Source organism: Mesorhizobium sp. M0960 (genome assembly GCF_040319055.1).
Classification (GTDB): domain Bacteria; phylum Pseudomonadota; class Alphaproteobacteria; order Rhizobiales; family Rhizobiaceae; genus Mesorhizobium.
In genome coordinates, this window is the sequence record NZ_JAMYNN010000009.1 from 1 (window position 1) to 113,569 (window position 113,569).

104 protein-coding genes, 1 tRNA gene and 2 pseudogenes (1 of these 107 cut by a window edge) are annotated in these 113,569 nt (G+C 62.9%); 48 read left to right on the forward strand and 59 right to left on the reverse strand.

All coding sequences use genetic code 11. The features are described from left to right. The coding region (locus NKH63_RS17455) for an ROK family protein (RefSeq protein ID WP_352918251.1) at positions 1–302 on the reverse strand (302 nt) is incomplete at its 3' end. Positions 303–347: 45 nt separating this feature from the next. Further along, on the reverse strand, positions 348–701 hold the full coding sequence (locus tag NKH63_RS17460; RefSeq protein ID WP_023720297.1) for a winged helix-turn-helix transcriptional regulator: 354 nt from the start codon (positions 699–701) through the stop codon (positions 348–350). Positions 702–821: 120 nt separating this feature from the next. Between NKH63_RS17460 and NKH63_RS17465 the strand changes: the two genes are divergently transcribed. Both NKH63_RS17465 and NKH63_RS17470 read left to right on the forward strand, forming a co-directional pair. Beyond that, the gene (locus tag NKH63_RS17465) at positions 822–2,258 is read left to right on the forward strand and encodes an MFS transporter (RefSeq protein WP_352494764.1); all 1,437 of its coding nucleotides are present in this window, start codon (positions 822–824) and stop codon (positions 2,256–2,258) included. A gap of 353 nt (positions 2,259–2,611) precedes the next feature. Then, positions 2,612–2,944, forward strand: a complete 333-nt coding sequence (locus NKH63_RS17470) for an antibiotic biosynthesis monooxygenase family protein (RefSeq protein ID WP_352482021.1) — start codon at positions 2,612–2,614, stop codon at positions 2,942–2,944. A gap of 214 nt (positions 2,945–3,158) precedes the next feature. Here the strand turns inward: NKH63_RS17470 and NKH63_RS17475 are convergent, their stop codons facing one another. Next, positions 3,159–4,037, reverse strand: coding sequence for an NAD(P)-dependent oxidoreductase (locus tag NKH63_RS17475; RefSeq protein ID WP_023720294.1), 879 nt, complete (start codon positions 4,035–4,037; stop codon positions 3,159–3,161). A 139-nt stretch (positions 4,038–4,176) separates the two neighbouring features. Between NKH63_RS17475 and NKH63_RS17480 the strand changes: the two are divergent. Further along, positions 4,177–4,858: pseudogene (locus NKH63_RS17480) on the forward strand (LysR family transcriptional regulator). Positions 4,859–5,152: 294 nt separating this feature from the next. On the opposite strand, the gene NKH63_RS17485 reads toward NKH63_RS17480, so the two are convergent. Then, positions 5,153–6,172: an ROK family protein gene (locus tag NKH63_RS17485; protein ID WP_352918367.1), complete on the reverse strand. Its 1,020-nt coding sequence runs from the start codon at positions 6,170–6,172 to the stop codon at positions 5,153–5,155. Positions 6,173–6,175: 3 nt separating this feature from the next. After that, positions 6,176–6,391 (reverse strand): annotated as a pseudogene (locus tag NKH63_RS17490) (ArsR family transcriptional regulator); the annotation flags it as partial. A 101-nt stretch (positions 6,392–6,492) separates the two neighbouring features. Between NKH63_RS17490 and NKH63_RS17495 the strand changes: the two are divergent. The 9 genes from NKH63_RS17495 (at position 6,493) to NKH63_RS17535 (ending at position 15,344) form a co-directional block, all read left to right on the forward strand. Continuing rightward, positions 6,493–7,758, forward strand: coding sequence for an ABC transporter substrate-binding protein (locus tag NKH63_RS17495; RefSeq protein ID WP_352787823.1), 1,266 nt, complete (start codon positions 6,493–6,495; stop codon positions 7,756–7,758). Positions 7,759–7,815: 57 nt separating this feature from the next. Further along, positions 7,816–8,754: a carbohydrate ABC transporter permease gene (locus NKH63_RS17500; protein WP_352482018.1), complete on the forward strand. Its 939-nt coding sequence runs from the start codon at positions 7,816–7,818 to the stop codon at positions 8,752–8,754. Then, positions 8,747–9,679: a carbohydrate ABC transporter permease gene (locus NKH63_RS17505; RefSeq protein WP_023720289.1), complete on the forward strand. Its 933-nt coding sequence runs from the start codon at positions 8,747–8,749 to the stop codon at positions 9,677–9,679. The genes NKH63_RS17500 and NKH63_RS17505 overlap by 8 nt, the downstream gene beginning before the upstream one ends. 10 nt (positions 9,680–9,689) lie before the next feature. Continuing rightward, on the forward strand, positions 9,690–10,787 hold the full coding sequence (locus tag NKH63_RS17510) for an ABC transporter ATP-binding protein (RefSeq protein ID WP_023720288.1): 1,098 nt from the start codon (positions 9,690–9,692) through the stop codon (positions 10,785–10,787). 4 nt (positions 10,788–10,791) lie between these two features. Continuing rightward, positions 10,792–11,565 (forward strand): SDR family NAD(P)-dependent oxidoreductase, encoded by a 774-nt coding sequence (locus NKH63_RS17515; RefSeq protein WP_023720287.1) that lies wholly within the window; start codon positions 10,792–10,794, stop codon positions 11,563–11,565. A 37-nt stretch (positions 11,566–11,602) separates the two neighbouring features. Then, on the forward strand, positions 11,603–12,604 hold the full coding sequence (locus tag NKH63_RS17520; protein WP_023720286.1) for a sugar phosphate isomerase/epimerase family protein: 1,002 nt from the start codon (positions 11,603–11,605) through the stop codon (positions 12,602–12,604). Next, entirely contained in the window at positions 12,601–13,413 is an 813-nt protein-coding gene (locus NKH63_RS17525) for an SDR family NAD(P)-dependent oxidoreductase (RefSeq protein ID WP_023720285.1), read from the forward strand. The genes NKH63_RS17520 and NKH63_RS17525 overlap by 4 nt, the downstream gene beginning before the upstream one ends. Positions 13,414–13,636: 223 nt before the next feature. Beyond that, positions 13,637–14,881 carry a flavin-containing monooxygenase gene (locus NKH63_RS17530; RefSeq protein WP_352482017.1) on the forward strand — a complete coding sequence of 415 codons (1,245 nt, stop codon included), beginning with the start codon at positions 13,637–13,639 and terminating at the stop codon, positions 14,879–14,881. A 40-nt stretch (positions 14,882–14,921) separates the two neighbouring features. Then, positions 14,922–15,344 (forward strand): substrate-binding domain-containing protein, encoded by a 423-nt coding sequence (locus tag NKH63_RS17535; RefSeq protein WP_023720284.1) that lies wholly within the window; start codon positions 14,922–14,924, stop codon positions 15,342–15,344. 12 nt (positions 15,345–15,356) lie between these two features. Here the strand turns inward: NKH63_RS17535 and NKH63_RS17540 are convergent, their stop codons facing one another. Continuing rightward, positions 15,357–15,797 (reverse strand): DUF2267 domain-containing protein, encoded by a 441-nt coding sequence (locus tag NKH63_RS17540; protein ID WP_352482016.1) that lies wholly within the window; start codon positions 15,795–15,797, stop codon positions 15,357–15,359. Between the two features lie 461 nt (positions 15,798–16,258). On the opposite strand from NKH63_RS17540, the gene NKH63_RS17545 reads away from it, so the two are divergent. After that, positions 16,259–16,684: a VOC family protein gene (locus tag NKH63_RS17545; RefSeq protein WP_352845630.1), complete on the forward strand. Its 426-nt coding sequence runs from the start codon at positions 16,259–16,261 to the stop codon at positions 16,682–16,684. Between the two features lie 75 nt (positions 16,685–16,759). Here NKH63_RS17545 and NKH63_RS17550 read toward each other — a convergent pair whose 3' ends face one another. The 5 genes from NKH63_RS17550 to NKH63_RS17570 form a co-directional block, all read right to left on the reverse strand. Next, the gene (locus NKH63_RS17550) at positions 16,760–17,956 is read right to left on the reverse strand and encodes a glycoside hydrolase family 172 protein (RefSeq protein WP_352482013.1); all 1,197 of its coding nucleotides are present in this window, start codon (positions 17,954–17,956) and stop codon (positions 16,760–16,762) included. 24 nt (positions 17,957–17,980) lie between these two features. Further along, positions 17,981–18,823, reverse strand: a complete 843-nt coding sequence (locus NKH63_RS17555; protein WP_352482011.1) for a carbohydrate ABC transporter permease — start codon at positions 18,821–18,823, stop codon at positions 17,981–17,983. Next, complete coding sequence (locus NKH63_RS17560; RefSeq protein WP_031194369.1) at positions 18,816–19,742, reverse strand: carbohydrate ABC transporter permease; 927 nt, start codon at positions 19,740–19,742, stop codon at positions 18,816–18,818. The genes NKH63_RS17555 and NKH63_RS17560 overlap by 8 nt, the downstream gene beginning before the upstream one ends. 28 nt (positions 19,743–19,770) lie before the next feature. Then, positions 19,771–21,105, reverse strand: coding sequence for an ABC transporter substrate-binding protein (locus NKH63_RS17565; protein ID WP_352918254.1), 1,335 nt, complete (start codon positions 21,103–21,105; stop codon positions 19,771–19,773). A 71-nt stretch (positions 21,106–21,176) separates the two neighbouring features. Further along, a complete protein-coding gene (locus NKH63_RS17570; protein WP_352918256.1) occupies positions 21,177–22,181 on the reverse strand; it encodes a LacI family DNA-binding transcriptional regulator in 1,005 nt (334 codons plus the stop codon). Between the two features lie 908 nt (positions 22,182–23,089). On the opposite strand from NKH63_RS17570, the gene NKH63_RS17575 reads away from it, so the two are divergent. After that, entirely contained in the window at positions 23,090–23,542 is a 453-nt protein-coding gene (locus tag NKH63_RS17575; RefSeq protein ID WP_051409701.1) for a hypothetical protein, read from the forward strand. Positions 23,543–23,581: 39 nt separating this feature from the next. Here the strand turns inward: NKH63_RS17575 and NKH63_RS17580 are convergent, their stop codons facing one another. The 3 genes from NKH63_RS17580 to NKH63_RS17590 form a co-directional block, all read right to left on the reverse strand. Then, complete coding sequence (locus NKH63_RS17580) at positions 23,582–24,256, reverse strand: LuxR C-terminal-related transcriptional regulator (RefSeq protein WP_023720273.1); 675 nt, start codon at positions 24,254–24,256, stop codon at positions 23,582–23,584. Next, a complete protein-coding gene (locus NKH63_RS17585) occupies positions 24,253–25,695 on the reverse strand; it encodes a sensor histidine kinase (protein WP_352918369.1) in 1,443 nt (480 codons plus the stop codon). Before NKH63_RS17585 ends, NKH63_RS17580 begins: the two co-directional genes overlap by 4 nt. A gap of 147 nt (positions 25,696–25,842) precedes the next feature. After that, entirely contained in the window at positions 25,843–27,360 is a 1,518-nt protein-coding gene (locus NKH63_RS17590; protein ID WP_352918258.1) for a S10 family peptidase, read from the reverse strand. A gap of 272 nt (positions 27,361–27,632) precedes the next feature. On the opposite strand from NKH63_RS17590, the gene NKH63_RS17595 reads away from it, so the two are divergent. Then, positions 27,633–28,136 carry a hypothetical protein gene (locus tag NKH63_RS17595; protein ID WP_352918260.1) on the forward strand — a complete coding sequence of 168 codons (504 nt, stop codon included), beginning with the start codon at positions 27,633–27,635 and terminating at the stop codon, positions 28,134–28,136. A 94-nt stretch (positions 28,137–28,230) separates the two neighbouring features. On the opposite strand, the gene NKH63_RS17600 is transcribed toward NKH63_RS17595, so the two are convergent. Both NKH63_RS17600 and oiaX read right to left on the reverse strand, forming a co-directional pair. Next, entirely contained in the window at positions 28,231–29,565 is a 1,335-nt protein-coding gene (locus NKH63_RS17600; protein WP_352918262.1) for a four-carbon acid sugar kinase family protein, read from the reverse strand. 4 nt (positions 29,566–29,569) lie between these two features. Continuing rightward, on the reverse strand, positions 29,570–30,844 hold the full coding sequence (gene oiaX, locus NKH63_RS17605; protein ID WP_352918264.1) for a 3-oxo-isoapionate-4-phosphate decarboxylase OiaX: 1,275 nt from the start codon (positions 30,842–30,844) through the stop codon (positions 29,570–29,572). 183 nt (positions 30,845–31,027) lie between these two features. Between oiaX and NKH63_RS17610 the strand changes: the two genes are divergently transcribed. Both NKH63_RS17610 and NKH63_RS17615 read left to right on the forward strand, forming a co-directional pair. Then, positions 31,028–31,741, forward strand: a complete 714-nt coding sequence (locus NKH63_RS17610; RefSeq protein WP_352590684.1) for a transcriptional regulator NanR — start codon at positions 31,028–31,030, stop codon at positions 31,739–31,741. Positions 31,742–32,053: 312 nt separating this feature from the next. Then, a complete protein-coding gene (locus NKH63_RS17615) occupies positions 32,054–33,022 on the forward strand; it encodes a GlxA family transcriptional regulator (protein ID WP_352918266.1) in 969 nt (322 codons plus the stop codon). Between the two features lie 78 nt (positions 33,023–33,100). On the opposite strand, the gene apnL is transcribed toward NKH63_RS17615, so the two are convergent. The 7 genes from apnL to NKH63_RS17650 all read right to left on the reverse strand — a co-directional run bounded on the left by apnL (position 33,101) and on the right by NKH63_RS17650 (position 41,445). Beyond that, positions 33,101–35,008 carry a D-apionate lactonase gene (gene apnL, locus NKH63_RS17620; RefSeq protein WP_352918268.1) on the reverse strand — a complete coding sequence of 636 codons (1,908 nt, stop codon included), beginning with the start codon at positions 35,006–35,008 and terminating at the stop codon, positions 33,101–33,103. Continuing rightward, positions 35,005–36,039: a Gfo/Idh/MocA family protein gene (locus NKH63_RS17625; RefSeq protein WP_352815622.1), complete on the reverse strand. Its 1,035-nt coding sequence runs from the start codon at positions 36,037–36,039 to the stop codon at positions 35,005–35,007. The genes apnL and NKH63_RS17625 overlap by 4 nt, the downstream gene beginning before the upstream one ends. A gap of 1 nt (position 36,040) precedes the next feature. Continuing rightward, on the reverse strand, positions 36,041–37,105 hold the full coding sequence (locus tag NKH63_RS17630) for an ABC transporter permease (protein WP_023720264.1): 1,065 nt from the start codon (positions 37,103–37,105) through the stop codon (positions 36,041–36,043). Continuing rightward, positions 37,102–38,646 (reverse strand): sugar ABC transporter ATP-binding protein, encoded by a 1,545-nt coding sequence (locus NKH63_RS17635; protein WP_023720263.1) that lies wholly within the window; start codon positions 38,644–38,646, stop codon positions 37,102–37,104. Before NKH63_RS17635 ends, NKH63_RS17630 begins: the two co-directional genes overlap by 4 nt. Next, positions 38,643–39,296 (reverse strand): DUF2291 family protein, encoded by a 654-nt coding sequence (locus tag NKH63_RS17640; RefSeq protein WP_352918270.1) that lies wholly within the window; start codon positions 39,294–39,296, stop codon positions 38,643–38,645. Before NKH63_RS17640 ends, NKH63_RS17635 begins: the two co-directional genes overlap by 4 nt. 113 nt (positions 39,297–39,409) lie before the next feature. Further along, complete coding sequence (locus NKH63_RS17645) at positions 39,410–40,351, reverse strand: D-ribose ABC transporter substrate-binding protein (RefSeq protein WP_023675475.1); 942 nt, start codon at positions 40,349–40,351, stop codon at positions 39,410–39,412. 266 nt (positions 40,352–40,617) lie between these two features. After that, positions 40,618–41,445, reverse strand: a complete 828-nt coding sequence (locus NKH63_RS17650) for a phosphogluconate dehydrogenase C-terminal domain-containing protein (RefSeq protein ID WP_352918272.1) — start codon at positions 41,443–41,445, stop codon at positions 40,618–40,620. Between the two features lie 364 nt (positions 41,446–41,809). Here NKH63_RS17650 and NKH63_RS17655 point away from each other — a divergent pair, with 364 nt between their 5' ends. The 3 genes from NKH63_RS17655 to NKH63_RS17665 all read left to right on the forward strand — a co-directional run bounded on the left by NKH63_RS17655 (position 41,810) and on the right by NKH63_RS17665 (position 44,313). After that, positions 41,810–42,484 carry a DUF2161 domain-containing phosphodiesterase gene (locus tag NKH63_RS17655; RefSeq protein WP_352918274.1) on the forward strand — a complete coding sequence of 225 codons (675 nt, stop codon included), beginning with the start codon at positions 41,810–41,812 and terminating at the stop codon, positions 42,482–42,484. Between the two features lie 145 nt (positions 42,485–42,629). Then, a complete protein-coding gene (locus tag NKH63_RS17660; RefSeq protein WP_352918276.1) occupies positions 42,630–43,055 on the forward strand; it encodes a hypothetical protein in 426 nt (141 codons plus the stop codon). A gap of 67 nt (positions 43,056–43,122) precedes the next feature. Beyond that, positions 43,123–44,313, forward strand: a complete 1,191-nt coding sequence (locus tag NKH63_RS17665) for an NADH-quinone oxidoreductase subunit D (RefSeq protein ID WP_023720257.1) — start codon at positions 43,123–43,125, stop codon at positions 44,311–44,313. Positions 44,314–44,665: 352 nt separating this feature from the next. Here the strand turns inward: NKH63_RS17665 and NKH63_RS17670 are convergent, their stop codons facing one another. Continuing rightward, positions 44,666–45,097, reverse strand: a complete 432-nt coding sequence (locus tag NKH63_RS17670) for a hypothetical protein (RefSeq protein ID WP_023720256.1) — start codon at positions 45,095–45,097, stop codon at positions 44,666–44,668. A 272-nt stretch (positions 45,098–45,369) separates the two neighbouring features. On the opposite strand from NKH63_RS17670, the gene NKH63_RS17675 reads away from it, so the two are divergent. Beyond that, on the forward strand, positions 45,370–46,545 hold the full coding sequence (locus NKH63_RS17675) for an HlyD family secretion protein (RefSeq protein WP_352481994.1): 1,176 nt from the start codon (positions 45,370–45,372) through the stop codon (positions 46,543–46,545). Then, complete coding sequence (locus NKH63_RS17680; protein ID WP_352909187.1) at positions 46,542–48,155, forward strand: DHA2 family efflux MFS transporter permease subunit; 1,614 nt, start codon at positions 46,542–46,544, stop codon at positions 48,153–48,155. Before NKH63_RS17675 ends, NKH63_RS17680 begins: the two co-directional genes overlap by 4 nt. A gap of 319 nt (positions 48,156–48,474) precedes the next feature. Here NKH63_RS17680 and NKH63_RS17685 read toward each other — a convergent pair whose 3' ends face one another. Next, the gene (locus NKH63_RS17685; protein WP_254817011.1) at positions 48,475–49,227 is read right to left on the reverse strand and encodes a metallophosphoesterase family protein; all 753 of its coding nucleotides are present in this window, start codon (positions 49,225–49,227) and stop codon (positions 48,475–48,477) included. Continuing rightward, positions 49,220–50,032, reverse strand: a complete 813-nt coding sequence (locus tag NKH63_RS17690; RefSeq protein WP_023720252.1) for a nucleotidyltransferase family protein — start codon at positions 50,030–50,032, stop codon at positions 49,220–49,222. Before NKH63_RS17690 ends, NKH63_RS17685 begins: the two co-directional genes overlap by 8 nt. A gap of 725 nt (positions 50,033–50,757) precedes the next feature. On the opposite strand from NKH63_RS17690, the gene NKH63_RS17695 reads away from it, so the two are divergent. Then, positions 50,758–51,621 carry a hypothetical protein gene (locus NKH63_RS17695; protein WP_352590664.1) on the forward strand — a complete coding sequence of 288 codons (864 nt, stop codon included), beginning with the start codon at positions 50,758–50,760 and terminating at the stop codon, positions 51,619–51,621. A 59-nt stretch (positions 51,622–51,680) separates the two neighbouring features. Here NKH63_RS17695 and amaB read toward each other — a convergent pair whose 3' ends face one another. The 16 genes from amaB to NKH63_RS17775 all read right to left on the reverse strand — a co-directional run bounded on the left by amaB (position 51,681) and on the right by NKH63_RS17775 (position 75,496). Beyond that, on the reverse strand, positions 51,681–53,192 hold the full coding sequence (gene amaB / locus NKH63_RS17700; RefSeq protein WP_352918371.1) for an L-piperidine-6-carboxylate dehydrogenase: 1,512 nt from the start codon (positions 53,190–53,192) through the stop codon (positions 51,681–51,683). A 183-nt stretch (positions 53,193–53,375) separates the two neighbouring features. Next, entirely contained in the window at positions 53,376–54,638 is a 1,263-nt protein-coding gene (locus NKH63_RS17705; protein WP_352918278.1) for an RNA polymerase sigma factor, read from the reverse strand. Next, complete coding sequence (locus NKH63_RS17710; RefSeq protein ID WP_023720249.1) at positions 54,635–55,009, reverse strand: YciI family protein; 375 nt, start codon at positions 55,007–55,009, stop codon at positions 54,635–54,637. The genes NKH63_RS17705 and NKH63_RS17710 overlap by 4 nt, the downstream gene beginning before the upstream one ends. Positions 55,010–55,094: 85 nt before the next feature. Continuing rightward, complete coding sequence (locus tag NKH63_RS17715) at positions 55,095–56,213, reverse strand: DNA topoisomerase IB (protein ID WP_023720248.1); 1,119 nt, start codon at positions 56,211–56,213, stop codon at positions 55,095–55,097. Positions 56,214–56,322: 109 nt separating this feature from the next. Further along, positions 56,323–57,207 (reverse strand): transglutaminase family protein, encoded by an 885-nt coding sequence (locus NKH63_RS17720; RefSeq protein WP_023720247.1) that lies wholly within the window; start codon positions 57,205–57,207, stop codon positions 56,323–56,325. Between the two features lie 7 nt (positions 57,208–57,214). Then, positions 57,215–59,626 carry a circularly permuted type 2 ATP-grasp protein gene (locus NKH63_RS17725; RefSeq protein WP_352909186.1) on the reverse strand — a complete coding sequence of 804 codons (2,412 nt, stop codon included), beginning with the start codon at positions 59,624–59,626 and terminating at the stop codon, positions 57,215–57,217. A 6-nt stretch (positions 59,627–59,632) separates the two neighbouring features. Beyond that, on the reverse strand, positions 59,633–63,004 hold the full coding sequence (locus tag NKH63_RS17730; protein WP_352918280.1) for a transglutaminase family protein: 3,372 nt from the start codon (positions 63,002–63,004) through the stop codon (positions 59,633–59,635). A gap of 448 nt (positions 63,005–63,452) precedes the next feature. Then, positions 63,453–64,643 carry an acyl-CoA dehydrogenase gene (locus NKH63_RS17735; RefSeq protein WP_352918281.1) on the reverse strand — a complete coding sequence of 397 codons (1,191 nt, stop codon included), beginning with the start codon at positions 64,641–64,643 and terminating at the stop codon, positions 63,453–63,455. A 242-nt stretch (positions 64,644–64,885) separates the two neighbouring features. Then, a complete protein-coding gene (locus tag NKH63_RS17740; RefSeq protein WP_352918283.1) occupies positions 64,886–67,198 on the reverse strand; it encodes a Tex family protein in 2,313 nt (770 codons plus the stop codon). 120 nt (positions 67,199–67,318) lie between these two features. Continuing rightward, positions 67,319–68,500: a serine hydrolase domain-containing protein gene (locus NKH63_RS17745; RefSeq protein ID WP_352918285.1), complete on the reverse strand. Its 1,182-nt coding sequence runs from the start codon at positions 68,498–68,500 to the stop codon at positions 67,319–67,321. A gap of 24 nt (positions 68,501–68,524) precedes the next feature. Beyond that, positions 68,525–69,721: a serine hydrolase domain-containing protein gene (locus tag NKH63_RS17750; RefSeq protein ID WP_352640216.1), complete on the reverse strand. Its 1,197-nt coding sequence runs from the start codon at positions 69,719–69,721 to the stop codon at positions 68,525–68,527. 62 nt (positions 69,722–69,783) lie between these two features. Further along, a complete protein-coding gene (locus tag NKH63_RS17755) occupies positions 69,784–70,812 on the reverse strand; it encodes an extracellular solute-binding protein (protein WP_352590647.1) in 1,029 nt (342 codons plus the stop codon). Between the two features lie 42 nt (positions 70,813–70,854). Beyond that, a complete protein-coding gene (locus NKH63_RS17760) occupies positions 70,855–71,667 on the reverse strand; it encodes an ABC transporter permease (protein ID WP_352590644.1) in 813 nt (270 codons plus the stop codon). Next, entirely contained in the window at positions 71,660–72,589 is a 930-nt protein-coding gene (locus NKH63_RS17765; protein ID WP_352918287.1) for an ABC transporter permease, read from the reverse strand. The genes NKH63_RS17760 and NKH63_RS17765 overlap by 8 nt, the downstream gene beginning before the upstream one ends. Beyond that, positions 72,589–73,689 carry an ABC transporter ATP-binding protein gene (locus tag NKH63_RS17770; RefSeq protein ID WP_352590638.1) on the reverse strand — a complete coding sequence of 367 codons (1,101 nt, stop codon included), beginning with the start codon at positions 73,687–73,689 and terminating at the stop codon, positions 72,589–72,591. Before NKH63_RS17770 ends, NKH63_RS17765 begins: the two co-directional genes overlap by 1 nt. 139 nt (positions 73,690–73,828) lie before the next feature. Then, positions 73,829–75,496 (reverse strand): amidohydrolase, encoded by a 1,668-nt coding sequence (locus NKH63_RS17775; RefSeq protein ID WP_352918289.1) that lies wholly within the window; start codon positions 75,494–75,496, stop codon positions 73,829–73,831. Between the two features lie 141 nt (positions 75,497–75,637). Here NKH63_RS17775 and NKH63_RS17780 point away from each other — a divergent pair, with 141 nt between their 5' ends. Next, a complete protein-coding gene (locus tag NKH63_RS17780; RefSeq protein WP_352918291.1) occupies positions 75,638–76,669 on the forward strand; it encodes a histone deacetylase family protein in 1,032 nt (343 codons plus the stop codon). A 21-nt stretch (positions 76,670–76,690) separates the two neighbouring features. Here NKH63_RS17780 and NKH63_RS17785 read toward each other — a convergent pair whose 3' ends face one another. Beyond that, on the reverse strand, positions 76,691–77,878 hold the full coding sequence (locus tag NKH63_RS17785) for a TMEM43 family protein (RefSeq protein ID WP_352918292.1): 1,188 nt from the start codon (positions 77,876–77,878) through the stop codon (positions 76,691–76,693). A 525-nt stretch (positions 77,879–78,403) separates the two neighbouring features. Here NKH63_RS17785 and flaF point away from each other — a divergent pair. The 6 genes from flaF (at position 78,404) to NKH63_RS17815 (ending at position 84,541) form a co-directional block, all read left to right on the forward strand. Beyond that, complete coding sequence (gene flaF, locus NKH63_RS17790; RefSeq protein WP_352918294.1) at positions 78,404–78,739, forward strand: flagellar biosynthesis regulator FlaF; 336 nt, start codon at positions 78,404–78,406, stop codon at positions 78,737–78,739. Between the two features lie 172 nt (positions 78,740–78,911). After that, a complete protein-coding gene (locus NKH63_RS17795; RefSeq protein WP_023720230.1) occupies positions 78,912–80,555 on the forward strand; it encodes an MFS transporter in 1,644 nt (547 codons plus the stop codon). A 137-nt stretch (positions 80,556–80,692) separates the two neighbouring features. Beyond that, positions 80,693–81,553: an FAD binding domain-containing protein gene (locus tag NKH63_RS17800; RefSeq protein ID WP_352590625.1), complete on the forward strand. Its 861-nt coding sequence runs from the start codon at positions 80,693–80,695 to the stop codon at positions 81,551–81,553. Beyond that, positions 81,553–82,029, forward strand: a complete 477-nt coding sequence (locus NKH63_RS17805) for a (2Fe-2S)-binding protein (protein WP_023720228.1) — start codon at positions 81,553–81,555, stop codon at positions 82,027–82,029. The genes NKH63_RS17800 and NKH63_RS17805 overlap by 1 nt, the downstream gene beginning before the upstream one ends. A 2-nt stretch (positions 82,030–82,031) precedes the next feature. Further along, positions 82,032–84,296 carry a xanthine dehydrogenase family protein molybdopterin-binding subunit gene (locus tag NKH63_RS17810; protein ID WP_352787871.1) on the forward strand — a complete coding sequence of 755 codons (2,265 nt, stop codon included), beginning with the start codon at positions 82,032–82,034 and terminating at the stop codon, positions 84,294–84,296. Further along, positions 84,296–84,541 (forward strand): MoaD/ThiS family protein, encoded by a 246-nt coding sequence (locus tag NKH63_RS17815; protein WP_023675441.1) that lies wholly within the window; start codon positions 84,296–84,298, stop codon positions 84,539–84,541. The genes NKH63_RS17810 and NKH63_RS17815 overlap by 1 nt, the downstream gene beginning before the upstream one ends. A 274-nt stretch (positions 84,542–84,815) precedes the next feature. Here the strand turns inward: NKH63_RS17815 and NKH63_RS17820 are convergent, their stop codons facing one another. Beyond that, positions 84,816–85,709 (reverse strand): LysR family transcriptional regulator, encoded by an 894-nt coding sequence (locus NKH63_RS17820; protein WP_023720226.1) that lies wholly within the window; start codon positions 85,707–85,709, stop codon positions 84,816–84,818. 149 nt (positions 85,710–85,858) lie between these two features. Between NKH63_RS17820 and NKH63_RS17825 the strand changes: the two genes are divergently transcribed. From NKH63_RS17825 to NKH63_RS17860, 8 genes are all read left to right on the forward strand, one after another. Continuing rightward, positions 85,859–87,049 carry an MFS transporter gene (locus NKH63_RS17825; protein ID WP_352640213.1) on the forward strand — a complete coding sequence of 397 codons (1,191 nt, stop codon included), beginning with the start codon at positions 85,859–85,861 and terminating at the stop codon, positions 87,047–87,049. Continuing rightward, positions 87,046–87,516 carry a cyclophilin-like fold protein gene (locus NKH63_RS17830; RefSeq protein WP_352640212.1) on the forward strand — a complete coding sequence of 157 codons (471 nt, stop codon included), beginning with the start codon at positions 87,046–87,048 and terminating at the stop codon, positions 87,514–87,516. The genes NKH63_RS17825 and NKH63_RS17830 overlap by 4 nt, the downstream gene beginning before the upstream one ends. Before the next feature lie 19 nt (positions 87,517–87,535). Continuing rightward, entirely contained in the window at positions 87,536–87,931 is a 396-nt protein-coding gene (locus tag NKH63_RS17835; RefSeq protein ID WP_352481974.1) for a (R)-mandelonitrile lyase, read from the forward strand. Positions 87,932–87,956: 25 nt separating this feature from the next. After that, entirely contained in the window at positions 87,957–88,973 is a 1,017-nt protein-coding gene (locus tag NKH63_RS17840) for a zinc-dependent alcohol dehydrogenase family protein (RefSeq protein WP_352918297.1), read from the forward strand. A 58-nt stretch (positions 88,974–89,031) separates the two neighbouring features. After that, positions 89,032–89,460, forward strand: coding sequence for a lipocalin-like domain-containing protein (locus NKH63_RS17845; RefSeq protein WP_352481972.1), 429 nt, complete (start codon positions 89,032–89,034; stop codon positions 89,458–89,460). Positions 89,461–89,500: 40 nt separating this feature from the next. Next, complete coding sequence (locus tag NKH63_RS17850; RefSeq protein WP_031194356.1) at positions 89,501–90,682, forward strand: arabinose transporter; 1,182 nt, start codon at positions 89,501–89,503, stop codon at positions 90,680–90,682. A gap of 60 nt (positions 90,683–90,742) precedes the next feature. Then, complete coding sequence (locus NKH63_RS17855; RefSeq protein WP_352918373.1) at positions 90,743–91,048, forward strand: GNAT family N-acetyltransferase; 306 nt, start codon at positions 90,743–90,745, stop codon at positions 91,046–91,048. Positions 91,049–91,254: 206 nt separating this feature from the next. Then, a complete protein-coding gene (locus tag NKH63_RS17860; RefSeq protein WP_352918299.1) occupies positions 91,255–91,818 on the forward strand; it encodes a GNAT family N-acetyltransferase in 564 nt (187 codons plus the stop codon). Between the two features lie 89 nt (positions 91,819–91,907). Here the strand turns inward: NKH63_RS17860 and NKH63_RS17865 are convergent, their stop codons facing one another. After that, positions 91,908–92,306 carry a GFA family protein gene (locus NKH63_RS17865; protein ID WP_352590610.1) on the reverse strand — a complete coding sequence of 133 codons (399 nt, stop codon included), beginning with the start codon at positions 92,304–92,306 and terminating at the stop codon, positions 91,908–91,910. Between the two features lie 225 nt (positions 92,307–92,531). After that, positions 92,532–92,984: an Lrp/AsnC family transcriptional regulator gene (locus NKH63_RS17870; RefSeq protein WP_023720217.1), complete on the reverse strand. Its 453-nt coding sequence runs from the start codon at positions 92,982–92,984 to the stop codon at positions 92,532–92,534. Between the two features lie 118 nt (positions 92,985–93,102). On the opposite strand from NKH63_RS17870, the gene NKH63_RS17875 reads away from it, so the two are divergent. Beyond that, positions 93,103–94,113: a nucleoside recognition domain-containing protein gene (locus tag NKH63_RS17875; protein ID WP_352918375.1), complete on the forward strand. Its 1,011-nt coding sequence runs from the start codon at positions 93,103–93,105 to the stop codon at positions 94,111–94,113. A gap of 38 nt (positions 94,114–94,151) precedes the next feature. Here the strand turns inward: NKH63_RS17875 and NKH63_RS17880 are convergent, their stop codons facing one another. Further along, the gene (locus NKH63_RS17880) at positions 94,152–95,264 is read right to left on the reverse strand and encodes a TauD/TfdA family dioxygenase (RefSeq protein WP_352850975.1); all 1,113 of its coding nucleotides are present in this window, start codon (positions 95,262–95,264) and stop codon (positions 94,152–94,154) included. Positions 95,265–95,520: 256 nt separating this feature from the next. Beyond that, positions 95,521–97,302 (reverse strand): chloride channel protein, encoded by a 1,782-nt coding sequence (locus NKH63_RS17885; RefSeq protein WP_352494726.1) that lies wholly within the window; start codon positions 97,300–97,302, stop codon positions 95,521–95,523. A 260-nt stretch (positions 97,303–97,562) separates the two neighbouring features. Between NKH63_RS17885 and NKH63_RS17890 the strand changes: the two genes are divergently transcribed. Further along, positions 97,563–97,847, forward strand: a complete 285-nt coding sequence (locus NKH63_RS17890) for an SCP2 sterol-binding domain-containing protein (protein ID WP_023720213.1) — start codon at positions 97,563–97,565, stop codon at positions 97,845–97,847. 51 nt (positions 97,848–97,898) lie between these two features. On the opposite strand, the gene NKH63_RS17895 is transcribed toward NKH63_RS17890, so the two are convergent. Together NKH63_RS17895 and odc2 are read right to left on the reverse strand one after the other, a co-directional pair. Then, a complete protein-coding gene (locus tag NKH63_RS17895; protein ID WP_352918301.1) occupies positions 97,899–98,501 on the reverse strand; it encodes a GNAT family N-acetyltransferase in 603 nt (200 codons plus the stop codon). Between the two features lie 95 nt (positions 98,502–98,596). After that, positions 98,597–99,730: an ornithine/lysine decarboxylase gene (gene odc2 / locus NKH63_RS17900; RefSeq protein ID WP_023720212.1), complete on the reverse strand. Its 1,134-nt coding sequence runs from the start codon at positions 99,728–99,730 to the stop codon at positions 98,597–98,599. A 563-nt stretch (positions 99,731–100,293) separates the two neighbouring features. Between odc2 and NKH63_RS17905 the strand changes: the two genes are divergently transcribed. From NKH63_RS17905 to NKH63_RS17920, 4 genes are all read left to right on the forward strand, one after another. After that, entirely contained in the window at positions 100,294–101,493 is a 1,200-nt protein-coding gene (locus NKH63_RS17905) for an amidase (RefSeq protein ID WP_352918302.1), read from the forward strand. Position 101,494: 1 nt separating this feature from the next. Beyond that, positions 101,495–102,394: a LysR family transcriptional regulator gene (locus NKH63_RS17910; RefSeq protein WP_023720210.1), complete on the forward strand. Its 900-nt coding sequence runs from the start codon at positions 101,495–101,497 to the stop codon at positions 102,392–102,394. Between the two features lie 86 nt (positions 102,395–102,480). Next, positions 102,481–103,149, forward strand: coding sequence for a DUF1007 family protein (locus NKH63_RS17915; RefSeq protein WP_352918303.1), 669 nt, complete (start codon positions 102,481–102,483; stop codon positions 103,147–103,149). Beyond that, positions 103,146–104,300 carry a nickel/cobalt transporter gene (locus tag NKH63_RS17920; RefSeq protein ID WP_352918377.1) on the forward strand — a complete coding sequence of 385 codons (1,155 nt, stop codon included), beginning with the start codon at positions 103,146–103,148 and terminating at the stop codon, positions 104,298–104,300. The genes NKH63_RS17915 and NKH63_RS17920 overlap by 4 nt, the downstream gene beginning before the upstream one ends. A gap of 25 nt (positions 104,301–104,325) precedes the next feature. On the opposite strand, the gene denD is transcribed toward NKH63_RS17920, so the two are convergent. The 4 genes from denD to NKH63_RS17940 all read right to left on the reverse strand — a co-directional run bounded on the left by denD (position 104,326) and on the right by NKH63_RS17940 (position 107,257). Continuing rightward, the gene (gene denD, locus NKH63_RS17925) at positions 104,326–105,303 is read right to left on the reverse strand and encodes a D-erythronate dehydrogenase (protein WP_352590598.1); all 978 of its coding nucleotides are present in this window, start codon (positions 105,301–105,303) and stop codon (positions 104,326–104,328) included. 1 nt (position 105,304) lies between these two features. After that, positions 105,305–105,511: a hypothetical protein gene (locus tag NKH63_RS17930; protein ID WP_352918305.1), complete on the reverse strand. Its 207-nt coding sequence runs from the start codon at positions 105,509–105,511 to the stop codon at positions 105,305–105,307. Between the two features lie 62 nt (positions 105,512–105,573). Beyond that, the gene (locus NKH63_RS17935) at positions 105,574–106,557 is read right to left on the reverse strand and encodes a cation diffusion facilitator family transporter (RefSeq protein ID WP_352918306.1); all 984 of its coding nucleotides are present in this window, start codon (positions 106,555–106,557) and stop codon (positions 105,574–105,576) included. A 13-nt stretch (positions 106,558–106,570) separates the two neighbouring features. Beyond that, complete coding sequence (locus tag NKH63_RS17940; protein WP_023720204.1) at positions 106,571–107,257, reverse strand: GNAT family N-acetyltransferase; 687 nt, start codon at positions 107,255–107,257, stop codon at positions 106,571–106,573. An 83-nt stretch (positions 107,258–107,340) separates the two neighbouring features. Here NKH63_RS17940 and NKH63_RS17945 point away from each other — a divergent pair, with 83 nt between their 5' ends. After that, a complete protein-coding gene (locus NKH63_RS17945; RefSeq protein ID WP_023720203.1) occupies positions 107,341–108,525 on the forward strand; it encodes a pyridoxal phosphate-dependent aminotransferase in 1,185 nt (394 codons plus the stop codon). A 28-nt stretch (positions 108,526–108,553) separates the two neighbouring features. Beyond that, positions 108,554–108,934 carry a YciI family protein gene (locus tag NKH63_RS17950; protein WP_023720202.1) on the forward strand — a complete coding sequence of 127 codons (381 nt, stop codon included), beginning with the start codon at positions 108,554–108,556 and terminating at the stop codon, positions 108,932–108,934. 124 nt (positions 108,935–109,058) lie between these two features. Here the strand turns inward: NKH63_RS17950 and NKH63_RS17955 are convergent, their stop codons facing one another. Further along, entirely contained in the window at positions 109,059–109,814 is a 756-nt protein-coding gene (locus NKH63_RS17955) for an SDR family oxidoreductase (protein ID WP_352918308.1), read from the reverse strand. Positions 109,815–110,038: 224 nt separating this feature from the next. After that, positions 110,039–110,785, reverse strand: a complete 747-nt coding sequence (locus tag NKH63_RS17960) for a tellurite resistance TerB family protein (protein ID WP_023720200.1) — start codon at positions 110,783–110,785, stop codon at positions 110,039–110,041. Between the two features lie 273 nt (positions 110,786–111,058). On the opposite strand from NKH63_RS17960, the gene NKH63_RS17965 reads away from it, so the two are divergent. Next, positions 111,059–111,418 carry a YybH family protein gene (locus NKH63_RS17965; RefSeq protein ID WP_352590586.1) on the forward strand — a complete coding sequence of 120 codons (360 nt, stop codon included), beginning with the start codon at positions 111,059–111,061 and terminating at the stop codon, positions 111,416–111,418. A gap of 22 nt (positions 111,419–111,440) precedes the next feature. On the opposite strand, the gene trhO is transcribed toward NKH63_RS17965, so the two are convergent. Then, positions 111,441–112,361 (reverse strand): oxygen-dependent tRNA uridine(34) hydroxylase TrhO, encoded by a 921-nt coding sequence (trhO, locus tag NKH63_RS17970; RefSeq protein WP_352918309.1) that lies wholly within the window; start codon positions 112,359–112,361, stop codon positions 111,441–111,443. 169 nt (positions 112,362–112,530) lie between these two features. On the opposite strand from trhO, the gene NKH63_RS17975 reads away from it, so the two are divergent. Next, positions 112,531–113,169 (forward strand): 2-dehydro-3-deoxy-phosphogluconate aldolase, encoded by a 639-nt coding sequence (locus NKH63_RS17975; protein WP_352481952.1) that lies wholly within the window; start codon positions 112,531–112,533, stop codon positions 113,167–113,169. A gap of 42 nt (positions 113,170–113,211) precedes the next feature. Here NKH63_RS17975 and NKH63_RS17980 read toward each other — a convergent pair. Together NKH63_RS17980 and NKH63_RS17985 are read right to left on the reverse strand one after the other, a co-directional pair. Then, positions 113,212–113,285: transfer RNA gene (locus NKH63_RS17980), tRNA-Gln, on the reverse strand. Positions 113,286–113,389: 104 nt separating this feature from the next. After that, on the reverse strand, positions 113,390–113,569 hold the 3' end of the coding sequence (locus tag NKH63_RS17985; protein WP_352494716.1) for a peptidoglycan L,D-endopeptidase MepK. It continues 1,671 nt past the right edge of the window; 180 of the gene's 1,851 nt are visible here — the last part of the coding sequence; its start codon lies beyond the right edge, outside the window — the gene reads right to left on this strand; the stop codon is at positions 113,390–113,392.

The following is a 113,569-nucleotide window of genomic DNA, read 5'->3' on the forward strand; positions in this document are numbered from 1 at the left end:
ATGCGCGAAATCTGCTCGAGCGGCCGGGCAAAGCTGGCATAGAGCTCCAGGCATCCGCGATTGCCGCACCGGCAAAGGTCACCGCCGGGATCGATGCTGATATGCCCGAATTCGCCGGCGCCGCCGGCGATGCCGCTCACCAGCCGGCCATGCTGGACAATGGCCCCGCCGACGCCCAGATCGACCTTGAACAGCACGAAGTCGTCTTGGCCGACGGCCGCACCCCACATCAACTCCGCAATGGCCGAGCAGTTGCTCTCATTTTCGGCGAAGATCGGCTGTTCGAGGGTCGGCCCAAACAAGGTCGGAACGATACTCGCGCACAGCACACCGCCGCACCTAAGGCGCTACGCCTTGACCAGCGACATTGGTCGATCCCGTGTCAGTCGATCCGAATGCTTGAGACCCCAGTGCGCAAGCGGAGCAAGAGCGTCGTCCAGCTCCAGACCTAGGTCAGTCAACGAGTATGCGACGCGAGGCGGAACCTCCCCAAAATCGTGTCGGTCAAGGAGTCCGTCCGCCACCATCTCTCGCAAATGCTGGATGAGCATCTTCTCGCTCATGTCGGGAATAAGGCGACGCAACTCGCCAAACCGCCGCGGCTGCTTCCGGCAAAGCCAGAGGATCGTGCCTTTCCACTTGCCGCTGATCACAAGGAATGCCGGCCCCAGGCCGCAGGCTTCAGGTAAGTTCGTTGCCATCACATCGCTCCGATAGGGTACCTACAAAATAGTAGGTACTTGCCAAACCGGCGGTAAGTCAATCACCTTGCGCCTCCCTCGTGGCGTTATCGCGCCGCAGGCAAGCAAAAGGACTTTCCCATGGATATCCCATCCAAGAATTTTTCCGCCGCACCCGATCCACGACGCTGGATTGCATTGGCGGTACTTTGCGTAGCCTTCTTTATGGTTTGCCTTGACGGACAGATCGTCCTCCTCGCCTTACCCTCGATCGAGGCACAACTCGGTTTCACCCCATCCGCGGTGCAGTGGGTGATGAGCGCCTACATGCTGGCTCTGGGCGGGCTTCTTCTTCTCGGGGGTCGAGTATCGGATCTGTTGGGTCGGCGGCGCCTGTTTATGGCGAGCACAGCTGCTTTCCTTGTCGCCTCGCTGGCGTGCGGGCTTTCCGGCAATCCAGGATTTCTCATCGGTGCCCGGGTTGTTCAAGGAATTGCCGCTGCCGTATTGACCCCCAGCGCCCTATCGATCCTCATGACCACCTTCGAGGGAAATGAACGGAATCGAGCCCTGGGGCTATGGTCCGCGATGGGAGCCGGCGGGGCCACCGCCGCGCTGCTGGTGGGTGGACCGCTTGCCGATTGGCTCGGTTGGCGCTGGGTGTTCTTCATTAATGTCCCCATCTGCGCCATGATCCTGGGGCTCAGCCCGTTCACGCTGCGCGAGAGCCGTGCTATCGGCAGCCGCGGTGGCTTCGATCTCGGCGGCGCCGTGACGATTACCGCGGCGCTCGTGGCATTCGTACTGGCGATCACCGAGGTTCCCAGCGTTGGCTGGGCCCATCCGCAAACCCTGGGCCTGTTGGGTGCAACGCTCGGACTGCTCGGCGCATTCGTGTTGATCGAAAGGCGGGTGAATAACCCGCTTGTTCCCCTTGCCATCTTTCGGTCTCGCTCATTTGTCGGCGGGAACCTGACCATGCTCTTCGCCGGGGCGCTCGTATTCGGCATGGCACTTTTGGTGTCGCTTTATGCCCAGAAGGTCCTGGGTTACTCGCCGCTTGTCGTTGGCCTTGGCACGATGATCTATGCAATCCTGTCGATCGTCTCCTCAACACTGACGGGTAAATGGATCGGCCGGGCCGGGGCGCGTGCGATTGCCGTGATCGCCATGCTCTTGATGGGCGCTGGGTGCGCACTCTTCACCTTCATTGTTCCCGAAGGCACCTACCTCGCGCATCTGCTTCCGGGCTTGATCGCCTTCGGGCCTGGTATCGGAATGGCTGCCGTTGCCGGTTCCGTTGCAGCTCTCTCGAAGGTCAAGGAAGCCGACGCAGGCCTCGCGTCCGGGATAAACAGCGCGATGTTCCAGATTGGCGCTGCTCTGGGGGTAGCTATCACCGCCACCGTCGCTGTCTCGATGACGGGGACGTCGGATACCCCCGCAGCACTGACCGCAGGGTATGCGGCGGGCTTTTGGGCCTGTGTGATCATCGCCGCCACCGGTGCAACGCTTGCGCTGCTCCTTCTTTCGCGGGACAGAACGCCGGCCCCTGCGCCGGTGCACGTCGGGGTATGAGGAATTGGGGAGCCGCCGTCGCGGCTCCCCTACCAGATGCGCAAACGCGAGGCGGCACAGCCTGCGACGGGCCATATGGGTTGCATCATACAAGTCAAGATGTAGGCTGTGCCGATGCTTAGACGCGTCTACGAAACCAGAACTGCTCAGCAGCGCGCGCCCCGGCCCGATCGAGTTCCGCGACGCCTTGGGCCGACAGCGAATCGAGTTGTAGTTGCCCCGCGTCGACGACGATACGCTGGCTGACGTCGCCGACGTGGTTGCCCAGCCTGGCTCAGCGCGGCCAGAGTTGTGCATTAGATATTTGAGGTCCACATGCCGCTGCTTGGCGGCAACGCATCGAGGAGAGCAAGATGGTTATTCGTCAATGGCGCGCTCGCGCCGCGGCGTCCAATCCGCACGGTTATCCCAACCACTTCAGAACCAGTGTCCTTCCGGCATTGCTCCAGACGGCCGGATTTCTCGGAGCGCAGTTGAGCGTGCGCAAAGTTGATGCCGAAATCGAATTTCAGGTGCAGACCCGGTGGCAATCGATGGAGGCCATCGGCAGATTTGCCGGGTCAGATGTCGAAAAGGCGGTCGTCGAACCGGGCGCTGTCGCCGAGCTGCTCTCCTTCGATCCGCGTGTATGCCACTACGACGTCATTGAGGACGCAGGGAAGTCGTCCGGATCAAGCGGAGCCTGACCGAGTGTTCCAGCCATCATCCCGTGCAAAACTCGAATTCCAGCCGACCGCCGGGAGTGTATCCCGCATCGCCGCGCGAGGAGAGGATGACGAACCGCTTGCCGGCGGGCAGCGAACCCCGAAGCTGGGTTCATTTTGGACGCTGGTGCACCGCCTCCCCGGGAGGCCGAGAATGTCGGCAGCGGCGAGGGATATGGCGCCATCCACGACGGCTTCACCCGCCTTTCCCGCTCTTTCGCCGGATCAGCTCGAAAACACCTGAAATATCCTCATCTCCGAATCCGCCTCCCACCCGTTTGCGGAACAGGTCCAGCATGGGGTCGAGCAGATCGGTGGCGACGCCCTGCTCCCGGGTAGCTGTGAGGATGTTGTCCAGTGAGGCGGCCTGCATCCCGAGGTTCGACACCACATTCACGCAATGCCTGCCGCTGTCGATCTTCTCCGCATATCCCGGCAGCTCGCCCATCATCGCGGTCATCCATGGGCCAAGGAGCTTGAGGAAAGCGCCCGCGCCAATGCCTTCGGAATCTACGAGCGCGGTAGCGTGGAAGAAGCCGGCGAAAAGGCCATACATGCCGCTAAGAAGGGCCAAGTCGTGCAGCGATGCCAGCCCGGCATCCCCGCCGAGATAGTTCGCGGCGCCAAGCGCCTCGAGCGTTCGGGCGTGCGCATCGAAGGCCGCTTTGGAGCCGCTGTAGAGGATAAGCGCATGTTCGCCGCCGATCATCGGAGGCGTCGCCATGATGCCGCCGTCGAGATAGGCGGCGCCCAGCTTGGCAATCCGCTCGGCCGTGGCGCGCGCCTGTGCCGGCGTGCCGTTGGTCAGATTGACCAGCGAACGCCCGGAAAGCGCCGATGCCGCATCATCGATCACCGAATCCGACGCGGCATAGTCCAGCACGCACATCACGGTGACGTCGCTTGCGGCGGTCGCGTCGGCGGCGGACTTCACCTCGCGCGCGCCTTTGGCAAGCAGTGATGCGGCCTTGCCGGGCGTGCGGTTCCAGACCGTGACCGTGTGGCCCTGCGAAAGAAATCGGGCGGTCAGCGCCTGCCCCATGGCCCCGAGGCCGAGGATCGAGATATTGGCCATGTACGTGCGTCCTTCTACGTTCCGAATTGCAGCCCCGCCCCACGGCGGCGGCTACAAAGAGATGCAATATTGGACGCAGAAGCAGTAGTGGGTTATCTGTAGATCTATCGTCCACATTTAGGAACGATGAGAGCTCCGGATGCTGAATCTCAACGACCTCCTCGTTTTCGTTCAAGTAGTTGATCATGGCGGCTTCGCTGCGGCGGGGCGTGCCCTGGGCATCCCCAAGTCCACTCTCAGCAAGCGGCTCTCCGAGCTGGAAAAGGCGATTGGCGTGCGTCTGGTCCAGCGGACCTCGCGCAGCTTCACCGTGACCGAGATCGGCCGAGATTTTCATCGTCATGCCGCCGCCATGCTGATCGAAGCGGAGGCGGCCGACCATGTGATCAAGGGTCGCCTTGCGGAACCGAGCGGAACGGTGCGGATCACGGCATCGCTGCCGATCGCCCAGTTCCGTCTAGCGGCGATCCTCCCGCGTCTCGCAGCGAGCTATCCGAAGGTCCGCATCATGCTCGACGTCTCCGACAGGTTCGTGGACATCGTGCAGGAAGGTTTCGACATCGCCATCCGCAACCACTTCGCCCCGTTGCCGGATACCGAACTCGTGCAACGTCGCATCGATTACGACCCCGCCTGGCTCGTCGCCTCGCTCGACTATATTCGGAAGCATCTTACCGGACTGGACAGCGCGTGGCGTGGCGACGACTCTGCTGATGCCGCATCGTCGCGGGCAGCTCCCCTCCGTTAGGGTCGTTGCCGACCATCTGATCGCTGAACTCTCGCAACGGCCACAAGGTGCAGACCCAATCAATGCAGACTGATAGTCCTTGGGCGGGTACGTTGGAATCCTGGGCCGATCGCTGGGGCGTCGTGGGCGCCGAAGTGTGATGTCCGCTTACGTGCGACCAGACCCCAAATGTCGCAAAATGAGGGCCGAGCCGTCATCGCCTCAAAGGATTCGAACTCAATCAGTCGCCGCCCCTGCTAGGCTGGCGTGCTCTGGCCGGCGCGTGCGCCGTAGGCGGCGGCAAATGGCGGTGTTTGGTGCACCCGAAGGGATTCGAACCCATGACCTCTGCCTTCGTACGGCAAGGTTTACCTGGAACGTAGCCATATCATCGCAGTCGGCTGTTGTGGCGCAGCACGAGGCCGACCGCGCCGAGCAATGCATCGTTCTCCGTGTGCTTGCCAACGATTATCCGCGTGCGCAGCGCGGGCGCCACATCGCGGGACTTGATGAGCGTGTGGCGTTCATATGACGCGATCAGTGGCGCCAGGAGAATGTCGCCCGCCAAGGCCATGCGGCCGCCGATGATAATGAGCGGCGGATTGAGCACCGAACCGATCAAGCCGAGCCCACGTCCGGCGAACTCGGCGGTGTCCTCGATCATCCGCAGCGCCCTTACGTCGCCCTGCTCGGCCATCATGATCACGTCGTCCATCGTGACCGGCCGCCGCACGATGCGCGAAATCTGCTCGAGCGGCCGGGCAAAGCTGGCATAGAGCTCCAGGCATCCGCGATTGCCGCACCGGCAAAGGTCACCGCTGGGATCGATGCTGATATGCCCGAATTCGCCGGCGCCGCCGGCGATGCCGCTCACCAGCCGGCCATGCTGGACAATGGCCCCGCCGACGCCCAGATCGACCTTGAAGAGCACGAAGTCGTCTTGGCCGACGGCCGCACCCCACATCAACTCCGCAATGGCCGAGCAGTTGCTCTCATTGTCGGCGAAGATCGGCTGTTCGAGGGTCGGCCCAAACACATCGCGGATGTTGACCCCGGCCCAGGTCGGAACGATACTCGCGCGCAGCACCACTCCTTCGCGGCTGACTGGGCCTGAGACGGAGACCCCAACCCCCAGGAGCCCCGCCATCGGCAGACCGTTCTCTTCATAGCATCGGGCAATTACTGACTTGGCGAGCTGGGCCGCCTGCTGCGGCTGGTAGTCCAGACCCATGGGGATAGTTTGTTCGGCAATGAAAGAATGCGAGACGTCGGCGACGACGCATCGCATTTCGTCGAGGCCCAGATGGATGCCGACGCAGGTGCCCGCAGCGGGATTGAGCGTCAATGCCGTGGCAGGCCTGCCGATACCCCTGGCCGCGTCATGATGGGCCGAGGATTCGATCACCATCCCCGATTTTCTCAAGCCATTGAGCGCGGTTGAAACCGTCGACCGCGCCAAACCGGTAATGCGGGTAATTTGCGACGCAGAAAGGACGCCGCGCTCACGCAGGCATCGGACGATCAGGCTCTCCGGCGACGCGGACGGCCTGTCGATCAGCCAATTTCTAAGCGAAGGTTTGTTCATGATGAGCACAAAGGACGTTGACTGATAGCCCAAATATGTCATCTTGGAAAGAACGGAGATTACTGCATCTCACCGGCCAGGACCTCAAATCGCGGGCCACAAGCGGTCGATACGAACCGTGCATCACCTATGGGAGTGAAACGATGAAATATCTGAGGACGGCCTTTGCGGCCGCTACCGCCTTCACCTTGCTTACCGGAGCAGCACTCGCGGAGCCCAAGACCAACCTCTTGCACCAATGGGCGACCGGATCGGACGCCCAGGCTATCGCCAAGCTCGGCGAGATGTTTACCGCCAAGGGCGGCGCCTGGCAGCAGACCTCGATCGCAGGCCATACAGCCAACACATTGGCCAAACTGCGTGCCGATGTGATCGCCGGCAACGCACCTCCCGCTGTGCAGCTCAAGGGCCCCGAGATCGCCGAATGGAACGAGACGGGCATGACAGCCAATCTCGACGACCTGGCGAAGGCGGAAAATTGGGAGAAGGTCGTCGCTCCCGAATTGCTGCCGGTGATGAAGCCGACGGGGAATTGGGTGGCGGCGCCGATGAACATCCACCGCATCAACTGGCTGTGGGCATCGCCAAAGGTCATGAAGGATGCGGGCGTCACCGAGATGCCGAAGACATGGGCGGAATTCAACGCCGCCTGCGACAAGATCGTGGCCAGCGGCAAGATCTGCATTTCGCACTCGACCGCCGACTGGACCGACTCGACGGTTTTCGAAGTGGTCGTGTACGGTCAGGACCTCGATCTCTACAAGAAAGCTTTCGTCGAGGGCGACGTCGATGCCATGCGCAGCGACGGCATGGTCAAGGCCTTCGAGCAGTTCCGCACCATGACCTCGAAGTACATGGACCCCGGCATGAATGGGCGTGACTGGGATACCATGTCGCACCTGGTCGGCCGCGGCGAGGCCGCCTTCCACATCATGGGCGACTGGACGATCGGCCTGCTGACGGCTGGCGGCTTCAAGGAGGGCACCGATTATGTCTGCGCCCAGGCGCCGACCGATTGGGGCAAGCCCGGCTTCATCCTGAATTCAGACTCGGTTGTGTTCTTCAAGCAGAAGGACCCGGACTACATCGAGGGACAGAAGCTGCTTGCCAGCATCATCCTATCGCCCGAGTTCCAGACCATTTTCAATCAGACCAAAGGCTCCATCCCGGCCCGCCTCGACGTCGATCTTTCGAACGGCTTCAATCCCTGCCAGCAACTCTCGCAAAAGGATCTGCAAGCCTCGATCGCCGCCGGCACGCTCGTCCGTTCCATGGCGCACAACATGACGGTGCCGCAAAAAGTCCGCGGCGCAATCATGGATACAATCACCGAGTTTGTGGCGACGCCGGATATGAGTGCGCAGGACGCGGCCAATGCCATGGCGGATGCGGCCGAAGCGCAGAAGTGAAGCTGCCGATGATGGCCGGGGGCGAAGCGCCCGGCCTGACTTCGCCGGAGCAGCCCGATGTCCACCCATGACCTGATTGTACCGGCCGCAGCCGCCACGACCCGTCCGTGGCGCGAGCGCCTTGGCACGATGGTGCCCATTCTGGTGCTGGCGCCGTCGATAGCGGCGAGCTTCGTCTATGTTTTCGTCTTCACGCTCTGGACGCTCTACATCTCGCTGTCCAATTCGTCGCTGTTGCCGACCTATGGGTTCGTCGGCCTCGACAATTACGCTTCGCTCTGGGCAAACCGGCGCTGGAACATCGCCTATACGAATCTCTTCCTGTTCAGCGGCTTCTATATCGTTGGCTCGATGGCGGTTGGCCTGCTGCTCGCGATCGCGATCGACCAGCGCGTCCGCGGCGAGGCGGTTTGGCGCACTATCTTCCTCTATCCGTTGGCGGTGTCCTTCATCGTCACCGGTACGGTGTGGAGTTGGCTCTATAACCCTGTCGACGGTATCCAGGCCTTCGTTCGCGGGCTTGGCTGGACCGACTTCAGCTTCGCCCTGACGGCCAACCGCAACACGGCGATCTATGCGGTGATCATAACCGGTATCTGGCAGTCGTCCGGCTTCGCGATGGCACTTTTCCTGGCCGGTCTGCGGTCGGTCGATCCGGATCTCGTCAAAGCCGCGCAAATCGACGGCGCGTCGGTTTTCCGGACCTATCGCAGGGTCATCCTGCCCACCATCGCCCCGATATTCCTGGCGGTGGCGGTCATTCAGATACAATTCGCCATCAAGACCTTCGACCTGGTGGCGGCGTTGACGCGGGGTGGGCCAGGCGTGTCCACCACCTTCCCCGCCATCTATGTCTACGACCTGATGTTCCAGCGCGGGCAAATCGGCGAGGGTGCCGCCGCGGCGATGATGATGCTCGCGGCAGTCGCGGTGGTGCTGGTGCCGTACTCGTTGTGGATCGTCTGGCGCCGGCGGGCGGAGGGCCGCAATGGCTGAAATTGCCCCCAATGCCAGCTTTGACCCGGCCCGCCCCAATCCGACCGGCTTTGATCCGGAAGCTGCCGCAGCCACGCGCCGGCATTTCTGGAGCCGCTTCCTTGTTTATGCCGTGCTGGCGCTTTTCGCGATGGTCTATCTCGTGCCGTTGCTGGTGGTGATCTTCAACTCATTGCGCGAGCAGTCGGAGATTGCCCGCAACGGCCTCATCTCCGTACCTCGCAGCTTCCGGTTCGATGCGTGGGCGCAGGCCTGGGGATCCTACTGTGTCAGCGGTACCTGCGAGGGCATGAAGCGCAATTTCTTCAACTCGCTGGCGATGACGATCCCCGCCACAATCATCTCAACCATTCTCGGCGCCATGAACGGCTACATCCTCTCCAAATGGCGCTTCAGGGGTTCCGAACTGATCTTCAATCTGATGCTGCTCGGCGTATTCATGCCCGGCCAGATTTCGCTGATGCCGTGGGCGTTCCTGCTCGGCAAGCTCGGCCTGACCAATTCCACATATGGGCTGGTGTTGATCCACGTCGTCCAGGGCATCTCGTTCACCACCCTGTTCTGCCGCAATTTCTACGTCAGCATACCGGACGACCTTATCAAGGCGGCGCGCATTGACGGCGCCGGCTTCTGGCGAATCTTCCGCAAGATCATCCTGCCCCTGTCGCCGCCCATTCTGATTGTCACCGTCATCTGGCAGTTCACCGGCATCTGGAACGAGTATCTGTTCGGCGTCGTCTTCACGTCGGGCCAGCAGCAGCCGATTACGGCGGCGTTGGTCGCGCTCACGGCCGGCGGCACGACCGCACGTGCTTACGATGTGATGAGCGCAGCCGTGCTGATCGGCGCGTTGCCACCGCTGCTGATCTATCTGTTCGGTGGCAAATACTTCGTGCGCGGCCTCACGCAGGGCGCCATCAAATGAGGCGTCGCCCATGTCCGCGTTGATGATCCGCAACCTTCACAAGAGCTACGGCTCGCTCGAGATTCTTTCCGGCATCAATCTCGAGGCTAAGACCGGAGAATTCGTCGCGCTTGTCGGTCCGTCGGGTTGCGGCAAGTCAACCTTGCTCGCCATGATTGCCGGCCTGGAAACCGTCACGTCGGGAGAGATTTGGATCGGCGACCGGCTGGTGAACTCGGTGCAACCCAAGGACCGCGACATTGCGATGGTGTTCCAGTCATACGCCCTCTATCCCACGATGACGGTGCGCCAGAACATCACCTTCGGCATGGAAAGCCGCGGCGTGCCCAAAGCGGTGCAAGCGGAAGCTGTCCAGCGCGTTGCCGCACTCCTGCAGATCGAACAGCTGCTTAAACGCAAGCCTGGCCAGCTCTCGGGCGGCCAGCGGCAGCGCGTTGCGATGGGGCGTGCCCTCGTCCGCGACCCGAAGCTGTTTTTGTTCGACGAGCCCCTGTCCAATCTCGACGCCAAGCTGCGCGTCGACATGCGTACCGAAATCAAGAAGCTCCACCATCGCGTCGGCAAGACCACGGTGTATGTCACCCACGATCAGGTCGAGGCGATGACGCTTGCATCCCGCATTGCGGTGATGAACCAGGGCTCGGTACAGCAGTTCGACACGCCGAAGCGGATCTACGACCGGCCGACAAACATGTTCGTTGCCGGTTTCATGGGATCGCCGGCGATGAATTTCATCCCGGCGCGGCTTACCGGCTCGACCAGCATCTCGGTACGCGCCGCTGACGGCAGCGACGCCAGCCTTGCCCTTGCTGCGCCGATGCCCGCCGGTGCGCCAAAGGACGTCGTGCTCGGTATCCGGCCGGAACACATCTACCGTTTCACGACCGACCTGAAGTCGCGCAAACCTGCTGTGGCGTCCATGCAGGCGCCGGTCGAGCTGGTCGAGCCGACCGGGGCCGAGACGCTTGCCGTGCTCAGGCTGGGTGACCTGGAGATCACCGGCCGCTTCGAGCCGGACGACGCTCCCGTCATGGGCGAGACGATAACGCTGGGCATCGATATGTCGCGCGCCTGCCTGTTCGATCCAACAACCAAGGCGCTTCTGTAATTTGATGTCCGTACAATTCGCAACCTATCCGAGCTTGGCCGATCGGGTCGTGCTGATCTCCGGCGGCGCCTCCGGCATCGGCGCCGATATGGTCCGCGCCTTCGCCTCGAATGGCGCCCGGGTAGCCTTTCTCGATGTGCAGGACGAACCAGCGGAGGCGTTGCTGCGCGAGCTCGGCGGTGCCGCCGGGCGGGCTCCCTTATATCTCCATTGCGACGTGACCGACGTCGATGCGTTAAAGGCGTCGGTAGAAGGCGTGCGCGCGCGGCTTGGTCCGGTCGCCGTCCTGGTGAATAACGCTGCCAATGATCAGCGCCATCCCATCGACGCAGTGACGGCCGAATATTGGGACCGCAGCTTCGACATCAATCTCCGGCATCACTTCTTCGCCGCTCAAGCTGTGCATCCGCATATGCAGGAACTCGGCTTCGGCTCGATCATAAACTTCTCCTCCATTGCCTGGCGTTTCGGAGCGGACCAGATGGTGGCCTACGCCACCGCCAAAGGGGCTGTGGTGGCGCTGACGCGTGCGTTGGCGCGGTCGTTCGGACCCGACAACATCCGCGTCAATGCAGTCGAACCCGGCGCCGTCATGACCGAGCGGCAGCGCGAGCTGTGGTTCAAGACGCAGGAGGCAGTCGACCAAACGGTGCAGCGGCAATTGATCCGTCGCGTCCTCCTGGGCGAGGAGATTGCACGGACCGTGCTCTTCCTGGCAGCGGATGACAGCCGCATGATCACGAAGCAGTCCATCACCGTCGATGCCGGCCTGCGCTAGTGACCCCTCTCCGCCCTCCATTGGAACCGCCAAGCTGATGCTTCGTCTCGGCCTCAACCCCTACGGACTGACCTACTATCTCGGACTGCAGGGCCGTGGCACGCCGCGGCACAATCCGGACGGCGTGGGACTGGAAGGCTTCATCGCGCTGGCGCAGGAACTGGGCGCACGCACGCTCGAGATCTACGAACCCTGGTTGACCGACTTGCCGGATGCCGAAATCGTCGCGCTGCGCAAGCGTATGAGTGCGCTCGATATTGTCCCCGTGGTGAGCGGCGGGCTGCTGGTGGCAGGTCCGCTGGACAACGCATTTCGGGCTGCGCGCCTGCTCGAGGCGACGACGATCCGTATCGCACTGACGCCTGTCCTGTGCGGCGACCGCAACGCCTGGGGCCGGAAATGGAGTGAGTTCAATACGACGATCCGCGCTGCGTTGACAGATTGGGGACCGCGTGCGGCGGCCGAGGGCCGGGTACTCGGCATCGAGAACCATCAGGACTTCGGCAGCGACGAACTGGTCGCGTTCTGCGAGCTCGGCGGACCGGGCGTCGGCATCACCTACGACACCGGCAACACTTTTCCTGTCGGCGAGGCGCCGCTTGCCTTCACGCAGCGGATCGCACCCTATGTCCGCCACGTTCACCTCAAGGACTATCGCGTGCAGTTCACGGATGAGGGCTACCGTCTGGTCCGCTGCGCGATCGGCGACGGCGCCGTGCCTTTTGGCGAACTGGCAGCCATCCTTGGCGAGCACCACGACACGCTGACGGCGGTGCTCGAACCGGGCGCGCTGGAGGCCCGTCACGTTCGCTGTCTCACGGACGACTGGTGGAACGGATATGCGCCGAAGACCGCACGCGAGTTCGCGGCCTGCCTGAGTGCTGCGCGCGCGAACCGTCTTGCGGACGACGCCGACTACCGCACGCCATGGGAGCGCGACAATGACGGCGCGCTCGTTTCGTATGAGCTCGACATGATCCGCCGCAGCGCCGCCAATATGAAGAAGTTCGGTTTCATTGCAATGGAGAGATCAGCATGACCACCCGAGACCTCAGCGGCCTGACCGCCTTCGTCACCGGCTCGGGACGCGGCCTCGGCCGCGTGATGGCCGACCGCTTGGCCGAACTTGGCGCAAACGTCGCGGTCCACGACCTCGATTGGGCCCGGCCATCTCAATATGGTGAATTCGCGGACCTCGGCGACTCTGCCCGGGGCTTGGAGAAGCATGGGACACGGGTGACCGCGGTCACCGGCAATATAGGCGACAAGCAAGCTGTCGCCGAAATGAAGAGGAAGATCGAGGCGGACCTCGGCGACGTGCACATTCTGGTCAACTGCGCCGGCGGCGACATCGGCGCCAAGGGCGTAAAGCCCAGTCCCAACAACGCACTCGACATCGACTACGACGACATCAAGGTTCTAACCGAGAACAATCTCATCGGCACGATGTTGGTTTGCCAGGCGTTCGTTCCGCCGATGGTCAAGCGGGGCTCGGGCTCGGTGATCAACATCGCCTCGGCGGCAGCGCATATCGGCTGCTCACCCGAGGTGGTCTATTCAACGCTTAAGGCGGCCGTCGTCCATTATACGCGCTGCCTCGCCAAGGAATTGATCGACGATGGCGTACGCGTCAATGCGGTAAGCCCTGGCGCCACCAAGACGGCACGGTTCCAGGCGAGTCGCGTGGTCGATCCGCAGCGCATGGATTCGAGCAAGAAATCGCTGAACCGGTATGCGGAGCCTGAAGAGATCGCCGAAGCGGTGGCCTTCCTCGCCGGTCCGCGCGCGCGCTTCATCAACGGGCAGGTAATCCGTGTCGATGGCGGTTTCACAATCTTTCCAGGTTAAGCCGCAACCATTGCCGGTTTCGGACGAGTATTTGATCGTGCCGTGACCCGATAAAACTGTTATCGTGCCCTCGCGTCGGGGGCGAAACCATGCAGATCGAGGGGATGGGTTCGGGCAGCATCGGCCGCTGTTTGGCGGTTGTCCGTTGGCAGAGGCGTTACGCTGATGGCGCCAGTGCCGCCTCACAGCGCTGCAACGGCGCTAGCCTCCGGATCCGCGGCAAATGACGGATAATGCCAACGTCCTTGATGCAGTAGTAGTCGGGGCCGGCTGGGCCGGTCTGGGCGTCAGCTATTCGCTGGCTCGGCAAGGCTTGCGCCATGCCGTATTGGAGCGCGGCCGCATCGGAGAGACCTGGCGCACCCAGCGGTGGGATTCCTTCCGGATGAATACGCCCAACGTGCAGACCGTCATGCCCGGCGACTGCTATGACGGTTCGGATCCGTTCGGTGCCCTGACGCGCAACCAGTTCGTCGCCCTGCTTGAGGATTTCGCCAGGCGAAACGAATTGCCGGTCGAACCGGACACTGTGGTGACCGAGCTCGCCGGCGGGCACGAGAATGGCGGCTATCGGCTGATCACCTCGCGCGGAACACTTTTGGCACGCAACGTGGTGATCGCCAGCGGCAACTTGAATTGTCCGGTGCGCCCAGTTTGGGCCGCTGCGTTGCCGCCGGGCCTGCGCCAGATCGATGCTTCTGATTATCGCAGCGCCGCTGATCTCCCGGCTGGAGCGGTGCTGGTGGTCGGAAGCGGCCAGTCCGGTGCCCAGATCGCGGAAGAACTGGCGGAAGCAGGCCGAACAGTCTTCCTTGCCACCAGCCGGGTCGGGCGGCTCTCGCGGCACTACAGAGGTCGCGACATCATGCTCTGGCTCGTCGAAAGCGGATTTCTCGACGTGCGTCGAGACGAGATCATTCGACTTGCGGGGCGCATTCCACCTCGTGGTCTGCTTGGGGTAGAACACACGATAAGCCTGCAAGGGCTCGGCGCCCAAGGTGTCGTGCTGCTGGGGCGGTTCGCAGGCGTCGAAGATGACGGCCGTCTGTCATTCGCCGACGATCTCGAAGAGCATGTTCGTTTTGCGGATGAGGCCTCCGCCAACGTCAAACGCTATATCGACGAATACATCAGCCGCTCCGGAATCGATGCCCCCGTTTCGGAACCCGACCCAGCGGAGACTGTCGCAGCGCAGCTGCCGAATCCGGCTGTCCGTTCTCTTGATGCTGCCGAGTCCGGCATCACGACCGTGGTGTGGTGCACCGGATTCAAGGGCGATTTCAGTTGGGTGAGGCTTTCCGGTCTGCTCGACCCGGAAGGACAGCCTGTTCACGAGGATGGCGTGGCCGCCCTGCCAGGCATCTACTTCGCCGGGTTGGATTTCGCCTCCACGCGCAAATCAGGCATAATATTGGCGATTGCCGAGGAGGCCCATCGCCTTGCGGAACACATCGTGCGGCGTTCGTGACGACCTGGACACCGTCGGCAGGTTTCTAAACCCCCAAGCGGTGAACGGAAGCCGTCACGCCGCCTATCACAGCTTCCTGCAAGCACGCGGCCTTCCGCTGCGAGATGACCTTGTGATCGGCGGTGCAGAGGCGCGCAAGGCTGCGTTTGCCAATGTCACGGCGCTGGCCGCCCGCATGGACCGGCCGACCGCGCTTTTCGTCGAATCCGATCTTGCCGCCGTGACCGCCCTGCACGCATTCGAGGAGGCCGGGCTCTCCGTGCCGGGCGACATAGCGGTCATCGGGTGTGGCAATATCGACGAGGGCGAATTCAGTCATACGGCATTGACGACGATCGGTCCTGAAACGGCCCACTACGACCATTTTGCCGATCATCTGATCTCATTGATTTCGGCAACACCGGGCGCAATACCTACCCTTTTCAGCGTTTCGTGGCAGTTGGTCCGTCGCACGTCCGCATGAGCAGGATCGCCGCTATTTGACGCCCACGCTTTCAGGCCAGAGCGCCTGGATTTCCTTTGGCAGCGCATCTCGCACCTTTGCCGACTGGCCAAGGTCGATATGCCGTGCAAGCACGCGAAATACCGAGCGTACTGCATCCTCGGGATCGACAGGACGGGTCGATTTCAATTCCTCGGCGATGTGTTGCAGGAACTCCTCGAGCGAGCGTGTCTTATCGGGCATGTCGGCGGGCCGATAGTGATCATAGTAGGCGCCCCGCACGAGCAGCGGCAGTTCCGCTCCCAATTTGGCCGCCAGTCCGATCTGTAACCTGTCCCGCAGGGTTCGCAGAACGGCGCCCAATGTGTGCCAGGCGACGTGGCGATCCGGACCAAGATCCGCCATGATCTCGTCGAGCCAGATGTTTGTTAGTTGCAGCGTTTTGTCAAAAACGTCCAAGCCGGTTGTGCTCATCGTCGCCTCCTCGAAAGGTTCTGCGGGCGAAACGGCGACCGGAGACAATTGTTTCGTGGTCCTGTGAAAATAGCCTGGCAAAGCGATGGAAGCCGGTTTAGGTCGGAGAGCCTCTTTGCGTCAGGTCTGCTCTTGGCGCTTCGGCTTCGCTGCCGACGAGCTTCGCCAGCTTCGGTGAGCGCCGTCTCGAGGCGCGCAGTTCTTCGAACGTCAACGGCGCGCGCAACCTTCCCATGGTCGTATCCGGCCATCTGCGTTCCGATCATGAAAGCCGTCTCTGCTGATCCGAAATGCGTCTTTGTCCCCCTAACTGGGCTTGCGCTCATCGGTTTCCGAACGCCTCGCCGTCTAAGCCGGCAATGAGACCAGTCCTCACGTTGCCCGAACCGGATATCTCTTGCCGGACATCTCTTGACTGAATGAGCGGCCCGCGCCGACAATGGCATTGGGAAGATGGCGGGATGTCGCCCACGGTGTTCGGCACCACTTGGCGATCAAGCTGCGAAAGGGCTGTGATGGATTGGAAGCTGGAACTGGTCCCGGTCCCCGTATCGGACGTCGATAGAGCAATCGGCTTTTATGTTGGCAAGGTCGGCTTTCATCTCGATCACGACCACACCGTAAGCGACGAGATACGTTTCGTGCAATTGACGCCGCCCGGTTCGGCCTGTTCGATTGCCATGGGCAAGGGCCTCGTCGACAGCCCCCCGGGATCCATAAGAGGCCTGCAACTGGTCGTGCCCGATATTGATGAGGCACACCGGCACCTGGCCGCTCAAGGTATCGTGGTCAGCGATATCAAGGATTTTCCCTGGGGCAGATTTGTCTTCTTTGAGGATCCCGACGGCAATACCTGGTCTGTCCAGCAACTTCCACCTCGCAGCTGAGGCGGCGAGCTACCGCAGGTCATGCCCCGACGCAGATAGCGCGGGACGCACGGTTCAATTCGAACGCATCCCGGCCTAACGCCTCTTCTCGTCGAAGGCGGCATTCCAATTGTGATAAGGCGCGCGATAGGTGGGGATGCGGTCCTCGACATCGGCAAGCGCTTCGAACGGCTTGTGCGGTTCCGCCTGATACCAGAAGGCGACTGACGAGATGTCGTCAGAGCGGCGATTGGCGTGACCGTGCTCGATGGTCACCCGGATGCGTTTGTGAAAGATGACCGGGTCCTCTATGTGCCAGCGATAGAGCGTGACCGGCTCCGTCCAGTTCGGCCCGCCGGCAGCGATTATGCCGTGATAGGGCGCGCTGTAGTCCTGTGTCGGGCACCATGCCGTATTGAAATAATCTTCCGTGCCGGTGCCGTGCAGTGTCGGCGGCCATGCATCGTTGGCGCCGGGGCTGGTCTCGCCACGATCGCCGACCAGTTCGGCCTTCAGCCCGATACGCGGATCGGGCTTGCGCACCGTATCCGGCACGGAAATGCCCGGCTCGCCGTCGACGAAGATCATGTCGTCGCCCTCACCATACCAGTCCCATAGAGGGGAGCGGCGGCGCGAATAGACGGAATAGAGCAGGCCGACATAGTGGCCGTGACCTTCCGCCTCCAGGATGGTGTAGTTACCGTTCCCGTCGGTATTTTCACCGCCAAACAGGAACTGCTCGTTGGCCAGCCCCGCCTCGTCGATGCCATCAGGTCGCTGCTGCCTGTACTGGGCGTGGAAGCGGCCCAGGCCTTCCTCCAGTTTTTCGTGAAGTTCGAGATCGACATAATAATAGAAAAGCAGGTCGTCCTCGGCCTCATTGGTAACGGTGAACCGCATATGGCTGGCAAACGGCATCGGAAAATAGCAGTTGAAGGCCTTGCCGTCCTCGGGGCTTGCCTGGACCGGCAGGCTGGCAAAATTGCGGGTGCGGGCATGGCTCATTCCGAAGAAATCGCCGATCGGCGTTTCGATGCTCGGATGTTCTTCACTATCCCAATACGCGCGAAATACGATCTTGCGCAGGAAGTCCTCGCTTTTGCAGGCGAGCGTCGCCCAGATATGCGTGATGATGCCGGCACCATCATGCTCGGCAATCACCGCCGTTTGGCCAGGTTCAATATGCAGCCGGTCGTCATTGCCGCCGGTGCGGTCGTAGCTTGAGAACCGGCGGGTTTTGGCGTCGCGCAATTTGGCGAGCCCGCGAAGCGGCGACAGGCCGGCATTATCCATGTGTTTCTCCTCTTGCTTCAGCGGTTATTTCAGGCCGCTTGTCTTGATGGATTCCATGATCTGGCGCTGGAAGATCACGAAGAGGACCAGCATCGGCACGGCGACGATGGTCGAGGCGGCCATGACATAATTCCAGGCGGCGGCGTACTGGCTCTTGAAGTTTGCGATGGCAACCTGCACCACCCAGAGATTGAGGTCCGACGTGATCGTCAACGGCCACAGGAAAGCGTTCCAGTTGGCGAGAAAGAACAGGATCGCCAACGCCGACAGGATCGGCCGGCTGAGCGGCAGGATGATGCTCCAATAGATGCGCCAATAGCTGGCGCCATCCATGATCGCCGCTTCTTCCAGCTCCCTCGGCAGCGACAGGTAGTATTGCCTGAGCAGGAAGATGCCGAATGCGTTGAAGATCGCCGGAATGATCAGCCCGGCATAGCTGTCCAGCATGTGCAGCGTCCGCGTCAAAATGAACAGCGGCACGATGATCACCGGCAGCGACACCAGGAACGTCGAGAACATGGCGAGGAACAGGATGTCGCGGCCCGGAAAACGCAGCCGTGCGAGCGAATAGCCGGCCATCGAATGGAAGAACAGCGCAGCGACGGTCACCGTCGCCGACACGAAGAACGAGTTGAAAAGGTAGCGCAGGAACGGCACCTCGGTCAGCACATAGAGGAAATTGCCGAGCGTCGGCCGTTCCGGAATGAGGCTCGGCGTGAAGACGTCGCTCGCCGGCTTGAGCGAGATGACCAGCATCCAGACAAGCGGGAACACCGTCATCAGGCCAAGCGCCGCGGTCGCCAGCATCCAGGCAAGCCTCGCCGCTCGTATCTGCGAACGCGTGGAAGGAGTTCGGCTGTCAGTCATGCTCGAAACGTCCGCCGCGCGTCAGCAGGAAGAAGAACACCGTGACCAGCATCAGCGCCAGCACCAGCAGCGATGCCATTGCCGATGCATAGCCGAAGGCGCCGAACTGGAACGCCTGCTTGTAGATGTAGATGATCAGCACCGAGGTCGAATTGACGGGCCCGCCCTTGGTCATCACATAGATCAGGTCGAAGACCTGGCCGCCGGCGACAGCCGCGACCAGCGAGACCAGGAGGACGAAGAAGCTGGTCGGTTTGAGCAAGGGCAAGGTAATGTACCAGAAGCTTGTCACCGGCCCGGCGCCGTCGATCTTTGCGGCCTCGTAATACTCTGCCGGGATGTCCTGGAGCCCGCCGAGGAAGATCAGCATGTAGAAGCCCATCAGGAACCAGACGCTGACCAGCACCAGCGTGAACAGCGCCAGATTTGGATCGCCGAGCAGCGAAATTCCGCTGAGGCCGACGAGCGGCGCCAGCCGGCTGACGATGCCGACCTTCTCGACCAGCATGAGTTGCCAGACGAGCGCCACGACGACCAGGCTGACCATCTGCGGCGCAAAGAACATCGAGCGCATGACCGCGTTGAAGCGGTTGGTCTTCTGCACCAGAAGCGCCAGCCCCAGCCCGGCGGCGTAGAGCGCCGGCACCAGCATGACGGCATAGGCCACGGTCACTTTCACCGACGACCAGAACAGCGGATCGCTCCACATGCGCCGATAATTGCCGAGCCCGACGAATCTATAGCCGCCGAAGCCGTTGACCTCGAAAAACCCGACGGCGAGCGACAGCAGCATCGGCACGCCGACGAACACCAGCAGTCCGAGCGCATCGGGCAGGACGAACAGCCATGCGGCGTAGCGTTCCCTTTGCTTGGCGGTAAGGCCGCGAGCGGATTTGGCGCCCGCGGCCGGCGATTTCATCTCGTCTGCGTGCATGCTGGAAGGGGACCTAAAGGATCGGCGCGCCGGAATAGGAAGCGAGGAACGCGTCGAGTTGCTGACTGGCTGCCGTCGCGGCCTGCTGGGCATCGACCCCGCCAAGCTGTGCCGACTGGATGGCATCCGAGATGATCTTGTAGGCTTCAGGCGGAACCCGCGGTTCGGCACGCGTTCCCGGGTGGATTTCCTTGGCGAAGGTGCCGAACTTACCCGTGCTGAAGACATCGGCGCCGGCCTTCAGTGCGCTGTTGCGCGGCGGCATGTCGCTTTTGGCGACCGCGCACCAGTTGACGACCCGGTCGATCGATCCCTGATCCATCGAGGCCAGCGCCCAGGCGCAGAACTGGGCGGAAGCATCCGGGTTCTTGCCCCCGGCATTGGCGACGAAGGCCCAGCCACCGCCGACGGTGACATATTTGCCATTGGCAGGTGTCGGCAATTTGAAGATGCCGTAGGGCACGTCCTTGGCGTTGTTGTCCATCGCCGAAATGCCCCAGATGCCGCAGTTCTGCATGGCGCACAGCCCTGCCCCGAGATTGGCGACGATGTCGAAGCCGCCGCCGACCACCTGACGCGGCGCCACACCGGTATTGATAGCATCCTGCCAGAGTTTAAGCGCATTGACCGTGGCCGCCGAATCGAAGGCGCTCTTGCCGTCCTTACCCTGGAATTCGCCGCCGCCCTGCCACAGAAACGGATACCAGGTGAAGTTCTGGTAATAGCCAGGCGTCGTTTCGAACAGCACGCCATAACGGTTGGGCGTCGTCAGCTTCTTGGCAACCGCCAACAACTCGTCCCAGGTCTTCGGCACGTCGTTTTCGTTGAGCTTTGCTTCCTCGAACGCTTTGACCGAATAATAGAAGGCCATCGGCTCGACCTCCATCGGCACGCCGTAGATCTTGCCGTCGACCATGCGGTTGGCGATGACGCTTTCCGGGAAATCGGCTTTGGCGGCATCCTCGATATGCGGCGTCAGGTCGGCCAGTACGCCGCCATTGTAATAACGCAGGAAATCGCCGGGGCTGATGAGGAAGATGTCGGGGCCCTCGCCCGACGCGAAGGCCGTCGCCAGCTTGGAGCCGGAGATGTATTCGCTGTTGACGACATATTCGAGCTCGACCTTCTGGTCGTGGCCGTCGTTCCAGTCGGCCACCAGCTTTTCGAACCACTGGACCTGTGGCTTCACGTCTCCGCCCGGCGCATAGAACTGCCAGAATTTCAGCGGCGCTTCCTGAGCGCGCAAGGCCATCCTATTGATGAACGGGAAGCCTGTAAGGCCGGCGGCGGCGAAAGTGGCGCCGCCCTGGATCAGCCGACGGCGGTTGAGGGTCGTTTTGTCAGTCATCATTTCCTCCCTGGGTGTTGTTCGGTCGAACGTTGGCGAAGGACCTCCGTTCCCTCTGCCGGCATTTGGCGTCATGCGCTGTCGGATGGGCTCAACGCGCATGGGATCACGTCGGTGCGCGGCGCGCCCTCGACTTTGCCGCCCAGGCGCTCGAGCAGCATTTCCGTGGCGCGCTTGGCGAGCATTGTCGGGCTGTTGCCGACACGGGTCAGCTTCGGCCTGACATATTCCAGCTGAGGCAGGTCATCGAAGACCGCGATGGCGATATCCTGAGGGATATTAATCGCATGGTCGTAGAATTCAGTCAGCGCACCGGAGGCCATCAGATAATTGGCGAAGAACATCGCCGACGGCAGGTTTCCGCCGTGCTTGTCCAGGAGCCAAGCGACCGCCTCCCGTCCTGACGGGGCAAGATAGCTTCCCTCGAACCGAAGATCGGCGGCGATTGGCACGCCATTGTCGGCAAGCCCTTTCTCGAAGCCCGCGGCACGCGCCATCGCCTCCTTGAAAAAGGATGGCCCGGTGACATGGGCGACGCGGCGATGGCCCCTCTTCGCCAGATACTCGCCCATCAGATAGCCGCCGCCGAAATCGTCCAGCTGGACGCTGTCGACGGCTTGATTGGGGAGATTGCCGATGAAGACGGCGGGCAGATCGAGGTTGAGCAGCTCGCTGTGCATGCCGTGCAGCGCGAAGTCGGCAACGATGACGCCGTCGACCCGCTTGCGCCCGATCTGGCGCAAATACTCGCGGCCGTGATCCTGTGAATGTCCGCCCGGTACGTCGGTGTTGAAGATCAGCATGTCGAGGCCGACCACTTCGAGCGTCGACTGCGCCGTCTTCACCAGCTCCGGGTAGAACGGGTTGCGGATGTCGGGGATCAGCATCGCGATGATGTTGGTGCGGCCGGTGCGCAGGCTCTGCGCCTGCGGGTTAGGCGTATAACCGAGTTCGTCGATCGCCGCTTGTACGCGCTCACGCAGCGGTTTCGATACCCGGTCCGCATGGTTGATGACATGCGACACTGTCGTGCGCGACACGCCCGCTCGCGTGGCAACTTTGGAAATCGTGCTCATAGTGACAGGTTATGAGCACATGAATGCATTTGCAAATCGATTTTACTGACGCCTCACAGATTGGAGTCGTCCGGCGGATTGCTGCACAAATGACCAAAGAAAAAGGCCGGACTGTTAAGCCCGGCCAAGCGTGAAGGTCTGTAACCTCCAGAGGGGAACGCGCCGGACGCAATGGGAGGAGACGTCCGACGCAACTTTCATATGGGTCTGTATTGGTGACGTTTCAACGACATGGCAGTGGACCAACGTCGCTGTTGCCATAGTGCCAGGAACGCAAAGCATTCGAAGGGAGCGGTGGATCGCAGCTGCCAGTCGGATACAAAGGTTGCCGAATGCAAGGCGGGGTCCATTGCTCCTGGCATAGGGACTTCAGTCTGTAAGACTGTCGACCAAGGACCTGCACGGCCAAACTTTGGTCCGAGGCTGCTATCGCAAAAGCCCGAAATGCGAGAGTTTCAGGAACTGAGTTCCAAAGAACCCCGTTGCGATGCCGACTGGTACAGGAGGCCGCTATGGACCCGAGCATTCATCAGGCACGTTGGCTGCTTTTTCCGTTGTTTGGCCTGTGTTTCGGGATCGCGGCCATTGGATTTATTGTTGGCTGACGGTGGGAAGTCGGCGCTATCACCGAGAGACGCAACCAACGGAAGGCAAAAGACTTGCGCAGTAAATAGTCCCTTCCTGCGCCAGCGAGACCCACCAGTTACCATCGTGGGACTGGTGGGTCTTGACGTCCCGGATACAAACCATTGTTTTAAGCATGACACGAAGTCGAACAGGAGGCAGCACGACAGGTCCGTATGATTAAGGGGATTTACGACATGCGACTGGCAAGTTCATTGATGACGACCCGGAGACGAAGGACCAGATCTTCACGAGGACGTCGTGTCGGTATTTCCGTAATCGTGTTGACCTTCATTCTCGTCGTAGGCCCGTATCGCGTCATGTTCGACGGACCGTCGCCGACGCTCGGCCCGCAGGCCGCCTGTGCCAAAGACGGCGGGAACGGCAACGGCAATGGCGGAAACGGGAACGGGAATTCAGGCAATTCGGGTGGAAACTCCGGCAATTCAAACTCGAACGCTGGAGCCGGCAAGGGCAAAGCAAAGTCGCAGGACGACAATCCCCCTGATCCCGCCCCTGCGGTAAACCCCGACAGCAAGCCAAAACTCTTTGTCAACGCGACCACAGGAGACCGGGTCGAGGTGCGTGGGCCGAGCATTGGCGTGGTGCATTCGAACGGCCTCAGCGAACGCATCGACAGCGGCCAATATGAAATGCGGGATGCCAAGGGCCGCACCATCATTCGGCGCCTGGCGACGCGTTCCGATCGGGACAGATTGCTTGAAATGATCAACTGAGGGCCAGTTCACATAGCTGCGCTGTGCGGCAATTTTGGCTCAAGCATGATCGCGAACAGTCGGATGCCGGCGCTCAGTCGCGTCGCGCAACGTCATTGCGGCTTCGGTCCTGTTGCTGACGTTGAGCTTGGCCAGGATTCGCGTCATGTGGTGCTTTATCGTTTTCTCATGCAGGTTCAGCCGAAGCCCGATCCGCTTGTTGCTCAGTCCCGCGGCAACCAGCGTCAGGATCTCCCTTTCGCGGCTGGTGAGTTCGGCAAGTCCGTCAGCTTTCGCCGGCTCTTTTGATTGAGCCGACAGATCGGCCAACAGGCGCGCCGATAATTGTGGACAGACATATCGTTCGCCCGACGCTACCGTGCGCAGGATCGCAGCCAACGTCCTCGACCCGACCCCCTTCAAAACATAGCCCCTTGCCCCGCTCTGCAACGCGGTCATCACGTGCTGGTTTTCTTCCGAAACGGTCAGCATCACGATTTTCAATGCCGGCTGCCGCTCCAGGGCCGGTCCGATCACACCAAGGCCACCTCCGGGAACCGAGATGTCCATCAGCAGAATGTCGGGCCGCTGGTCTTCGATTATCCGCAGGGCGTCATCTCTGCTGCTTCCTTCACCGACTATCTCGAATCCGCCGATCTGATCGAGCGTGCGCACAACGCCTTCCCTGAACAGAGGGTGGTCGTCGACGATGGCAAGCTTGATGGCTGCGGTCATGTCTGCCCCATTTCAACGATGTTGAGAGCCATTTTCACGATCGTGCCACTTTGTGAGGAAGTCACGGTAAACTGGCCCCCGAGGCTTTCCACCCGCTCGCGCAGCCCAACGAGCCCCAGCCTCTCGGGACGCACGATTTGTGGGTCAAAGCCAGGGCCGGCGTCGGACACTTCGATACAAACGCGCTCGCCGTCGAAATGTTTCTCGACCGACTGACCTTCACCTCCGGCATGGCGAAATCCATTGTTCAGCGCCTCCTGGACGAAGCGGAAGATGCAGATCTTGGCCGCCGGCGACAACGTCGCATGGCCGCCGGTCATCGATAGCGCCACTTTGGCTCCGGTTCGTTCTTCGTGCGCTTGCACGGCAAGCTCGAGAATTTCGGCCAACTCGGCATGCTCGATATGCGGCAGGACAAGGCCCTTGCTGATACTCCTGATCTCGCGCATCGCTTCGTCCAGATGTGCTTTGACGGCTAGCAATTCCTGTGCACGTTCGGCTGACGGCGTAGCGGGATCGGCAATGACGGGGCTGTCGATCCCCAGCGCTGCGAGAGCAACCAGTTGCGCGGGCCCATCGTGCAAGTCCGCACCGATGCGCCTGAGATAGCGTTCGTTGAGTGCGGTGGCGCGCTGCGAGGCACGCTGCACCTTCAGCCTCAACAGTCTGTTTTGAGCAAGCAGGTCGGAGAGTTCAGCAATGCGCTGCTTCAACGAGCGGCTCTGCGAACTGATCGTGCGGCTGCCACGGAACACGATTGCCGACAGCCCGAGAAAGAAGGCCGCTGTGACGGCGGCAACGTCCAGCCAGGTTCGAATGAGTGCCTGATGCAGGTTTCTTTCGAAATCAGTGGCGATCTCGTAGAATTCCGAAACGGCCACCACTTCCCCCGACCATGGCTGCAGCACCGGGTTGTAGATCTCGAGGAGATGCAAGCCGCTGGCTCTTTCGGCCTCGCTGTCCGGATCGTCGAGCTTGTCGAACTCCGAAACCATTTGGCCTGCAAACGCCGCGCGGAGATTGCCGCTGGGTTCAAAGCGCTTGCCGATCAATGTCTTGTCGGTCGAATACAGGATGGTTCCGTCGCGACGCCAGAGCTTGAAGGATTCGAGCCTTGTGCCGAGTGCCCCTTGTCCCAGCGTTTCATCGAGCGCGTGGGCGACGCTCTCGTCGAGGACTTCGCTCTTGCGCATATCCGGAAGCAGCGGCGCGATAACGCTGTCCACGTAAAGAGCCGTAGCGGATGCCGAATTCTGCGTGACCACGGCTTCTATGTGGCTCGTGACTGAAATCCCCACCACCACCATGGCCGACAGGGAGAATAGACCACCCGCGAGCAGGAACTGCGTGGCCAGCGACAACGCGTTCCAGCGGCCGACAAGGCTTGTCACCCAGTGTGGCCTAGTGTTCCGAGTGGCCCGCTCGGCAACACGCCGCATCAGTGGCGCGATTCTGGAGAACCGGCTAATTTGCTGTCGAACGTCACTAAAAGACGCCATCCTTGGTGTGTAACCGATCAATTGCGATGGAACTAGGGCCTGATGAGAGGGCGAACAGCGCATCCGGCGCTTTTTTGCGCAACTGTCTCATTGCGTCGTTCGGTAAAGCTCGGACGCGGCCTGCTTTAGTGCCGCCCGTCCATCCGGCCTCAGATACATCATGTGCCCGCCTTCCAGCACCTCGGCGCGAATGGGCTTTGCGCCGGCAAGCGAAGGAATTTGACCAAGCAGGTAGCGCGAGCCCATGTACGGCGTCACCAGGTCGCTGTAGCCGTTGACGATCAGCACGCCGAGATTGGGGTTCAGCGTGCGCGCCTGCTGAAGGTCGTCCATGACACCCGCATAGCCCTGACGCGTCGGGCTCGTTCCATAGTCCCAATTGCCGCTGACTTCGCGGTTGAGAAGCCGATAGCTGATATCCGTACGGAAGTTCAATTCATCACGCACGTAGCCGACGAAAGCAGAGGTGAGCGCCGGCACGCTTCGGTCGAGCACCGGATCGGGACCCTCGACTCCCAGGCTCTCTGGCGCCACGTCCGCCGTCGCGATGTTGCCGTCGTAGGCGCTGAGAACATTGCCCTTTGCCCGTGCAAACTCCTTGGCAAAGAGCCCTATGGGAATGCGTGCAAAGTGTCGCTGGACAAGGTTGAGCGGCAGACCGGTGATTGCGGCGACACGCTGGCTCGCCAGCCGTCCACCTTGCTCCAGTCCACCGGTTAGCGCGGCCAGATAATCGCCGAGCGCATAGCGTTCGACTTCCGCCAGCCGCTCCTGCAGAGCCGGGCCGGAAACGCCTTCGCTGTGCAGGCGCACTGCCGCCAGCGACGGCAGTTCCAGCGCCCAGTGGAGCGGCTGGAATTCGTCCGGGCGCACCAGCGTGAATTCAAGCGCCGGCGAGATAAGGACGACGCCGCTCGGGCTGATGCCGATGTCTTCCTGCAGCTTCCTGGCGAGCAATGCCGCCCGAAACCCGCCATAGCTTTCGCCGGCAAGAAACACCGGCGATGCGGTGCGGTTGGTCTGTGCCAGATAGAGCCGGATGAACGCGCCTATCGACGCGGCGTCCTGACTGACGCCCCAGAAACTATGTGCCTCCGTGCCGGGCGCTTCACGGCTGTAACCGGTTCCGACAGGGTCCACAAAGACCAAGTCGGTCATGTCGAGCCAAGTGTCGGGGTTATCGAACAGCCTCTGTGGCGGCGGCAGGAAACTTCCATCGGCCGCCGTCGCCAGGACCCGCGGACCGAGCGCGCCGAGGTGCAGATAGGCGGAAGCTGCTCCCGGACCGCCATTAAACACGAAGGTGATCGGACGCCGCGGATCCGGTCCCGTTTCTTTTCCGGGATGCAGTGCATAGGCGACATAGAAAATCTCGGCGGTGATATCGCCTTTGCCGGACGGCAATGACAGCGTGCCGGCCTTGGCCTCGTAATCGAGCGTGCGTCCGGCGATGACGATCGAATGATCGGAAGTCTGCGGCGGCGGCAGGAGCGAGAGAACCCCGCCAGTGGGCGGCGGCCGCTGGGCCGCCTCCGCATGACTGGCCCCAGCGCCGGCGACCAACAGCAGAAGAGCGAGGGCGATTTCTTGCAGCTTGATAAGCATGACGTCTCCGGAGCAATTGGCTGGAAACTAGCACACCGTCGGCCGAACCAAAGTCACAGCACCGTGCGCCAGTACATCTCAAGAAGGGGTCGGGTTGAGAAATCCGATGCCCAGGCGGAAGATAGGGCGCGAGGGACACGGCAGCAGCCTCAACCCCTTGCAGCAGATGCGTGGCGGTGGCGTACCAAACGACTTCGTGAATTTCTGCCGGTTGACTCGATTGGCCCACTTCCTAGGTTGGCATTCGGGGCTCCATGCAATCCGAAGTTGGTATGACATCTTTCCACACACGAAAGCTTGCCCTTCTCGTTCTATCCGTAAGCGCCGCCATCCTGTCCTCCTGCGTCATGCCCGACGACACGTCGAGCACTGCGAAGGAGGACGCCACGGCGGCGGCAGCCCGCAAGGAGATGGTCGGCCTTAGCGAAGCGGATGTTCGAATGTGTGCCGGCTTTCCGACAGCCACCGCCGATGTTGGCAGATCCGGCCAGATCTGGACCTATCAGCGCGTCGTTCAACGCGGCAATCTCAACATTGTGGTTCCGACCGTGGCCATTGGCCCCGTCCCGGCGCTCGGAGGTTCTGTCAACGTCGCCCCCGGCGGCTATTGCAACACGCAAATTCGAATGGTCGACGGCCATGTTGCCGAGGTCGCCTACGCCGGCGACAACAACCTGCCGAACAACCGCGACGGACTCTGTGTCAGCACGGTGGACGCCTGCGTCGCCTATGCCCGTCAGCGCCATCCAGTCAGGACGATGGCCCGTACGAGGTGACCGGGATCAAGCGCGCTGCTGCTGATTGCTTTGCCGGCTAATGGATCTGCCGAACTCCGATTGGAGCACCGACGACTTACCTAAATTCCTGCTCTCAACCGCCGATCCCATCGCGAATGGCGCAGAAATAGCGGTCGGTTCCGACCTGTCCGCCCTTGAGGGCGATTTCCAGCCCGTCGATCGCCTTGATGCGCGAATGCGCGAGACAAAGCGGCGAGCCCGGCGATGCCGGCAGCGGCATTCGCACCGTCAGCGCATCGACGCCTATCTGGCCAAGTGCGTGGCTCGACGTATCGCCGCCGGCGATGACCACGCGCTGCAGCCCCTGCTGGAGTGTCAATTCGCGGAGAAGCTCGCCAAGGCCGCGGCCAAGCTTATGGCGGGCGCCTTCCCGGAGATCGATTTCAGCACCGCGGTCGGCCGCCGGTCCGAGCGCGGTGTAGAGGATAACGCTGCGCCCGGCCGCTAGGCTGGAACGGCCGCTTGCAACGGCGTGCGCAATAGCGTCGTCGGACGCCTCGGAAACCAGTTCGACCGGGTCGAGCTCGATCCCGTCGAAGCCTTCGGCCAGAGCATGCCGGATCTGTCGTTCCGTCGTCAGCGAGCAGCTCCCCGAGACCACGGCGATCCTGTCGGCAGCGCCTGGCGGCGAAAACGCGGGTTTAGCATCCACGATACGGTTCGATGCCCATTCGGCCAGCAAGGCATATTCGATGCCCGAAGAGCCGACGACCAAATAACCGCCCGGCTTGCGAGCGCGCCAAATCTCCTTGCCGGCAAGCGCCTGGGTTTCCAGGCTATCGACATCGAAGAGCACGATGTCTGTGCCATTCTCCACAAGCCGGTCGAATGCTTCCGACCGCGACGCCGATTGCAGCGTCGCCAGGTCGACCAGCCCCGAGCTGAGGTCTGTCTGGCGCGACAGATGGATCAGCAGATCGGATTCGTCCATCGGCGTGATCGGATGGCGGCTCATCACGGGATGGCGATCGATGCGGAAATATTTGTCGCGATAGGCCGCGAACAGATGGCCGAATGCGGTGTAGCGTTTCAGCTGCGGCGCGCCGACCACCAGCGGCACGCTGTCTTGCCGGAAAACCGAGCGGCCGATCTCGATCGCCCGGCCGATGCTGCCGATTGCCGGGCTGGAATCGAAGGTCGAGCAGACCTTGTAGTGGCAGATCTCGGCGTTGAGGGTCTTCAGCCAGGCGAAGGCATCTCGCAGATGCGTGTCCATCCACTGCGGCGTCTCGCTTCTGCTGGTGCCGGCCAGCCCGATGGCGCGGCAATGCGCAAATTGCGAAAGCAGCGCCTCGTCCGGCTGCCGCATGAACAGCACGGTCGGCACGCCGCCGAGCTCGAGCGCCTCCATCACATCGGTCGAGCCGGTCAGGTCGTCGCCATAATAACTCAGAAGCAGGTTTTGCATGGCGTCAGGCCGCCTTGCCGTCGCCGAACTTCTCGATCGACCGCGCCAGCTCGACATGGCTCAAGGCATAATCCGCCAACGGGATGTCTTGGACCGCCGCCTTCCAGGCCTGCTGCACGGCGCGCACGCCGGCGCCCGGCCCGTCCGGGTGGCTGACGATGCCGCCGCCGCAGAGATAGAGAAGATCGACCGTCCGGCCGGTTCGCTGGAAGGTTTCAGGCGCCTGCCCGCCCCACTGGCCGGAGCCGGCGACCGGCAATGCGCAATCGGCCGGCGAAAAGATCGGCGTGGTCACCGCCTTGAAGGATTCGACGAAGGACCAGTCGGGTTCCCAGTATTTCGAGGCGATGCCATTGATCTGGAATTGGTCGACGCCGAGCAGCCGCCAGAACTGCTGCCAGACCTTGAAGTCCATGCCGAGGCCAGGATGACGGGTGAGAATGTCCCAGCCATTGCGGTGGGCATGGAGCACCAGGCTGGAGCGCTTTCGGAGGTAAGCCATGCCGCCAAAACCGATCGAATTGATGTTGACCACAGCACAATTGCCGCCGGCCTTTGCCACCAGGTCGTGGTTTCGCATCATCTCGTCGGGATCGGCATGTGAGATGCCAAAGGCATACATGACCTTCTTGCCGGTCTTCTGCTCGTGGTCGAGGATCAGCGGCATAATTGCCCTCACCCGCTCCGACAGTGGTGAATAGGCCGGGCTCATCAGCTTCTCGTCGTCCTTGATGAAATCGACGCCGGCGGCAATCAGCTCTTGCACCATCGCGGCCGTCTCGTGCGGGCGGAGTCCCAGCGCCGGCTTGACGATGGTCCCGATGATCGGACGATCCGCGACACCGGTCAGCCTGCGGCTGCCCGTGACGCCGAATTGCGGGCCGGGATGCGCGCCCCGGTACTCCTCGGGTAGCTTCATGTCGACCACCCGGATGCCGGATAGGCCCTTGATCGAAAAGGTGCCGCCGATGGCGATGGTCATCAGCGCCGACAGGTCGGTGCCGATGGCGTCCAGCGGAAAGGCAATATCGACGTCGGCGCGCTTGACCGGGCCGTTGCGTGCTTCGGGGCTGGCTCCGGGACCGGTTTCGGGAAGAGACGGCCGATCCGCCTCCGGCAGATGCCGTATCGCCAGGACCCGCGCCGCGACCCTGGCCTTGAGCTCTTCGGTCTCGCCGGCCAGCGCGACGAAGGTTCCGGTCGACTGGTCGCTTGCGATCTTGGCCGCCAGCGCCTCGATATTGTCCGGCGTTTCGATGCGATAGGTGAGAACAATCATATTCGCGCGGCCTGCCGGGGTGGTTCGAAAAAGGTTCCTTGGCCCTCGAAGTCTGGTATAATGAGTACATAAGCATTGCAAGCCCTGTCCGGCTTGGCGGGAAAAGGCGGGCGGGCGACAGGCGTTCCGGAACTCGCGGTGGAAATGCTAGATAGAGGCCGGTCATAGGAGTGATTCGCGACGATGAACCGTTCGGAGCCGATCGTCCGGCGCAAGCTTTCCGACGAAGTATTCTTGAGATTGAAGCGCCTGATCACCAGCGGCGAATTGCAGCCGGGCGACGACATGCCGTCGGAGCGCGAACTGATGGAGCGCTTCGAGGTCGGCAGGCCGGCGATCCGCGAGGCGATGCAGGCGCTGAGCAATATGGGGCTGGTAGCGATCTCGCATGGTGAGCGGGCCAAGGTGCTGCAGCTGACCGCCAAGTCGATCATCAAGCAGGTCGATGGCGCGGCGAAGATCATCCTGTCATCGTCGAAGGATACGCTCGAGCACCTCAAGAACGCGCGCATCTTCTTCGAGCGCGGCATGGTCAAGGAAGCTGCTGAAAAGGCCACCGCCGAGGACGTGCAGCGGCTGCGCGCAACGGTCATCGAGCAGCGCAGCTTTCGCGGCGACTCGGAAGCCTTCATATCCGCCGACATGAAATTCCACACCCAGATCGCGGCAATATCCGGCAACCCGATCTACGTCGCCGTCAGCGAGGCAATGCTTGGCTGGCTAAAGGAATACCACACCGAAATGCTGATCTGGACCGGCAAGGAAAAGTTCACGCTGACCGAGCACGAAGAGATCATCGAGCGCATCGAAGCCAAGGATGCGGATGGCGCCGAGAAGGCGATGATCAAGCACCTCGAACGCTCGCGTGCGCTCTACGTGATGAATTCCGGCAACTGAAAATCAAGCGCAGGTCTCTACCGGCGTCGCGGTCGGGACTGTGTTCTCGGCCTACTGACTGACTACAGGTCAGCCTGAGTCCAGACCGGCGCAGTTTGCTGTAGCCGTTTGAATCCGATGTATGTGCCGCGTTGTTTTCATTCAGCGATTTCCGCATTTGCATCTTTCCAGCCATGGATTTCCGCGGCCGCTGTCGTCAGCAACCCCGTATACGGCCATCCTGGAGGCGCCGGCCTTTTTCTGGAATTGGCAATTTTGACAAAGACTGTGCTAGACGTGCCACTCGGCGGGAATGACGTCGGGAGAACCGCAATGGCTGACAGGAGCCTCCACGTTGTGATCTGGCTGCCGTCGAATTTCTATTCGGCCGTTGTCTCGACGCTGGTCGAAATGTTTCAGCTTGTGAATGACGTCTGCCGTTCACAGGTTCTTTCATGTGAGTTCGTTTCAAGGGGCGCGCCGTCGACATCAAGCACCGGAATTTCCTTCCCGACAAAGGCTCAGCCGTCCCGAAAAATGGATGTCCTGATTCTCATTGCGATGCCGGGTGTCGAGATTCCGGAGCTTCTGCGCTCGCTCGACGAGGAGAGTGAGCATTCAAACCCGCTGATCGCGCTCGCTCAGCAGCAGGAGGCAATCATCGCAGCACATTGCGGCGCATGTTATCTGCTCGCCAATTCAGGATTGCTGGACGGCAAGCGCGCAACGATATCCTGGTGGCTGAAGAACGAGGCAAGCCGCCGGTTTCCGCAAGTGCGATGGGACGCTTCCCGCCTGCTCATTCGCCAGGACCGCCTTTACACATGTGGCGGCGGATTTTCCGGACTCGAACTCGCCAGGGCTTTGCTGATCGATCTGGGCTTCTCGAAGGAAGAGCGGATCATTCGAAAACTTCTGGTTCTTCCTCCGCCGCGCAAATTCCAGAGTCCCTACGAATTTCCTCTCGACGAAATTTCGAACGAGGCCAGCCCATTCGAGAACAAGCTGCGCGAGCTCTCGAAAGACAAGATGTCGGAAATCGATTTGAAATTTCTCGCAACCGAATTGGCGATGTCTTCGCGAACCCTGTCTCGCAGGTTTTTCGACGAGTTCCAGACAACGCCGGGAAAATGGATTCAGGAAAGGCGGCTGGAGTTGGCAAAATCCATGCTTGAGGAAACGAAACTGAGCGTTTCAGAAATTTGCTATCGGGTGGGATATCAGGACGTCGCCTCGTTCAGCCGTCTTTTTTCCAAGACAACTGGAATGGCGCCAGGCGAGTTTCGAAAGCAAATCTGGTGACAAGCCGGCAGCGGAAATGCTGCGGCTAGGGGCAACCGTTGCGGAATTGCGGCGATTCATGAACCCCGGCATATGACTTCAGCCGATCCGGACGATTGCGTAAGGCGTCATCACAAGACGGTCTCGGCCCGACGCGTCGCGCTGAATCTGGCGTGACGTTCGTCCATCCCAGATATTCAGAAAACCCTGATCGGAGCCGAGCCCGGAAACATCGACTAAAACGTCGTCAGGGGTAAGGTTCGTCAGCCAGACGATGATCTTGCCTGTCTGGGTGCGGCTGGCCAGTCCGAGCACCCGCGTCTCATCGGTCGTTGCTGCCGCCATGTGCGCATGGCCGGCCAGTTCGCAAAGTCCTTTCACCGCGTGGAAAATCGGCCGGCGTGTACCTTCTTCGACCGGTTCGTCCGACGAGGCCAGCACGCCGAATGGCCCGGTGAAGCTGCAGAGCGTGAGCATTTCGAGCCCGGCAGGGGCGAGGCGTGCGGCATAGCCGATCGTCCACGCAGCCCCGAACAGTCCGGCATGGCGAGGGTCGCGGTCGGCCATGGCAATGCGCTGACTGTCGGGATTGGCCTTGGTCGCGCCGCCATAAGGGTTCTGGCGCATGGCAATGGTCGACGGCCCGATCCGATAAGGTTTTGTTCCGAAGATCGCCCGTACAGACGCCGCGATGAAAGGCAGCGCCTCCAGCGATTGCATGACGCTGAGATCGTCGGCGGCATGCACGATGGGGCAAGTGCAATGCGTGACGAAATCGAGCGGGTCGGCCGGCACATGCTTGCGGTTGAGTTCGGTGAAATAGCTGAACATGCCGCCGCCGAGGCGGATGTCGGGAAAGGCACGCCGCGCCGCGGCATAGACGTCTTCGAGCGGCAGGCATTGCGGCCACGCGCTGCCCGGTGGCGTCGACTGCCGGTCGACCGAGGGCGAGACGGCAATGGCCGAAAGCTTGAGCCCGGCCTGGCGCACCCTGTCGGCGACGCCTGAAAGCTCGGCGTCGAGATCGCCGTCGCCGGCAATGACACATTCGAGCGTTGTCCGGACCGGATAGGCGGCGGCGAGCCGGGCGTAGGATCGCAAGGCATCGAGCTCGTGGCCGCGCGTCGGGTCATAGTGGAACATCAATTGTTGCGGACCAAGCTCGGACAGCACCGACAGCTTGCCCAGCACCGCCTCGACCTCATCCGGGTAGATGATCACGCCAACGTCCGGCAACACCGGTCCGGCTTGGCCGAGCGTGACACGGATCGGTTCGGCGGTTGCCGCGGCGGGCGGCACTTTCCCGCGACCCGCTACCCGCAAGCTGATGGTCTGGCGGAAGGTCTCGCCGGCAGGCAGCACGTATGGCCATGGCAGCGCAAGCGGGCGGACATAGGTCTTGTAGGAGGCATCCGACCAGTTGCGCTGGTCCTCCATCTCGAAGGCATCGCCTTCCATCCGGCATTCGGCGGTGACGCCCGGCCGGACCTGGTGGGTGATCGCCCGCAGGTCCTTGAACGGCTGCCAGGGATCGATCAGCTCTGGAAGCCGCGTCGCCACCACGCTGCCATCGGTATGCTCGACCGTGACCGGGCTCCCGGCCACGCCGGCAATCGGATGCAGGATGCAGAAGCCACAGCGATTGGTTTCGAAATCGCTGTCGGGACGAGCGCTCACGTCGAAGACCAGTTGGCCATCGGCGGAGCCCTTGATGGTCGCACGGAAGCTAAGTCGGCTGCCGTTGGGTGCCTGGCAACTTGCCGAATAGCTAACGGAAAATGCCTCGGCATCCTGCTCGATGGCAAGGTTGGTGAGCGCCGGCTCGTGAGTGCCCCAGTCGCGATCCCTGACGATGTAGGCGATGGCGCGCAGAACTTCGGTGCCGCCATGCCGAATGGTGCGCAGATTGCCGTTGACGAAGTCCGCCGTCAGCGCACCGGCGCGCAGCCTGACCGGTTCGACTTCAACCGCAGGCGTGCCGTAAAGGAGGAAGGCGTCGGCTGTCATTTCAGCAAGGCGTCGAGTTGCACCGGCTCGCGGCTTGCGGCGCCGGCATAGGCCGCCTCGACCAGCGCTAAGGTCTTGAGGTTGTCCGCACCCGAGGTCGCGGGCTCGGTTCCGTTGGTCAAGCAATCGACCCAATGCCGCTGGATTGCGACGACGCTTTCCTGGATGTTGTGCCACGGCCGCGATGCCCAGGGCAGCAGCGGTGGCGAGACGTCGCTGATGACTGTCCCGCTCCTGCCGGTGATGGTGAGGCGGTAGCCCTGCGCCAGCCGGATCGTGCCGTCGCTGCCGTCGATCTCGATCAGCGTCTCGGGGAAAGGCTCGGTGGCGAGCTTGCTCGCGTAGCTGCAGTCGACCACCGAAGTGGCGCCGCTCGTGTGGTCCATGAGCATCGTCGCAACATCCTCGCCGGCAATGGCAGGGTTGACGCGCGCCGTTCGCGCAGTGACCGTCGAGACGTCGCCCAGCAGAAAGCGGGCGATGTCGAGGATGTGGATGCCGAGGTCTTCGATAATGAAGCGCTTTCCCGTCGCCAAATAGGGCTGGCCGGAAAACACGTCGTAAGCCGATCGAAACGAGATCCGTCCGAAGAAGGGTGTGCCGATGTCGCCGCTGTCGAGCACGGCACGCACCGCCTGGATCGGCGACTGCCAACGAAAATTTTCGTGCACCATCAGCGGCACACCGGCGACGGCGCATGCCTTCACTATCGCCTTGGCGTCGGCAAGCGTCGGCGCGAACGGTTTTTGGCAGATTACCGGCACGCCGTGCTGCGCCGCCATCTCGACGAGGGGACGGTGGCTCGGCGCGGTGGTGGCGATGTCGACGAAATCCAACCTTTCGCCGGCAAACAGTGCTGCCGCGTCGGTATAGCGCCGCGCGACCCCGAACTGGTCGCCGACGATCCTCAACCGGTCCGGATCGCGGTCGCAGATGGCAGCGATCGAGGCACCCTCTATGTCGCGCCAGGCATGCATCTGGTTGACGGCGAAGAAGCCGCAGCCGATCAGCGCTCCCCGCAGTTCCGTCATGTCAGCCGGCCTTTGCCATCTGCATCAGCGTCACCCGGCTCTGCAGCCGGCGCTGTGCCTGGTCGACGACGACGGCGACGATGATGACGAGGCCCTTGATCACCATCTGCCAGAACGAGCTCACCCCCATCATCACCAGCCCGTCCGAAAGAATGCCGATGACGAAGGCGCCGACAATGGTGCCGCCAATGGTGCCGCGTCCGCCCGACATCGAGGTGCCGCCGAGCACTGCCGCGGCAATGGCGTTGAGTTCGAAGCTCTCTCCGGTCGCCGGATGCGAGGCCATCAGTTCGGACGAGATGATCAGCCCGACGATCGCCGCGCAGAAACCGGAGAACATGTAGACGAACATCTTCACCATGTTGACGCGGACGCCCGAAATCCGCGCCGCCCGCTCGTTGCCGCCAACGGCGAAAATGTGGCGGCCGAGCGGGGTGTACTTGGCGAGATAGGCGGCCCCTAATGCAACAACGAGCAAAATCCACAGCGCGACGGGCAGGCCGAGCAACCGGCCGGCGCCGAGAAAGCCGAATCCGGTGGTGCCAAGCTCCGGCTTGCCGACGAGATTGGGGAAGGTGCGCCCGTCGGACGACAGCAGCGCCAGGCCGCGCGCGACATAGAGCACGCCGAGCGTGGCGATGAACGGCGCAACGTTAAGCCTGGTGATCAGCAAGCCGTTGACGGCGCCGATCAATATGCCGACGGCAAGCGTGATCAGCGCGATCTCGAAGACGTTGAAATAGATGGTATAGCCGACCTGCAGGTCGATGCCGTTGAGCACGAGATAGCCGGCCACCATGCCGCACAGGCCGACGATCGAGCCGACCGACAGGTCGATGCCGCCGGTGATGATGACAAAGGTCATGCCCATTGCGAGGAATGCGTTCAGCGCCACGTGCTTCGACATCAGGATAAGATTGGCGGCCGAGAGGAAATTGGGGGCAGCTATCGAGAAGAACAACAGCACGGCGATCAGCGCGATGAACGTCCTCGCCTTCATCAGCGTCAGCAGGACCGAGCCGCTCGAAAGGGAGGTGACCGCCGCCTTGGCTGGAATGTCAGTCATGCGCCTTGCTCTCCGTGCGGGACCGGTCCGTGGCCGAGCGCCGAGGCAGCGACGATTGCGGCCTCTGTCGCCTCGGCGCGGTCGAACATACCAGTCAATTTTCCATTGCTCATCACCGCGATGCGGTCTGACAACGCCATCACCTCATCGAGATCCGAGGTGGCAAACAGGATCCCCAGGCCGTCGCGCGACAGCTTGCGCATGGTGCGGAACACGTCGGCCTTGGCGCCGACGTCGATGCCGCGGCTCGGCTCGTCCATCAGCAGCACCTTCGGTCCGGTGAGCAGCGCCTTGCCGATCACCACCTTCTGCTGGTTGCCGCCCGATAGCGACGAGACTTCCTGCGCCGGATCGGCGACCTTGATCGCCAATTCGCGCACGGTCTGGGCCACCGCCTGTCGTTCGGCGGCACCACGAATGTGGAACAGGCGCACGAAACGCGACAGGCTGGCCAGCGTCAGATTGCTGGCGACGGAGAGGGTCGACACCAGCCCTTCGCGCTGGCGGTCTTCGGGGATCAGCGCCAGGCCGCGGCGGATGCGTCGCGTCGTGTCCCGCTCGTGCACTTTTTTGCCGGCAATGAATATCGTTCCGGTCGAATGGCCGTGACGGCCCATGATGCAGTCGAACAGCTCGCTGCGTCCGGCTCCCATCAGCCCGTAGATGCCGAGGATTTCACCGGCGCGCAGCGACAGCGAGACGTGGTCGACCGCGAGCCCGCCGGTGACACGCGGCAGGCAAATGTCCTCGGCACGGAATATCTCTTCGCCCGGAACATGGCCGTCGGCCTTGGCGAAGTCCTTGGCGTCGGAGCCGATCATCTGCCGCACGATCCACTGGGTATCGACGTCTTTCATCTCCGCCTGGCCGGTGATGCGCCCATCGCGCAGCACGGTGATGGTGTCGCCGATGCGGATCAGTTCCTCGAGCCGATGCGAGATGTAGACGATTGCCACGCCACGCGCCTTGAGGTCGGCAATCACCTTGAACAGGATCTCGACTTCCGCCGCGCTGAGCGCCGAGGTCGGTTCATCCATGATCAGGATGCGCGCATCGAGCGAAACCGCCTTGGCGATCTCGACCAGTTGTTGCTGGCCGATGCGCAGATCCTCGACCAGCATGTCGGGCCGGATGCCGGCTTCCAGGCGTTCAAGGAACTCCGCCGCGCGGCGCTCCTGCTCTTTGCGGTCGATCTTGCGGAAGCGGTTGGTGATCTCGCGGGTGGCGAAAATATTTTCGGCGACAGTCAGATTGCCGAACAGGTTCAGCTCCTGGAACACCATGCCGATGCCGCGATTCACCGCATCCCCGGATGACGAGAAGGAAACCTCCTCGCCGTCCAGCAGAATGCGCCCGAGTGTCGGCTGCTCGACGCCCGCGATGATCTTCATCAGCGTCGATTTGCCGGCTCCGTTTTCGCCGACCAGCACGTTGACCGCGCCCTTGCGCACCTCGAAATTCGCCCGCTTGACTGCGACGGTGCCGGAATAGACCTTCGAGACATCCTCCAGCTTCAGGATGACATCTTGATCGCCGCTCATGGCTTCGGCCCGATCTCTGCCTCCGCCGGCGTCACCAGCGGCAGGTCCTGGCCACTGCCCGGCGTATAGGCGCCAAGTACCTCGACGCTGCGGCCCTCGAGTGTCTCGCGCGGCAGCTTGGAAAGCACGGTCTTGTCGGCATAGGCGTTGAACGCCTTGCCGAACTGGGCGAAGTCGATCTGATTGGTGAAATCGTTGAACTGGATGAAGTCGAGGCTGTCACGCAGGGCGGTCCCACGCATGGCGGGGCCGATCTGCACCCGCGCATCGGCCTTGCCGTCGCCGTCGGCATCGATGTCCATCGTCGCCGCCCGTGACTGTGTGTTGGCTGCAACGACCTTGCCCTCGAGCCGAACGGCGAAGGTCCATGGCGAATTCGCCTGCTTCTTCGGGTTGCCGTATTTCGCGCCGGCAGCGGCGGGGTCGGCCTTGGCCAAGGCATGCACCTCGGGAAACGGCCCGGCCTTCTGCTGCAGATAGGGTATCACCTTCGTCGCCCAGATGTCCTCGACCAACTTGTCGGGATTGAACGCGGAGCCAGTGCCGCCGTTTTCCGCCGACGGCGTCGGCAAGATCTTGCAGGCGGTCAGGCTGACTATTGCTGCGAGGAACAACGCGACAAAGATCGGCCGGGTCAGCGTGTTGAACATGTCGGCTCGTTCGGCATGGCGGTCAGGAGCACCCAGAGAAATGGAAGCAAGGGCGAAATGGAAGCAAGGGACGAACCGGAGGCTCGTCCCTTGCTGCCTGATGTTACGCCGGCTCAGTTGGTGAGCGCGAACGTCTCGAGCTTGGCGGCATTGTCGCCATTGACCAGGACGCAGTCCATCAGCTGCTTTTCTTCGGCGGGAGACTTCTTGTTCTTGATGAAGTCGTTGGCCTGCTCGACCGCCATCTGCGCCTGCGCGAAGGCCGGCTGCAGGACTGTCGCCTTGATGCCGCCGGAGGTGATCGAGTCGCGCACGTCGTTCGACCCGTCGAAGCCGACGACTATGACGTCCTTGCGGCCGGCAGCGGCGAGTGCCGCATAGGCGCCCATCGCCATCGTGTCGTTGCCGGAGATCACGCCCTTGATATCGGGATTGGCCTGGAGGATCGATTCCATCTTTGAATAGGCCTCGGTCTGGCTCCAATTGGCCGACTGCTGCGCCACCATCTTCAGGTCCGGATAGTCGTCGATGACGTCGTGGTAACCCTTGGAGCGGATGCCGGCATTGGTGTCGGATTCCTTGCCGACGAGCTCGACGAAATTACCCTTCTCGCCCATCAGCTTGACGAATTCCTGCGCGCCGAGCTGGGCGCCCTGATAGTTGTTGGAGACGATCTGCGCGACGGCAACGCCGGTGGCATTGATCTCGCGATCGATCAGGAATGAAGGAACACCTGCGTCCTTGGCCTTCTGCACGGCGGCAACGGTGGCGTCGGCGCCGGCATTATCGAGGATGATTGCCTTGGCGCCGCGGCCGATCGCCGTGTCGATAAGTTCGGACTGCTTGTTGGCATCGTCGTCATGGACGAGCACCAGCGCCTCGTAGCCGAGTTCCTTGGCCTTGGCCTCTGCGCCGACAGCTTCCGCCTTGAAGAACGGATTGTCATGCGAGGGCGTGATGATGGCGATCAGATCCGCCGCATAGGCGGGTGCGGCCGTGCCAAGCGCCAGCATGCCGGCGAAAGCCGCAAGCGTCATTCTGCGTGTCAGTTTCATGTATTCCTCCCGTTGAAAACCCGTGCCTTGATCCCAAGGCTATATGCATTCAATTCGTTAGCCAGCGCGGATCGCGGATCGCGTCAGGTTCACAAGCCCTTTGCCGGCTTCACCTCGATCGATCGTCTCCCCGCTATCCTCCACTCGTCCCAGGCCCTGAGCTTGCTGCGAAGCTTGACGGTCCGAGCCATCGAACAGCTAAGCTAACTGGTATGATGAGTCAATGACAATTTCAGGTGATATGTTCCGGAAGACGCGTCGCGCCCTCAGGTGATGCGCTGAATGCTCGCGGCAATCTCCTCCGGCTCGAACACCCGCTTCCAGTCATCGCGCATCAGCACCGGCTTGCCGAACTCTATCGCCTTGTTGCAGGCGTCGGAGAACACGCCTTTGGTCTCGCCGAAGATGACGGCGCCAAGCACGTTCATATGGCCAAGCAGGAAGTCGAGCGCCGCCTGCTTGTCGACCCCGCGCGCCACCACCTCGTCGACGGCCTCCTTCATGACGACGAGCAGCGAAGCGCATACCGTTTCCGAAAGGCCGGGCTCGAGCAGCGCCATCTGATCGACAGTGACGCGATGCGAGCGCATGACCGGGGCCCAGATGATCTTGGCGATCGCCTCACCCTTGGCGAAATCTTCCTCCGGCCCCTGCATCAAGGCGCTGACCATGTGCTGCTTGGCCTTGACGCCGCCGAAATAGTCCTTCTTGGCCGCCATGTCGGTCTCGTCGTTGAAGATCGGCGGATGGCACGGGTGGGTGACGAAATAGGTCAGGTCAGGTCGCTGCGGCAAATGCCCGGCGAAAGGTGCCGCGGCGTCGAGCACGACGACCATCGTGCCTGATGCAAGCTTGCTCTCGATGCTCGCCGCGACCTTGCCGATATGCGTGTCCGGCACCGCCAGGATCACCACATCAGCGCCATCAAGCGCCTCATCGGCGCTGACGGCATCGATGCCGAGGCCCGATTTAAGCCGCTCGCGGCCGGCGTCGCCGACCTCGACATGGCGTACCGTATAGGGAGACCCGCGAAAATTGGTCGACAGGCGGTAACCCATTTTGCCGCCAGCACCAAACAGCGCAATCGTTGTCATTGTCCGTTACTCCTGATTTCCAACGACGGCCCTGCCGATCGTCATCCCATTGACTTGTATGCACATTGCCGCCGGCTGGCGGATTAGAAAAGGCGGGGAGCCGCCGCTCAAATGACGATGCCCTGGACGATGTCCCGGGCGCTCGGATGTCCAGCACAGCGCAGCTATGCGGGGCAATGCTACCTCAGGTACATATTATACCAGCATACCAAATTGGCAAGCGGCCGTGGCACGGCTCTGCGCCACCGGCGAGCCGCAGCAATCGCTTGGGTTTGGCCGTCGTTTACCTCCTGTTCAATGGCAATGAGCGATCATCGCGCTGAACTGCCAATCGGGCGGGATGATTCGCAGCGAACAAAGGCCCATGCTCGAGACTTCACTCTACAGCCCGGTCAAGACCTTCCTCGAAGGCCTGGGATTCATGGTCAAGGGCGAGATCGGCGGCTGCGATCTGCTGGCGCTGAGTGCCGACTCTCCACCGATCGTCGTCATCTGCGAGCTAAAGCTGAAGTTCAATCTCGAGCTGGTCCTTCAGGGCGTCGACCGTATGGCGGTGAGCGACGAGGTCTGGCTCGCAGCATGCATGTCGGGCCGTGGCAAAGGCCGTGAGAGCGATGTGAGGTATCGCAATCTCTGCCGTCGCCTCGGCTTTGGCCTGCTTGGCGTGCGGACGAACGGCGAGGTTCAGGTGCTGCTCAGCCCGACGGCATTGGCTCCGCGTAGGGATTCCCGGCGCCGCTCGAAACTAATCGACGAACATCAGCGTCGGCAGGGCGATCCTGTCGCCGGCGGCGGCTCGCGTGCGCCGATCATGACCGCCTATCGCCAGCAGGCCCTGGCATGCGCCGCAGCACTCGCGGACGGCCCAAAGCGGCCGCGTGACTTGAAGCCCAACCTGCCGAACGCGCCCAAAATCCTGCTGCACAACGTGTATCGCTGGTTCGCGCGCACCGATCGCGGGATCTACGAACTGACCGCTCAGGGCCGTGAAGCATTGCAGCGCTGGCCGCAGCCCGATCGCAGCCACACCGCTGCCTGAGACAGGCAACGCCGGATTTCGCACTCGCTTCCGCGACAATCACGGCTTCGGCAAGACAGCAACCTCGGTGACGGAACCATATTTCGACACGATGGTTGTGTCGTCACCGAATTGATCATCCCTGAGCAAAACGGAAGGAAAGGCCATGCGGCTATCGACGACAATTGCCACACTCTCGGCACTGGCTCTTGCCTCGCCGGTCTATGCGCAATCCGTGGGACCAGAGCTTGTCCCTGTCCCGCCGACGGCCCCGCAAACCCTGCCAGAGCAAGCCACGCCCGAAGGGGCCACTCCCGACCAGGCTACACCTGACCAAGCCTTCTCCGCGCAGAATTTCACCGCAGTGACAATCGTGGCGATGGAGGATCTGCCTCCTGACATCAAGGCACAGGCGGAGGCCGTCGTCACCCAGACCAGCGCCGAGGATTTGCGTATCCTGCAAAGTTCGATCGACGCATCGCCGCAGGCGGCATCGGCACTGGCAGCGAACGGGCTTAATTCCACGCAGGTCGTGGCCGCCAATATCGACGGCGACGGCACGCTGACGCTGATCATCCAGACGACGACGTGAGCGGCTGAAAGCGGACAAGCCGGTTCCGGCATGGAACCGAAGCCCGCCTGGATCGCGGAGGACTGTCATGGCCGAGGCTGCAGTTCGCAACTTCACCATCAATTTCGGGCCACAACATCCCTCCGCTCACGGCGTCCTGCGGCTGGTGCTCGAACTCGACGGCGAGATCGTGGAACGCGCCGATCCCCACATCGGCCTGCTGCATCGCGGCACCGAAAAGCTCATCGAGTACAAGAACTACCTGCAGGCCCTGCCCTATTTCGACCGGCTCGACTACGTCGCGCCGATGAACCAGGAGCACGCATTCTGTCTCGCCGCCGAGAAGCTCCTTGAAATATCGGTTCCGAAGCGTGGGCAACTCATTCGCGTGCTTTTCTGCGAAATAGGCCGGCTTCTGTCGCACCTCCTCAACGTCACCACCCAAGCCATGGACATCGGCGCGCTGACGCCGCCGCTCTGGGGTTTCGCCGAACGCGAGAAGCTGATGGTCTTTTACGAGCGCGCGTCCGGCGCCCGCATGCACGCGAATTATTTCAGGGTCGGCGGCGTGCATCAGGATCTGCCGCCGGAGCTCCTCGACGACATCTGGAATTTCTGCGATCCGTTTCTCAAGGTCTGCGACAATCTCGAAGGGCTGTTGACCGAAAACCGCATTTTCAAGCAGCGCAATGTCGATGTCGGCGTGATCGGCCTTGACGATGCCTGGGCCTGGGCCTTCTCCGGCGTGATGGTGCGCGGATCGGGCGCCTCCTGGGATCTGCGCAAGGCGCAGCCATACGAATGCTATCCGGAGATGGATTTCGATATCCCGGTCGGCAAGCATGGCGACTGCTACGACCGCTATCTCGTACGCATGGAGGAAATGCGCCAGTCGGTCCGGATCATGCGGCAATGTCTGGAAAAGTTGCGCTCGCCCGAAGGCCAGGGGCCGGTCGCGATCCCGAACCGCAAGATCACGCCGCCGCCGCGTGCCACGATGAAGCGCTCGATGGAAGCGACGATCCACCACTTCAAACTTTATACAGAAGGCATTCGCGTGCCGCGCGGTGAAGTCTATGCCGCCGTCGAGGCGCCGAAGGGCGAGTTCGGCGTCTACCTCGTATCGGACGGAGGCAACATTCCCTACCGATGCAAGATCCGCGCACCTTCCTTCGCCCACCTGCAGGCGATGGATTTCCTGTCCCGAGGCCATATGATCGCCGATGTTGCCGCGATCATCGGCTCGCTCGACATCGTATTTGGAGAGATCGACCGCTAAAGTGGGTCGAAGGGTATTTGGAGAGATCGACCGCTAGAGCGGATCGAAGGGTGTTTGGAGAGATCGGCCGCTCACCAGGTCGAAGGATCTTCCACGATCGCGGGATTGTTGTCCCTAGCCAGATCGCACATGCCTGGACGGCGCTCGAACGCCCGTCGGACGAAGGCTCTCAATTGCGGCGGGCCAACTCAAATTCTCGGATCAAAGACGGACGCATGGCCGCGACAAGGCGCAGCCAAGCGTCAAGGAGTTTCACAATCTGCGCGGCCTGACGGGGCACGAGTCCTTCCAAGTTCGGAAGCGCTCCCCGCAGCGCGGAAAGAACGCGTGTTCCGCCGTTCCTCGTATCGCGTCAATGCACGATCAAGCCCTTCATCCAGGCAACAAATCTGTTGCCGCGAACTATCCCGCGCACCCTGGCAGCGGCCCATCGCGCTTGCATCGTGGCGCCAACGTGGCAATGGCAAACGATTTGGTGCAACTGCCGGTCGCTCAGTTCGAAGAAGCGCTTTGCCTCACCATAGGTATCGTCGTTCAAGCCCATGGCACGCAGAACCGGATCCTCGAAAGCGACAGTGAGCGGCGTCCCAGCGCCACGCGATCTGTCGCGCGCTTCCCTGTTCATATATTCGGTGCCTGGAAGCGCCCCAAGGCATCGCGTCGGGTTTTGCTCGAGAAGTTCTGCCCAACGTTCAATCCGCTGGTTTCGGCTCATCGCCGGATACGCCGCGAAGGACTCAACTTCCGCGACGGCATGCAGTTGGTCGAGTGTTTGATGTTTCATGGTCGGCTCCTGTCGACAGGTGAATTCGCCCACGCCTATATGAGCAATTATCGCGCCGTGGAGCGCTGACAAGGCCGGATCACCGCAACATGAGGCGTACGGATCACCTGCCCGGTGAAGCGGCGCTCGGTTCCAACGCGCCGGCGCCGCTCAGTGGGTTCGACGTCGCCCCGTTAACCGAACCCATTCCGGGCAGGAACTTTTGCGGAAGCTCGCGGTTTGGCTTTGCGTCCGCCCCGGCGGCTGCAATATCAGTCTTGAAAGCCATTCCGTTGGACACGAAGCCTCAAAGCGTCGAACAAGACGTCGAGCCTGTAAATGAAACTCGGGAGCAACCGGCCCGGGTTCGAGAATCTCGTGAGCGATCGGCAGAGCCGCGGCAGGAAAAGCCCGACGGGGATGCCTCGCAACGAAAGGCCGGTCTGCTCGGCTTTCCCAAGCGCCATCCCTATGCGACGGCGGCGGTTGCGCTTGCGCTGTTGCTCGTCGCGGCAGGCGTCGTGATCTGGTGGCTGAACGCTCGCCAGTACGAATCGACCGACGACGCCTTCATCGACGCCCGCACGGTGACGATCGGCGCCCAAATCGCCGGCCGCATTACCGAGCTGGCGGTTAGCGACAATCAGCACGTGCAGGCAGGTGATGTCCTCCTGCGCATCGACGACAGCGACTATCAGGCAAATCTGAAGCAGGCCGATGCCGGCGTCGCCGCGGCCGAAGCCGAAATCGTCAATGTCACCGCTCAGATCGAGGCTCAAAACGCAAAGGTGAACGCTGCCCAGAGGCAGGTTGCACAGGCCAAGGCAGCGCTGGATTTCGCCAAGGCTGAGGATCAACGCAATCGCGAACTCCTGGCCAAGGGCACGGCAACGCAGCAGCAGGCGCAGCAAGCGGCATCGACGCTGCGTCAGGATCAGGCCGCGCTGGACAGTGCCGAGGCCAATGTCGCCTCAGCAAAAAGCCAGGTTTCGGTCTTGCAGGCGCAAGCCAGGAGCGCCGAGGCGCAGCTCGAACAGGCCAAAGCCAGCCAGGAGCAAGCCCGCACGACGCTGTCGCGCACGACCATCACAGCACCCGCAGCCGGGCGGGCAACGAGCATTTCGGCCGCTGACGGCACCTACGCCCAACCCGGCCAGGTATTGATGATGTTCGTTCCCGACGAGGTCTGGGTGAGGGCCAATTTCAAGGAGACGCAGCTCGACCTGATGCGGCAGGGACAACCGGTCGACATCGATATCGACGCGTACCCGGACAAGTCGTTCCATGGGCGCGTCGACAGCATCCAGGCCGGCAGCGGCACCGCCTTCAGCCTCTTGCCGGCCGAAAATGCCACCGGCAATTACGTCAAGGTGGTGCAGCGCGTGCCGGTCAAGATCGTCTTCGACAAGCCGCCGGATGTGCTTCTCGGCCCAGGGCTGTCGGTGGTGCCGACGGTCAAGGTGCGATGAACGGCGAAGCAGCCAGAAATCAGGGCGAAAGCCGATCCGCCGCCGGGACGCACAATCCCTGGCTCATCGCCATTGTCGTTTCCATCGCCACTTTCATGCTGGTGCTGGACACCTCGATCGCCAATGTCGCCCTGCGCAACATCGCCGGCAGCCTGGCGGCCGGAATGGACGAAAGCACCTGGGTCATTACCACCTATCTTGTGGCCAACTCGGTGATCATCCCGGTCAGCGGCTGGCTGGCAAGCGTCATCGGCCGCAAGCGCTACTACATGCTTTGCGTGGCGACCTTCACCGTCGCGTCGCTGCTGTGCGGACTGGCGCCCAACCTGGAACTGCTCATCCTGTTCAGGATCCTTCAGGGCCTCGGCGGCGGCGGCATGGCGCCAAGCGAGCAATCGATCCTTGCCGATACCTTTCCGCCGGAAAAGCGCTCGCAAGCCTTCGCGCTTTACGGCATTGCCGTCATCGTCGCACCAACGGTCGGGCCGACGATCGGCGGCTGGCTGACGGACCATTTCTCCTGGCACTGGATCTTCTTCATCAACGTGCCGTTCGGCATCCTGTCGCTGGCACTGGTGCAATGGCTGTTGGTCGAACCGGACGTACTCGAACGCGAACGCAAGGAACGGCTGAAAGGCGGCCTGAAGATCGACGGGGTCGGGTTCGTCCTGGTGGCTACCGCACTGGGGTGCCTCGAGATCTTCCTCGACCGAGGCCAGCGCTACGATTGGTTCGCCTCGAATTTCATTACGACTTTCGCAGTGATTTCCGCGATCGCGTTCCTGCTGCTTATCCCATGGGAAATCAGTCGCAGCGATCCGGTCGTCGACATGCGCCTATTGTTCACGCGCCAGTTCGGCACGGCCTTCCTGGTTATGATGGCGGTCGGTGCTATCCTGTTCAGCACCACCCAGATCGTGCCGCAGCTGCAGCAGACGACATTTGCCTACACCGCGACGCTGTCGGGCCTTTCGATGATGCCGGGCGGCATCGCCATGCTGATCTTGATGCCGGTGTCCGGATTTGTAGGCAGCATCGTGCAGCCCAAATACCTGATCATGGTGGGCATGTCGGTGGTCGCAGTCGCGCTTTGGCACATGACCTCGCTTACCCCGGACGCCAGCTTCCGCTTCTTTGCCTTTGCCCGTGTCTTCCTGATGGTCGGGCTGCCGTTCCTGTTCATTCCCATCTCGACCGCGGCCTATGTCGGCCTGCCCCCGCAACAGACCAACCAGGCATCGGCGCTGATCAACGTTGCACGCAATATCGGCGGCAGCATCGGCGTCTCGCTGTCCAACACCGTCATTGCGCAAAGCTCCCAGATCCATCAATCGAATCTGGTTGGCCACACCGTGCAATCGTCGCCCGCCTATCAGCAGGTGCTTCGGCAGGCGACCGAGCATTTCGTCGCCCAGGGTTCGCCGCTGGTCCAGGCGAAGCAGCAGGCGATCGGCTGGCTCGGCCAGTTGATCGCCCGCCAGGCCACGCTGCTCGCCTACGTCGATGTCTTCCGCTATTGCGCGGTGGCAACCGCCCTGCTCGTTCCGCTTGCCCTGCTGCTGCGGTCAGGCAAGTCGGGCAGCAGACACGAGAATCCGGAGATGGGCTGACCCGCAGGCGCGACGGTGTGGTTCCAAAAACGAGGAAGCCGGGAACCAGCTGACCCATTGCGTTGTTCTGCGCCAAGAGGAGATGATCACGATGGCCACTATTCCCACACCCGAGCCAACACCGACCCCGGTACCACCGCCTCCCATCCCCGATCCCAAGCCCGTGCGTGAGCCGGACCCCGACAGGCTCCCCGACGAGGACCCCATTCCCAATCCGGATGAAAACGATATTCCGCCGAAGCGGATGTCTTTCAGCCGGCAGTTGCCGTGATCGTTCTGCAGCCTGTCTGGCGATTGCTTGCGCCAGCGGCGCCGCCTGTCAGATTTCGAGCATGGCGTAGGGGCGGCCGGTCGGCTTGGCGACATGCATGGCAACGTTATAGACCGACGCTCCGCCCGGCGTACGGCCCTCATAGGCGCCACGATGCGCATGGCCATGCACCACTGCGCTGACCTGGAACCGGTCTATTGTCTCGGCCAGGCGTGACGAACCGAGAAACGGGAAAATCTCCAGCGGCTCGCCTTCGACCGTCTCGACGACAGGCGCGTAGTGCAGAACGACAAGCGTGCGTTTGGCGCGGACCTGCCGCATCGCGTTTTCAAGCCGCATCGCTTCGTTCACGCTTTCCGCCACCATCGACTTGATCGCCGGTTCGCCAAAGGAGCCGAGCATGCGCGATCCAAAACCGCCAACGAAACCCTTGACCCCAACGAACCCGACCTCGTGAATCTCCGTCGCCTCGCCGTCGAGGAGATGAACGCCCGCCTGACGCAAAATGTCGGTGACCTGCTCGACGGCGCCTGACTCATAGTCGTGGTTGCCAAGTACGGCGACGACCGGGATCGTGCAGGCACGCAGTTCCTCGGCAAGGATTTCGGCCTCCCGAGGCTTGCCGAGATTGGTAAGGTCGCCGGTCAGCACGAGAACCTGGGCTTCGCGCGACATCTCGCCGAAAAGATCGCGGTACGACGCCTGGTCCTCCTTGCCGACATGCAGATCGCCGATGGCGGCGACCTTGAGTGTGCCGCCGTTTTCGGCCTTTGCCGAAGCAGATTCGAGCTCGTCAGCCATCGCTATATTCTCCTTCACCGCCGACGTCGGCAAAGCCCCATTGCTTGACGTCGATCTCATAGTCGGTTCGTGAAAGCATGCGCCCGCGGCAGATCCGCATCCGGGAAGGCGGCAATTCGCGCTGCTTGGCCAGCCGGTCGAGCAACTCGTCGAGCAGCCACGCGGGCACACGGTCTCGCTCCGTCGGATAGATCCATCTGAAGTTCAAGAGATGCATCAGCAAGACTTCCCAATGAACTTCCATGTAGGAAAGCAGCCTTTGCCAGTCGATCTGGTCGTGCGCCTTGAGGATGGTGTGCGCGACGTCGGCGCCATCATGCCGGCCGCGGTCCTGGATGAAGCATTTGGACCAGATAAGCTCGGTTGGGCCGATGATCCGCACGTGGCTGCCCAGCAATTCGGCCTGGCGAGCATGCTCCAGCCACTGGTCGTCGACAGGCATTGTGCCGTTCATCGAGGTGAAGATGACGTCGAAAAAATGCGTGCCCCTGAACACCTTGCCGAGCCACCGGTCGTCCTCGACCACGACCGCATAGCCGATCTGCTTGAAATGGGCGAGGATGCGCGGGCAGTCGCCGGCCTTGCAGAAAATGTCGAGATCCTTGGTCGGGCGGATGATCCCGGTATAGGCGCTTACGGCATAGGTGCCGGCGACGAGAAAGGGGATGCCCGTCGCGACAAGCTCGCGGATCGCTTCGATATAAAAGACCTCCGCTTCGGCATTGCGAGGCGTCGGGGCGGCTTTTGGATCGACCGACGGAACGGATGCCGGGATGGCGCTTTCCGGTGGGGGATTGATGATCATAGCACATGACTCCTGGCCCGGCAGACCAGCAGCCGCCTGTATCTAATAGCCAAGCATGCCCGATGGTTCCCGCCGCTGCGTGCCACCGCCGCTCTCGCCTGCTGCATCAGGCGAACACGCCGCGGTGGCGGGCCTTCGAAGCGGTCGTGGCCCTCGGCCGCGGCGGCAGCCATAAAGAGACATGTGAGCGGTTATTTTTGGCGTCAAGATCGCAGCGCGCTTCGGCCTCAAGCGCGTCGAGGCGTAGTGGGCCCGCTATCATTCTCGGGTCCGGAAAGGATTGGTTTCAACATGGTTCCCGAGCTGTCGGAGGCGCTGCGCACCCGGCGTAACAGCCACTTGAGCGCCCGTAGCCAAACCGACTCTGTTTTCCGGAACGCTGCAGGCGGCGTGGCGAAAAGGCCATTCTCCATTTTGTAGTTCCTCACTGTCTCAGTCCAATCAGCGTTCTTCAACGAGCAAAACTTGTGTTGGTTCCGTGTCGCCATCGGCGGGAGCACGGGCTGGACAGGCGAAGCCATCATTGGTGGGTTCAAGCAGGCTAGCCTTCTGCAGCGAGATCAGCGCCTCGCGAGATCAGGGGCCTCGGCGATCAAGTCGCGGAATTAAGCCACTAGCCGGCGGGATTCAGCTCGTATCCTGATGCGCCGGCTCTGGACACGGCCCGCGAAGGCTGAAATTGTTACCGGCATTTCCAGTTGCAAATTTGATTGGGCGCGGCGGGGATGGCGCTGGTTTCTGAAGACATTGCCAGCCATCCGGCACTGCGTCGCCATGTCCAGGCTCAGTCGCGGACGCTTCTCCAAACCTATGAAGCGAACCCGCGGCTGGCCTCCGTATTCGCCGCGCAACAGCGTTGGCTGATGGCCCATATCGGCCTTGGCTTGTATTTCAATCGAGAGCCGGACGATCATCGCAAGGGACTTACGTCTGCACGGTTCATGGACGACATCTGCCGGCATTCGGTGGCCAGCCGCAACACCGCCGACGCCTTCCTGAAGGAGATGCTGCATTACGGTTTCATCCGGCATCTGCCGATCAAATACGGGCGCATCCGCCCCTTTGAGCCGACCGCGGGCACTCTGGAGACGGTTGCCGGCTGGGTCATGGCGCATCTGAAAACGCTGGACAGCCTGGACAATGGATTTCGACTGGCTGCATTCGTCGCACAACCGGACCTGCTCGCCAAACTGCAGCCGCTGGTGGCCGACGGCCTGCTTTCGTCGCATGCCGTGCGGGAGCCGAGACAGACCTTTTCCTTGTTCACCTGGCTCGACAATGGCGGCATCGTCATGGATTGGCTGATGTCTGGCGTCGATCCCGATCATGCTGACCTGGACCGAATTCCGACCGGTGTCGTCTCAATCGGAGATTTCGCGAACTGGCTCAAGCTTTCCCGGACCCACCTGTCACGCAAATTGCGCGATGCCGAGGAACTCGGCAGCATCGGCTGGTTGGGCCAGCGGGGTCACTCGGTCATGTGGGTGTCGAGCGAGTTCTATCAGGAATACATGACCGCCCAGGCGGTCAAGCTCGCCATCATCGATGCAGCCTTCGACAATTGTGTTGTAACTTCCGAAGCCAGCTGAACGGCGAGCCGAACGCCGTCGTGGCGGCTTTGGCGCCGCCGCGACGAAGGTTTGGCATTTCAATCGATGTCGAACGAAACGCCCTGGGCGAGCGGCAGCGCCTTGGAATAGTTCACCGTATTGGTAGCGCGCCGCATATAGGCCTTCCAGGCATCCGAGCCCGACTCGCGGCCGCCGCCGGTTTCCTTCTCGCCGCCGAAGGCGCCGCCGATCTCGGCCCCCGAAGTGCCGATATTGACGTTGGCAATGCCGCAGTCCGAACCGTCGACGCCGAGGAAGCGCTCGGATTCCTGCAGGTCGCGGGTGAAGATGGACGACGACAGCCCGGCGCCGACCGCATTGTGCTCATCGAGCACGGCGTCGAAATCCGAATATTTCATCACATAGAGGATCGGCGCGAAGGTCTCCTCCGTCACCGGCGAAACTTGGCGCGGCATTTCGACCAGCGCCGGACGCACATAGTAGGCCTCAGGCTGGCCGTTCTCGACCCGCATTCCGCCGGTTATCTTACCGCCATGCGAAGCCGCCTCCTCCAACGCCTTCTGCATGTTGTCGTAGGCAGCCTTGTCGATCAACGGGCCGACGAGAGCGCTTGTCTCCAGCGGATTGCCGACCGAGACGCTTTCATAGGCCTTCTTCAGGCGCGGAACGAGCTGGTCATAGACGCTCTCATGCACGAACAGGCGCCGCAGCGTCGTGCAGCGCTGGCCGGCCGTGCCCATCGCTCCAAAGGCGATCGCGCGCAGCGCCATGTCGAGATCGGCCGTCGGGCAGACGATGCCGGCATTGTTGCCGCCGAGCTCCAGCACGGCACGGGCAAAGCGCTTCGCCAGCCGTGGGCCGACATCCCTGCCCATGCGCGTCGAACCGGTGGCGGAGACCAACGGCACCTTCGGATGGTCGACCAGGATCTCGCCGACGGCGCGATCGCCGATCAGCACGGGCGCCAGCCCTTCCGGCGCATCGCCGAAACGCTTTGCCGCGCGCTTGAAGATCGCTTCGCAGGCGAGCGCCGTCAGCGGTGTCTTCTCGGACGGCTTCCACACCACCGCGTCGCCGCAGACCAGCGCCAGCGCTGCATTCCACGACCAGACCGCCACCGGGAAATTGAAGGCCGAAATGACGCCGACGACGCCGAGCGGATGCCAGGTCTCCATCATGCGGTGGCCGGGGCGCTCGGTGGCGATGGTCAGGCCGTACAATTGCCGGGAGAGACCGACGGCGAAATCGCAGATGTCGATCATCTCCTGCACTTCGCCAAGACCCTCGGATGGAATCTTGCCGACTTCGATCGAGACCAACCGGCCAAGCTCGGCCTTGTGTGTGCGCAATTCCTCGCCGAGCAGCCGTACCAGTTCGCCGCGCTTGGGAGCTGGTACCTGCCGCCACGCCAGGAAAGCTTTATGGGCATTGTCGATGGTCGTTGCCGCGTCGGCCGGCGAGATGGTTTTCAGCGCGGCGATCTGCTCGCCGGTCACCGGGCTACGCACGATGAGATCGCCGCCTGTAAGCGCGCCCTCGGCAACACCCAGTTTCGCCAGAAGCCCGGCCGTTTCCTTCGCAATCGTCATTTTCATCCCTTTCAGATCCCGCCGCTCATATGGCGTCGGTCAAAGCCTTGTGCCACGCCGTCTCTGTGCCGGTCGGCACATCAGGCACTGTCATGGCGTGGCATTACTCGTTTCAGGGAAAAATCGCCACCCCGGCATGGTCTAAGCAAAGGTCAGACCGTTGAACCAGGCGGAGGCGTCGGATCAATGCGCCGTTTGCTTGGCGCCTTCTTTCATCAGCCGGTCGATATGCATGCGGATATGCGCCGCCTCGGCTGCCGTGTTGGCAAGCGCGATGGCGCGGTCGAAAGCGACACGCGCCTCGTCGCCGCGGCCAAGCTGCATCAGCAGGCCGCCCTTGAGGCCGAAGAAGTGGAAATAGCCGGAAAGCCTTTGCTCCAGCGGCTCGATCATGGCGAGTGCGGCTTCCGGTCCACGCACCTTGGAGACGGCGACGGCGCGGTTGAGCGTCACCACCGGCGACGGCTGCATCTGCTCGAGCAGGCCGTAGAGCAGGTCGATCTCGTTCCAGTCCGTATCCTCGGGCTTTTCCGCCCGTGCATGCAGCGCGGCGATCGCCGCTTGCACCTGGTAGGGACCGGGCTTGCGATGGCGCAACGCCTTATCGACCAGCGCCAGGCCTTCATCGATCATCTTGCGGCTCCACAGGCTGCGGTCCTGGTCTTCGAGCAGCACGATCTCGCCGTTCTCGTCGAAGCGAGCCGGCGCGCGTGCATGCTGCAGCAGCAACAGCGCCGTCAGTCCCATGATCTCCGGCTCGGTCTGGAATAGCCTGAGCAGCAGCCGGGCCAGCCGGATCGCCTCTTCGCAAAGCGGCGCACGCGCCGACGCCTCGCCGCTGTTGCTGGAATAGCCTTCGTTGAAGATCAGGTAGACCATGGCAGCGACGGCGGCGAGCCGTTCGGAGCGCTCGACCGCTCCCGGCGTCTCGAACGGCACCCCGGCGTCGGCGATGCGCGCCTTGGCTCGAGTGATACGCTGCTCCATGGCGCTTTCACCGACGAGGAAGGCGCGGGCGATCTGCTTGACCGTCAGGCCGGAGACGATGCGCAACGCCACCGCGATCTGCTGCGTGGCCGGCAGGTCGGGATGGCAGCAGATGAACAGCAACCGCAAAATATCGTCGCGGTAATGCGCACCGTCCAGCCGCTCGGCGATGTCGCTCTCGGCATCTTCGAGATCGGAGATCTGGTCCTCCTCCGGCAGCGGCGCCTGCTTGGCGCGCTTGCGCACCGCATCGATGCCGCTGTTGCGGCCGACGAAGATCAGCCAGGCTGCCGGATCGCGCGGCGGGCCATTTTTCGGCCAGTTGTTCAGGGCCCTCAGGCAGGCGTCCTGGAATGCTTCCTCCGCCGCGTCGAGGTCGCGGAAGTAGCGCAGCAATGCTCCCATCGCCTGCGGGCGAGCGGTGCTGATTGCCGTGCTGATCCAGGCAAGTTCGGTCATGCGGAAACCTTGGCGGGATTGAAGAGCGAGACCGGCCGGATCTCGTAGGAGCCGCCGCTCGGGTTGACCTCGGAAAGCTCGCGCGCGAAGTCGACGGCCTCGTCGAGGTCGGCGCATTCGAGCGTGTAGAAGCCGAGGAACTGTTCCTTGGTTTCGGCAAACGGGCCGTCGATGACGATCGATTCGCCCTTGACCTTTCGCAGCGTTGTCGCCGCCGTCGTCGGCAAAAGCCGCGCCACGGGGCCAAGCCGCCCGGCGTTGGCATATTTCTCTTGTACGCCGATAAGTTTTTCCATGACGGCATCGTCCTGCTCCTTGCTCCAGGAGCAGACGACGTCTTCAGAGGCATAGCAGAGGATCGCGTAGAGCATGGGTCGTCCTTTTCTCTGTCAAAGGACGAAACACTAGGACCGATCCCGACATGGCGTCGACAAAAAAATACGCCCCGGTCCTGCGTCATTCCCTCGCCTTCAGCCATCTCAAGACCAGGGCCTCCTCGTCGTCGAGCCCGGCGATCGAGCGCTTGCCTCTGTTGGCGTCCGCCATTTCGCCAAGCAGCCCTCCTTCGGACCAGGCGCGGAAGACTTCCGGATGGATGTAGCAGCGGCGGCAGACGGCGCGCGTATTGCCGAGCCGCTCGGCAACCTTGTCGATGACGCCGTTCATCGCCCGCTTTTGTTGTGCCTGGCCTTCCGGGCGTTCGGTTTGCGCAAACAGCGACGCCGCGTGGATGGTTCCGCCCCACGTTCTGAAATGCTTGGAGCTGAACTCGACGCCGGCATTCTCCCTGATATAGCGGTTGACGTCGTCGGAGCGCACCGGATGCCTGTTTCCTTCCTCGTCGAGATACTGGAACAGTTTCTGGCCCGGCAGGTCCTGCGCTCCACGCACGATCTTGGCGATCCGGCGATCGACAAGCTTCAATCTCCATTCCTTGCCGGATTTGCCGATGAAGGCAAAACGCAGGCTCGAGCCCTTGATGTCGACATGGCGGTCGCGCAGCGTGGTCAGCCCAAAACTCTTGTTATCGCGGGCGTAGGCGGCGTTGCCGACGCGGATCATCGTGTTGTCGAGCAGCCAGACGATGGCCGCAACGACGCGTTCCAGCGGCAGGCCGTGACGGCGCAGATCGGCATCGATCTGCCGTCGCAATTCGGGCAGGCTTTCGGCGAAGGCGATGAGGCTCGAGTATTTGACCCCGTCACGCTCCTCCGCCCAGTGCTGATGATAGCGGTATTGCTTGCGCCCGCGCTGGTCCCGACCGGTTGCCTGAATGTGACCGTCGGCATCCGCCGAGATCCACACATCCGTCCAGGCCGGTGGAATGGCGAGCGCCTTGATGCGTGCCAGCGCGTCCTGGTCGACGGCACGTCCGTCGGGCCCTTTGTACGAGAACCCGTTGCCTGAACGCAGCCGGCGAATACCGGGTTCGGTGTCGGCGACATAGTTGAGCGAGGCCCGAACGGCCGAGGCGTGCGCGCCGTTCTCCAGCGCTCCGTTCCGCGGCACCCCGTTCTTTGGTGCAGCTTTCCTAACAGCCGATCGGCCAGACGACGACCCGGATTTGTCCAGCATGTCCTCTCCACGGAATTTCCGTAGATAAGCCGCCTGCTGGCTGCGGGTTCCACCGCCTTTTGATTGCCAGGACAGATTAACGACGACGCCGTGCAACGAGGAGGTGCCGTCACGCCTTTTCGAGCACGACCGGTATGACGTCGACTGCCTGCTCGCCAACCTGCCCGCCCGTGGTTTTCAGCACGCCGACGATCGGCGCCACATCGGAGTAGTCGCGGCCATAGCCGACCGTGATATGATCGTTGCTAGCGCGCATGCCGTTGGTCGGATCGAATTCCTGCCAGCCGGCATCGCGCCCGCACCACACCTTGACCCAGGCATGCATGGCGTCGGCGCCTTCGAGCCGCGGCTTCCCACGCGGCGGGATGGTGCGTAGGAATCCGCTGACATAGCCTGCAGGAATGCCGAGGCCACGCAGGCCGGCGATCATAATATGGGAAAAATCCTGGCAGACGCCGCGCTTCAGGCCGAAGGCGTCGCTGGCCCGCGTCTGCACCGTGGTCGCCTCGCCGTCATAGGTGAAATCGCGGTGAATGCGGTTGCACAGAGCCATGGCCGTGCCGACCGTCGAACTGCTGGCACTGCCTTTCGCATAGGCAGTGATTGCCGGGTCGATGCCGGCATGATCGCTGGCGGCCAGAAAGTGATGCGGCGAAGCCGGCGCCAGCGAGTGCACCGCGCCGAGTTCTTCCCTCAGCCGGCGTAGGTCGGGCGATACGTCGAGCCCGGGCTCCGGCCGCGACACTGAAACACGCGCGCTCATCCTGATGTCGAGCGCATCATGTGCGTCACGAAAGGCGATCGAGGTGACACTGTTGCCGAAAAAGTCGGAAAAGTCGGAGCGTTCGCTGGGCGCCGGCACAAAAGACAGTGAAGCGGCGATGACGCGCTGTACGCCAGGGATGGTCGGCGGCAGCACACGCACCTGATGGCGGCCGCCGCCGGCCGCCGCATCATAGTCGTAACGCAGGTGAAGCCTGATGTCGTAGAGCATGCCGTCTCTACCCGAAATAGGCTTTGGAGAGGCTGTTGTAGAGGCCGCCGATTTCATTGGCGAGATCGCTGAGGGCCTTGGCCGTCATGTCCGAGGGCTCCCTGATGGCGATCGACGTGTTGAGCTGCAGGATTTCCTTGGCCGCCGGCGACATATGGCCTTCACCGCCGACAGCGGGCAGCAGCGCGATCTCGGCCTTCAGCCGTTCGAGTTGGAACAGGATTGAGCGCGGGTTGAGCGGATCGAGCGCCAGAAGGTCGACCACCGTGCGCCGTCCCGCCTGCACCGGATATTGCCGGCGGTGGGTCATGACGCTGTCGCCGATCTCCAGCATCATGTCGAGCGCGCCTTCCGGCGCCTCGGCCCTGGTCAGTCGGGCGAGCGTGCGGGCGATCTGGATGCCGCGTTCGAGCCTGCGGCCGATTTCCAGGAAACGCCAGCCGGCGAAGCGGTACATATTCTCGTGCAGCAGGCCGGAAAACCCGGCCAGCTTGCGCAGGATGACCGTCATTGCCCTTGTCGCGTCGTCGCCCGGCGCCACTGTCACGGCAAATTGATGGATGGTCTTCGACAGATCCTTCAACGCCAGCCAGCCATCGGGCGAGAAGCGGTCGCGGATCTGCCCGGCGCTGTAGACGGCGCTGTCCAGCGTGCCGATGAGCCCCAACGGGATTGCCGTCTCGACATCGATGCCGAACGGCGCGAGATAGTCCCTGATGTCGGCGAGCAGCGGCATCTCGGGATCGGATGTCTCGGCCAGCCGCACGTGGTAGGCGCGCAGGATGCGCACCGTGTCTTCCGATCGCTCGATATAGCGGCCGAGCCATGTCAGGTTCTCAGCCGCGCGGCTGGGCAGGCTGCCCGGCAAAGTTCGGGTGAAGCTGTCATGCTCCTGCGGCAGCAGCGTCTCACGCTCCACCGGCCTGTCGCTGACCACCCAGACATCCGCCGCCTGGCCGCCGCGCTGCATGGCGATGGCCGTCGGGTCGAGCGAGAAGCCGACACGGGCAAAACCGCCCGGCATCACGGTCCAGCCTTCCGGCGTCCGCGCCAGATAGACGCGCAGGCTTGCCGGCCGCGGCTCCAGCCAGCCGCTGACATAGACAGGAGTGGTCGACAGCGTCACCGCTTCCTGGCCGACAAAGTCGCCGCCGTCTTGTTCGATCCGGGCGACGAGTTCGGCCCGTTCCTCGGCCGACAGCGCTGACCCGAGCTTGGTCGAGCCGTCGTCCTCGAAGGCAAGCCGCGTCGACAGTGCCGGGCCGATCACCATGCTATCGATATTGGCGAGCACATGTTCGCGCTCCGTATCCTGCCCGCACCACCATGTCGCGACGGTCGGCAGCAGCAGTTCCTCATTGCGCAGGGCGCGCGAAATCTTCGGCAGGAAGGCGAGCAGAGCGCGCGTCTCCATCAGGCCGGAACCCAGTGCATTGACGGCCGAAACCGCCCCTTGCCGGACCGCTTCGACCAGCCCCGGCGTGCCGATCTGCGAGTCCGACCGCAACTCGAGCGGATCGGCAAAGGCGGCGTCGAGCCGTCGCCACAAGACGCTGACCGGCATCAGCCCCGAAACTGTGCGCACCATCAGCCTGCCGCCGGAGACAGTCAGGTCCTCGCCCTCGAGCAGCATGATGCCGAGATAGCGGGCGATATAGGCATGTTCATAATAGGTCTCGTTCAGCGGTCCCGGCGTCAGGATGGCGACACGGCCGCCGGCTTGCTTGGCCATGCCGATCAGCGCATCGCGAAAACGGCGGAAGAAACCGGCCAAGCGGTGCACATGCATCTCGCCGTAAATGTCGGACAGTGCCCTTGTGGTGGCGACGCGGTTTTCCAGCGCAAAGCCGGCGCCCGATGGCGCCTGGGTGCGGTCGCCAAGCACCCACCAGCGGCCGTCCGGGCCACGACCGAGCTCGAAGGCGCAGAAATGCAGGAAATGGCCGCTGGCAGGCCTGGTGCCGACGACCGGCCGCAAATATTCCGAGCTGGCCGCGATCAATCCAGCCGGCAGAATGCCTTTCTCGACCAGCCGGTTCGGCCCGTAAATGTCGGCGATGGTCTCCTCGAACAGATCGGCGCGCTGGACCAGGCCGGCGCTGATGTCAGCCCATTCCTCCTCCTCGATCAGCAGCGGCACATGCGCCAGCGGCCATTCCCGCTCATTGGCGCCGGCCTTGTCGTAGACGCGGTAGTAGACGCCGGCATCGCGCAGGTACTGGTCGGCGCGGGCAAAACGCTGGGCAAGCTTTTCCGGCCCCAGGTCCTCCAGTGCCTCGATGAAGTGCCGCCAGGCCGGCCGCGGATTGCCCGACGCATCGACCATCTCGTCGACGACGCCGTCGATCGGTTGATAGTGCTCCAGCAGACTGTGGGTCTGCGGCTTGCTGCGCAGCTTTTTGTGATTCCCCTTCGCCATGGCTGATCAGAGTCTTTGCGGCCGCCGAAGGTCAAGGGTCATCGGGAAATCTTCAGAGGCTTCTTCGTTGCGCAGCACATAGCCGGACGGAGTATGGCCACGCGGCTCGAAGCGGGCGAGCCGCCGCGCCTCCGCTTCATTGCCGTTGACCGGGAACGTGTCGTAGCTGCGCCCGCCGGGATGTGCCACATGGTAGACGCAACCGCCAACCGCGCGGCCCGACCAGCGGTCATAGATATCGAAGACCAGCGGCGTGTTGACCGGCAGCGCCGGATGCAGGCCCGACGCCGGCTGCCAGGCCTTGAAGCGAACGCCGGCCACCGCGATCTCGCGGTTGTCGGTCACCTTCATCGGCACCCGGCGGCCGTTGCAGACGACGGCGTGACGTTCCGGGTTGAGCCCCTCGGTCTTCACCTGCAGCCGTTCGACGGAGGAATCGACAAAGCGCACCGTGCCGCCGATCGCGCCTTGCTCGCCCATCACATGCCAAGGCTCCAGTGCTTGCCTGAGCTCCAGCTTGATGCCGGCATGCTGGACCTCGCCGCAGAACGGAAAGCGGAATTCGAGCTGGGCGTCGAACCATTCCGGACGGAACGCAAAGCCGTTCAGCTTGAGGTCGTCCAGCACATCGAGAAAATCCGCCCAGACATAATGCGGCAGCATGAAACGGTCGTGCAGCGAGGTGCCCCAGCGTACGAAGCGGCCGTCGAGCGGGTTCTTCCAGGCCCGGGCGATGATGGCGCGCACCAGCAATTGCTGCGCCAGGCTCATGCGCGCGTTGGGCGGCATCTCGAAGCCGCGGAATTCGACCAGCCCCAGCCGGCCGGTCGGCCCGTCCGGCGAAAACAGCTTGTCGATACAGATTTCGGAGCGATGCGTATTGCCCGTCACGTCGGTCAGGAGGTTGCGGAACAGCCGGTCGACCAGCCACGGCAGGGGTGCCGCGCCCTTGTCCGGATGTGGCACCTGCGCCATCGCGATCTCGAGTTCGTAGAGCGAATCGTGTCGTGCCTCGTCGAAGCGCGGCGCCTGGCTGGTCGGGCCGATGAACAGGCCGGAGAACAGATAGGACAGCGATGGATGCCGCTGCCATTGCAAAACAAGGCTCTTCAACAGGTCGGGGCGGCGCAGGAACGGACTGTCATTGGGCGTGGCGCCGCCGACGACGACGTGGTTGCCGCCGCCGGTGCCGGTGTGGCGGCCGTCGATCATGAACTTGTCGGCGCCAAGCCGCGTCTGCCGCGCCTCTTCGTAGATCGCCGTGGTCGTCGCCACGCAATCCTGCCAATTCGCGGCGGGGTGGATATTGACCTCGATGACGCCGGGATCGGGTGCGACACGGATGACATTGAGGCGCGGATCGTGTGGCGGGCCGTAGCCCTCGATATGCACCGGCAGTCCGATCGCCCTTGCCGCGTTCTCAGCCGCCGCGACCAGTTCGAGATAATCCTCCAGCGCCTCGACCGGCGGCATGAACACACAAAGCCGTCCGTCGCGCGGCTCGACCGAAAGCGCTGTGCGCACGGCGCCGCCGATCTCGGTAATCTCCTGTTCGACGCGGTCTTGCTGGCCGGTAACGGCCGTGAAGGAGACCGCCTGCTGGCGTCGCGCCATTTCGTCGGCGCCTTCCAGTTCGGCCGGAGCGGGCGAAGAAGCAGCACCGGGCAAGATCGCCTCACGCGCCGGCAATGGTCCGCGCGGCAGCGATGGATCGACCGGTACGATATAGGGGAACTGCGCCGGCGGCACATAAGGCAGCGTGCCGAGCGGCAGGCGGTAGCCGACCGGCGAATCGCCGGGCACCAGGAACAGCCTGCCGCGCCGCGTCTTCCACTTCTCCGAGCGCCAGCGCGGTCCGGAAGCCTGGCTGTTCCAGCGCTGGACGGGCAGCACGTAGCCCGACGGCTTGGTCAGCCCGCGTTCGAACACCCGCGCCATGCGGCTGCGCTCCTCCGGGTCCTCCAGCTTCGAATTGGAGGGATCGACATTGTCCGGCAGCTTGCCTTCTTTGAGCAGCCATTCGGCCGGATCCTCATAGGCTTCGCTGACCATCGTCTTGTCGATGCCGAGTTCGTCGGCAATCGCGGTCAGCAGGCTCTCGGCCTGCTTCGGTCCGGCATCCGCCTCGCTCTTTTCATGTGCGATCAGTGACGGATCGCTCCACACCGGCTCGCCGTCGGTGCGCCAGTAAAGCGAGAACGTCCAGCGCGGCAGGCTTTCGCCGGGGTACCATTTGCCCTGTCCGTAATGCAGGAAGCCGCCCGGCGCGAAGCGTTCGCGCAGCCGGCGGATCAGCGCATCGGCCTTTTCGCGTTTTGTTGGCCCGACGGCGGCGGTGTTCCACTCGGCCGCCTCGAAATCGTCGATTGAGACGAAGGTCGGCTCGCCGCCCATGGTCAGCCGCACGTCGCCGGCCTGGAGTGCTGCATCGACCTCGACGCCCAGCGCGTCGAGCGCCTGCCAGCTCTCGTCGGAGAACGGCTTGGTGATGCGCGGATGTTCGGCGATGCGGTCGACCCGCATGTCGAAGCCGAATTCGACATTGGCGAAGCTCGCCATGCCGGAGATCGGCGCGGCATTGCGGAAATGCGGCGTTGCCGCGAGCGGCACATGGCTTTCGCCGGTGAGCAGGCCGGAGGTCGGGTCGAAGCCGATCCAGCCGGCGCCCGGCAGATACACCTCGCACCAGGCATGGAGGTCAGTGAAATCGGTCGCCGTGCCAGGCGGTCCGTCGAGCGCGACGAGGTCAGGCTTCAGCTGGATCAGATAGCCGGAAACGAAGCGCGCGGCGATGCCGAGGTTCCTCAATATCTGCACCAGGAGCCAGCTCGAATCGCGGCACGACCCCTTGCCGGCGGCCAGCGTTTCCTCGGGCGAGAAGACGCCGGTTTCCATGCGCACGATATAGGCGATCTCGCGCTGCAGGCGCGAATTGAGGTCGACGACAAAATTGACGGTGTTGGTCGGGTGGCGCGCGATGGTTTTCAGGAATGCTTCCAACAGCGGCCCTGCCGGTTCCGGCGTTCGGTAGATGGTCAGATCGTCCCTGATCTCTTCCGGGTATTCGAACGGAAACGTCTCGGCCGACGGCTCGACGAAGAAATCGAATGGATTGTAGACCGTCATGTCGGCAACGAGGTCGACCTCGATCTTCAGTTCCGTCACCGGTTCGGGAAAGACAAAGCGGGCAAGGAAATTGCCGTAAGGGTCCTGCTGCAGATTGACGAAGTGATTTGCCGGCCCGACCCTCAGCGAATGGCTGAGCACTTTGGTGCGGGAATGCGGCGCAGGCTGCAACCTTATGACTTGCGGGCCCAATACGACCGGCCGGTCGTATTTGTAGTGGGTCAGGTGATAGACGGCTGCCAGAATTGCCATGGTGCCCCTGAAGTCGGCGTTTCAAAAGGAGTTCGCTGAACCCTGACACGAATGCTGACCATTCTCCAAGCAGAGATGTTGCGCTGCACCTAAATTAAGCAGCCTTCACAGCCTCACAAACGGAGCGCCGACCCTGGGATTCCGCAGCGTGGCGGCAGACGTTGCAACGCTGCAGAGCCGAAGGCCGGCGGGTCAGCACCGGGCGCTGTCCCGCCGATATCGATGATCGGCAGCACGCGCGATGCGTGGTCCAAAAGAGCTGAAAAGAAAACCCGCCTCGGTGGGCGGGTCGCCGGTGCCAATTAGCACCATAGCCAAATTAGTAGCATAGCTGCCGGCACAAAGCAAGAACAAAATGTGGTACCGTCGGCGAAAATTGCCGATCTGCCGCTTTGCGAGGGAAGATGCCAAGCAGTGGCGTCCTGGAAGCGGAGGACATCTGCCAATGCTAAAAGAACGCCTGCAACCCGGTCTGCGCCCGTCCGAGGATCAGCGCATGCACATCATGCGTGCCCTCATAGGTGTTGACCGTTTCCAGGTTCTGGGCGTGGCGCATGACATGGTAGCCGATCTGGATGCCATTGCCGCCATGCATGTCGCGGGCCTGGCGGGCGATGTCGAGCGCCTTGCCGCAATTGTTGCGCTTGACGAGTGAGATCATCTCCGGCGCCATCTTGCCTTCATCCATCAGCCGCCCGACGCGCAGGCTGCCCTGCAGGCCGAGCGCGATCTCGGTCTGCATGTCGGCGAGCTTCTTCTGGAAAAGCTGCGTGCCGGCCAGCGGCTTGCCGAACTGCTTGCGGTCGAGGCCATACTGGCGGGCGCGGTGCCAGCAATCCTCCGCCGCGCCCATGGCGCCCCAGGAGATGCCGTAGCGCGCGCGGTTGAGGCAGCCGAACGGCCCCTTCAAGCCCGAGACATTGGGCAGCAGCGCGTCCTCGCCGACTTCGACGCCTTCCATCACCACTTCGCCGGTGATCGACGCTCGCAGCGACAGCTTGCCGCCGATCTTCGGCGCCGACAGCCCGTTCATGCCCTTTTCCAGGACAAAGCCGCGAATCTCGTTGTCATGCGCGGCCGATTTTGCCCAGACGACGAACACGTCGGCGATCGGCGCGTTGGAAATCCACATTTTCGAGCCGGAGATCCTGTAGCCGCTCGCAGTCTTTTCGGCCCGCGTCTTCATGCCGCCCGGGTCGGAACCGGCATCCGGCTCGGTCAGGCCAAAGCAGCCGATCCATTCGCCCGACGCCAGCTTCGGCAGGTATTTCCTGCGCTGTTCTTCCGAGCCATAGGCATGGATCGGATACATCACCAGCGACGACTGCACACTCATCATTGAGCGATAGCCGGAATCGACGCGTTCGACCTCACGGGCCACCAGCCCGTAGGTGACGTAGTTGGCGCCGAGCCCGCCATATTCCTCGGGAATGGTGATGCCGAGCAGACCGGCCTCGCCCATTTCGCGAAAGATCCCGGCGTCGGTCTTCTCCTCGAGATAGGCTTCCTCGATCTTCGGAGCGAGCTTGTCGGCGGCAAACGCCGCGGCGCCATCGCGCACCATGCGCTCGTCCTCCGAAAGCTGGTCCTCAATCAGGAAAGGATCATCCCAGACGAATGCGTTCTTATCGGCGGCCATGGCTCTCGGTCTCCCAAACTCATGCATGTCGCCCAAAGCTTGCCCGCGGGCCTGACCCGAGGGTGTTCGGCAGCTTGGAGATAACGACATGCATCGAAACAGAAATCTTGAAACGCGCGGCTTATCGGCTCCCGTCCTGAAAAAATCAAACGAAATAGCTTCGCCGATCCATGAGCATTGGTGATGGATCATCTATGTCGAGCGCCGCCTTCTGGCCTGGCGGCGCAGCCCGGCTCGCGAAATTACTTGCGCTTCAACGCATCGGCCAGAGCGGCGCCGAACGCGCCCTGCTGCGTCGGCCGCTCCGGCTGGCGTTGGGGCGCGGGCGCGCGCGGTACCGGCCTGCTGCCATTGTCGCGCGGCTTCGGGGCGGCGCTGTCGCCGTCCTTGCGCATCGACAGACCGATGCGCTTGCGCTTGATGTCGACGTCGACGACGCGCACCTTGACCACGTCGCCGGCCCTGACCACCTCGTGCGCGTCCTTGACGAACCGATCCGCCAGTTGCGAGACGTGCACCAATCCGTCCTGGTGCACGCCGATATCGACGAAGGCACCGAAGGCCGCGACATTGGTGACGGTGCCTTCAAGCTGCATGCCGGGCTTCAGATCCTTGATGTCGTCGATGCCGTCGGCAAAGGTCGCGGTCTTGAAGCCGGGGCGCGGATCGCGGCCGGGCTTTTCCAGCTCCGACAGGATGTCGCGCACCGTCGGCAGGCCGAAGCGTTCATCGACGAAGACGCGCGGATCGAGCGCCTTGAGTGCGGCGCTGTCGCCCATCAGCGAGCGGAGGTCGCGCCCGCAGGCGGCGACGATCTTTTTCGCCACGCCATAGGCCTCCGGATGCACGGCTGAGGCATCGAGCGGTTCGCTACCATTGGGAATGCGCAGGAAGCCGGCGCATTGCTCGAACGCGCGGGGTCCGAGCCGCGCCACCTTCAACAGTTCGCGGCGGCTGGCGAAAGGGCCGGAGGCATCGCGATGCGCAACGATCGCTTCGGCCAGCGATGTGCCGAGACCCGAAACCCGCGCCAGAAGCGGCGCCGACGCCGTGTTGAGATCGACCCCGACGGCGTTGACCGCATCCTCGACCACCGCTTCCAGCGCGCGGCCGAGCCGGTACTGGTCGACATCGTGCTGATACTGGCCGACGCCTATCGACTTCGGCTCGATCTTGACCAGTTCGGCGAGCGGATCCTGCAGGCGCCGCGCGATCGACACCGCCCCGCGCAGCGACACGTCGAGGCCGGGAAATTCCGCCGCCGCCGTTGCCGACGCCGAATAGACCGAGGCGCCGGCCTCGCTGACGATCACGTTGAGCGGCTTCGGCCCGGACCCGGCCGGCATATCAGCCAGCATGTCGGCCACCAGCCTTTCGGTCTCGCGGCTGCCAGTGCCGTTGCCGATCGAAATCAGCTCGACCTTGTGCAGCCGGATGAGCTTGGCCAGTTCGGCTTGCGTGCCGCGGACATCGTTCTTCGGCGGGAACGGATAGACCGTTGTCGTCGCCAGCAGCTTGCCGGTGCCGTCCACCACCGCCACCTTGACGCCGGTGCGGATGCCCGGATCGAGGCCCATCGTCGGCCGTGAGCCGGCGGGCGCGGCAAGCAGCAAATCCTTGAGATTGCGGGCGAAGACATGGATTGCTTCCTCCTCGGCCCGCTCGCGCAAGTCCCGCATCAGATCGAGCGTCAGGTGCAGCGACAGCTTTATGCGCCAGGTCCAGCCGGCGACCTCCATCAGCCACCGGTCGCCTGGCAACTGGCGGCCGATGGCGTAGGCGTCGGCGATCATCCGCTCGACCGGTTTCACCGGTGACACATCGTCGGCATCGACCTCGATGTCGAGCGACAGCACCTCCTCGTTGCGGCCACGCAGCATGGCCAGCGCGCGATGGCTCGGCACGTTGGCCCAGCGCTCGACATGGTCGAAATAGTCGGAGAATTTCGCGCCGGCCTCCTGCTTGCCGTCGATGACGCGCGAGCGCAGGAAGGCGCGTTCCTTCATGTAGGCACGCAGCTTGCCGACCAGGTCGGCGTTCTCGGCGAACTGTTCGGACAGGATATCGCGTGCACCTTCGAGCGCTGCCTTGGTATCGACCACGTCTTCGCTGATGTAGGCCAGCGCCAGCTCGGCCGGCACGGCCGCACGATCGGCCAGGATAGTTTCCGCCAGCGGTCCCAGTCCGCGCTCGCGTGCGATCTCGGCCTTGGTCCGGCGCTTCGGCTTGTAAGGCAGGTAGATGTCTTCGAGCTCGGCCTTTGTGATGGCCGCAGCGATCTTTGCCTCAAGCTCTTCCGTTAGCTTGCCCTGCTCGCGGATCGAACCAACGATGGTGTCGCGGCGCGCGTCGAGCTCGCGCAGATAGGCGAGCCGCTCGGCGAGGTCGCGCAACTGCGTGTCGTCGAGGCCGCCGGTGACCTCCTTGCGGTAGCGGGCAACGAACGGCACGGTCGCACCGTCGTCGAGCAAGCCGATCGCCGCCGCGGCCTGTTCGGGCCGGGCGCCGATCTCGGCGGCTATGATGGTTGCGATGCGCTTGATGTCGGATGCCATGTCGATCCTGCTGTTTGTCGAAAAGAGACGCGACCATAGGCGCAGAGCACCGATGCGCCAACCGCGCCATTTTCAACCCGGCGAGAGGTCCACAGGAAAGGTCGGGCTGTCTGGATCGGATCAGACCATCCGGCTCAGCGCCTCGAAGAAAGAAATCATATCCAAATCGAGCGGATCGTCGACCGGTACCGGCTGCGACGACATCTTTGCGATTACCATTTCGGCCTTCGGATTGACGTAAAGCCACTGGCCGTGGATGCCGATGCCGCAGAAGGCGCCGCTTGCCGCGCCCGTCTGGTACCATTTGTTGCGATAGCGGCCACGCGGAAACAGGAACGCCATCGTGCCGCGTTGCCAAGCCTCGGCGTCACCGCCAGTTTCGGTCGTGTCGCGCACCCAGCTCTCCGGCACGATACGGCAGCCATTGGCCATGCCGCCTTGCCGCATCATCTCGCCGACCCGGGCGAGGTCGCGCGGCGTCACCGAAATGCCGCCGGCCGTACGCGCCGTGCCTTCCATGTCCACGGTTACCGAAGCTTCGCTGACAGCGCCGAGCGGCGCCCATAATTTCTCGCGCATCAGATCGGCGAAGCGCCGGCCCGACGCACGTTCGAGCAGGATGCCGAGCAGGTCGGAATTGGGCGAACGGTAGCGGAACGTCCGGCCATGCGGCTCGGCCAGGCCCTGCAGCGTCATGAGGAAAGTGGCCAGGCTCGCGGTGCCCCCGCCTGGATTCCACAGCATGGCGCGGCGATAGCGGGCGAAGGCGCTTTCCGGATCGAGATAGGCCTCTTCGAAGTCGAGGCTGATACCCATGTCGAGCACGTGCCGCACCCTCGCATCGCCATAGGCCGAGCCGGCAGCTTCGGGCAGATAGCGGCTTACCGGAGCCTGCGGATCGAAAATCCCCTCGCCTGCCAATATCCCGGCAACAATCGCGGTCAGCGACTTGCTGATCGAAAAGACGATGTGGCGCGCCCCGAACTCCATATGCGGTGCGAACCAGTCGCCGACGAATTTGCCGCCTTTCATGATCGTCAGCGCGTCGGTATCGGAGCGCTTGAGAAAAGCTGCGACAGTCTCCGCGCCGCCTGCAAGAGCGACCTTTTCACCAAGTAGCTCGCCGAAATCCTGCGCCGGCGCCTCGCTGCTGCCCGGCTTTGCCGCCACGGCAGCGCTCGGCACCAGCTCGCCGGCATTCTGGAACGACCACCGGCTGAACGGGCTTTCTCGCCAATTGCCGAGCAGCACCTGGTTTCGGGCAAAGCCATATCTCGTTTCGAACGCGGTCTTGCCGGTCATGGCGCTTCCTTCGGTCTTGGCGTTCTAGGCGAGCGCCGCGGCGATCGCGTGCACGGCTTTCAAAGTCGCCACCGAATAGGCGACGTTGGTAAAATCCGGATAGCTCGAAAGCTTCACCACGACCATTTTCATGTTCCAGTCGATATGGATCAGCTGCCCGAACACGCCCCGGCACATCAGTGCCCGCGAGCGCGGGTCCTCGATCCAGAACTGGTTGCGGTAGCTGCCTTCCGGCAGGCTGGGACTGAAGTCCGGTCCATGCCTGCCATTGCGCGTCGCCTCGATCCAATCGGCCGGCACGACGCCGCCGCCATTGTCGAGGATCAGCTGGCCGAAGCGGCCATAGTCGCGCAGCGTGGCGTTGAAGCCCCCGTCGGCAACTGCATAACCGGCGCTGTCAACGGTGAAGCAGGCACTTTCATCCGCGCCGAGCTTTTGCCAGAGCTCTTCCGAGACCAGCTGCGCCAGGCGCTTGCCGCTCACCCGTTCCATGATGAAGGCAAGCACGTCGGTCTCGATCGAGCGGTATTCGAAGGCAGCGCCGTGCGGTCGGCTCTTTTCCTTAAGCCCCAGGATCAGCTCGAACATGTGCGACGGCCAGCGGAAGGCCGGATCGCTGTCCGGCGGCACCGGCTTCCAGCCGGTGGCGACATCGACCTGGCCGATGTCCGAATAGGGATCGGTGTATTCCTCGGAAAAGCTCACCCCGCTCGTCATGTCGAGCGCATGCTGCACACTGGCGCCTGCCCAGCCGGTCGCCTCCAGCTCCGGCAGATAGGTCGTCACCGGCAAAGCCGGATCGATCAGCCCGCGTCCGACCAGTATGCCGAACACCGATGCGGTGACCGACTTCGCCATCGACTGCGACAGATGCAGCGTGCGCTCGGTCATGCCGTTGAAGTAGCGCTCATAGGCGACCTTGCCGTCCTTGAGCACGAGGAACCCGTCGGTGTAGGTCTCGTCGAGCAGCCCGGCCAGCGTCGTCGCCTTACCCGTGCTGTCGCTCACCGGCAGCGCATCGAAATCGACCTCGGCCCGGTCCAGCCTGTGGCGATGGCCGTTGCCGCGCCAGACTTCGACGGTCGGCAGAATTTCGCGGATATGCTGGAACGCCCATCGGTTCCATGGCGGCCGGTCCCAGTCGAGCTTCGGCGGAACCATCTGCGGCGGCGAACCCTGCATGATCGGCGGCGCCGGTTCGCTGTTGCGGTAAGATTTCATCCAACCCCCTTGCGCAAGGAAGGGAGGCCGAAGCCTCCCTTCAGTCTGATCCTAGAGCAAGGCTACTTGCGCAAATTGGTCCAGATCTTGTTGTAGATCTCGACCACTTCCGGTGGGCAAGGCGGTACGAATTCCGCCGCCGGTGCATCGGCCGGCGGATTGATTTCCGGCGCGCTGGCGAAATCGGGCGGCAGGAACTTGTGACTGCCGGCAATGCCGTTGTCGTAGCCGGCGAATTCCGAAATCAGCGCCGCGTTTTCCGGAGCCATGACGAAATCCTGGAACAGCTTGGCGTTTTCGAGATTCTTGGCGCCCTTCAACACGGCGACATTGTCCATCCAGCCTTCGATGCCTTCCTTGGGATAGGCATATTTGATCGCCGGGATTTTCTGGCGCGCACGATAGGTTGCGCCATTCCAAGCCTCGGTAACGATCACGTCGCCGGAGGTGATCTTGGTGATGGTGTCGTAGCTGAAGGTCTTCCATGACGGCTTGGCGGCCATCAGTATGTCGTTGACCTTCTTCAGATTGGCCTTGTCTGCGCCGCAGCGCGGCACGCCGGCATAGCGCTCGGCCGCATGCATCACAGTGTTGACATCGTCGAGCATGTTGATCTGGCCCTTCAACTCGTCTGGCGGATCGAACAGGATCGCCAGCGTGTCGATGTCGCCCTTGTATTTGTCGGTGTTGACTTCGAACGCAGTGGTGCCGAATTGCCACGGGACGGTGTAGTGACGGCCATTGTCCCAGTAGATGTCGACGAAGCGCGGGTCGAGGTTCTTGCCGTTCGGCATCGCATTGGGCTCGGTCTTTTCGAGCAGGCCCTCATCGATCATGATCTTCACGGTGTAGTCGGAAGGGACGACGATGTCATAGCCGGAATTGCCGGCGCGTACCTTCGACAGCATCGTCTCATTCGAATCGTAGTCGTCCAGCGTCACTTTGACGTTGTACTGTTTTTCGAATTTTTCGATCAGCTTCGGGTTGGTGTAGTCACCCCAATTGTAGATGTGCAGCTCACCGTCGGCGAGCGCAGGCACCGCCCATAAAAGCGCCGCCGTCGACACGGCAGCCATCATTTTCCTAGACATCACACTCTCCTTTGCCTTCGCATTGATTCACTGGCCTATAATTTACTTGGCGCGTCGGCGCGCGATCAGGAACGAGATTGAGACGAACAGGATCGAAACCAGCAGCAGGATGGTGGAGATGGCATTTATCTCCGGCGTCATTGGCCGCCTGATCTGGTTCCAGATGTAGAGGGGCAGCGTCGTCTGCCCGGGGCCGGCGACCAGCTGCGTGATGGTGAAATCGTCGAAGGAGACGATAAAGGCGAGCGCCCCACCTGACAGGATGCCGGGAACCAGCAATGGCAGCGTTATGCGCCTGAAAGCATGCCACGGCGTGGCATAGAGGTCGGCCGCCGCAGCTTCGAGCGTCAGGTCCATGTCCTCGAGCCGCGCCCGGATCGGCATATAGGCGAATGGAATGCAAAAAACGGTGTGGGCGAGGATCAGATTTCCGATGCCGAAATTGAGCCCGAAAGTGCCCGCGATCAGCGCAAAGAAAGAGAGCGTCGCCACCGCTGTGATGATTTCCGGAACCATCAGCGGCAGGTTGATGACCATGAAGGCGGCCGACAGCCCGCGCCACGGCTTCACCCGGGTCATGCCGATTGCCGCCAGCGTCGCGGCGATCGTCGAAACGATCGTGGCGGTGACAGAGATGATCAGCGTGTTCTTGGCGGCGTTGTGGAATTCCTGGTTGAACAGCGCACTGCCATACCAGCCGAACCCGATGCCCTCCCAACGCGTCACCAGAGACCCTGTATTCAGCGAAAAGATCATCAGGATCAGGATCGGCGCGTAGAGCACGCAGAGGCAGATGATGGCGATCGAGCGGAACCCCGGCTGGTCCTTGATATCGGCACTGCGGGGGTCAGCCATGCGCCATCTTCCCCGACGTGTTGCGGACATAGAAGTAGAGCGCCACCAGCACCGCGGCCATCAGGATCAGCGCCTGCGCGCAACCGAGCGGCCAATTGCGCCCGGAACCGAACTGCTGGGCGATGAGATCGCCGATCATCAGATGGATGCCGCCGCCCAGGATCAGCGGCGTCACATAAGCGCCGAGGGCCGGAATGAAGACCAGCAGGCAGCCGGCGATGATGCCGGGCCGCGACAGCGGGATGATCACGCGCCACAGCACCTGCCGACGTGTCGCGTAGAGGTCGTAGGCGGCCTCGACCAGCCGGAAATCCAGCTTCTCCAGGCTGGAATAGAGCGGCAGCACCATGAACGGCAGGAACGAATAGAGCAGGCCGAGCTGGATGGCGAAGTTGGTGTAGAGCATGGTGATCGGCTTCTCGATCACCCCCAGTGCCATCAGCGCGTTGTTGATGAGGCCTTCGTCGCGGATGATGAACATGATGGCGAGCGTGCGCACCAGAAGGTTCGACCAGAATGGGATGGTCATCAGCAGCACCCACCAGTTGCGCTGCGCCGGCGGTCGCGTCGCCATGAAATAGGCGGTCGGAAAGCCGAGCAGCAGGCAGATGATCGTCGTCACCACGGCAAACAGAAACGAGCGCAAATAGATGATCAGGAAATCCGGCGTGAACTGCAGCGTGTCGTCGAAAATATCGCGCTGGAACAGGAAGTTCACATAGGCGTCTGTCGAGAACTTCCACTGCACCCCGCCATAGGGTGCTGCGGCGAGAAATGAATAGATGAGGATGATGAGAAGCGGCAGCACGCCGAAGATGCCGATGATTACCAAAGCCGGTAGCGAAAGCAGGCGGTGGCGCCTTGCAGTGGCTTTCTCCGCCTCCGCTTCGAATACCGCCGCCTTGGAAAACGTGACTGCCATCAATCCCTCAAAATGCGCGCGCCATCGTCCTCGAACACGACACCGACCTTGGCGCCCGGCTCGAATGAGACGGCGCCCGAGCGGCTGTTCTGGTGGCGCACGATGAAATCGTCGCCGCCGTCGAGCTTCACGTGATAGTGGGTGTCGGTGCCGAAATAGACGACATTTGCCAGGGTTCCCGAGACCATGCCCTTGGCGGCATCGGCGACGAGATCGGCATGTTCCGGCCGCACCACAACAGTCACCGCGCCGGAAGGGTCGAAGTTTTCCGGAAATCCCGCCGCCACCGTCGCTTCGGAGGCGATCTTCACCATCGCGATACCGGATTTCTTCGACACGACAGTGCCCTTGAGGAAATTGGTTTCGCCAATGAAGTCGGCAACGAAGCGCTCGGCCGGCCGGTCGTAAATATCGCGCGGCGTGCCGACCTGCAGGATCTTGCCGGCCGACATCACCGCGATGCGGTCCGACATGGTCAGCGCTTCTTCCTGGTCGTGGGTGACGAAGATGAAGGTGATGCCGGTCTGGTGCTGCAGCCGTTTCAGTTCGATCTGCATTTCCTTGCGCAGCTTGTAGTCGAGTGCCGACAACGGCTCGTCGAGCAACAGCACTTTTGGCTGCGGTGCCAGCGCGCGCGCCAGTGCCACGCGCTGTTGCTGGCCGCCGGAGATCTGGCTGGTGCGGCGAGCGCTCAGCGCCTCCATCTTGACCAGCTTCAGCATCTCGGCGACGCGTGCCTTGATTTCGGTCTTCGGCTTGCCCAGCATCTCCAGGCCGAAGCCGATATTCTCGGCCACGGTCATGTGCGGGAACAGCGCGTAGGACTGGAACACGGTGTTGACTGGCCGCTTGAACGGCGGCAGCGGCGCGATGTCGTGCCCGTGCAGGAGGATTTCGCCTTCGCTGGGAAAATCGAAGCCGGCGATCAGCCGCAGCAGCGTCGTCTTTCCGCAGCCCGACGGCCCCAGCAGCGTGAAGAACTCGTTCTCGCGGATCGACACCGAAACCGTGTCGAGAGCGGCGACTTGGGCGTCCCCGGTACCGAACACCTTGCGGACGCCGCGGACCTCGATTGCACTCTTACCCGGCTGATCCGGCACGCATTACCCCATTTTCATGTCCGCTCTTGATGGCGGATCCAGTTCCCATTCGATTGTCAGCATATGCCGGTCGGCTTGGCAACCATGCATCTGGACCTCGGTTCAGAATGCAAGCTCCGTGCCATCGTCAGCGTCATCATCAACCCTGGTAAGTGATCTTGCCGCCGCAGATGGTGCTGACCGGATGCACCTTGTGTAGCAAACCCGGTTCAGTTGCCTCGATATCGGCCGACAGCACCACCAGATCGGCCAGATAGCCTGGTTTCAGCCGGCCTTTGCGGTGCTCCATGAATTCGGCATAGGCACCTTCGACCGTATAACCGGCAAGCGCCTCGATCAGCGAGAAGCTCTGGTCTGGATCGCCCTCTGCCCAAGGCTTGCGCAGCACCGCCGCCTGAATGCCCAGGATCGGGTCGACCCGCGACACCGGCCAGTCGGAAGCGAAGACGACATGCGCGCCCGCCTGTTTCAGTGTCCGCCAGGCATAGCTCAGCGGCCATCTTTCGCGGCCGATGCGCGAAAGCGTCGGCTCCAGCGGGAAGTCCATGGCGCCGGGCGGGTGCGGCGGCTGCATCGAGGCGATGACGCCGAGTTCGGCGAAGCGCGGCACGTCGGCGGCAGTGGTGACCTCGATGTGCTCGACCCGGTGCCGGCTGTCGCGCCTGCCGTTCTTCCGCTGCGCCGCCTCGTAACCGTCGAGAACCGCGCGCACCGCGCCGTCGCCGATCGAATGCACGGCGATCTGCAGGCCGCGCCGGTCGGCCTCCAGCGCCACCTCGGCGAAATGCTCGGGCGTAAACAGCGGCTCACCGCGCCAGCCCGGCCGGTCGGCATAGTCGTCGACCATGACCGCGGTCCAGCCTTCCAGCACGCCGTCGTAAAACATCTTGACCATGCCGGACGACAGCCATTCCGATCGGTAGGAGTTGGCCATGCTCGATGCCTTTTCCAGCACGTCGAGCGTCATGAAATTCTTGAAATGAAAAGGTATCTTGGTGCGGCAGAGCAGCCGCCCTTCCTGTTCCAGCCCGGCTAGCAGCTCGAGCTGGTAAAAATTGCCGTCCATGTTCTGGATCGAGGTGATGCCGTGGCGGGCGCACCATTCCAACCCGCGATGCATCAGGTCGCGATCGGCAGCGACTTCGGCGGCGGAAGGGTACGGCTCGGGCTCGCCGCCTGTCGCAAGGCCGAGCCGCACGCGGTTCTGCCCGGAAAGCTCGAGGATCGGCCCGAACGCCTCGCCCTCGCGCAATTCGCCCGCCGCCAGGCCATCCGCTCCCATGACGATCTCGTTGCCGGGACCGAGTTGCTTGCCGTGCAGGATGCCAGCCAGTTCCAGCGCCTTTGTGTTGGCCCACATCGTGTGGTGATCGGAAGCCGACATCGCGAACGGCCGGTCGGCGATGATGCGATCGAGATGATGGCGGGTGACCGGCTCTTCCTTGGAAAGGATAGTGTAGTCGACGCCGGCCCCCAGCAGCAATTTGGCGTTCGGCCGTGCCGCCGCGTAGGCGCGGATCGCGTCGCTCAGCGCATCGAAGCCATGCACGCCCTGAAGGTGCAGATTGTCGAGTTCGGCCGCGCCGCCGAAAAGATGCATATGCGCTTCGATAAAGCCCGGCACCACCGACCCGCCTTGCGCATCGATGACCTTCGTGGCCGGCCCTTTCAGCGCCTCGATCGTCCGGCGATCGCCAACCGCCAGGATGTTGCCGTCCTTTATCGCCACCGCTTCGGCCGTCGGATTGCCTTCATCCATGGTCAGCACGCGGGCATTGGTGACGATCAGGTCGGCATTTGAACTCATGATTTCCCACGGTTTGGTTGCGCTGCCGGCAGGCTAGACGACCGGCTGCCGTGCCAGCAAGCCATGGCTGGTTGGCCCAGCGCCTTGTGAAGGGCCATGCAGGACGGTTAGGGTCGCCGCGTCTCACCACGGAAAGATTTCATGAAGACTGTTTTTTCGCCTCTCCATGCCGGCCATTCCGGCAATGTCGAACTGATCGCCGGCGCCATCGTGCCGGCTTTTGAAAAGCCCTCGCGCGCCGAGTTCATCAGGGCGCGGGTGGAGAGCGAAAAGCTCGGTCCGATCCTGTCACCGGAAAGTCACGACCTCGCCGCCGCCAAGAAGGTTCATGCCAGCGACTACATCGATTTCCTGCCGACCGTGTGGCCGCTCTGGGAAGCGTCGGGCCGCACCGGTTCGGCCATTCCCTTCACCTGGCCGACGCGCGGCCTGCGCGGCGACGTGCGCCCGAAAGGCATCGATGCGTTGCTCGGCTTCTACTCCTTCGACGGCGGCGCGACTTTTGTCAAAGGCACATGGGACGCTATCAAGTCGTCCTATGATGTCGCGCTGACAGCCGCCGCGCTGGTCAAGGCCGGTGAGCCTTCCGCCTTCGCGCTGTGCCGCCCGCCGGGGCACCATGCAGGGGCGGCCTTCATGGGCGGCTATTGCTTCATCAACAACGCCGCCGTCGTCGCGCAAAGGTTTCGCGACCATGGCGCCGGGCGCGTTTCGATCCTCGACATCGACTATCACCACGGCAACGGCACCCAGGAGATATTCTATCGCCGCGGCGACGTGCAGGTGCTGAACCTGCATGGCGATCCGATGACCGAATATCCGTTCTTTCTCGGCCATGCCGACGAACGCGGCGAGGGCGACGGCGAAGGCTTCAACGACAATTATCCGATGCCCTTCGGCACCGGCTGGGACGTGTGGAACGCCTCACTCGAGGAGGCCTGCACGAGGCTTTCGGCTTATGCTCCTGACGTCGTCGTGGTTTCACTCGGCGTCGACACTTTCGAGAAGGACCCGATCAGCCAGTTCAAGCTGAAAACGGAAAACTATCCCAGAATCGGCCGCCGCATCGCCAGGCTCGGCCTGCCGACGCTGTTCGTCATGGAAGGCGGCTACGCCGTCGAGGAGATCGGCATCAACGCCGTCGGCGTGCTGACCGGCTTCGAGGACCGCTAGAAGTGCCGCCGGTGCCTGCAATCATGTAGCGGCGCTCGGCGTGGCAAGCGGTGCGGCCTGCCCGCGCGAGCGGCCAAGATAATAGACCGCCGCCGCCGCGATGACGCCGGCGGCCAGGATGCCTGCCGCCAGCACCGGCCGGTACCAGAACCAGGCGATCGCCATCGTCGTCGTGCCGACCAGGATCGCCAGGAAAAAGGCAATGATGCCGGTGCCCATCCGCGCCACGCTGCCGAGCAAAGGAATAACGTCGAGGACGACGCCAATCGGGCTGAGCAGCAGGGCAAAGCCGATGGCCAACAGCAGCAGGCCGGCGGCGCGCAGCAGCCAGGTGATAAGCGTGTTCTGGCTGACCGCGTCGGCGAACATCTTTTCCGCCGGCACATTGCCGATGTCGACCATCAGCAACTGGTCGCCGGCCTTTGTCTGGTAGGGTTCGAGCCCGCCCGCTGCCTGGCGCGCGACGACGCTGACCAGGCCGAGCGGCGCCAGCTCGTAGCCAATGCGATAGTCGCCGAGCGCCGGCGACGTGGTGTTGAAGCCGAGATAGATCTTTCCGTCGACGATGTTGACCCGCTTGGTGCCGGTGTAGGCGGCATCGATGGTAGCCGACTGGTCCGGTGACAGTGAAAATTCCTTGTCGCCGCCGATCAGGTCCAGCACCGGCCGGTCGAGCGTGAAGGCACCGAGCTTGCCGTCCGGGATCTGGAACCTCTTGCTGTGTATCTCCATCGGCGGATTCTCATGGCCGTCCGGCTTCTTGAACTCCGACGAGTTGATCTGGCTGTCGTCCCACACTTTCGAATAGCTGTAGGTTGTCACCGTCTCCTCGCCGCCACCAAGCTTCTTCGTCGTCTCGGATTTCTGTTCTTCTTTCCACTGGTACATCTCGGTGCTGCGCGACAGCCGCAATCCTTGCGCCGAAATGCCAAAGTCCGGATCGGCAAGGCCGCCGCTCGCCGTCACCGCCCCGGTGACATGGACAAGCTTGCCGTCATTGCCAGCATCGATGCTATCGGCGCCAACCGAGATCACCGCGCCCGATCCCTCGGCCAGCGAACGCGCCGTCTGCACGGCGCGACCCTCGTTCCAGAACAGGCCGATCACCATCAGCACGATCAAGAGCAAGCCGAAAACGATCCCGCCGACCGCGCGCTTGATCCGCCCGAACCACGAGACGGACGTTATTTCCTGAATTGAATCGCCCATTGTTTCCCCCAATTCCCCAAAGCCAGTTTCACGAATCCGCGCTCTGTCGCGCAGTGGCATGCAACCGGCGTTACGCCAAACCGAGACAGACGCCCCATCCGTCCCGACAACAGGAGCCTATCGCAATCGACGAATTGCCGATACGGCACACTTGCAGTTGGATCCGACCGCCGCAAAGCACACGGGCGCTTCGAAAATGTACCCTCGGAGCGCCTCGACCGATGGAATTCGTTTCAGTCAAATCGCGTTTGATGTCGGATTCGTCTACGGTTAGATTGTAGCCGAATCAGCCGTTCCTCGGGGGGCGCGGCGACCACCAAAACCTCATGTTCCGGAACCATTCCGGAGCCGGATTCGCGCTCCCTGCAACAGGTGCGATTTTGTGCGCGGCGTCGCGTGGTGGTGTCCCTGGTGAAGTGATGCGTATTCGGCAGCTGGCGATGCCAGCATCTGGATCAAATCTCGCAACTCGATCTGTTGAGTTTCCTGACCTGACAACGCCGACGGAGCGGTAGAGCAGCAACGATGTATCAATTCCCCCGAGCCGAAATGCAGACCGCTGCCGGGGCCAGGCATCGGCAGCTTCTTAGCCGTTCGATCGACATGCTGTTGGCGGCGATGGCGGCTGGCCGCGATTCGCTGGAAGCGGCCGAGGCCCTGCATTTCACCAGTCGCGTCTGGACCGCCTTCGTCGAAGATCTCCGCTCTGGCGACAGCGCCCTGCCCACGGAGCTGCGCGCCAATCTCATCTCGATCGGTTTGTGGCTGCTGCGCGAAACCGAAGACATCCGCCAGGGCCGCACCGACAATTTCGAAGGCTTGATCGAAGTGGCGGCGATCGTCAGGGACGGCATGCAGTGAGCCCGCTATGGCGCGCGCGGACGGGCTCCGCGCTCGCTATCTTGTTGTTGGACCATGATCTTTCTCGAGAATGCGTTCGCCCTTTGCGCTGTGATGTTCTATTTTTTGAATCCATGGCTTGAGGGGCCGATTCATCGCAAGAACAAACGCATTTGAGCCCGGGAAAGCATCGATGAACGACGACACACCGGAAAGCGAAAGCGCCTCGGCGCTGGCGCCGTTCCGGCACGGCATCTTCCGGGCGGTGTGGTCCGCCAGCCTCGTCTCCAATTTCGGCGGCCTGATTCAAGGCGTCGGTGCCGCCTGGATGATGACGACGATCGCCACCTCGTCCTACCAGGTCGCATTGGTCCAGGCCTCGACCACCTTGCCGATCATGCTCTTCGCGTTGCTGGCCGGCGCCATCGCCGACAGTTTCAACCGGCGCAAAATCATGCTGATCGCGCAGATCTTCATGCTCGCCGTCTCGGCTCTTCTCACCGTCTTCACCTATCTCGACCTGATGACGCCGTGGACGCTGCTCGCCTTCACCTTCCTGATCGACAGTGGCACCGCGCTCAACAGCCCGTCCTGGCAGGCTTCGGTCGGCGACATGGTACCTCGTCCCAAGGTGCCGGCGGCGATCGCGCTCAACTCGATGGGCTTCAACCTGACGCGCAGCGTCGGCCCGGCGATCGGCGGCATCATCGTTGCCGCCGCAGGCGCCGCCGCGGCCTTTGCCGTCAACACGCTGAGCTATGTCGGCCTCATCGTCGTGCTGGCCCGCTGGAGGCCGGAACTGCCGGCATCGACCTTGCCGCGCGAGACGCTGGGCGCCGCAATGGGCGCTGGCCTGCGCTACGTCGCGATGTCGCCCAATATCGGCAAGGTGCTGGTCAGGAGCTCGGCCTTCGGCTTCAGCGCCGGCGCGGTCCTGGCACTGCTTCCCCTGGTCGCGCGCGACGTCGTCAAGGGCGACGCCTTGAGCTACGGCATCATGCTCGGCGCCTTCGGCATCGGCGCCGTCGGCGGCGCGCTGACCAGCGTCAGGCTGCGGCAGCTGCTGTCCAGCGAAACCATGGTGCGCATGGCATTCGCCGGTTTCGCGCTCTGCGCCTTCAATGCCGCCGTCAGCGAGAATGCCTGGCAGACCTCACTCGGCTTGCTGGTCGGCGGCGCCTGCTGGGTGACAGCGCTTTCGCACTTCAATGTCACCGTGCAGATGTCGACGCCGCGCTGGGTGGTCGGCCGCGTGCTTTCGGTCTACCAGACCGCAACCTTCGGCGGTATCGCGCTCGGCAGCTGGGTCTGGGGCGTCGTTGCCGACGCCCATGGCGCCGAAGTCGCCCTGATGGCGGCCAGCGTCGCGATGCTGGCGGGAGGCGCCATTGGCCTGCTGCTGCCGCTGCCGCAGCAGGCCGTGCTCAACCTCGATCCGCTTAACCGCTTCCAGGAGCCGCATCTGGCGCTTGATCTCAAGCCGCGCAGTGGTCCCATCGCCATCATGATCGAATACGTGATCCGCAACGAGGACGTGCCGGAATTCCTCGCCACCATGGCCGAACGGGGCCGCATCCGCCGTCGTGACGGCGCCCGCAACTGGACATTGGCGCGCGATCTCGAAAATCCCTCGATATGGATCGAGCACTACCACACGCCAACCTGGGTCGAATATATCCGCCACAACAGGCGCGCCACCTACGCCGACGCGGTCATCGGCGAGCGCATAAGGGCCCTGCACAGCGGCAACGAGCCACCCCGCGTCCGCCGCATGATCGAGCGGCCGACGACAGCCGGCACGGCGCTGGTGATGCCGAAGGGACCGATCGAGCATTAGTGGCCGGCGCGGCGTCCAGTTGGACGAGCAAATGAAATTGCTACGCCTGGCCCAATCCGCGAATGTACGAATGGGATGGCCATTGTGGAGAGACGGTTTATATCAGTTGATGTGATTATGACCACTAAGGGGAGACGATGCGTTACATACGTCCGCTTTCAATTGAAGACGCCGCCGGCCTGTTGGCCGGCTCAGCCGGCACGGCCGCCATCCTTGCCGGAGGCAGCGACCTCTTGGTGAGAATGAAAGGCGGCTTTATCGAACCCGACCTGATCGTCGACATCAAGGCGATCGACGGGCTTGGCGAGATCAGGGAAACAGCCGAGGGCTTCAGCATCGGCGCGGCGGTCCCCTGCGCGGTGCTGGGCGAGAGCAAGGCCCTGAAGAACGCATGGCCCGGCGTCGTCGAAGCTGCGAACCTGATCGGCTCGAAGCAGGTGCAGGGACGCTGCACCATCGTCGGCAATCTGTGCAACGCCTCGCCGGCCGCCGACAGCGTGCCGGCGCTGGTAGCCGCTGGCGCCAAGGCGGTGGTCGTCGGCCCGGGAGCCAGGCGCACGATTGCCGTGGAAGCGGTACCGACTGGGCCGGGCAAGACGTCGCTGACCAAGGGCGAGATCATCGAGGCAATCCTGCTCGACAAACGTCTGCCGCGTTCGGGCGATGCCTATCTGCGTTTCATTCCGCGCACGGAGATGGACATCGCCGTGGTAAGCGCCGGCGTGAACCTGATGCTCGATGAGCAAGGTCGCGTCAAATTCGCCCGCCTGGCGCTGGGCGCCGTGGCGCCGACGGTGATTCTGGTCGAGGAGGCCGCCGAGGTTCTCATCGGCTCCAAGCTGGACGAAGCCACGCTGGAAAGGCTCGCCAAGGTCTGCTCGGGGGCCTGTCGTCCGATCGACGACAAGCGAGGCACTATCGAATTCAGACGGAAAGTTGCGGGTGTGCTGGCCAAGCGGGCCGCCACGACCGCCTATGCACGTGCAGGAGGCAAATAATGGCTGGTGTGGCAGTATCAACGACAATCAATGGCGACAATGTCGAGTACCTTTGCCAGCCGGACGAGACGCTGCTCGATGTCCTGCGCGATCGCCTGGGGCTGACGGGCGCCAAGGAAGGCTGCGGCACCGGCGACTGCGGCGCCTGCAGCATCATCCTCGACGACCGGCTGGTGTGCTCGTGCCTGGTGCTCGGCGCGGAGGCTGAAGGGCGGCGCATCGAAACCATCGAGGGCATGGCGCATGGCGACAAGCTGCATCCGCTGCAGCAGAAATTCCTGGAACACGCCGCGCTTCAATGCGGCATCTGCACGCCGGGCTTCCTCATGGCGGCCAAGGACCTGTTGGCCAAGAACCCCGATCCGACCGAGGAGGAGATCCGCTTCGGCCTCGCCGGGAACCTCTGCCGCTGCACCGGCTATGACAAGATCGTGCGTGCCGTTCAGGACGCCGCGAGCGTGATGAAGGGAGCATGACGATGAATTTCGATCCACGTTACTCCGGACGCAATTTCACCTCTGTCGGCACGCGCCCCATCCGTCCCGACGGCGTCGACAAGGTGACGGGCCGCGCACGCTATGGCGCCGACTTCAACATGGCCGGGCAACTAGTCGGGCGCGTTCTCAGAAGCCCCCATGCGCATGCCACGATCAGGAAGATCGACACGTCGAAGGCGGAGAAGCTCGCCGGCGTCAAGGCGGTGATCACCGCGGCCGACCTGCCCGACCTCACCGACGGCGATGCCGCCATGTACGACATCCTCGACAACTGCATGGCGCGCAAGAAAGCGCTCTACGACGGCCATGCTGTGGCCGCGGTCGCTGCGGTCGATGCCCGCACGGCGAGGCAGGCACTGAAGCTGATCGAGGTCGACTACGAGGTGCTGCCGCATGTCACCGACGTCGACGAGGCGATGAAGCACTCCTCACCCGTGCTCAACGACGCCATCTTCACCGAGGGCCTTGAGCAAAAGCCCGTCAAGCCTTCCAACGTCACCAAGCGCACCCAGTACGGCCATGGCGACATCCATGAAGGTTTCGGCCACGCCGATTTCGTCGTCGAACGCTCCTTCAAGACCGAGCAGACGCACCAGGGTTATATCGAGCCGCATGCCTGCGTGGCCAATGTCAGCTCCGACGGCACCGCCGATCTTTGGGTCTGCACGCAAGGGCATTTCGTCTATCGCCAGCACTGCGCCCAGCTGCTTGGCATGGAGGCCTCGAAGCTGCGCGTCACCTCGTCGGAGATCGGCGGTGGTTTCGGCGGCAAGACCCATGTCTGGGCCGAGCCGGTGGCGCTGGCGCTGTCGCGCAAAGCCGGCCGGCCGGTCAAGCTGGTCATGACGCGCGACGAGGTGTTCCGCGCCTCCGGCCCGACTAGCGCCACCTCGATCGACGTCAGGATCGGCGCCCGTAAGGACGGCACGATCACGGCGGCCGAGGCCACGCTGCGCTATTCCTGCGGCCCCTATGCCGGCATGTGGGCTGAGATCGGCGCCATGACCGCCTTTGCCTGCTACAAGCTCGAGAACGTCAGGACGGTCGGCTACGAAGTGCTGGTCAACCGGCCCAAGACGGCGGCCTATCGCGCGCCGTCGGCACCGATGGCGGCGTTTGCGGTGGAAAGCGCGGTCGACGAGCTGGCCAAGGAGATCGGCATGGACCCGGTCGAGTTCCGGATCAGGAACGCGGCGCAGGAAGGCACCAGATCGTCCTACGGCCCGGTATACGGCCCGATCGGCATCGGCCCAACGCTGGAGGCGGCGAAGAGCCATCCGCACATGAAGGCGCCGCTCGGCAAGAACCAGGGCCGCGGCATGGCCTGCGGCTTCTGGTTCAACTTCGGTGGCCAGACCTGCACCGACCTCAACATCGGCATGGACGGTTCGGTCTCGCTTGCCGTCGGAACCGTTGACGTGGGTGGCTCGCGCGCCTCGCTTTCGCTGGTGGCGGCAGAGGAGCTCGGTATCCCCTATGAGCAGGTCAAGGCGGTGGTCGCCGATACCTCCAGCCTCGGCTACAACGATATGACGGACGGCAGCCGCGGCACCTTCTCGTCTTCGATGGCGACGATCTCCGCCGCTCGCAACGCCATCAAGATCCTGCGGGATCGCGCCGCGCAGACGTGGGACATCCCGGTCGACGACGTGGTCTGGGAAAAGGGCCACGCGATCGCTAGGGGCGAGAAGTACGGCAACCTTGCCGCGCTGTCGCTGAAGGAGATCGCGGCCGCTTCCGGAAAGACGGGCGGACCGATCGCCGGCCACAGCGAGCTCGTCGCCGACGGCGCCGGCGTCTCCTTCGCCACCCATATCTGCGATATCGAGGTGGATCCGGAGACCGGCTTCACCAGGGTGCTGCGCTACACCGTCGTTCAGGACGCCGGCAAGGCGGTGCATCCGACCTACGTCGAGGGGCAGTACCAGGGGGGTGCCGCGCAAGGCATCGGCTGGGCGCTCAACGAAGAGTACATCTACGGCAAGGACGGGCGGCTGCAGAACCCTGGCTTCCTGGACTACCGCATCCCGGTCTGCTCGGACCTGCCGATGATCGACACACAGATCCTCGAGATCCCCAACCCTAACCATCCCTACGGGGTGCGCGGCGTCGGCGAGACCTCGATCGTGCCGCCGCTGGCGGCGATCGCCAATGCAGTCTCGAACGCGGTCGGCGTGCGCATGGCGCATATACCGATGTCGCCGCCGCGCATCCTGGCGGCGATCGAGGCGGAACGGGAAGGCTGATGGTTGAAGTAACGCTCTGGGGATCGCTCGGCGCGATCGCCGGAGGCAAGAGCAAGGTCGAGATCGAGGCGAAGGATATTCGGGAGCTGTTCAGGAAGCTGGCTGAACAGTATCCCGGCCTCGAGCCCTACATCGATCGCGGCATCGCCGTCGCCATCGACGGGACGATCTATCGCGACACCTGGTCGAAGGAACTGCCGGAAGGGGCGGAGATATTCCTGCTGCCGCGTCTTGCCGGGGGATAACTGGACAACCGTGTCCCTACCATCGACGACCAAGACTTGGCCTAGGCTCGAGAAAAACCTTGGCTATCCACGAGAATTCTTGGCCAGTTCAGCCGGCGAGTTTGGCTCCTTTTCGATGACTGCTTCTGTGTCAATCACAGACATAGAGGCGAGCGAGCTACACGTCTGCTTTGAGGCGAAAGCAGCCGCCCGCAGCGTAGAAGTCAAATGGCTTGGATCAGAACCTACCATTTACCAATGTCAGCTTCATGATTCATAGGCACAGTCTTGGGAGTCAGATGCGATGGCGGAGCGCCTCAATGATCACCGCCATCGCAGGCGAGAGCTGTCGCCTGCTCGGGTAGTAGAGGTGATAGCCCGCAAATGGCGGACTCCAGTCGTCAAGCACGAGCCTAAGGCATCCCTTGGCGATGTGGTGGCTGACGAGGTTTTCCGGGACATAGGCGATCCCGAAACCGCTTATCGCAGCCTCGATCATGGGAATGGACGAATTGAAGGTGAGCTGGCCTTCCACGCGCACACGAAGGTCGCGGCCATCCCTGGCGAATTCCCAGGCATATAATCCGCCGAACGTCGCCTGCCGCATATTAATGCAGTCATGATCGACCAGATCCTGCGGTGCGGTCGGAACCGGATGGCGGGAAAAGTACTCCGGCGAAGCCACGGCCACGAGCCTCCAATCCGGCCCGATGCGCACTGCGATCATATCCCTGTCGATGCTCTCACCAAGCCGCACGCCTGCGTCGAAGCGCTCCTCCACAATGTTCTTCATGCCGTTGTCGCTGTAGAGTTCGACGCACACGTCAGGATAGTCGCTGAGCAAGGGCTGCAGCTTCGGCCAGACGGTCGTCTGGAGCGCATGGTCGGAAAGCGTGATACGGACCGTTCCGGAGGGCTTGTCGCGAAAGGCCACCAGGCTTGCGAGGTCCGCTTCGATTTCCTCGAAGCGGGGAACAAGAGATTGGAAAAGTCGCTCGCCGGCCTCGGTCGGAGCGACGCTCCGCGTCGTACGTGTCAGCAGGCGGACGCCGAGACGAGCTTCAAGCTCCTTGATTGTCGAACTCAGGGTCGACTGCGAGGTTCCGAGCTTGGCCGCCGCCTTGGTGAAGCTCCGTTCCCGCGCGACCGCCACGAACCATAGCAGATCCTTCATGCCATCGCGCTGCATAGGGTACCTCCCGTCGGATATTTATATCATGAGCAGATAAGTCCATGCGAATTACTTAGTCTAATAGAATGGGTTCCTCTGCAATATCTTCTGGCATCGCGACGGCGTTGGCGGCTGATCCGCCCGGTCGCCCTGCAAGGATTCCAATTATGGAAACGACGTACGACACAAGGCTTGTCGGTGACCGCGCCGCATGGGGCGCGGTTTTGGCGATGGCGCTGTGTGTTTTCGTGCTCATCGCGTCGGAATTCATGCCGGTCAGCCTGCTGTCGCCGCTAGCGGCCGATCTCGGCATCACCGAGGGCCGCGCGGGACAGGCGATCTCGATTTCGGGCGTTTTCGCCGTCGTGACCAGCCTGCTGGTCGCCGGCCTCACGCGCCATATCGACCGCCGACTGGTCGTGACCGGCTTCACCCTCCTCCTCATCGTGTCCGGTTTGGCTGTCACCTTCGCGCCGAACTACGCGTTCCTCATGGTCGGCCGGGCGCTGCTCGGCATCGCGATCGGCGGGTTCTGGTCGATGTCGACCGCGATCGTCATGCGCCTCGTGCCGCAAGACATGGTTCCGAAGGGTCTCGCCATGCTGAACGCCGGCAATGCCATTGCGGCCACCATCGCCGCGCCGCTGGGCAGTTTTCTTGGCGCCTATGTCGGCTGGCGCGGCGCTTTCTTCCTCGTCGTGCCGTTTGGGCTTCTGGCGCTGGCCTGGCAGTGGACAAGCCTGCCGGCGCTGCCCCCGCGCCGGGGGAAGCGTTCAGGCAATCCACTGGCGCTCCTCGGCCGTCTTCCCGTCGCCATCGGCATGGCGTCGATCATGATGCTGTTCATGGGCCAGTTCGCGCTCTTCACCTATCTGCGGCCCTTCCTCGAGGGCGTCACCCGGCTCGACATCGCTGCTCTCTCGGCGATCCTGCTGGCGATGGGGCTGGCGGGGATGCTCGGCACATGGTGCGTCGGCCGGCTTTTGTCCACGCGTCTGTTCAGCATCCTCATCGTCATCCCGCTGGTCATGGCGGCCTTGGCCGCTGCGCTCATCGCCCTTGGTGCCCTCCCCGTTCCCACAGCGCTGCTGCTCGTTGCCTGGGGCTTCTTCGGCACGGCCGCGCCCGTTGGCTGGGGCACGTGGCTCAGCCGGACGTTGCCGAACGACGCAGAGGCCGGCGGCGGGCTGCAGGTGGCAGTCATCCAGCTCGCCATCACCGGCGGCGCCGCGATCGGCGGCACGCTCTTCGATACGGTCGGCTGGTGGGGAGCGTTCACTCTAGGTGCAGTGCTGCTCTGCGGATCGGCGCTCGCCGCCCTTGCCGCATCGCATATGGCCCGGAGATCTTTGCCATGATCATCGAGCGTGCGCCGCTTAACCGCCGGACATTGCTCGGCGCCGCGCTCGCGGTGGCGGCCCTGCCTCGAGCAGCCGCCAGCCAAGAAGGCGAAGCCCCAGTCAGCCATGAGTCAACCAACATGAAGATCAGGATGATTTTCAACGGCCACATCATGACCGCCACGCTCTACGACAATCCGTCGGCGCGCGATTTCTTTTCCATGCTGCCGCTCGATCTCAAGATCGAGGACTACGCGCATAACGAGAAGATCGCCTATCTGCCGCGCAAGCTGACAGAGAAGGGAAGTGGTCCGTTCGCCAACGAGCAGCCCTACGACCTCTGCTATTTCACGTCCTGGGGTAACCTGGCCATGTTCTACGCCGACTATCGCCATCCCGGGCTGATCAGGCTCGGCCGCTTCGACGAGGGCGAGCAGGCCCTGCACATTCGCGGCGAGTTCCCGCTTCGCATCGAACGCACTTGAGGACACAAAGGAGATCACCATGGACATTCTTCGCGCTGGCACGAGGCCTTCCGGCAAGGGACCACCTGACTGGTTCACCGGAACGGTGCGGATCGATCCGCTCTTCAATCCCTTCGATGCCGGGCGGGTTCAAGGCGCACAGGTGACCTTCGAGCCCGGCGCCCGCACCGCTTGGCACACGCATCCGCTCGGCCAGACGCTGATCGTCGTCTCGGGCCTGGGCCGCGTGCAGCGCGAGGCTGGCCCGGTCGAGGAAATCCGTGCCGGCGACGTCGTCTGGTTCGCGCCCGGCGAAAAGCACTGGCACGGCGCGTCGGCTCAGATTGCCATGACCCACATTGCTCTCCAGGAGGTCAAGGACGGCAAGGTCGTGGACTGGCTGGAACATGTCAGCGACGCCGACTACCGCGCTTGATCTCTTCCACTCGAAAGGAACCAAAATGCTCGCAACCGTTCTTCACAAACCGGGCGACATCCGCTGCGAGGAGATCGCTGATCCGAAAATCATGCGGCCGACGGACGCCATCATCAAGCTCTCGGCAAGCTGCATCTGCGGCTCGGATCTGTGGCCCTATCGCGGGCTGCAGCGGGTCGACGGCCCGATGCATATGGGCCACGAATATTGTGGCATCGTCGTCGAGGTCGGCGCAGAGGTGCGCACGGTGCGCCCCGGCCAGTTCGTCGTCGGCTCGTTCTGCCTCTCCGACAATACCTGCCCGCATTGCCGCTTCGGCTTCCAGTCGTCCTGTGTGCAGCGCGAGTTCATGTCGGGCGCGCAGGCGCCTTACGCCCGCGTGCCGTTGGCGGATGGCACACTGGTCGCCACCGCCGAGGTGCCGCCGGCCGAACTCATCCCTGACCTGCTGGCTGTGTCCGATGTGCTCGGCACCGGCTGGTATGCGGCCGACGCAGCCGAGGTCCGAGAAGGATCGACGGTGGTGGTGGTCGGCGACGGTGCGGTCGGCCTGATGGGCGTGCTTGCGGCCAAGGAGATGGGCGCCGAGCGCATCATCGGCATGAGCCGGCACGCCAGCCGCCAAAAACTCGCCCGCGAGTTCGGCGCGACCGACATCGTCGCCGAGCGCGGCGAGGAAGGTGTGGCCCGGATCAAAGAGCTCACCAAGGACGTCGGCGCGGACTCGGTGCTGGAATGCGTCGGCACGGCGGAATCCTTCGACCAGGCGCTGGCCTGCTCTCGCCCCGGCGGCACCATCGGCTATGTCGGCGTGCCGCACGGCGTGAACTTCGACGGCCAAAAACTGTTCTTCGGCCAGAAGCGCATGCTGGGCGGCCCGGCGCCGGTGCGCCGCTTCCTGCCCGACCTTATGGGCCGTGTGCTGCAAGGTCGGATCAAGCCCGGCAAGGTCTTCGACCTCAAGCTGCCGTTGGCCGAGGTCGCTGAAGGCTACCGCGCCATGGACGAGCGGCGCGCCATCAAGGTCATGCTTTCGGTGTGAGCGAAGATTGGGCGGACGGCCTGTCCGCACCCACAAATCAGAAAAGGAACAACGACATATGACGATGAGATTGAAGATTGCCGCCCTTGCGCTTTCGGTCGCCACGCCGGCTTTCTCGCAAGAGTCGCCGATCATCGGCGCATGGCGCATGAGGTCGCTCGAGGCCGGTGCCGAGGGAAGCCTCAAGCCCGTGCCATATTCCGGCCAGGTCATCTTCACCGAGGCCGGCACCCTGTCGGTGCAGGCGCAGAACCCCGACGCCAAGGCACCGGACACGCCTTACACAGAGAATGGCTACGAAGCCTATTACGGGCCGGTCGCTATCGACGACCAGGACAAGACCTTCGTCATCACGATCGAGTCCTCCCTGGTCCGCAACCTTGTCGGGAAGAGCATGAAACGCAAATTCGAAGTCTCGGACAACAAACTGGTCCTGACGCCGGACAATCCGGCCGAAGGCTGGCGCGTGACCTACGAACGTTACTGATCGGAACAGCCCGACTGTCAAAGTTTTATCGGTGGCCACAATGGCGCGGACTTCAGACCGAAATGGCGCGATAGCGGAACTGGTGCCAATCATGGCGGCTGTCTTCGCCGGCTTCCTCCTGATCGGCTTGGCGCTACCCGTCCTGCCGCTGCATCTTCACCAGCAGCTCGGCTTCGGCCCCTTCGCGGTCGGGCTGGTCACTGGCAGCCAGTTCGTCGCCTCGATGCTGTCGCGCATTGGGGCTGGAAACTATGCCGATGGGCGCGGCGGCAAGAGGGCCGTCGTCGTCGGCCTCATTGCCGCTGCCGTGGCGGGGCTATTTTACCTCGGCTCACTGACATTGCTCGACCGGCCGGTGGCGTCCGCATCGGCGCTGTTCGCCGGCCGGGCGGTACTGGGCGCGTCTGAGAGCTTCATCATCACCGGTGGCGTCGCCTGGGGCCTCTCCCTTGCGGGCGGACAGAACTCCGGAAAGGTCATAGCCTGGGTGGGCACGGCGATGTTCGCAGCACTCGCGCTAGGCGCGCCGATCGGATCTGCGCTTTATGCGGCGAGCGGCTTCACCGCGATCGCACTGGCGACGATCGTCCTGCCGCTTGCAACGCTGCTTGCCATCCTGCCGATGCGCGGCGCCAGCGCCGCCGCGAGCAGCGTGCCGCAGTCATGGAGGAGCGTGGCGCAAGCGGTCTGGCTTCCCGGAGTGGGAGCAGCTTTCAGCAGTCTCGGCTATGGTGCGATTCTGGCCTTCGGCGCGCTGCTCTTTGCCGAGCGGGGCTGGCAGCCGGTCTGGCTTCCCTTCACGGCCTATGCCGCGTCGCTGATCGTGGCAAGGCTATGCTTCGGCCACCTGCCTGACAGGTTAGGGGGCGCACGGGTCGCCATGATCTTCGTGGCTGTCGAGGCTGCAGGGCTGATGCTGATCTGGCTTGCGCCCGGGCCCGTTCTAGCCGCCATCGGAGCGGGCCTGACTGGCCTTGGCTACTCGCTGGTCTATCCCGGCCTCGGTGCCGAGGCCGTGAGCCGTCTTCCGCCACGCAGCCGCGGCCTGGCCATGGGACTCTACACCGTCTTCCTCGACGTGGCGCTCGGCTTCGGCAGTCCGGCGCTCGGCTTGGTCGCCGCATCGGCCGGGCTGCAATTCGTCTTCTTCGCCGTCGCGATGGCGACGCTTCCGGCGTTGGGCATCGCTCTGCTGCTGGGTCGCCGTAACGCTCCACTATAGAGCCGGATAGTCTGGGCTCGAGATGTCGCGCAACTACGATCGCTCCCGCTTCGCGGGAAGCTGAGGCATCAGCCGAACCTGCTTTTGGTGGCGATAGAGGCCGATCAGGTCGTCGGATCGATCATGGCCGGGTATGACGGCCATCGAGGGTGGATATCGCGCATCGCTACCTTGCAGTCCCATCGCCAAAAAGGGATCGGCGAGGCCCTCATCCATGAGGCCGAAAGGCGGCTCGCCGGCCTTGGTTGCATAAAAATCAACCTCCAAATTGTCGCTTCCAATTCGACGGTTCTTGGGTTCTACCGAAAGTGCGGATACGAGGTCGAGGAGCGCATAAGCATGAGCAAACTGTTACCGAAAGTTTGAGGTGCTCCGCCGATTAACTCCTCGTCGCGGCTCGACGGCTCAGGTCCATTGGAATCTTGCTGCCGATGATTATTGTGGCAGGCGAATCTCTCCGGGAATCGCGTTGCGGGACACGGCCGACAGCCGAAGCCGGGCGAAGTTCAGCCAACCGGTGGGGCACAAAACGCCCTCCATATGGTCCAATTGCTGGTGCAGTGAGAACATGCATGCAGATCGCATCCAAGCCACGCGTCCGCCTGGCAAGCCGTCAGGAACTGGATGAAATTGGCGGGCTCGTCTCCGACGCCTTCGCATCGTTACGGCCCGTTCTGGCACCGCACATCTTCGAGCCCTACGTCAAGGATGCGCGGGATGTCGCGGGGCGTTGGGCGAAAGCCAGCGTCGCGGTGCTCAAAGTCGAGGGACGCCTCGTCGGGACGGTCACCTACTACGCCGATGCCGCCTTTGACGGCATGGGCTGGCCGCCCGGGCTGGCAGGCCTCAGGACCCTCGCGGTTGCTCCCTCGGCACAGGGCCGCGGATATGGCCGCGCGCTTTGCGAATGGTGCGTCTTGCAAGCGCGTCGGCAGGGCTCGAGCGGCCTTGCGCTTCACACCGCCTCGTTCATGACGTCTGCATGCAAGCTGTATGAGAGCCTTGGCTTCGAGAGACGCCCCGCCCACGACCTTTTCGCATCCGACATTATTGGCTTTGATCCAGCTCTCGGCGATCAGGAGATCATCGCCTACCTGCTGCCGCTCAAGCAGGTCGAGAGCAGCCGCGATCGATAATGTTCGACCGCCGTTGAACGGACGGGGTCATCATCTTGCTTCCGGGTGCTGTCCGCAGCTTCCACCGGTTGTCTCGATGCGAGCAGATCCTAGTCTTTCGTATAGTCAGGCCCAAAACGGGTCGGCAGGTTGTCGGCGAGTTTCAACCAAGGGAGCTTCTCCTCAAAGGCGACATGCAGCGTAGGTGCAAATTTTTCTGGCTCCTCCATCGCTGCCGCAAAAAAATGCATGACATCAGACATGTTCTTTGAGCGGAAGGACAGCGGCGTGCCACAGTGATCGCAAAATGTTCTTTCCACACCGGGAGAAGAGTTGAATACCTTCGGTAGCTTGCCCAGCCATCGCCATTGGCCGTTCAACACGCCAATGTAGGTGGTCATCGGCGCAGAACATTGCCGCCGACAACTTTCACAATGACAGACCACGCAGGCCCGTGCCGGGCCATCGACTTCAAAAGCAATAGCGCCACATAAGCAATGACCACGCATGCAAATTCCCCTTGAGTCAACAAGGACAGCTTCATGCCTGGGCGTGAGGGAGGCGCCACGACATGCGCCGAGCTGGCGCCCAATTCCGACATTCGGCGCCAGCGATTTCCTAGCGTGCGCGACGCGTTCCTTCACTACCGCCTTTGCGGCATATTGAAATGTTCGTAGAGTTTCTTCGCCGGGCCGCTGAATTCACGGCCTAGCAGGTCTATCGCAACCCGAACACTACAGTGGAATTGCGGTCACTTCTTTGGCCGTTCGGATCACGAACATCGTTTGGTATCGCGCGACGTTGCTTCGGTCTCGGAACAGTCGCTCGCATAGCGCATCGAACTCTTCCATATCCGTCAGGCGGAGCATCAGGACGGCGTCGGTTTCGCCGCTCACGCTGTAGGCCTGAGTGACGGCCGGTTCCTGAGCGGCCAACTCGAGAAAGTCCCGCATATACTGCTCGCCATGACGCTCCAGTTCGACGGTGACGATCGCCTTCAAGCCCCGGCCAGCCTTTGCCGGTGCGAGAAGCGCGACAACGCGGCTAATGACGCCGCTTTTCTTCAGTCGTCGTATGCGGCGCAGGCAGCTCGAAGGGGAAAGCCCGACTAACCCCGCCAGTTTGGCGTTCGTTCGTGAGGCATCATCCTGGAGCAGGTTGAGAAGCCTTCTGTCGATCTTGTCCATCTCGGTCGCGCTCATCGTCGGTGTATTGCAATTTTATTGCACGTAATCGCAAACTTTGACCACAAATGCGAAGCGTCTCAGGTTACCCAGATGGCTCCAGGGATGATGGAGCAGCATGATGGCAATTTGCGCCGCCTTCTATCGCAAGACATTGGAGACGCTTGAAATCTATTGGGAGCTGGTTCGCGTGATCGTTCCGGTTGCGATAGCCACGCGGCTCCTGCAGGATCTTGGCGTCATCCAGGCGATTTCTCCGTTCTTCTCACCGCTCATGTTGCAGGTGGGGTTGCCGCCTGAACTCGCCTTTGCCTGGCTGACGGGATTGCTGGTCGGGATCTGGGGCGCGCTTGTGATCGTATTCACCTTGCTTCCGGTTTCGGCGCTCAGCACTGCCGACATGACGGTTCTTTCGGCTCTTTTGCTGTTTGCACATGCCATTCCGATCGAGCAACGGATCATTCAGAGGGCCGGGCCGAGCTTCCTGGTCACCGCGGCGCTTCGTATTGGCGGGGGTTTGGTCTTTGCCGTCCTTCTGCATCAGATATTCGCCATGACCGGATGGCTGTCAGGACCGGTGAAGCCGGCGTGGATGCCGGCGAATGAAAGCACCGACTGGGGCGGCTTTCTCTTGGGCACAGTCAAAACCCTGGGCATCATGCTCGTCGTTTTGCTTGCGCTAAGCTGGGTGATCGAGCTTCTCAAGATGTCGGGCATTTTGGAGTGGATGAACAGAGGGCTTGCACCGCTCTTTCGGCTCGCCGGCATCGAAAGGCAGACGGTACCTTTCGCCGCTGTCGGCCTGTTTCTCGGGATTTCCTATGGCGCAGGACTGCTGATCCGCGACGCGCGCACGTCTAGCGCGGAGCCGCGTCAGATATTCCTCGCCTGCGTGTTCATGGGTTTTGCCCATAGCCTCATTGAGGATACGTTGGTCGTCGTCGCTCTTGGCACCGATGTCACGAGCGTGCTTCTCGGTCGCCTGGCGTTTGCCGTGCTCGCGACCGCCGTGATCGCAAAAATAATCAAGGCGGTTCCCGACGCTCTTTTCTTCAAGACACTCTTCCACAAGGAAGAAGGCAGTTCGCGCAATCGGATTTCTGAGCCGGCGATTAGCGGACCGTTGACGTGAGCCGTCCTTACGCAGCAGCCGACATGTGTGTCGCATCACTATCGCGAGAGGACGCGAATCCGGCTCTGGAACTCACCACGATCGACATAGCATCCGCGCAGATGTCGCCGCCCCGTGTTCGGGTTGAACGATTGGCGGCCATGCAACACCCGGCGATTGTCGAAGACCGCCATTTCGCCGGCCTTCAGGCGGTAGGCTATTTGGAAACGCGGCCCGCGGATCATCATCATCAGCTTGCGATAAGCCGCATAAAAGGGCGCGCATAGGTCGGAGGGAAGGTCGATGACATCGACAAGATGGGCGTTGAACCGCAACTCCGTCACTTCCCCGTCGCGTTGCGTTACAATCACAGGAAACCGACCGCGCAGATCGTAGTTTTCATCGTGAAAACGATAGGGGATCTCGATCTCGCACAATAGGCGGTAGGCTTCCGGATCTTCCGCCTGTAGCGCGGCGACGACCGCAAACCCGTCGGCAAAGATCGATCCACCGCCCTCAGCGTCATTGGCGATACAATGCAGGAACTGGTAGCCGGGCGGCACCTCCTGGTTCGCGAGATCGGTGTGTAGCGGCAAGGCGACCGGCGTATAGGCCAGATTGTTCGGGTTCGGCATCGACACGACTTCGAACATCGTGCCGAAATTTGTCTGGCGCAGGAAACCAATCCGCTCGGCCGCACGCCGCCCCGCATCGGGATCATCGTCAAGCCCATCGACGATGGAGAGCCCGTATGCAGCCGTTGCCTTCAGCCAGGCGAGCAGATCGGCATCGCTTTGCAAGATGTCCCCGGCGGCGTGACGCGGCATGGTTTCAAGATTGATTGAGGCGTCCCAGAGTTTCGGAGCGATGTCGGCCGGATCGTCCCGCTTTCTGCCGGGACGGTAGGACTCAAAGAACTGGCTCGGGAATTCCTCCTCAGCCTGGTCGTTCTGCCAGACAATGCCCACAGCGCTGCCCCTGTCCCGCACGCTGATGGGTCTGAGCGAGGGGTCTACGCTGGTCAGGTCGAAAGTTCGTTCTTCGGTCTGCGGGTGAAACGCCGATGGTGCATTGTCCTTTAGCCAAAGCCAGGGGTAGCAGACTGTTTCGCCCGACACGAAAGTCACGGCAAGCGCGGTCTCCCGGGCTTCCACGGAAAGCAGGGTATTCATGATGATGTCTCTCTGAACACAGAATTTGATTTTCAGCTTGGATCAGGCCCGCAGGCCGTCAACCCAACGGTGGTGGCCACCACAAGCTCGGCTTCCCATAGCGATGGGATCCGGGATTTCTGTTCGGTTCTTCGAGCACGCCATCTCCAGGCGGAATCTGGCTCCAGATGAAATCTGGTTCAAAGCCACCGCGATGGTAGCGGTCATTCGCCGGCGGTGTCCAGCTAAATGCAGCGGGATCGCCATCCCCTCTCGGCTACCCCTCGCCCGACAGATCGCGCCGCGCCTTGTCGAGTTCCTCGGCATAGCGGCGCATCAGGTGGCCTTCGGTCAGCAAACCGACCACCTTGCGGTCGGTGAAATCCTCGACCACTGCCAATTCCTCGGCGCCGGCGCGCTGGAAGGTCTCGGCCGCCGACTGCACGTTCATGCTCGGCACCAGCACCGCATCCCTAAATTTGGCGAAGGACAGCACCGGCATCTCGTCATCCGACAAATGGCTGTGCAATTCGGCGACGATCAGCACGCCGACATAGTGCAGTTCGGCATCCACCGCGATGACGCGCTGCGAGGCACCGAGCGGCACCTGCTTGCGGAATGTTGCAAGCGTCGTTGAGGCGTCGATGGTGCGGACATCCTTGCGCATCATCGAGCCGACCGTCAGGCTGCGCATCCAGCCTACATCATGGGCGCTGCGGATGGTTTCGCCGCGCAGGTGAAAGCGCCATGTCGAGAAGGAATAGCCAAACGTTTCTCGCACCAGGATCGCCGCCATGAGCGAGGCGGCCAGCACCACGCCGGTCAGCGTCAGGTCGCGGGTCGATTCCAGCGCCAGGAAGGTCATCGTCAACGGGCCACCGACGACGCCGACGGCGAGCGAGGTCATGCCGACGACGGCGGCGACGGCGGGGTCGATGCCGGTCGCCGGCGAGACAAACGCCATCGCGCCGGCGAACATCTTGCCGAGCAGGGCACCGAGGAACAAAGAGGCAAAGAACAGCCCGCCGCGGAAGCCGGAGCCGAGCGAGATCGCCGACGCCGACAGCTTCAGCACGAAGACGCTGGCCACCACGGCCAGCCCGTAATTCATCGCGAATTCGCGGTGCAGCGCGCCATGGCCGCTGGACAGGACCTGCGGCGTGATCAGCCCCAGCAGCCCGACCATCACGCCGCCGATGGCTGGGCGCAACGAGGCGTCGATCGACAGCCGCGCAAAGATGCGCTCGATCAGGCTCACCAGATGCATGATGGCGATCGAAGCACCGCCACCCAAAAGCCCGAGCAGCATGAACGGCAAATACTGGCTGACGGTGAGCGCCGGCAGACCCGCGAGCTCCAGCGGAAACGGCACGCCGCCGAACATTTCGGCGGTCAGCGAGGCCGAGATCGCGGCGGCCATCACCGGCGCGACATTGGCGACCGAATAGATGCCGATGACCAGCTCGAAACCGTAGAAGGCGCCGGTCAGCGGCGCATCGAAGGCGGCGGCGATCGCGCCGGCCGCACCGCAGCCGACGAGGATGCGGACATCGTTGCGGCGCAGCCTGAACAAGCGCGCCAGCCGCGACGCCAGGCCGGAACCCACCTGCGTGTAGCCGGCCTCGAGCCCGACCGAAGCGCCGAAGCCGCTCGAGATCATCGTCTGCCCGGCGATGATGAAAGTGTCGGTCAGCGACATGCGGCCGCCGTAAAGGGCGTTGGCTTCGATCGGATCGACCGGCGTGCGGAACTTCCGCTTTCTCAGCCAGATCACCGTCAGCCCGAGCAGGATGCCGCCGATCGCCGGTATCAGCGCTTGCTCCGGCCTTTGCAGCGAAAACATCGCCGAAAGCCGACCACCGGGCTGAACGCCGAACATAAGCCCATGCAGGACCTGCACCAGTTCGCTCATGCCGGTGACCAGCGCACCCGCTATCACCCCGACCAAAGCCGCCAGAATGACGACGGCGATGCCGCGCGCCTCGAGCAGCGGGATCGATCGGATCAGCACCGCGCGCAGTCGGCGGGCATAGACTTGCGGTTCGTTTCTGGAAAGCACCGGGGCGGCTCGCCGATATCAAAAGGGGAGTGGTGCCTGATACGCCCGGCGGCTTTGCATGGCAACAATGCCGGCCGCCAAGGTGTCATGCCCGCGTGATGCTGCGGCGATAAAGCCCATCTTCAGCTCGGGGAACCGCGTTGACGTAAACGTCAACCCGAAGCTATATGCGCCGACCGTGGCTGTAAAACCAGGCAAGCGGCTTCGGCCGGGTCGAAGCGCCAAGGCGCGACAAACGCAACCAGACGAGGAGAACCGCCATGAGCGTTCAGGAGATTGCCGACAAGATCAGGTCGCGCGTGGCGAGCGCCGGGTTCGATCGCTCCGTGAAATTCGACACCGGCAGCGACGGCGTCATCGTCATCGACGGCGCCGATGTCTCGACCACCGATGCACCGGCAGATTGCACCATACAGCTGTCGCTCGACGATTTGGACTCGCTGATATCCGGCGATCTCAACCCGACCATGGCCTTCATGTCCGGCAAGATAAAGGTCGAAGGCGACATGAGCGTCGCCATGGCGCTCAGCCAGCTGATCGGCTGATCGCTTAAGGTGAGACAAGCCGCCGCGCGCGACGACGGCGGCTTCGAACCATCAGGCAGCGAGCGACAGCCGCTGCGCCTTCAGCTTGCGCCCGGCCGCCTTCAACGTGCCCTGCGCGCCGTCGAGCGCGCCGACCACCAGTTCCCGCGCCAGCAGGCGGTGCCGCTCGTAAGGCCCCGGCATGGCCAGCGAGCCGGTCTTTGCGGCCGAAAACCCGAAGCGCTCGTAATAGGGGGCGTCGCCGACCAGCAGGATCGCCGCATGGCCAAGCCGCTCGGCCTCAGTCACTGCATGGCGCATCAGCGCCGAGCCGATGCCGGCATTTTTCAGCGCCGGGTCGACCACAAGCGGGCCGAGCAGCAGCGCTGCCTTGCCGCCCTCGCCCAGCACCACGTCCCACAGCCGCACGGTGCCGGCAACAGCGCCCGACGCATCGCGCGCGACAAAGGCAAGGCCCTCCGAAGGCCGGCGGCCGCGCCGCAGCTTTTCCGACGACTTCTTCCGGCGCTTCGGCCCCATGGCGCGATCGAGCAAAGCCTCGCGCGCACCGATATCGGCAGCGGTTTCGGCAGTGATGACAAAAGCGCCGGCATTCTCCCCCCTCGAGGGGGAGATTCCCGCAGCGCCTTCAACAATGAAATCCAAAACGTCCATTTCCGCGATCCTTCACGAGCGGATTGTTCCACAGGCGAGCCCGGGCGGGCGACAGGCGCCCACCTCGGGATGATCTGATCGGTTCTTTCGAACCGTCAGATCACGTAGGATCGGAGAGGTTCGAAGCCGTTGAAGGCAACCGACGCGTAGGTCGTCGTGTAGGCACCGGTGCCCTCGATCAGCACCTCGTCGCCGATGGTCAGCGACAAGGGCAGCGGATACGGCGTCTTCTCGTACATCACGTCGGCCGAATCGCAGGTCGGGCCGGCGAGCACGCAAGGCGCGGTCTCGCTGCCGTCATGCGCGGTGACGATCGGGTAGCGGATCGCCTCGTCCATCGTCTCGGCGAGACCGCCGAACTTGCCGATGTCGAGGAACACCCAGCGCACATTGTCGTTGTCGGCCTTCTTCGAGATCAGCACGACCTCCGACTTGATGACGCCGGCATTGCCGACCATGCCGCGGCCCGGCTCGATGATCGTCTCGGGGATCGCGTTGCCGAAGTGCTTCCTGAGCGCCGAGAAGATCGCCTGGCCATAGGCCTGCGCCACCGGCACATCCCTGAGATAGCGGGTCGGGAAGCCGCCGCCCATATTGACCATCTTCAGCACGATGCCTTCGTCGGCGAGCGTCGCGAACACCTTCTTGGCGTCGCCCAGCGCGCGGTCCCAGGCGGTCAGGTCGGTCTGCTGCGAGCCGACATGGAACGACACACCATAAGCATCGAGGCCGAGCGCCCTGGCATGGCGCAGCACGTCGACCGCCATCGCCGGCACACAGCCGAACTTGCGCGACAGCGGCCATTCGGCGCCCTCACCGTCGGTCAGGACGCGGCAGAACACGCGGGCGCCGGGAGCGACACGGGCGATCTTCTCGACCTCCTCGACGCAGTCCACCGCAAACAGCTTAATGCCGAGCTGGTAGGCGCGCTGGATGTCGCGCTCCTTCTTGATGGTGTTGCCGAAGGAGATGCGGTCCGCCGGCGCACCGGCGTCCATCGCCATCTCGACTTCGGCAACGGAAGCGGTGTCGAAGGACGAGCCCATCGCAGCAAGCAGGCGCAGGATTTCCGGCGCCGGGTTTGCTTTCACCGCATAGTAGATCTTGGAATCGGGAAGCGCCTTCTCGAAGGCGCGGAAATTGTCGCGCACCACATCGAGGTCGACGACGAGGCACGGGCCGTTCGGACGTCGGGTAGCGAGGAAATCAAGGATGCGCTGGGTAGCCATCGGGGTCTCTCCATCAGCGCCTTTCGGCGCGCACAAAGGCTTGCGGACGCGGGCTCTCGGCCTCGCGAACACGCGGTGGACAAAGGCGGGACGGAAATCCATGGAACCAGCCGGTGGAGACCCCGGAACCATGAAGCGCCGTCTCGCGGCGGTGAACCTTGGCCTTGCCCGGCCTCGGTTCGCTTTGTCTGCCTTGGCTTGGATGGGAGACCCGTCCGCACTGCCGGCAATGAAGGTGTGCCTCTTCAGTAACCCCGGTCTTTGGACGACCGGCAGAACACCAGAAAGGCCCGCACCGTCGTTGCTTCAAGGTGTCCTCGGTTGGCGGTTGGCCGCTAAACCGACTGGAGGGGTTGGCTCCAGTTACCTTACCGATATCCCTCACCATTCGAGGATCGGCGGACACCCACAGGCACGTGCGACTTTGGGCAAGCGCGATATAAGAGCGAAAGATTTCACAATCAATAAAAATCGTATGGCAGGTTGTAAAATTTGTGGCATCGAACAATGCTGCGGCAACCAGAAGAACAATGCTGCAGCAAGCACATCCGGATATCGAACGCATGACAGGCACTCGCGGCCCGCTGAACGCTTTTCTCGACCTTGATCAAGCCCCTGTTACCAATGCGCAATCCGGCCCACTTGTCGGCTTGCGGCTGGCCGTCAAGGATATCTTCGACGTCGCCGGCTACCGCACCGGCTGCGGCAATCCGCAGAAATACCGGGAAGCTTCACCGGCCACGGCGACCGCGCCGGCCGTCCAGGCGCTGCTTGATTCGGGCGCACGCTTCGTCGGCAAGACGCAGACCGACGAACTCGCCTTTTCCCTGCTGGGGCTGAACGCGCATTTCCCGTCGCCGATCAATCCGGCGGCACCCGACCGCGTCACCGGCGGCTCATCCTCCGGTTCTGCCGCGGCGGTAGCCGGCGGGCTCGCCGACATCGCCACCGGGTCCGACACCGGCGGCTCGATCCGTGCGCCGGCAAGCTTCTGCGGCCTGATCGGCCTCAGGACGACGCATGGCCGCATCCCGCTCGACGGCACCATGCCGCTGGCGCCTTCGCTGGACACGTTCGGCTGGTTCGCCAGGGATATCGTCACTTACGAAAAGGTCGGCACGGTGCTGCTCGGCGACGATCCGCATCGCCACGAACTGGTACGCCCTTTTGCCCTCGACGCGCTGGACAGCCTCGTGCTCGGCCCGCTGGAGGCGGATGAATATCGCGCCATGGTCCGCAGTGTCGCGTCGGTGCTGGGCGCGCCGCGCAGCGTCGGCCCGCTGTCGCATTCCACCGACGATCTCTATTGGTGCTTCCGTAAGCTGCAGGGCTATGAAGCCTGGCAAAGCCACGGCGCCTGGATCGCCGGCGGCGACCGCATGCTCGGCCCCGGCGTCAAGGAGCGCTTCGAGCATGGCGCGACCATCAGCGCGACAACCGCGCAGCACGAAACGGAACGTCGCGTTTCGTTTCGCCTCGAACTTGCCGGCCTGCTTGGCGACGACGGCGTTCTTGTGCTTCCGACCGCTCCGGGAGCGGCGCCGCTCAAGGCCGCGACATTCGACGATTTGCAGACCTATCGCGAGCGCGCGCTGAGACTGCTATGCCTTTCCGGCCTGTCCGGTTTTCCGCAAATCACGCTGCCGCTCGGCAGGGCCGAAGGCGCGCCGTTCGGACTTTCGCTGCTCGGTCCGAAGAACAGCGACCGGCAGCTGATTGCGCTGGCCGCCCGCATCCTTTCAGCCCGCCAAGGAGGCGCATGACATGGATACGCTGACCCGCATGCGTGCCTTCATCGACGTGGTCGAGGCCGAAGGCTTTTCGGCGGCGGCGCGCAAGATCGGCCGCTCCAAGGCGCTGTTGTCGAAATACGTCCGCGAGCTCGAGGACGAACTCGGCGCGCTGCTGCTCAACCGGACCACCAGGCAGTTCTCCCTGACCGAGGCCGGCCACACCTATTACCGGCGCGCCTCGGAGATCGTGCGCGAGGTCGACAGCCTTGCCGATGCGGTGCGCGAATCCTCCGGCGACGTGCGCGGCAGGATCAAGCTGTCGGCGCCGCGTACTTTCGCCGACGCGCCGATCGGCCAATCGCTGATCGACTTCGCCAAGCAGCATCCCGACATCGTCCTCGACATTCATCTCGACGATCGCTTCGTCGATCTGGTCGAGGAGGGCTTCGATCTGGCGGTGCGCATTTCGCGGCTGGAGAATTCCTCGCTGATCGCCAGGCGCCTGGCGCCATTTTCGGTACGGCTTTGCGCGTCTCCCGAACTGATCGCCAAGCACGGCATGCCGGTCAGGGCGCAAGACCTTGCCCGCGTGCCTTGCATCATCGACACCAATGGCCGCTGGCTCACCAACTGGCCGTTCAAGGGCGACAGCGGCGATACCGTGAGCGTTTCGGTTTCCGGCCCGATCGAGGTCAACAGCCCGATGGCGGCAAGGGCCGCTGCCGTGGCTGGATTGGGATTTTCCATCCTGCCAGATTTCATCGCCGCGCCCGACATCGAAAGCGGCAAGCTGGTGACTGCGCTGGATGACCGCATCCTGCCCGGCGGCGGCATCTTCGCCGTCTATCCGCACCGGCGCTATCTGCCTGCAAAAGTTCGCGTATTCGTCGACTTCCTGGTGCAGTGGTTCAAGGCGCTGGACACCGCATGAGCTTTCAGCCGGCTTGCGGTCCCATTTTCGCCCCCTTTCTGGTAACTGTCGGCAATTCACCGAAGCCGATTGAATCGCGACCGAGAATGCACCTGAAACAGCAAGCAATCATGCTGGCTTCGGCCTTGACCGCGACTATCGCCGCCGTCGGACCGGCCGAGGTGCATCCCCACGTCTTCGCCGAGGCACGGCTCGAAGTGGTCCTCGGCCCGGATCACCAAACTGTGAAGGCATTGCGCCATGTCTGGCGCTTCGACGACTTGTTTTCGAGCACGGTGATGATGGAGTTCGACAAGAATTCCGACCTGAAGCTCGACGACAAGGAGCTGAAGGATGTTGCCGACACCGTCCATGCCTCGCTTGCCGAATTCAACTACTTCCAGCTCGTCACCGTCGACGGCAAGGACGTGGCAATGACCCCGCCGCCGCAGCTGATGGCCAATTTCGACAACGACCAGTTGATCATCCTGTTCGAATCTGAACCGAAGGCGCCGATCAAGCTCAGCGGCAAGATCGACATCGGGGTGTACGACCCGACCTTCTACACCGCGATCGATTTCACCGAGGATGCCCATCTGCAGGTCGATGGCCTGCCGCCGACCTGCACCAGCAAGGTTGTCCGCCCGAATCCGGATGAGGCGATCGCCCAGAACCAGAAGACCCTGACCGACGCGTTCTTCAACGATCCGACGGGCACCGACATGAGCAAGATCTTTGCCACCAAGCTTGAACTGACCTGTAAGCCGGAAGGATAGATCCAGTGACGAAACCGTCCCTGCGTTTGGCAGTCGGTCTTCTGGCCGCCGCCTTTGTGATGACGCACTTTCTCGGCTCCGCCCACGCCCAGAGCTCGCTCGGCATCGGCACCAATGACGGCATGGCTCCAACCGCCACCGGCCCGTTCGCCCACACCCTGATGTGGATCAATCTGCGCCAGCAGGAATTCTATCATGCGCTTGCCGGCGCGATGAAGGCGATGCGCCAGGACGGCAGCAAGATGTGGCTGCTCATCGGCCTGTCCTTTGCCTATGGCATTTTCCACGCTGCCGGCCCCGGCCACGGCAAGGCGGTGATCTCATCCTACATGGTGGCCAATGAAGTGGCGCTCCGTCGAGGCATCATGCTGTCCTTCGTCTCGGCTCTGCTGCAGGCGCTGACCGCGATCGTGGTGATGCTGCTCGCCTATTTCGTGCTGCGCGGCACCGCGATATCGATGACCGACGCCGCATGGTTCCTCGAAATCATGAGCTATGTCTTCGTCACCCTGTTCGGCGCCTGGCTGCTGTGGCGCAAGGCTGGCCCGGCCATCCTGCGCCTGTTCGGCGCAAATCCCGGCTACAGCCTCTCGGCTGCCCATGCCGGCCATTCACATGCCGGCCATTCACATTCCGCGCATGCCCATGCGGCACATTCCCACGCGCTTCATGCGCATGACGATCACGACCATGCGCATGACCATCATGACCACGGCGCACACGACCACGCCCATGCTGCGCACGATCACCACGGCCATGCGGCGGGGGAGGTCTGCGAGACCTGCGGGCACTCGCATGCGCCCGACCCGGCGCTGCTTTCCGGCGATCGCTTCGACTGGCGCACGGCTTGGTCGGCGGTGGCTGCCGTCGGTATCCGCCCCTGTTCCGGCGCGCTGATCGTGCTGAGCTTCGCCTTGCTAAATGGGCTGTGGTTCGGCGGTATCCTGTCGGTGCTGGCCATGGCGTTAGGCACCGCAATCACCGTCTCGGCTCTGGCGACGCTTGCGGTCACCGCGAAGAACTGGGCGGTGTATTTCGCCGGCGACGGCCGCATGGGCAACCGCATCCATTCCTTCGTCGAAATCGGCGGTGCCGCCTTCGTCTTCCTGTTCGGTCTGCTGCTGCTATCGGCCAGCCTGACTGGCGCCTGACCTCGTTGCGCCCGATCGGGGTGCTTTAACTAGGGATCCTGCCGCCCAACTCGTCCTCGATATGGACGCGTATGATCTCGTCGAAGCTCGTTTCGGCAGCGAAGCCAAGCTCCCTCGAGCGCCGCGCCTCGAAGCGTGTCGGCCAACCCTTCACGATCGCCCAGATCGTCTCGTCGGGCTCCTCGCGGATCAGTTTGACCGCCTTGGCGCCGGCAACACGTTCCAGCGCTTCGATCTGTTCGCCGACACTGACGGCGACGCCCGGCATCGTCAGGTTGCGGCGCGGCCCGACTGCAGCGCCGTCAATTCCAGCCGCATGGATCAAAAAATTCACCGCCGAACGCGGGCTGGCGTGTGTGTGGACGACCGAGCGCGGCACCGGCAGGATGGCTTCATGGCCGCTCAGCGGCTCGCGGATGATGCCGGAGAAGAAACCTGAGGCCGCCTTGTTCGGCTTTCCCGGCCTGACGCAGATGGTCGGCAGCCTGATGCCGATGCCGTCGAAGAAGCCACGCCTGGTATAGTCGGCAAGCAGCGCCTCGCCCATCAGCTTCTGCGTGCCGTAGGAGGTCAGCGGCGTCGGGTGGAACTCGTCCGGAATGATTTCGGGAAACGGCGCGCCGAACACGGCGATCGATGAGGTGAAGACGAGGCGCGGCGCAAATGCCGCCAGCCGGACGGCATCGAATAGCGCCCTTGTGCCATCGAGATTGACGCGGTAGCCGAGATCGAAATTGGCCTCCGCTTCACCCGACACCACGCCGGCGAGATGGAAGATCACGTCGGGCCGCGGCGCGACCAGATTTGTCGTCGCGCCCGGCGCGGCAAGGTCGCCGGTGTGGACGCTGATGCTAACGCCTTCGAGGGCGGGCGCCTGCGGTGGCACGATGTCGTGAAGGTCGAGCGCGGCGATCTTGCGGCCGCCGAGTGTCCCGTCCTTGGCCAGCCGGGCAATGAGCTTGCGGCCGACCATGCCTGCCGCGCCGGTAATCAGAATGCGCATGTCACTTTCCCTTTTTGCGCTGGCTGCGGCCACGCAGCCAGAACACGATGAAGATTGCCACCATGAAGATCGCGGCGACGACGCCGGCAAGAACCGTCGAGACGTTGCCGACCGCCAGCATCACGGTTGGAAGATAATAGGCTGCGATGCCGAACAGCAGCAAAATCCAGGCGGCGCCGATTGCCGCATTGCGGGTGTCGCGGTCCATCACGCGGCCCCAGGGTAGCGGGCGTTCATGTCGATCGTTGCCAATACCAGGAACTCCCGAAATCAGTGATAGTGGCCACGGTGCGGTGCCGCATCATGCGCGTGATCGTGCTCGCCATCATGCTCATGGCTGTCGGCACATTGGCCGAATTCCGGTTCGACGGTGGCATGGGCTATGCCGTGCTCCTGCGCAAGCCGTTTCTTGATCGCGCTGACCGCCATATGCGCGTCGACGCCGTCATTGAGGCAGGCATGCAATGTCGCCATGTTGCTGGAACCGTCGATCGACCAGACATGCATGTGATGCACCTCGCGCACGCCCTTGATCGAGCCTTCGATGTCCCTCGCGATCAGGTCGCGGTCGAGGCTTGCCGGCACGCCTTCGAGCAGGACGTGGGCGGCCTCGCGCATCAGCGACCAGGCCGTGGACAAGATCAGCAGCGCGACAAGGACGGACAGGATCGGATCGATAGGCGTCCAGCCCGTCGCCAGGATTATCAGCGCCGCGATGATCGCCGCGGCCGAGCCAAGCAGGTCGCCGAGCACATGCAGGATGGCGCCGCGCATGTTCAGGCTATCGCGGTCGCCGCCATGCAGCACGAAGAAAGAGCCGATATTGACCGCAAGGCCGGCGATCGCAACGACCAGCATCGGCCCACCGAGCACGGGCGCAGGCGTCAGCAAACGCCCCCAGGCCTCATAGACGATCCACAGCGCAATGGCGAAGATGGCGATGCCGTTGGTGTAGGCGACCAGTGTCTTGACCCGGCCGAAGCCGTAGGTGAGGCGCACGGTCCCCGGTCGGCTCGCAAGATGAAAGGCATACCAGGCAAGGCCGAGCGCAATGCAGTCGGCAAGCATGTGGCCGGCATCCGCCAGCAGCGCCAGCGATCCCGTCAGGAGACCGCCAAGCGCTTCGACGACCATGAAGCCGGCGGTCAGGCAAGCCGCGATCAGCACGCGCTTCTTGTCGGTCGAGCCATGCACATGCCCGGCACCGTGACTGTGGTCGTGGCCCTGCGCGGCATGGTCGTGGGTATGCGCCATCTATGAGCTCCTGCTACGCGCCAAACTCGGCGCGGAAATCCTCGAGCCGCCGCTTCTGCTGGCCATCGCTGTCGAAATTGGCCGGATCGAGCCACGCCTCATAGGCTCTGCGCAGATCAGGCCATTCCTTATCGATGATCGAATACCACGCGGTATCGCGGTTTTCGCCCTTGACCACAAGATGCTGACGGAAAACGCCCTCGAACTTGAAGCCGAAACGTTCCGCCGCGCGCTTCGACGGCTCGTTGCGATTGTTGCATTTCCATTCGTAGCGGCGGTAGCCAAGCTCGTCGAAGACGTACTTCATGAACAGGAACTGCGCTTCCGTCGCCGCCGGCTTGCGCGAGATCAGCGGTCCCCAATAGATGTTGCCGATCTCGATCACGCCATAGGCCGGATCGATGCGCATCAGCGTCTGGCGCCCGGCGACCTTGCCGCTGGCCTTGTCGATGACCGTGAAGAACAGCGGGTCATCGCTGGCTTCGGCCTTGTCCAGCCATGGCTGGAAGGCGGCGCGGGTCTGCGGCGGGTCGTCGAACAGCCAGGCGAAGCGGCCGCCGGCATCGACCACTGACGAGGCCTCGAACAGGCCGTCGCCGTGCTTTTCGGCGTTGAGCGGCTCCAGCCTGACAGTGCGCCCCTCCAGCAACTTGCGTTCGGGCCGCGGGCGCGGTTGCCAATTCTTGAGATTTTCCGACACCGAAAACTCCAATCCGTTTGACTTTTGCGGGCGGACGCTCACAAAAACGCACGCTCGCTGAAAGAACCACACGGACGGGAAAAATGCTCCACACGATTTCGGCCTTCGACCGCCTCGGCGAGGAAAATGCGTTCGCAGTGCTGGCGCGTGCCACTGCACTTGCCCACCAGGGCCGCGACATTGTCAATCTCGGCATCGGCCAGCCCGACTTCAAGACGCCGCAGCATATCGTCGAGGCCGCGATCAAGGCGCTACGCGATGGCCATCACGGCTATACGCCGGCCAACGGCCTGCTGGCGACGCGCGAAGCGGTGGTACGCCGCACGCTGGCCACCACTGGCGTCGAAGTCTCGCCGGAAGCGGTGATGATCCTGCCCGGCGGCAAGCCGACCATGTTCGCGGCGATCCTGATGTTTGGCGAGCCGGGTGCCGAAATTCTCTATCCCGATCCCGGCTTTCCGATCTACCGCTCGATGATCGAGTTCACCGGTGCTGCCCCCATCCCGGTGCCGATGCGCGAGGAGAACGGCTTTGCCTTTTCGGCCGCGGAGACCTTGGCGCTGATCACGCCGAAGACCAGGCTGCTGATCCTCAACTCGCCGGCCAATCCGACCGGCGGCGTCACACCGCGCGCCGAGATCGAGAAGCTGGTCAAGGGCCTGGAAGCGCACCCGGATGTCGCCATCCTTTCCGACGAGATCTACGACGTGATGACCTATGACGGCGAGACGCATTGTTCGCTGCTCGCTTTCCCCGAAATCCGCGACCGGCTGATCGTGCTCAACGGCTGGTCGAAGACCTGGGCAATGACCGGCTGGCGCATGGGCTGGTCGATCTGGCCGAACGGCGACAAGGGCGCGCATCTCTACGACAAGGTGCGCAAGCTGGCGGTCAATTGCTGGTCCTGCGTCAACGCGCCGAGCCAGTATGCCGGCATAGCCGCCATCGACGGCCCGCAGGACGATGTCGACACGATGATGCGCGCCTTCGACCGCCGCAGAAAGGTCGTGGTCGAGGGGTTGAATGCCTTGCCCGGTGTTTCCTGCATTACGCCGAAAGGCGCCTTCTATGCCTTCCCCAATGTTTCCAAGACCGGCTGGAAGGCCAAGAAGCTCGCCTCGGCGCTGCTCGAGGATGCCGGCGTGGCGCTGATCGGCGGCCCCGATTTCGGCATTCTCGGCGAAGGCTATGTCAGGCTATCCTACGCCAATTCCGAAGAGAACATCCTGCGCGCGCTGGAGCGGATCGAGACGTTTCTGACGAAGTGAGGCCACGATCGACGAAAGGAGACGCCAGATGTTCTATGCCATTCTAGCCTATCACGAGGAAGAAGCGATTACGGCGCTGACGCCGGAGCAGGATTCGGCGCTGATGACCGATCTTCTCCAGATCAACGATCGGCTTTACCGGCAAGGCACCCTCGGACCGGCGGCGCGGCTCGGCGCGACACAAGACGCCTGCACCTTGCGCGGGCCAGGCACCGGAATGGTTGTTGACGGCCCCTTCGCCGAGACCAAGGAACAATTGCTGGGACTCTATGTTGTCGACTGCGCCAACCGTGACGCCGCTGTCGACATTGCGCGCGACCTTCGCCGCGTCAATCCGACCGCCGTCTACGAAATCCGCCCGATTTCGCTGTATCTTCCCGGCGTGCCGCTTCCCGTCACGCGGCCCTAATGCATGTCGCGCAAAAGTGTGCAGCGGTTTTGCGATAACGACATGCATAAAAACAAGAATCTAAAAGCGCGTCGCATGAGGCCGGTCGAACGCAACGCGCTTTTAGGACCGGGTTGAGACTAATTTAGCCTCGCCCGACAAACGGCATCTTGGTCGCCATCACGGTCATGAACAGGACGTTGGCGTCGAGCGGCAGGCTGGCCATATGAAGGACGGCATCGGCGACGCGCTCGACATCCATCACCGCTTCGGCGGCAATGGTGCCGTTGGCTTGCGGCACGCCGACCGTCATCGCCTGCGCCATGTCGGTCAGCGCGTTGCCGATGTCGATCTGACCGCAAGCAATGTCGAAGGGCCTGCCGTCCAGCGCCAGCGTCTTGGTCAGCCCGGTGATGGCGTGCTTGGTCGCCGTATAGGGCACCGAGCCCGGCCGTGGCGCATAGGCCGATACCGAGCCGTTGTTGATGATGCGGCCGCCCATCGGCTGCTGCCTGCGCATGGCGCCGAAGGCGGCGCGAGCACACAGGAACGAGCCGGTGAGATTGACCCCGACGATGTCGTTCCACACCTCGACCGGGATATCGTCGATCAATGTCGATTTGTAGCTCGTGCCGGCATTGTTGAAGAGCAGGTCGACGCGCCCGAAAGCCGCAGCCACCGTCTCGAACAGATCGTCGACCTGATCGGCCTTGCTGATGTCGCAGGCGAAGGCCAATGCCTTGGCCTGCGTCGGCCCGGCCGCGGCGATCGCCTCCTCCAGCACCGGCTTGCGGCGGCCGCAGAAGACCGTGTTCCAGCCGGCCTTGAGCAGCGCTGTGGCGACGCTTTTGCCGATGCCCGTGCCGGCGCCGGTGACGATGGCGGTTTTATAGTCGGTCATGGCTGTACTCCCTGAAAGGGATGAGCCATCGCAAATGACGGGAACCATGGCAAGCCGGCCCAAAGCCTGTGCTCACAAAAAGGGCGGCCATTGGCGACCGCCCCTGATCCGAACAGGGCTTGGGAGGAGGAAAGCCGATCCGACTGCCTGAAATCATGCGCTCACCGGATTAACGAGAAGCTAACGCCAATGCCGCCGAGCGCTCCGAGGCTCTCCCCTTCAAGCTACCAGCGCGAACCGGTCACCGGCTTCGCCGTGCTGCCCGCTGCGGGCACCTTCGCCGCCGTCACCGTCGCCTCGACATGGTCGACCAGCGCGTCCGGCAGGCCGAGGCGGCCGGCAAGCAGGTCGAGATAGCCGCGTTCGGCCCGCGTGTCCGGATCGATGGCAAGACGCGAGGCGGTGTAGAGTTCCAGCTTTTGCGCATCGGTCTTGGCGCCGGCGATCAGCACATCCAGATCGAGCGGTGCGTCCAGTTCCGACATCAGGAATTTCTCCGCTTCGGCACCGACGCCGGCGAGGCTGAGCTTGCCGGCGATCTTCTGCCGCTCTTCGTCATCGACATGACCGTCGGCCTTCGCCGCCGAGATCATCGCCCTGACCAGCGTCAGCGTGAATTCGTCTTCGCCCTGCGGCGCTTGCGACGGATGGAAGGCGGTATCGGCCGGCGGCGGCAGCAATTCCGGTTCACCGGCGGCTTGCGTTTCGGCCGGCGCGTTGCCGCTCTTGTAGTTCTGGTAAGCCTTGTAGGCGAGGCCGCCGATCGCGGCCAGGCCGCCGAGCTTCACCGCCGCACCGGTGACCTGACGGCCTGGGCCGGTTCCGAGCAGCACCGCGGCCAGCGCACCGGCGGCAAGCGGATTGTCCTTGGCCATCTGCACCGCCTGCCCCGCCTTGTCACGGACGGTCGATCCGGTACCGGGAACTTGCGAGCCGAGCAGATCATCGAGGAGCTTCTTGGGATCGAACATCTATGCCTCCAGAATTGGCCCGGCCGAAGGTGCGCGGGCAGGTTTGCACGTCGAAGACCTAGGTCCCGCAGTTTGACATTACAATGACGCGGTGCATCCTTTGCCCGCTGCCACGCATGACCTCGCACCGACATCTGCTGGGATTTCACACGGAAATCAAAGTGCTGCAGCCTCCTTCCACCCAAAAACACTCGTCGCTCTGGACATTGGACGTGTCGAAACCGCCCTCGACTTCGAGTAATGTCGCAGCATGTCGCTTGCGAGGAGCCTGGCATGACCGATGAGACTGACCGCGAACCCGCACGCGATCCCCAGGAACTGGAGCGCCTGCTGATTTCACGGCAATGGCTCGGAGACATTGACGGCATGGCCGCGCTTTTTGAGCCGCATGCAATCATCGACAGCGGTGGCGGACAACTGACGTTCGGCCGCGAAGCCATCCAAACGCTGTTCGCGGAGATCACCGCAACCGGCCGCAAATTTCAGTCCGGAGATCAGCGTCCGGCTGTCATCAATGGCGACCTGGCGCTCACCTCGACCCGGCTTCCCGACGGCACGATCACCACCGAGGTCGCGCGTCGGCAGAACGACGGGACATGGCTGTGGGTCATCGATCGCTTCTCTGTTGCTTAACGTGAAGTTGCTTGACGTGCAGCTAACTTCCGATGTGACGATCGCCGCGCGCTTGCGCCAGCTCGACCTGGCGCTGGCGCTCAGCATAGCGGGCGCGATCCTCGTCCGAGCGGGCATCGAAGCAATGCGGGCATGAAACGCCGGTGGCGTATTCCGGCGATAGCCGGTCTTCTGCGGCTAGCGGATGCCGGCAGGCGCGGCAGAGTTCGGCCTCGCCTTCGACCAACCCGTGCGATACCGAAACGCGCTCGTCGAAAACGAAGCATTCGCCCTGCCAGAGGCTCTGTTCGGCGGGCACGTCTTCGAGATACTTCAGAATGCCGCCCTTGAGGTGGAAAACGTCCTCGAAGCCAAGCGACTTCACATAGGCCGTCGCCTTCTCGCAGCGTATGCCGCCGGTGCAGAACATGGCGACCTTGCGCCCCTCGAGCGCATGCCGATGCCGCTCGACCCAGGCTGGGAATTCGCGGAAGCTGGCAGTGGCGGGATCGACAGCGCCCTTGAAGGTGCCGAGCGACACCTCGTAGGCGTTGCGCGTATCGATGACGATGGTGCCTGCATCCGAGATCAATGCGTTCCAGTCGGCCGGCGCAACATAGGTGCCCGCACCTGCCGCCGGGTCGATATTGTCCACGCCCATGGTGACGATCTCGCGCTTCAACCGCACCTTCATGCGGTGGAACGGCATCGCTGCGGCGCTGCTGTATTTGATCTCGAGGCCGGCGAGACCTTCGATGGATTCGAGATGACCGATGAGCGCCGCGATTGCCGCTTCACTGCCGGCGACCGTGCCGTTGACGCCCTCACGCGCCAAAAGCAGCGTGCCTTTGATGCCGCGTGCGCAGCAGAAGGCGGCGAGCGGCGCACGCAGCGCCTCGAAGGTGTCGAGCCGGGCGAAGCGGTAAAGCGCGGCAACACGGAAGACTTGGCTGGACAGTGTCATCGCCAAGCCACTAAACGCTCACGACAGCCGGATCAAGGCAGAGCCGAGAGCGGTCTGCTCGCGACGGGTTGCGAACACCACGCGTGACATCGCGACACGCCGCGTTTCGTGGACAGAAAAACCGCCTTCTGCTAACCGGTCGACTTGATCAACAGAGGAGAGACGACGAATGCCCAGCACGACCGAAAAGCTCCTGTCGCTCCTCAACGGCCAGCCGGTCATACCGGTGCTGAAGATCGCCAATCCCGCCGACGCGGTGCCGCTGGCCCGGGCGTTGGCCCGCGGCGGCCTGCCGGCGATCGAGATTACGCTGCGCACCGCCGACGCGCTGGAGGCGATCCGCCGGGTGGCGGGCGAGGTCGAAGACGCCGTCGTCGGCGCCGGCACCATCCTGGACGCCCGCCAGTTCGGCGAGGCGGCGGCCGCCGGTTCGAAGTTCATCGTCAGCCCCGGCATCACCCGCGAGCTTCTCGCGGCAGCCAAGGACAGCGAAGTGCCGTTGCTGCCCGGTGCCATCACGCCGGGAGAGGTCATGGCCGCGCGCGAAGCCGGCCTGCGCTTTCTGAAATTCTTCCCGGCCGAACAGTCGGGCGGCATCGCCTCGCTCAAGGCCTTCGCCTCGCCGCTCGCCGACGTGAAATTCTGCCCGACCGGCGGTATCACCGGCCAGAATGCCGCCGACTATCTCAGCCTGCCCAACGTCATCTGCGTCGGCGGTTCCTGGGTGGCGCCGGACGATCTGGTCAAGGCCGGCAAATGGGACGAGATCGAAGCCTTGGCGCGCGCCGCGAGCAAGCTCGGGCGCTAGCATCGCCGCCGATCTGGCCTGCTGCCGATCTGGTTCGCCGGCTGGTTCCCGCTCATGGGCTCGAACCACGATTCACGCCTTCAAAGGGCGCTGTCCTACCATTAGACGAAGCGGGAGAATGCTGACCTTGGTTAGCATCCCGGCACGAAGGAAGCCAGTGCCGGCGGTGGCGGCAGCCGCGCCGGTTGCCAGCGCGGCCTCTACGATATTTGCCCAGCTGTTATTCGGTCTGGAAGCGGGCCACCGACATGAACTTGACGGCCTTGCCGGTGAACCGGTTGGCGTCGGCCATCTCGTTGCCCGGCTGGAAGCCGACGGTATAGACCTCGCTCGGTGCCGTACGGACGAAGTCGTAAGCGTAGCGCGGCGCCGTTGTCGCGTCTGAAACGGTCGCGACATA

Bases quoted from the DNA above. Each gene is read 5' to 3' on its own strand.
- oiaX (WP_352918264.1), bottom strand. From the start codon at position 30,844: ATGATTGTTCTCACCTATCGCATCGAAACGCCGGACAATATCGAGGCG.
- NKH63_RS17905 (WP_352918302.1), top strand. From the start codon at position 100,294: ATGACAGGCACTCGCGGCCCGCTGAACGCTTTTCTCGACCTTGATCAA.
- NKH63_RS17525 (WP_023720285.1), top strand. From the start codon at position 12,601: ATGACCACCCGAGACCTCAGCGGCCTGACCGCCTTCGTCACCGGCTCG.
- flaF (WP_352918294.1), top strand. From the start codon at position 78,404: ATGTATCAATTCCCCCGAGCCGAAATGCAGACCGCTGCCGGGGCCAGG.
- amaB (WP_352918371.1), bottom strand. From the start codon at position 53,192: ATGACGATTGCGAAGGAAACGGCCGGGCTTCTGGCGAAACTGGGTGTT.
- NKH63_RS17485 (WP_352918367.1), bottom strand. From the start codon at position 6,172: ATGGTGATCGAATCCTCGGCCCATCATGACGCGGCCAGGGGTATCGGC.
- NKH63_RS17515 (WP_023720287.1), top strand. From the start codon at position 10,792: ATGTCCGTACAATTCGCAACCTATCCGAGCTTGGCCGATCGGGTCGTG.
- NKH63_RS17725 (WP_352909186.1), bottom strand. From the start codon at position 59,626: ATGGCGAAGGGGAATCACAAAAAGCTGCGCAGCAAGCCGCAGACCCAC.
- NKH63_RS17745 (WP_352918285.1), bottom strand. From the start codon at position 68,500: ATGACCGGCAAGACCGCGTTCGAAACGAGATATGGCTTTGCCCGAAAC.
- NKH63_RS17935 (WP_352918306.1), bottom strand. From the start codon at position 106,557: ATGGCGCATACCCACGACCATGCCGCGCAGGGCCACGACCACAGTCAC.
- NKH63_RS17530 (WP_352482017.1), top strand. From the start codon at position 13,637: ATGACGGATAATGCCAACGTCCTTGATGCAGTAGTAGTCGGGGCCGGC.
- NKH63_RS17465 (WP_352494764.1), top strand. From the start codon at position 822: ATGGATATCCCATCCAAGAATTTTTCCGCCGCACCCGATCCACGACGC.
- NKH63_RS17625 (WP_352815622.1), bottom strand. From the start codon at position 36,039: ATGACGGAACTGCGGGGAGCGCTGATCGGCTGCGGCTTCTTCGCCGTC.
- NKH63_RS17495 (WP_352787823.1), top strand. From the start codon at position 6,493: ATGAAATATCTGAGGACGGCCTTTGCGGCCGCTACCGCCTTCACCTTG.
- NKH63_RS17715 (WP_023720248.1), bottom strand. From the start codon at position 56,213: ATGCTGGACAAATCCGGGTCGTCGTCTGGCCGATCGGCTGTTAGGAAA.
- NKH63_RS17860 (WP_352918299.1), top strand. From the start codon at position 91,255: ATGCAGATCGCATCCAAGCCACGCGTCCGCCTGGCAAGCCGTCAGGAA.
- NKH63_RS17630 (WP_023720264.1), bottom strand. From the start codon at position 37,105: ATGACTGACATTCCAGCCAAGGCGGCGGTCACCTCCCTTTCGAGCGGC.
- NKH63_RS17780 (WP_352918291.1), top strand. From the start codon at position 75,638: ATGAAGACTGTTTTTTCGCCTCTCCATGCCGGCCATTCCGGCAATGTC.
- NKH63_RS17945 (WP_023720203.1), top strand. From the start codon at position 107,341: ATGCTCCACACGATTTCGGCCTTCGACCGCCTCGGCGAGGAAAATGCG.
- NKH63_RS17735 (WP_352918281.1), bottom strand. From the start codon at position 64,643: ATGGCCGCCGATAAGAACGCATTCGTCTGGGATGATCCTTTCCTGATT.
- NKH63_RS17895 (WP_352918301.1), bottom strand. From the start codon at position 98,501: ATGGACGTTTTGGATTTCATTGTTGAAGGCGCTGCGGGAATCTCCCCC.
- NKH63_RS17850 (WP_031194356.1), top strand. From the start codon at position 89,501: ATGGCGCGGACTTCAGACCGAAATGGCGCGATAGCGGAACTGGTGCCA.
- NKH63_RS17805 (WP_023720228.1), top strand. From the start codon at position 81,553: ATGGCTGGTGTGGCAGTATCAACGACAATCAATGGCGACAATGTCGAG.
- NKH63_RS17645 (WP_023675475.1), bottom strand. From the start codon at position 40,351: ATGAAACTGACACGCAGAATGACGCTTGCGGCTTTCGCCGGCATGCTG.
- NKH63_RS17750 (WP_352640216.1), bottom strand. From the start codon at position 69,721: ATGAAATCTTACCGCAACAGCGAACCGGCGCCGCCGATCATGCAGGGT.
- NKH63_RS17835 (WP_352481974.1), top strand. From the start codon at position 87,536: ATGGACATTCTTCGCGCTGGCACGAGGCCTTCCGGCAAGGGACCACCT.
- NKH63_RS17640 (WP_352918270.1), bottom strand. From the start codon at position 39,296: ATGTTCAACACGCTGACCCGGCCGATCTTTGTCGCGTTGTTCCTCGCA.
- NKH63_RS17660 (WP_352918276.1), top strand. From the start codon at position 42,630: ATGCGGCTATCGACGACAATTGCCACACTCTCGGCACTGGCTCTTGCC.
- NKH63_RS17655 (WP_352918274.1), top strand. From the start codon at position 41,810: ATGCTCGAGACTTCACTCTACAGCCCGGTCAAGACCTTCCTCGAAGGC.
- NKH63_RS17600 (WP_352918262.1), bottom strand. From the start codon at position 29,565: ATGCAAAACCTGCTTCTGAGTTATTATGGCGACGACCTGACCGGCTCG.
- NKH63_RS17585 (WP_352918369.1), bottom strand. From the start codon at position 25,695: ATGCGGCGTGTTGCCGAGCGGGCCACTCGGAACACTAGGCCACACTGG.
- NKH63_RS17875 (WP_352918375.1), top strand. From the start codon at position 93,103: ATGGCAATTTGCGCCGCCTTCTATCGCAAGACATTGGAGACGCTTGAA.
- NKH63_RS17470 (WP_352482021.1), top strand. From the start codon at position 2,612: ATGGTTATTCGTCAATGGCGCGCTCGCGCCGCGGCGTCCAATCCGCAC.
- NKH63_RS17555 (WP_352482011.1), bottom strand. From the start codon at position 18,823: ATGACTGACAGCCGAACTCCTTCCACGCGTTCGCAGATACGAGCGGCG.
- NKH63_RS17870 (WP_023720217.1), bottom strand. From the start codon at position 92,984: ATGGACAAGATCGACAGAAGGCTTCTCAACCTGCTCCAGGATGATGCC.
- NKH63_RS17740 (WP_352918283.1), bottom strand. From the start codon at position 67,198: ATGGCATCCGACATCAAGCGCATCGCAACCATCATAGCCGCCGAGATC.
- NKH63_RS17840 (WP_352918297.1), top strand. From the start codon at position 87,957: ATGCTCGCAACCGTTCTTCACAAACCGGGCGACATCCGCTGCGAGGAG.
- NKH63_RS17550 (WP_352482013.1), bottom strand. From the start codon at position 17,956: ATGGATAATGCCGGCCTGTCGCCGCTTCGCGGGCTCGCCAAATTGCGC.
- NKH63_RS17760 (WP_352590644.1), bottom strand. From the start codon at position 71,667: ATGGCTGACCCCCGCAGTGCCGATATCAAGGACCAGCCGGGGTTCCGC.
- NKH63_RS17690 (WP_023720252.1), bottom strand. From the start codon at position 50,032: ATGATCATCAATCCCCCACCGGAAAGCGCCATCCCGGCATCCGTTCCG.
- NKH63_RS17560 (WP_031194369.1), bottom strand. From the start codon at position 19,742: ATGAAATCGCCGGCCGCGGGCGCCAAATCCGCTCGCGGCCTTACCGCC.
- NKH63_RS17580 (WP_023720273.1), bottom strand. From the start codon at position 24,256: ATGACCGCAGCCATCAAGCTTGCCATCGTCGACGACCACCCTCTGTTC.
- NKH63_RS17915 (WP_352918303.1), top strand. From the start codon at position 102,481: ATGCACCTGAAACAGCAAGCAATCATGCTGGCTTCGGCCTTGACCGCG.
- NKH63_RS17460 (WP_023720297.1), bottom strand. From the start codon at position 701: ATGGCAACGAACTTACCTGAAGCCTGCGGCCTGGGGCCGGCATTCCTT.
- NKH63_RS17765 (WP_352918287.1), bottom strand. From the start codon at position 72,589: ATGGCAGTCACGTTTTCCAAGGCGGCGGTATTCGAAGCGGAGGCGGAG.
- apnL (WP_352918268.1), bottom strand. From the start codon at position 35,008: ATGACAGCCGACGCCTTCCTCCTTTACGGCACGCCTGCGGTTGAAGTC.
- NKH63_RS17975 (WP_352481952.1), top strand. From the start codon at position 112,531: ATGCCCAGCACGACCGAAAAGCTCCTGTCGCTCCTCAACGGCCAGCCG.
- NKH63_RS17590 (WP_352918258.1), bottom strand. From the start codon at position 27,360: ATGCTTATCAAGCTGCAAGAAATCGCCCTCGCTCTTCTGCTGTTGGTC.
- NKH63_RS17635 (WP_023720263.1), bottom strand. From the start codon at position 38,646: ATGAGCGGCGATCAAGATGTCATCCTGAAGCTGGAGGATGTCTCGAAG.
- NKH63_RS17710 (WP_023720249.1), bottom strand. From the start codon at position 55,009: ATGCTCTACGCGATCCTCTGCTATGCCTCTGAAGACGTCGTCTGCTCC.
- odc2 (WP_023720212.1), bottom strand. From the start codon at position 99,730: ATGGCTACCCAGCGCATCCTTGATTTCCTCGCTACCCGACGTCCGAAC.
- NKH63_RS17965 (WP_352590586.1), top strand. From the start codon at position 111,059: ATGACCGATGAGACTGACCGCGAACCCGCACGCGATCCCCAGGAACTG.
- NKH63_RS17960 (WP_023720200.1), bottom strand. From the start codon at position 110,785: ATGTTCGATCCCAAGAAGCTCCTCGATGATCTGCTCGGCTCGCAAGTT.
- NKH63_RS17695 (WP_352590664.1), top strand. From the start codon at position 50,758: ATGGCGCTGGTTTCTGAAGACATTGCCAGCCATCCGGCACTGCGTCGC.
- NKH63_RS17730 (WP_352918280.1), bottom strand. From the start codon at position 63,004: ATGGCAATTCTGGCAGCCGTCTATCACCTGACCCACTACAAATACGAC.
- NKH63_RS17565 (WP_352918254.1), bottom strand. From the start codon at position 21,105: ATGACTGACAAAACGACCCTCAACCGCCGTCGGCTGATCCAGGGCGGC.
- NKH63_RS17950 (WP_023720202.1), top strand. From the start codon at position 108,554: ATGTTCTATGCCATTCTAGCCTATCACGAGGAAGAAGCGATTACGGCG.
- NKH63_RS17800 (WP_352590625.1), top strand. From the start codon at position 80,693: ATGCGTTACATACGTCCGCTTTCAATTGAAGACGCCGCCGGCCTGTTG.
- NKH63_RS17830 (WP_352640212.1), top strand. From the start codon at position 87,046: ATGATCATCGAGCGTGCGCCGCTTAACCGCCGGACATTGCTCGGCGCC.
- NKH63_RS17540 (WP_352482016.1), bottom strand. From the start codon at position 15,797: ATGAGCACAACCGGCTTGGACGTTTTTGACAAAACGCTGCAACTAACA.
- NKH63_RS17815 (WP_023675441.1), top strand. From the start codon at position 84,296: ATGGTTGAAGTAACGCTCTGGGGATCGCTCGGCGCGATCGCCGGAGGC.
- NKH63_RS17775 (WP_352918289.1), bottom strand. From the start codon at position 75,496: ATGAGTTCAAATGCCGACCTGATCGTCACCAATGCCCGCGTGCTGACC.
- NKH63_RS17755 (WP_352590647.1), bottom strand. From the start codon at position 70,812: ATGTCTAGGAAAATGATGGCTGCCGTGTCGACGGCGGCGCTTTTATGG.
- NKH63_RS17890 (WP_023720213.1), top strand. From the start codon at position 97,563: ATGAGCGTTCAGGAGATTGCCGACAAGATCAGGTCGCGCGTGGCGAGC.
- NKH63_RS17720 (WP_023720247.1), bottom strand. From the start codon at position 57,207: ATGCTCTACGACATCAGGCTTCACCTGCGTTACGACTATGATGCGGCG.
- NKH63_RS17705 (WP_352918278.1), bottom strand. From the start codon at position 54,638: ATGACCGAACTTGCCTGGATCAGCACGGCAATCAGCACCGCTCGCCCG.
- NKH63_RS17610 (WP_352590684.1), top strand. From the start codon at position 31,028: ATGAACCGTTCGGAGCCGATCGTCCGGCGCAAGCTTTCCGACGAAGTA.
- NKH63_RS17910 (WP_023720210.1), top strand. From the start codon at position 101,495: ATGGATACGCTGACCCGCATGCGTGCCTTCATCGACGTGGTCGAGGCC.
- NKH63_RS17810 (WP_352787871.1), top strand. From the start codon at position 82,032: ATGAATTTCGATCCACGTTACTCCGGACGCAATTTCACCTCTGTCGGC.
- NKH63_RS17795 (WP_023720230.1), top strand. From the start codon at position 78,912: ATGAACGACGACACACCGGAAAGCGAAAGCGCCTCGGCGCTGGCGCCG.
- NKH63_RS17825 (WP_352640213.1), top strand. From the start codon at position 85,859: ATGGAAACGACGTACGACACAAGGCTTGTCGGTGACCGCGCCGCATGG.
- NKH63_RS17650 (WP_352918272.1), bottom strand. From the start codon at position 41,445: ATGACAACGATTGCGCTGTTTGGTGCTGGCGGCAAAATGGGTTACCGC.
- NKH63_RS17670 (WP_023720256.1), bottom strand. From the start codon at position 45,097: ATGAAACATCAAACACTCGACCAACTGCATGCCGTCGCGGAAGTTGAG.
- NKH63_RS17595 (WP_352918260.1), top strand. From the start codon at position 27,633: ATGACATCTTTCCACACACGAAAGCTTGCCCTTCTCGTTCTATCCGTA.
- NKH63_RS17570 (WP_352918256.1), bottom strand. From the start codon at position 22,181: ATGAGCACGATTTCCAAAGTTGCCACGCGAGCGGGCGTGTCGCGCACG.
- NKH63_RS17545 (WP_352845630.1), top strand. From the start codon at position 16,259: ATGTCGCCCACGGTGTTCGGCACCACTTGGCGATCAAGCTGCGAAAGG.
- trhO (WP_352918309.1), bottom strand. From the start codon at position 112,361: ATGACACTGTCCAGCCAAGTCTTCCGTGTTGCCGCGCTTTACCGCTTC.
- NKH63_RS17785 (WP_352918292.1), bottom strand. From the start codon at position 77,878: ATGGGCGATTCAATTCAGGAAATAACGTCCGTCTCGTGGTTCGGGCGG.
- NKH63_RS17685 (WP_254817011.1), bottom strand. From the start codon at position 49,227: ATGGCTGACGAGCTCGAATCTGCTTCGGCAAAGGCCGAAAACGGCGGC.
- NKH63_RS17865 (WP_352590610.1), bottom strand. From the start codon at position 92,306: ATGCGTGGTCATTGCTTATGTGGCGCTATTGCTTTTGAAGTCGATGGC.
- NKH63_RS17475 (WP_023720294.1), bottom strand. From the start codon at position 4,037: ATGGCCAATATCTCGATCCTCGGCCTCGGGGCCATGGGGCAGGCGCTG.
- NKH63_RS17500 (WP_352482018.1), top strand. From the start codon at position 7,816: ATGTCCACCCATGACCTGATTGTACCGGCCGCAGCCGCCACGACCCGT.
- NKH63_RS17820 (WP_023720226.1), bottom strand. From the start codon at position 85,709: ATGCAGCGCGATGGCATGAAGGATCTGCTATGGTTCGTGGCGGTCGCG.
- NKH63_RS17845 (WP_352481972.1), top strand. From the start codon at position 89,032: ATGACGATGAGATTGAAGATTGCCGCCCTTGCGCTTTCGGTCGCCACG.
- denD (WP_352590598.1), bottom strand. From the start codon at position 105,303: ATGCGCATTCTGATTACCGGCGCGGCAGGCATGGTCGGCCGCAAGCTC.
- NKH63_RS17615 (WP_352918266.1), top strand. From the start codon at position 32,054: ATGGCTGACAGGAGCCTCCACGTTGTGATCTGGCTGCCGTCGAATTTC.
- NKH63_RS17930 (WP_352918305.1), bottom strand. From the start codon at position 105,511: ATGGACCGCGACACCCGCAATGCGGCAATCGGCGCCGCCTGGATTTTG.
- NKH63_RS17505 (WP_023720289.1), top strand. From the start codon at position 8,747: ATGGCTGAAATTGCCCCCAATGCCAGCTTTGACCCGGCCCGCCCCAAT.
- NKH63_RS17520 (WP_023720286.1), top strand. From the start codon at position 11,603: ATGCTTCGTCTCGGCCTCAACCCCTACGGACTGACCTACTATCTCGGA.
- NKH63_RS17880 (WP_352850975.1), bottom strand. From the start codon at position 95,264: ATGAATACCCTGCTTTCCGTGGAAGCCCGGGAGACCGCGCTTGCCGTG.
- NKH63_RS17955 (WP_352918308.1), bottom strand. From the start codon at position 109,814: ATGACCGACTATAAAACCGCCATCGTCACCGGCGCCGGCACGGGCATC.
- NKH63_RS17510 (WP_023720288.1), top strand. From the start codon at position 9,690: ATGTCCGCGTTGATGATCCGCAACCTTCACAAGAGCTACGGCTCGCTC.
- NKH63_RS17680 (WP_352909187.1), top strand. From the start codon at position 46,542: ATGAACGGCGAAGCAGCCAGAAATCAGGGCGAAAGCCGATCCGCCGCC.
- NKH63_RS17665 (WP_023720257.1), top strand. From the start codon at position 43,123: ATGGCCGAGGCTGCAGTTCGCAACTTCACCATCAATTTCGGGCCACAA.